Source organism: Bacteroides faecichinchillae JCM 17102, assembly GCF_000614145.1.
In the GTDB taxonomy this organism is placed as follows: domain Bacteria; phylum Bacteroidota; class Bacteroidia; order Bacteroidales; family Bacteroidaceae; genus Bacteroides; species Bacteroides faecichinchillae.
The window spans coordinates 1-104,992 of record NZ_BAKK01000015.1; the positions used below are offsets into that span (position 1 = coordinate 1).

59 protein-coding genes and 19 pseudogenes are annotated in these 104,992 nt (G+C 37.8%); 42 read left to right on the plus strand and 36 right to left on the minus strand.

The window, feature by feature from the left end; all coding sequences use genetic code 11:
• The first annotated feature begins 2 nt into the window (after nt 1-2).
• The 6 genes and pseudogenes from JCM17102_RS26995 (at nt 3) to JCM17102_RS27015 (ending at nt 13,409) form a co-directional block, all read left to right on the plus strand.
• Nucleotides 3-2,490, plus strand: a pseudogene (locus JCM17102_RS26995) (glycoside hydrolase family 38 N-terminal domain-containing protein).
• 32 nt (nt 2,491-2,522) lie between these two features.
• A pseudogene (locus tag JCM17102_RS27000) lies at nt 2,523-4,858 on the plus strand (GH92 family glycosyl hydrolase).
• Nucleotides 4,859-4,992: 134 nt separating this feature from the next.
• Nucleotides 4,993-7,991, plus strand: a pseudogene (locus tag JCM17102_RS27005) (discoidin domain-containing protein).
• A gap of 245 nt (nt 7,992-8,236) precedes the next feature.
• Nucleotides 8,237-9,100 (plus strand): alpha/beta hydrolase, encoded by an 864-nt coding sequence (locus JCM17102_RS09575; protein WP_025074947.1) that lies wholly within the window; start codon nt 8,237-8,239, stop codon nt 9,098-9,100.
• Between the two features lie 144 nt (nt 9,101-9,244).
• Nucleotides 9,245-10,656, plus strand: a pseudogene (locus JCM17102_RS27010) (SGNH/GDSL hydrolase family protein).
• Nucleotides 10,657-10,719: 63 nt separating this feature from the next.
• A pseudogene (locus tag JCM17102_RS27015) lies at nt 10,720-13,409 on the plus strand (family 78 glycoside hydrolase catalytic domain).
• A gap of 228 nt (nt 13,410-13,637) precedes the next feature.
• Here JCM17102_RS27015 and JCM17102_RS30645 read toward each other — a convergent pair.
• The 5 genes from JCM17102_RS30645 to JCM17102_RS29605 all read right to left on the minus strand — a co-directional run bounded on the left by JCM17102_RS30645 (nt 13,638) and on the right by JCM17102_RS29605 (nt 17,674).
• Nucleotides 13,638-13,787 (minus strand): hypothetical protein, encoded by a 150-nt coding sequence (locus tag JCM17102_RS30645; RefSeq protein WP_159106317.1) that lies wholly within the window; start codon nt 13,785-13,787, stop codon nt 13,638-13,640.
• Between the two features lie 121 nt (nt 13,788-13,908).
• Nucleotides 13,909-14,079 carry a TlpA family protein disulfide reductase gene (locus JCM17102_RS30650; RefSeq protein WP_159106318.1) on the minus strand — a complete coding sequence of 57 codons (171 nt, stop codon included), beginning with the start codon at nt 14,077-14,079 and terminating at the stop codon, nt 13,909-13,911.
• Between the two features lie 84 nt (nt 14,080-14,163).
• A complete protein-coding gene (locus tag JCM17102_RS23045) occupies nt 14,164-14,607 on the minus strand; it encodes a hypothetical protein (RefSeq protein WP_025074948.1) in 444 nt (147 codons plus the stop codon).
• A gap of 508 nt (nt 14,608-15,115) precedes the next feature.
• On the minus strand, nt 15,116-16,630 hold the full coding sequence (locus tag JCM17102_RS09600; RefSeq protein ID WP_025074949.1) for an SLC13 family permease: 1,515 nt from the start codon (nt 16,628-16,630) through the stop codon (nt 15,116-15,118).
• Nucleotides 16,631-17,068: 438 nt separating this feature from the next.
• The gene (locus JCM17102_RS29605) at nt 17,069-17,674 is read right to left on the minus strand and encodes a transposase (protein ID WP_247646020.1); all 606 of its coding nucleotides are present in this window, start codon (nt 17,672-17,674) and stop codon (nt 17,069-17,071) included.
• A 186-nt stretch (nt 17,675-17,860) separates the two neighbouring features.
• On the opposite strand from JCM17102_RS29605, the pseudogene istB reads away from it, so the two are divergent.
• From istB to JCM17102_RS27035, 13 genes and pseudogenes are all read left to right on the plus strand, one after another.
• Nucleotides 17,861-18,634, plus strand: a pseudogene (gene istB / locus JCM17102_RS27020) (IS21-like element helper ATPase IstB).
• Nucleotides 18,635-18,926: 292 nt separating this feature from the next.
• Nucleotides 18,927-20,714 (plus strand): RagB/SusD family nutrient uptake outer membrane protein, encoded by a 1,788-nt coding sequence (locus tag JCM17102_RS09620; RefSeq protein WP_033886692.1) that lies wholly within the window; start codon nt 18,927-18,929, stop codon nt 20,712-20,714.
• Between the two features lie 32 nt (nt 20,715-20,746).
• Nucleotides 20,747-21,205 carry a DUF5004 domain-containing protein gene (locus JCM17102_RS09625; protein ID WP_025074952.1) on the plus strand — a complete coding sequence of 153 codons (459 nt, stop codon included), beginning with the start codon at nt 20,747-20,749 and terminating at the stop codon, nt 21,203-21,205.
• Between the two features lie 15 nt (nt 21,206-21,220).
• Entirely contained in the window at nt 21,221-22,279 is a 1,059-nt protein-coding gene (locus tag JCM17102_RS09630; protein WP_025074953.1) for a DUF4961 domain-containing protein, read from the plus strand.
• 24 nt (nt 22,280-22,303) lie between these two features.
• Nucleotides 22,304-25,441 (plus strand): SusC/RagA family TonB-linked outer membrane protein, encoded by a 3,138-nt coding sequence (locus JCM17102_RS09635; RefSeq protein ID WP_025074954.1) that lies wholly within the window; start codon nt 22,304-22,306, stop codon nt 25,439-25,441.
• 12 nt (nt 25,442-25,453) lie between these two features.
• Nucleotides 25,454-27,214 carry a RagB/SusD family nutrient uptake outer membrane protein gene (locus tag JCM17102_RS09640; RefSeq protein WP_033886710.1) on the plus strand — a complete coding sequence of 587 codons (1,761 nt, stop codon included), beginning with the start codon at nt 25,454-25,456 and terminating at the stop codon, nt 27,212-27,214.
• 4 nt (nt 27,215-27,218) lie between these two features.
• A complete protein-coding gene (locus JCM17102_RS09645) occupies nt 27,219-30,299 on the plus strand; it encodes a SusC/RagA family TonB-linked outer membrane protein (RefSeq protein WP_025074956.1) in 3,081 nt (1,026 codons plus the stop codon).
• Between the two features lie 154 nt (nt 30,300-30,453).
• Complete coding sequence (locus tag JCM17102_RS09650) at nt 30,454-32,445, plus strand: sialate O-acetylesterase (RefSeq protein WP_025074957.1); 1,992 nt, start codon at nt 30,454-30,456, stop codon at nt 32,443-32,445.
• 31 nt (nt 32,446-32,476) lie between these two features.
• A pseudogene (locus JCM17102_RS27025) lies at nt 32,477-34,748 on the plus strand (GH92 family glycosyl hydrolase).
• A gap of 73 nt (nt 34,749-34,821) precedes the next feature.
• Nucleotides 34,822-36,935, plus strand: a pseudogene (locus JCM17102_RS27030) (GH92 family glycosyl hydrolase).
• Between the two features lie 28 nt (nt 36,936-36,963).
• Nucleotides 36,964-38,115, plus strand: coding sequence for a beta-1,2-mannosidase (locus tag JCM17102_RS09665; RefSeq protein ID WP_025074958.1), 1,152 nt, complete (start codon nt 36,964-36,966; stop codon nt 38,113-38,115).
• Nucleotides 38,112-39,650 (plus strand): family 43 glycosylhydrolase, encoded by a 1,539-nt coding sequence (locus JCM17102_RS09670; RefSeq protein WP_025074959.1) that lies wholly within the window; start codon nt 38,112-38,114, stop codon nt 39,648-39,650. Before JCM17102_RS09665 ends, JCM17102_RS09670 begins: the two co-directional genes overlap by 4 nt.
• Nucleotides 39,647-41,027 (plus strand): annotated as a pseudogene (locus tag JCM17102_RS27035) (SGNH/GDSL hydrolase family protein). The gene JCM17102_RS09670 and the pseudogene JCM17102_RS27035 overlap by 4 nt, the downstream one beginning before the upstream one ends.
• Before the next feature lie 122 nt (nt 41,028-41,149).
• Here JCM17102_RS27035 and JCM17102_RS09680 read toward each other — a convergent pair.
• The 3 genes and pseudogenes from JCM17102_RS09680 to dxs all read right to left on the minus strand — a co-directional run bounded on the left by JCM17102_RS09680 (nt 41,150) and on the right by dxs (nt 45,976).
• Complete coding sequence (locus JCM17102_RS09680) at nt 41,150-42,601, minus strand: TrkH family potassium uptake protein (protein WP_025074960.1); 1,452 nt, start codon at nt 42,599-42,601, stop codon at nt 41,150-41,152.
• 90 nt (nt 42,602-42,691) lie between these two features.
• The gene (gene trkA, locus JCM17102_RS09685) at nt 42,692-44,032 is read right to left on the minus strand and encodes a Trk system potassium transporter TrkA (protein WP_025074961.1); all 1,341 of its coding nucleotides are present in this window, start codon (nt 44,030-44,032) and stop codon (nt 42,692-42,694) included.
• A 2-nt stretch (nt 44,033-44,034) separates the two neighbouring features.
• A pseudogene (dxs, locus tag JCM17102_RS27040) lies at nt 44,035-45,976 on the minus strand (1-deoxy-D-xylulose-5-phosphate synthase).
• Nucleotides 45,977-46,446: 470 nt separating this feature from the next.
• On the opposite strand from dxs, the gene JCM17102_RS09700 reads away from it, so the two are divergent.
• From JCM17102_RS09700 to JCM17102_RS27050, 5 genes and pseudogenes are all read left to right on the plus strand, one after another.
• On the plus strand, nt 46,447-47,436 hold the full coding sequence (locus tag JCM17102_RS09700; protein WP_025074962.1) for a GSCFA domain-containing protein: 990 nt from the start codon (nt 46,447-46,449) through the stop codon (nt 47,434-47,436).
• Entirely contained in the window at nt 47,412-49,916 is a 2,505-nt protein-coding gene (locus JCM17102_RS09705) for a bifunctional UDP-N-acetylmuramoyl-tripeptide:D-alanyl-D-alanine ligase/alanine racemase (RefSeq protein ID WP_025074963.1), read from the plus strand. The genes JCM17102_RS09700 and JCM17102_RS09705 overlap by 25 nt, the downstream gene beginning before the upstream one ends.
• Before the next feature lie 155 nt (nt 49,917-50,071).
• The gene (locus tag JCM17102_RS09710) at nt 50,072-50,287 is read left to right on the plus strand and encodes a Sec-independent protein translocase subunit TatA/TatB (protein ID WP_025074964.1); all 216 of its coding nucleotides are present in this window, start codon (nt 50,072-50,074) and stop codon (nt 50,285-50,287) included.
• Nucleotides 50,288-50,298: 11 nt separating this feature from the next.
• Nucleotides 50,299-51,149, plus strand: a pseudogene (tatC, locus tag JCM17102_RS27045) (twin-arginine translocase subunit TatC).
• A gap of 115 nt (nt 51,150-51,264) precedes the next feature.
• Nucleotides 51,265-54,607: pseudogene (locus JCM17102_RS27050) on the plus strand (AAA domain-containing protein).
• 371 nt (nt 54,608-54,978) lie between these two features.
• Here JCM17102_RS27050 and JCM17102_RS32620 read toward each other — a convergent pair.
• From JCM17102_RS32620 to JCM17102_RS09735, 4 genes and pseudogenes are all read right to left on the minus strand, one after another.
• Nucleotides 54,979-55,116: pseudogene (locus tag JCM17102_RS32620) on the minus strand (MFS transporter); the annotation flags it as partial.
• A gap of 317 nt (nt 55,117-55,433) precedes the next feature.
• Nucleotides 55,434-56,732 (minus strand): annotated as a pseudogene (locus JCM17102_RS23100) (MFS transporter); the annotation flags it as partial.
• 261 nt (nt 56,733-56,993) lie between these two features.
• Complete coding sequence (gene kduI / locus JCM17102_RS09730; RefSeq protein ID WP_025074965.1) at nt 56,994-57,914, minus strand: 5-dehydro-4-deoxy-D-glucuronate isomerase; 921 nt, start codon at nt 57,912-57,914, stop codon at nt 56,994-56,996.
• Nucleotides 57,915-57,942: 28 nt separating this feature from the next.
• A complete protein-coding gene (locus JCM17102_RS09735) occupies nt 57,943-59,340 on the minus strand; it encodes a PTS galactitol transporter subunit IIC (RefSeq protein WP_025074966.1) in 1,398 nt (465 codons plus the stop codon).
• A gap of 543 nt (nt 59,341-59,883) precedes the next feature.
• Here JCM17102_RS09735 and JCM17102_RS09740 point away from each other — a divergent pair.
• From JCM17102_RS09740 to JCM17102_RS09750, 3 genes are all read left to right on the plus strand, one after another.
• Complete coding sequence (locus JCM17102_RS09740) at nt 59,884-60,762, plus strand: energy transducer TonB (RefSeq protein WP_033886695.1); 879 nt, start codon at nt 59,884-59,886, stop codon at nt 60,760-60,762.
• 127 nt (nt 60,763-60,889) lie between these two features.
• On the plus strand, nt 60,890-61,675 hold the full coding sequence (locus JCM17102_RS09745; protein ID WP_025074968.1) for a LiaF transmembrane domain-containing protein: 786 nt from the start codon (nt 60,890-60,892) through the stop codon (nt 61,673-61,675).
• A gap of 3 nt (nt 61,676-61,678) precedes the next feature.
• Nucleotides 61,679-62,491 (plus strand): LytTR family DNA-binding domain-containing protein, encoded by an 813-nt coding sequence (locus tag JCM17102_RS09750; protein ID WP_025074969.1) that lies wholly within the window; start codon nt 61,679-61,681, stop codon nt 62,489-62,491.
• A gap of 197 nt (nt 62,492-62,688) precedes the next feature.
• Here JCM17102_RS09750 and JCM17102_RS32430 read toward each other — a convergent pair whose 3' ends face one another.
• The 3 genes from JCM17102_RS32430 to JCM17102_RS09760 form a co-directional block, all read right to left on the minus strand.
• Nucleotides 62,689-63,102 carry a WG repeat-containing protein gene (locus tag JCM17102_RS32430; protein WP_373278877.1) on the minus strand — a complete coding sequence of 138 codons (414 nt, stop codon included), beginning with the start codon at nt 63,100-63,102 and terminating at the stop codon, nt 62,689-62,691.
• Nucleotides 62,988-63,824, minus strand: coding sequence for a WG repeat-containing protein (locus tag JCM17102_RS09755; protein ID WP_025074970.1), 837 nt, complete (start codon nt 63,822-63,824; stop codon nt 62,988-62,990). The genes JCM17102_RS32430 and JCM17102_RS09755 overlap by 115 nt, the downstream gene beginning before the upstream one ends.
• Before the next feature lie 280 nt (nt 63,825-64,104).
• Entirely contained in the window at nt 64,105-66,309 is a 2,205-nt protein-coding gene (locus JCM17102_RS09760) for a glycoside hydrolase family 3 C-terminal domain-containing protein (RefSeq protein ID WP_025074971.1), read from the minus strand.
• A 684-nt stretch (nt 66,310-66,993) separates the two neighbouring features.
• Between JCM17102_RS09760 and mnmL the strand changes: the two genes are divergently transcribed.
• From mnmL to nagB, 3 genes and pseudogenes are all read left to right on the plus strand, one after another.
• Nucleotides 66,994-67,968, plus strand: coding sequence for a tRNA modification radical SAM protein MnmL/YtqA (gene mnmL, locus JCM17102_RS09765; protein ID WP_025074972.1), 975 nt, complete (start codon nt 66,994-66,996; stop codon nt 67,966-67,968).
• A gap of 55 nt (nt 67,969-68,023) precedes the next feature.
• Nucleotides 68,024-69,218 (plus strand): annotated as a pseudogene (locus JCM17102_RS27055) (FprA family A-type flavoprotein).
• Nucleotides 69,219-69,263: 45 nt separating this feature from the next.
• Nucleotides 69,264-70,074 (plus strand): annotated as a pseudogene (gene nagB / locus JCM17102_RS27060) (glucosamine-6-phosphate deaminase).
• Between the two features lie 78 nt (nt 70,075-70,152).
• On the opposite strand, the gene JCM17102_RS09780 reads toward nagB, so the two are convergent.
• The 6 genes and pseudogenes from JCM17102_RS09780 to JCM17102_RS09805 all read right to left on the minus strand — a co-directional run bounded on the left by JCM17102_RS09780 (nt 70,153) and on the right by JCM17102_RS09805 (nt 79,050).
• Nucleotides 70,153-70,767, minus strand: coding sequence for an L-threonylcarbamoyladenylate synthase (locus tag JCM17102_RS09780; RefSeq protein ID WP_025074973.1), 615 nt, complete (start codon nt 70,765-70,767; stop codon nt 70,153-70,155).
• A gap of 15 nt (nt 70,768-70,782) precedes the next feature.
• Nucleotides 70,783-73,300: pseudogene (locus JCM17102_RS27065) on the minus strand (AsmA family protein).
• 39 nt (nt 73,301-73,339) lie between these two features.
• Nucleotides 73,340-74,323, minus strand: a complete 984-nt coding sequence (locus tag JCM17102_RS09790; RefSeq protein WP_025074974.1) for a PorV/PorQ family protein — start codon at nt 74,321-74,323, stop codon at nt 73,340-73,342.
• A gap of 20 nt (nt 74,324-74,343) precedes the next feature.
• Nucleotides 74,344-76,155: a S8 family serine peptidase gene (locus JCM17102_RS09795; RefSeq protein WP_025074975.1), complete on the minus strand. Its 1,812-nt coding sequence runs from the start codon at nt 76,153-76,155 to the stop codon at nt 74,344-74,346.
• 87 nt (nt 76,156-76,242) lie between these two features.
• The gene (locus JCM17102_RS09800; RefSeq protein WP_025074976.1) at nt 76,243-78,240 is read right to left on the minus strand and encodes a tetratricopeptide repeat protein; all 1,998 of its coding nucleotides are present in this window, start codon (nt 78,238-78,240) and stop codon (nt 76,243-76,245) included.
• A gap of 21 nt (nt 78,241-78,261) precedes the next feature.
• Complete coding sequence (locus JCM17102_RS09805) at nt 78,262-79,050, minus strand: Cof-type HAD-IIB family hydrolase (RefSeq protein WP_025074977.1); 789 nt, start codon at nt 79,048-79,050, stop codon at nt 78,262-78,264.
• A 326-nt stretch (nt 79,051-79,376) separates the two neighbouring features.
• On the opposite strand from JCM17102_RS09805, the gene JCM17102_RS09810 reads away from it, so the two are divergent.
• The 5 genes from JCM17102_RS09810 to JCM17102_RS09830 all read left to right on the plus strand — a co-directional run bounded on the left by JCM17102_RS09810 (nt 79,377) and on the right by JCM17102_RS09830 (nt 83,285).
• Nucleotides 79,377-80,768, plus strand: coding sequence for an FAD-dependent oxidoreductase (locus JCM17102_RS09810; protein ID WP_025074978.1), 1,392 nt, complete (start codon nt 79,377-79,379; stop codon nt 80,766-80,768).
• 278 nt (nt 80,769-81,046) lie between these two features.
• Complete coding sequence (locus JCM17102_RS28950; protein WP_025074979.1) at nt 81,047-81,427, plus strand: hypothetical protein; 381 nt, start codon at nt 81,047-81,049, stop codon at nt 81,425-81,427.
• 109 nt (nt 81,428-81,536) lie between these two features.
• Nucleotides 81,537-82,370, plus strand: a complete 834-nt coding sequence (locus JCM17102_RS28955) for a hypothetical protein (protein ID WP_025074980.1) — start codon at nt 81,537-81,539, stop codon at nt 82,368-82,370.
• Nucleotides 82,319-82,849 carry a hypothetical protein gene (locus JCM17102_RS09825; protein ID WP_025074981.1) on the plus strand — a complete coding sequence of 177 codons (531 nt, stop codon included), beginning with the start codon at nt 82,319-82,321 and terminating at the stop codon, nt 82,847-82,849. Before JCM17102_RS28955 ends, JCM17102_RS09825 begins: the two co-directional genes overlap by 52 nt.
• Before the next feature lie 64 nt (nt 82,850-82,913).
• Nucleotides 82,914-83,285 (plus strand): uroporphyrinogen decarboxylase family protein, encoded by a 372-nt coding sequence (locus JCM17102_RS09830; RefSeq protein WP_025074982.1) that lies wholly within the window; start codon nt 82,914-82,916, stop codon nt 83,283-83,285.
• Between the two features lie 293 nt (nt 83,286-83,578).
• On the opposite strand, the gene JCM17102_RS30655 is transcribed toward JCM17102_RS09830, so the two are convergent.
• A complete protein-coding gene (locus JCM17102_RS30655) occupies nt 83,579-83,737 on the minus strand; it encodes a hypothetical protein (RefSeq protein ID WP_159106319.1) in 159 nt (52 codons plus the stop codon).
• Nucleotides 83,738-84,022: 285 nt separating this feature from the next.
• Between JCM17102_RS30655 and JCM17102_RS31505 the strand changes: the two genes are divergently transcribed.
• The 6 genes from JCM17102_RS31505 (at nt 84,023) to JCM17102_RS09865 (ending at nt 88,885) form a co-directional block, all read left to right on the plus strand.
• On the plus strand, nt 84,023-84,283 hold the full coding sequence (locus tag JCM17102_RS31505) for a sulfatase-like hydrolase/transferase (RefSeq protein WP_275564363.1): 261 nt from the start codon (nt 84,023-84,025) through the stop codon (nt 84,281-84,283).
• Complete coding sequence (locus tag JCM17102_RS31510; protein WP_025074984.1) at nt 84,280-84,714, plus strand: hypothetical protein; 435 nt, start codon at nt 84,280-84,282, stop codon at nt 84,712-84,714. Before JCM17102_RS31505 ends, JCM17102_RS31510 begins: the two co-directional genes overlap by 4 nt.
• A 176-nt stretch (nt 84,715-84,890) precedes the next feature.
• Nucleotides 84,891-85,622: a hypothetical protein gene (locus JCM17102_RS09845; RefSeq protein ID WP_159106320.1), complete on the plus strand. Its 732-nt coding sequence runs from the start codon at nt 84,891-84,893 to the stop codon at nt 85,620-85,622.
• A 201-nt stretch (nt 85,623-85,823) separates the two neighbouring features.
• Nucleotides 85,824-86,111, plus strand: a complete 288-nt coding sequence (locus JCM17102_RS23130; protein WP_033886698.1) for a hypothetical protein — start codon at nt 85,824-85,826, stop codon at nt 86,109-86,111.
• 132 nt (nt 86,112-86,243) lie between these two features.
• Nucleotides 86,244-87,593, plus strand: a complete 1,350-nt coding sequence (locus JCM17102_RS09860; RefSeq protein ID WP_025074988.1) for a sulfatase family protein — start codon at nt 86,244-86,246, stop codon at nt 87,591-87,593.
• A 110-nt stretch (nt 87,594-87,703) separates the two neighbouring features.
• Nucleotides 87,704-88,885, plus strand: a complete 1,182-nt coding sequence (locus tag JCM17102_RS09865; protein WP_025074989.1) for a MalY/PatB family protein — start codon at nt 87,704-87,706, stop codon at nt 88,883-88,885.
• A 165-nt stretch (nt 88,886-89,050) separates the two neighbouring features.
• Here the strand turns inward: JCM17102_RS09865 and JCM17102_RS09870 are convergent, their stop codons facing one another.
• The 9 genes and pseudogenes from JCM17102_RS09870 to JCM17102_RS09915 form a co-directional block, all read right to left on the minus strand.
• Nucleotides 89,051-90,283 (minus strand): M16 family metallopeptidase, encoded by a 1,233-nt coding sequence (locus tag JCM17102_RS09870; protein ID WP_025074990.1) that lies wholly within the window; start codon nt 90,281-90,283, stop codon nt 89,051-89,053.
• 11 nt (nt 90,284-90,294) lie between these two features.
• Nucleotides 90,295-91,866, minus strand: coding sequence for a M16 family metallopeptidase (locus tag JCM17102_RS09875; protein ID WP_159106321.1), 1,572 nt, complete (start codon nt 91,864-91,866; stop codon nt 90,295-90,297).
• Between the two features lie 14 nt (nt 91,867-91,880).
• Nucleotides 91,881-93,538: pseudogene (locus JCM17102_RS32435) on the minus strand (DUF6850 family outer membrane beta-barrel protein).
• A complete protein-coding gene (locus JCM17102_RS09890) occupies nt 93,462-94,712 on the minus strand; it encodes a DUF4876 domain-containing protein (protein ID WP_033886701.1) in 1,251 nt (416 codons plus the stop codon). Before JCM17102_RS09890 ends, JCM17102_RS32435 begins: the two are co-directional and overlap by 77 nt.
• A 30-nt stretch (nt 94,713-94,742) precedes the next feature.
• The gene (locus JCM17102_RS09895; RefSeq protein ID WP_025074995.1) at nt 94,743-95,375 is read right to left on the minus strand and encodes a hypothetical protein; all 633 of its coding nucleotides are present in this window, start codon (nt 95,373-95,375) and stop codon (nt 94,743-94,745) included.
• Between the two features lie 14 nt (nt 95,376-95,389).
• The gene (locus tag JCM17102_RS09900) at nt 95,390-96,775 is read right to left on the minus strand and encodes a TonB-dependent receptor (RefSeq protein WP_025074996.1); all 1,386 of its coding nucleotides are present in this window, start codon (nt 96,773-96,775) and stop codon (nt 95,390-95,392) included.
• Nucleotides 96,772-97,533 (minus strand): carboxypeptidase-like regulatory domain-containing protein, encoded by a 762-nt coding sequence (locus JCM17102_RS09905; RefSeq protein WP_033886703.1) that lies wholly within the window; start codon nt 97,531-97,533, stop codon nt 96,772-96,774. The genes JCM17102_RS09900 and JCM17102_RS09905 overlap by 4 nt, the downstream gene beginning before the upstream one ends.
• Before the next feature lie 152 nt (nt 97,534-97,685).
• A complete protein-coding gene (locus tag JCM17102_RS28960; RefSeq protein WP_025074998.1) occupies nt 97,686-98,645 on the minus strand; it encodes an Ig-like domain-containing protein in 960 nt (319 codons plus the stop codon).
• 578 nt (nt 98,646-99,223) lie between these two features.
• Nucleotides 99,224-101,452 (minus strand): alpha-L-rhamnosidase-related protein, encoded by a 2,229-nt coding sequence (locus tag JCM17102_RS09915; protein WP_025074999.1) that lies wholly within the window; start codon nt 101,450-101,452, stop codon nt 99,224-99,226.
• Between the two features lie 170 nt (nt 101,453-101,622).
• On the opposite strand from JCM17102_RS09915, the gene JCM17102_RS09920 reads away from it, so the two are divergent.
• A complete protein-coding gene (locus JCM17102_RS09920) occupies nt 101,623-102,345 on the plus strand; it encodes an SGNH/GDSL hydrolase family protein (RefSeq protein ID WP_025075000.1) in 723 nt (240 codons plus the stop codon).
• 255 nt (nt 102,346-102,600) lie between these two features.
• Here the strand turns inward: JCM17102_RS09920 and JCM17102_RS09925 are convergent, their stop codons facing one another.
• The 5 genes and pseudogenes from JCM17102_RS09925 to JCM17102_RS30665 form a co-directional block, all read right to left on the minus strand.
• Entirely contained in the window at nt 102,601-102,897 is a 297-nt protein-coding gene (locus JCM17102_RS09925; RefSeq protein ID WP_136498630.1) for a hypothetical protein, read from the minus strand.
• 187 nt (nt 102,898-103,084) lie between these two features.
• Nucleotides 103,085-103,573 carry a hypothetical protein gene (locus tag JCM17102_RS09930; protein WP_025075002.1) on the minus strand — a complete coding sequence of 163 codons (489 nt, stop codon included), beginning with the start codon at nt 103,571-103,573 and terminating at the stop codon, nt 103,085-103,087.
• Between the two features lie 298 nt (nt 103,574-103,871).
• On the minus strand, nt 103,872-104,345 hold the full coding sequence (locus JCM17102_RS09940; protein ID WP_025075003.1) for a hypothetical protein: 474 nt from the start codon (nt 104,343-104,345) through the stop codon (nt 103,872-103,874).
• Nucleotides 104,329-104,505 carry a hypothetical protein gene (locus JCM17102_RS30660; protein ID WP_159106322.1) on the minus strand — a complete coding sequence of 59 codons (177 nt, stop codon included), beginning with the start codon at nt 104,503-104,505 and terminating at the stop codon, nt 104,329-104,331. Before JCM17102_RS30660 ends, JCM17102_RS09940 begins: the two co-directional genes overlap by 17 nt.
• Before the next feature lie 44 nt (nt 104,506-104,549).
• Nucleotides 104,550-104,992, minus strand: a pseudogene (locus JCM17102_RS30665) (hypothetical protein); the annotation flags it as partial.

Sequence of the window (104,992 nt, forward strand, 5' to 3'; positions counted from 1 at the left end):
TTGTGGATGGATATCACGGCGGCATTTATGGTCATTATCCGGTAGAATGGAAGACTCAGTTCATAGTAGATCAGTTATCTCGTCATCCGGAATGGAGAATTGGTCTAGAAATAGAACCTGAAACCTGGGATACTGTGCAGGTGAGGACTCCTGAAGCATATGCTCGTTTAAAAGGAATGATTACAGGTGAACAAATAGAGTTCACTAATCCCACTTATGCACAGCCTTATTGTTACAATATATCAGGGGAAAGTATTATACGACAGTTTCAATATGGTATTAATAAGATAAATAAACATTTTCCAGAAGTAGATTTTATCACTTATTCGGTTGAAGAGCCTTGTTTCACAAGCTGTTTGCCTCAGATACTTACGCAGTTTGGCTTTAAGTATGCGGTATTAAAGTGTCCGAATACTTGTTGGGGGGGGTATACCAGTGCCTATGGAGGAGAACTCGTGAATTGGGTGGGACAGGATGGAACTTCCATACTGACTGTTCCTCGTTATGCCTGTGAACAACTGGAAGAGAACTCTACTTGGCAGACAACTGCCTGGTGTAATGAGATATCATATTTAAAAGAATGTAGAGGTGCAGGGATTAAGCATCCGGTAGGTATGTGTTATCAAGATGCCGGTTGGAAAAATGGTCCATGGTTAGGGAGTGGAGACAACACAAAAAACAATTCTATATATGTAAGATGGAGAGATTATATGGAGAATATCTCCATTGGCAAAACTGATGATAATTGGTTTTTTACACAAGAAGATATGCATGTAAATTTGATGTGGGGAAGTCAGGTGTTACAAAGAATAGCTCAGGAAGTTCGCACGTCAGAGAACAAAATTATGATGGCTGAAAAAATGTCCGTAATGGCTCATTGGGAAAATAAATATAGCTATAAGCAAGCGGAGTTGGATGAGGCATGGCGTACTTTGATGCTGTCACAACATCATGATTCATGGATTGTACCCTATAACCGACTGGACAAAAGCGGAACATGCAGATGCAATTAAACGTTGGACTGACTGTACCAATAAGATTGCAGATGAAATAACAGATGCCGCTATGCAGAGTTATGAGGAGGAGTATGCTTATAACACCAATATGACTCTCAGTGAAAGATATATACGCGTTTATAACACTCTTGGCACGAAAAGAAGAGAAATGGTAAGTGTCATTTTACCTAAGGATTATACAGGTTCAGATTTGGAAATTTGTAATTGGAAAAAGAAATCGATCGGTTATTCTTTAGAAAGAGAAGACGGTAAAGTGAGATTGTTATTTATGGCAGAAGTTCCTCCCTTCGGTTATTCTACATACCTTGTCCGGAAGAATAAATCAAGTAAAAAGGCGTTTTCAGGAGATAAAGAACATAAAAAGGTAAGCGGACAGGAATATGTATTCGAAAATGATATGTATAAAATCGTTTTTGATTTATCGAAGGGAGGAATTATAAAAAGTCTGATTGCTAAAAAAGAAGGCAATAAAGAATTTGCTAAAAATAATAGCGAATATTCATTAGGAGAAATGAGAGGGTATTTTTATGAAGAAGGTAAATTCCATTCTTCTACGGAAGCTCCTGCCCAGATGACTATATTGAGTAATAATGAATACGAAACCAGGATACAGGTGGAGGGTGAAATAGCTACGCATCCCTTTACACAAGTCATAACTTTTGTTCGTGGACAAAAACGGATCGACTTTGATCTTACTGTTAACTGGAAAAATAATGTGGGTATTGGAGAGTACGAAGAAAAGAATTGGCGTGATAACCGCAGAGCTTATTGTGATGATCGGTTTAAACTGAGCGTTTTATTTCCGGTAGATCTTCATTCTCCCCGTATTTATAAGAATGCTCCGTTTGATGTTTGTGAGAGTAAGCTGGATAATACCTTCTTTAATACTTGGGATCGGATCAAACATAATGTCATCCTTAATTGGGTAGATTTGGCAGAGCGGAAAGGTGGCTATGCGCTGGCACTATTGTCAGATCATACTACTTCATATTCTCATGGAGAAGATTATCCGTTAGGATTAACAGCACAATATTCTGGTGGAGGGCTTTGGGGGCCTGACTATAAAATTACCGGTCCTATGAAGATGAAATATGCCATTATCCCTCATCGTGGAAAATGGGATGAAGCTTCTATTTCTACAAATAGCGATTGTTGGAATGAGCCGTTACTATCTTCTTTTCATTCTTCCGTAGATTTGGAATCAAAATCTTTCATTGACTTACAGAATACCGGTTATCAGTTAAGTGCTGCTAACTTACAGGATGGAAAGATTATGGTACGTTTATTTAATGCGGAAGGTGATAATACTTTTCGGAAGGTTACTTTCACTATGCCATTAACTGATGTAGAAGAAATAGATTTGAATGGGAAGTGTATTGAAAGAAAGAAGATAAGTACACGCAATGGGAAATCCGCAATCAATGTTTCAATGCCCCGTTTTGGTGTTAAGACTTTCTTTTTGAATAAAAATTAAGTATTTAAATATAGAAAATCGTAATTGTGTGTATGTGTAAAATTACTACAAAACTTCTAGTCGCTTGCACTTTTCTAGGGATGATGTCATGTTCGTCTGTTAATAAAGTGAATGCTGATTTTACTCCTACTGACTATGTAAATCCATTTATTGGTGCCAGTACTAGTGTTGGAGCTGCGGGTGTTTATCATGGATTAGGCAAGACTTTTCCGGGAGCTACCACTCCTTATGGGATGGTGCAGGTTAGTCCCAACACAATAACTGGTGGTGATAACGGATCTGGATATAGTGATGAACATAAAACGATTGAAGGATTTGCTTTTACCCAGATGAGTGGAGTCGGTTGGTTTGGTGATTTAGGTAATTTTCTTGTGATGCCAACAACCGGTGAATTACACAAAATAGCAGGTAAAGAAGATAATAGTATTCAAGGATATCGTTCTGCTTACGATAAAGCAACAGAGTTTGCCAAAGCAGGATACTATTCTGTTGAGCTGACTGACTATAATATAAAAGTGGAAAGTAGTGCTACTCCGCATTGCGGAATTCTGCGGTTTACTTTCCCATCCAATGAACAATCACGTATTCAGGTTGATTTGGCACGCAGAGTAGGAGGAACATCTACTTCTCAATATATTAAAGTAATAGATGATTATACCATTCAAGGCTGGATGAAGTGTACGCCTGACGGTGGTGGCTGGGGAAATGGGGAAGGAAAAGCAGATTATACAGTTTACTTTTATGCCCAATTCAATAAACCTTTAAACAATTATGGATTTTGGAGTGCTGATATTCCCGATGATTGGGTACGTAAACGCGATGAGGTAGTCAGTGTTCCTTATCTCACTCGTGTATCCGAATCTCCTGTGATTCGTGATAAAAAGGAATTGGAGGGTAAGCATCTTGGCTTTTTTACAGAATTTCCTACTAAAGAAGGGGATGATGTAGAATTAAAAGTAGGGATTTCCTTTGTTGATATGGAAGGTGCTGCCAATAACTTTAAGCAAGAAATTGCTTCTAAAAGTTTTGAGCAAGTGCGGCAGGAGGCAAATGCTTTGTGGAATAGGGAACTTAGCCGGATACGGATATCCGGAGGGACAGAAGATGAAAAAATAGTTTTTTATACATCTCTGTATCATACAATGATTGATCCTCGTATTTATACAGATGTAGATGGGCGATATGTAGGGGAGATAAGAAAGTGCATGAGAGTGACGGTAAATTTATTAAGCGTACTATATTTAGCGGTTGGGATGTATTCCGTAGTCAGTTCCCTCTACAGACCATTATCAATCCGCGTTTAGTGAGTGACGAATTGAATTCATTGATAACAATGGCTGATCAGAGTGGGCGTGAATACTATGAGCGTTGGGAATTTTTAAATTCCTATTCTGGGTGTATGTTGGGAAATCCTGCATTATCTGTATTAGCTGACGCTTATTTGAAAGGAATCCGAACTTATGATGTAGAAAAAGCTTATCAGTATGCAGTCAATACCTCACATAAATTTGGAAATGACATGTTAGGTTACTCTCCTGAACCATTAAGTATTTCACATACTTTGGAATATGCTTATACAGATTGGTGTGTTGCTCAACTGGCAAAAGCTTTGGGCAAAGAAGATGATGCTAAAAGCTTCTATGAAAAAGGACAAGCTTATCATAATGTATTTGATAAAGAAAAAGAATGGTTCCGTCCACGTAATGCAGACGGTACATGGGTAGCATGGTCAGAAGATGCACGTATTAAAGAATGGTACGGTTGTATCGAGGCGAATGCGTATCAGCAAGGTTGGTTTGTTCCGCATGATGTTCCGGGAATGGTAGGATTGATGGGAGGAAGAGATAAAGTAATTGCCGATCTGACCAATTTCTTCAATAAAACTCCTTCCAATATGCTATGGAACGAATATTTTAACCATGCGAATGAACCGGTACATTTTGTTCCTTTCCTTTTCAATCAGCTTGATGTACCTTGGTATACACAAAAGTGGACTCGTTATACTTGTGAGAAGGCTTATGCCAATAAGGTAGAAGGTATTGTAGGCAATGAAGATGTTGGTCAGATGTCTGCTTGGTATATTTTGGCGGCTTCCGGCATTCATCCTTCCTGTCCGGGTAATACGCGGATGGAAATTACGAGCCCGGTGTTCAGTAAGATAGAGTTTCGGCTTGATCCTAATTATTATTATGGAAAGACATTTACAGTCATTGCTCATAATAATAGTGCAAATAATATCTATATACAAAAAGCTCTGTTAAACGGTAAAGAATATAATAAATGTTATCTGGATTTCACAGATATTGTATCCGGAGGAACTCTGGAATTATATATGGGCGACCAACCTAATATGAATTGGGGAGTTTGATTGCCCAATAATTAGCATAACAAGTAGTAATTTAAATTTTTACCAACATGATAAATAAGTTTAGGCTTCTTTTTTTGTTGGGGGTAGTTGCTTTTACCCATTCGGGATGTGTGAAACAAACCTCAACGATGTCAATGTCATTAAATAGTTCAAATCCTCAAATCGTTTGGCAGGTGAAACCACAGGCAGATTTGGGAAATGCTACCGGAGAGCAGATATCTACACCTGGCTATGAAATGACCGAATCTGTTAAAGGTATAGTTCCGGGAGCTGTATTTACCGCTTACGTTGAAGCGGGAATTGTTCCTGATCCGGATTACTCCGATAATATCTATAGAGTAGATGAGACCTATTATAATCGTCCTTTCTGGTATCGGACCGAATTTGAACTCCCGGTTTCTTATTCAGAAGGCAGACGTGTCTGGCTTCATTTCGACAATACGAACCGTTATGCAGATTTCTATTTTAATGGGGAGAAAATATCCGGTACAAAGACTTCTACTAAGGATGTAAGTGGTCACATGATACGTTCAAAATTTGATGTGACCGATCTGATCAAGAAATCAGGTAAGAATGCGGTTGCCGTTTTGATTACTGATCCTGACCAGAAAAAGACAAGGAAAGCCACAGACCCGTATGGAGTGGCATGTAGCCCCAGTTATCTGGCGGGTGCCGGTTGGGATTGGATACCTATATTCCGGGACGTTTGGCAGGTATTACAGGTAATACGTATCTTACCATTACGGGAGATGTAATAATGGAGGATCCTTGGGTGCGTTCGGATTTACCAACCTGCAAAAAGCGGAAATCTCTATTTCAACAGATATCAGAAACACTTCTTCTTCTCCAAAGAGGGTAGTAGTTTCCGGAGTTATCCAGCCAGGAGATATATCTTTCTCTAAAGATTTTCAGATAGAGGGGGAAGTTACTTCTAAAGTTTCTATCAATAAGGACGAATTTACACAGTTGGTTATTGATAATCCGAAGCTATGGTGGCCGAATGGTTACGGTGAACCAAATCTGTATACTTGCAAACTGACTTGTTCCGTAGACGGTGAAGTATCGGATGAAAAAGAAGTCTCATTTGGTATCAAGAAATATGAGTATAAGATGGTCGATAATCTAGTCGGTTATCCTGTTCTGACATTTTTTGTCAATGGACAGAAAGTATTTGTAAAAGGAGGAAACTGGGGAATGAGTGAATACTTGCTTCGTTGTCAGGATAAAGAGTATGAGACGAAAATCAGGCTTCACAAAGAAATGAATTATAATATGATTCGTCTGTGGACAGGATGTGTGACGGACGATGCATTTTATGATTATTGTGATCAATATGGTATTATGGTATGGAATGATTTCTGGCTGTACGTTGCTACAATGATGTAGCCGAGCCGGAAGCTTTTAAGGCGAATGCTCTTGATAAAGTCAAACGCCTTAGAAACCATCCTTCCATTGCAATCTGGTGTGGGGCAAATGAAACGCATCCTAAACCGGAACTCGACAATTATCTTCGTGAAGTTGTTGCCAAAGAAGATAATAACGATCGTATGTATAAGTCTTGCTCTAATCAGGATGGTTTGTCTGGAAGCGGTTGGTGGGGAAATCAACCTCCAAGACATCATTTTGAAACTTCAGGCAGTAATCTGGCCTTTAATACACCGGCATATCCTTATGGTATTGACCATGGATATGGTATGCGTACGGAGATAGGTACAGCTACTTTTCCGACTTTCGAAAGTGTGAAGTTGTTTATTCCGCAAGAGTCATGGTGGCCTTTGCTACTGACGATCAATTGAAGAACGATGATGATAATGTCTGGAACAAGCATTTTTTCGGGAAAGAGGCTTCAAATGCTAATCCGATCAATTATAAGAATTCTGTGAATACTCAATACGGAGAGTCGTCCGGTCTGGAAGAGTTTTGCGAAAAGGCTCAGTTGTTGAATATTGAAGTAATGAAAGGTATGTATGAAGCATGGAACGATAAGATGTGGAATGATGCCGCAGGTATTTTGATCTGGATGAGTCATCCGGCCTATCCTTCGTTTGTATGGCAGACTTATGACTATTATTATGATCCTACAGGTGCTTATTGGGGAGCGAAGAAAGCCTGTGAACATTTGCATATTCAGTGGAACGCTTCCAACAATAGTATAAAAGCAGTAAATACTACTGGTAAAGATCTTAAAGGTGCAGTTGCTAAGGCTACAATTTATGATTTGAATGGAAAAGAAGTTCCGGCATATGGACAAACTAAACAGATTGACGTAGCTGCCAGTAATATTGCAGAAGTTTTTACTTTAAACTTTAATCCGTTTAATTTGGCTTTTGGGAAGAATGTAGTAGCTTCTTCAACAACTGCTACTTCCAAAAGTGCTTCAATGGTTACCGATGGAGGAGCCGGAAGTCGTTGGGAAAGTGAATATAGTGATCATCAGTGGATTTATATTGATCTTGGTAAAGAGGAAAAGATCGATAATGTTGTCTTGAAATGGGAAGCTGCTTTTGCCAAAGAGTATGATTTGCAAGTATCAAACGATACAAAAGAATGGAAAACGGTTTATACGAATAAAGAGGGAAAAGGAGGTACAGAGAAAATAGAATTGGAACCTGTTACTGCACGGTATGTGAAACTGACAGGCATTAAACGTGCTACACAGTTCGGATATTCATTGTTTGAATTTGAGATATATGATGAGAAGACAAAAAAGATGGATGGGCTGACCTCGCTTCATTTTATAAAATTAGAATTGACTGATGTAGAGGGTAATTTACTTTCAGAAAACTTTTATTGGAGAAATGGAGTGGATGATCTTGATTACACTTTATTGAATACATTGCCGGAAGCAAAACTGTCATGTAGGGTGGTAGATAAGTCTGTGTCTGATGGAAAGATGAAGATTGCATTGAAGAACAACTCCGGAACTGTGGCTTTTGCCAATCGTGTGAGACTGATCAATAAAGAAACTCAGGAGCGTGTGCTACCGGTTATTATGTCCGATAACTATATAACTTTGATGCCGGGCGAGGAAAAAATGATTAGTGTAGAAGCCAAACCTGAAATGCTGAAAGGAGGTGTAAGCGTACTGGTGAAGCAGTATGGAAAAGCGGAGCAGAATAAATTAGATATATGATGAGATACTAGCAACAAGAGAAAAAATATTTTTTCTTATATTTGAAAATCTGGAGATAGTAATCTGATAATTAGTCATTATGTCTCTGGATTTTTTATAATACTTACTCATGGAAATTTAAAATGAAGGTATTGAGTTATTTAGAAAATAAAATAATAATTTAATTTTGTGGTTTGATAGGATTGAGTTGTTTTTTTAATCAAGTGGTATTGTGATATTCTGTAAACTAAAAATATAATAAGATAATGAAAAAGATTTTACTATTTGCACTAGCGTTTATTAGTATTGCTACTACAGTATATGCTCAAGGTAGCAGAGTATATGAAACTCATACAGTAAAAAGTAAGATATTGGGGATGGAACGCCATTATTCTATTTATTTGCCGGCCGGTTATAATGAAAATGATTGTAGTTATCCGGTGCTATATCTTTTACATGGACATGGGGACAATCATACCGGTTGGGTACAATTTGGGCAAGTGCAACGCATTGCCGATAAAGCAATAGCCGAAGGAAAGGCAACACCAATGATCATTGTGATGCCTGATGCTGACTCGGTACATAAAGGATATTTTAACCTCCCGGATGGAAGTTATAATTATGAAGATTTCTTTTTTAAAGAATTGATTCCTCATATCGAGAAAACATACAGAGTACGTGCTGAAAAGCGTTATCGTGCTGTAGCTGGACTTTCAATGGGAGGAGGAGGAACATTGTTTTACGCGCTCCACTATCCGGAAATGTTTGCTGCGGCTGCTCCTCTTAGTGCCGTTTCCGGTAAATGGATTATTGAGCAGATGAGGAGTATGTCGGATATGTCAAAAGTCCCAGCGGAAAAGGCGGAATCCTATTTTAAACAGTTTAGCATAGAAGATATCCTGAAATCTTCAGAAGATAAGGTGAACGCTATTAAATGGGTGCGTTGGTACATCAGCTGTGGAGATGATGATTTTTTGACAATAGATAATAGTGTTTTACACATTCAATTGAGACAGAATCAGATCGGTCACGAATATCGGGTGAAAGACGGTGGACATTCTTGGAGTTATTGGAGGATGGAACTGCCGGAAGTAATGGAATTTGTATCGAGATCGTTTATACAATATTAAAAATTAATATCGGGGGAGAATGACATTTCGGAAAACAGGGACTTTTTGCGTATTAACAATTAATGATGATGCATTCTTATTTTAAGTAAAGTTTTTTAATTCATGGATTATGTTTCGGATGTGTCATATAAAGTTTATATAGCAATGAACTGTAAAATAAATATTAAGGTATTTCTTCTATTGTTATTAGTTTGTATTAGCTATGGAAGTTTACAAGCACAATCATCCCTTCCTCCATTTAAAAAAGGAGAACGGGTAGTATTTGTAGGAAACAGCATTACTCATGGCGGACATTACCATTCTTTCATCTGGCTGTATTATATGACACGTTTCCCGAGCAAACCAATTACTATTATAAATGCGGGGATCGGTGGAGAAAGTGCATGGGACATTAAAGACCGTTTAGATTATGATGTCTTTAACAGGAAGCCCACTTATGTGACCCTTACTTTCGGTATGAACGATACCGGTTATGATATATACTGGAAAGACAATGCGAAAGAATTATCCGAACAGCAGGTAGAAAAGTCATTGGAGAGTTATCGGGAAATAGAGAAGCGTTTGCTGGCGGAGAAGAAAGTTACTAAAGTGTTGATAGGTGGTTCGCCTTATGATGAAACAACTAAATTGAATTTTTTCAATCTGCCCAACAAGAATCTGGCTATCTTGAAGATAATCGACGTTCAACGCTCCTCTGCGAAAAAAAATAACTGGGGTTTTGTCGATTTCAACGAACCGATGAGAAAAATAAATTTGGAAGAACAGAGAAAAGATTCTACCTTTACTTTTTGTAGGTAGATAGGATTCATCCTGATAATGACGGCCAAATGGTAATGGCTTATTTATTTTTGAAAGCACAAGGATTGGCGGGAGATGAAGTTGCCGATGTTTCTATTGACGCGGAGTACTCGAAGGTGATATCTCAAAAGAATTGTAAGATTTCAAAATTGAAGAAAGAGGGAAATGATGTGAGCTTTAATTATTTGGCTTACGCACTTCCTTATCCGCTGGATTCTATTCCAAGGCAAGGTTGGGGAAATATAAAGTCACAGCGTGATGCGATGGCGTTAGTTCCGTTTATGAAAGAATTTAATCAGGAACGTTTTCAGGTAACCAATTTGGAGAAGGGACTGTATCGATTGACTATAGACGGACAATTCATTGATGATATTTCATCTGGGCAATTGGAGAATGGGATTAATTTAGCTGATTATCCGACTACTCCGCAATATCAGCAAGCGATGAAAATCATGTATCTGAATGAAGAACGCTTTGAAGTGGAAAAGCGGTTTAGGGAATATTTATGGACTGAATATTCTTTCCTGAAAAAAGAAGGCTTATTATTCTCTGATAATCAAGAAGCGATTGATAAACTCAGAGAGTATCTGCCGAAAGATGGTTTTCTCAGGGCAGGTTATGAATGGTTTGCTAAAGCTATGTATCCCGAAGTACGGGAAGTGTGGACGAAGTATATGGACACAATCGTTGATACAATTTATAAGATAAATAAACCGGCTACCCATAAAGTGCAACTGAAGAAATTGAATAAAATGTAAACGATTATAAATGCAAGATTGCCGTAAAGATTGACGTCTGAAACATTTGAAAAGATCTTTATTATGAAGGACACAAGAATTTTGTTAGGCATCGGATTTATATACTGCTTTTGTAATATCTCGGCAGTAATGTATGGAAAAGGTAAAGATACAAGTGTTTCTTTTACTTTGGACGAATTAAAGTGTGAGAACTTGATAAATCCTTTGGGAATTGACAATACTACCCCTCATTTTAGTTGGAAACTGAAAGGTGGCGGATGGAAAGGAGGGCAAGCCTATTATGAAATTCAGGTAGCGACGGATAGTCTTTTAATCATTCGGGATGAAGCGGATTTATGGAAATCGGGGAAATTGAAGTCTGACCTTTCAGTAATGCTACCTTACCGCGGCTCACCTTTGAGTTCTCGTTCATTATGCTATTGGAGAGTACGTGTCTGGGACCAGAAAAAGAAAGTTTCTGCATGGAGCTCCGTAGCGCGTTTTTCTGTCGGTCTTTTGGATAAAAGTCAATTTCATGGTGACTATATCGGATCGTCTCCAGAGGGAGGACAGGTCTGCGCTCCTTTACTTCGTAAGAAAGTGAGAATGGATCAAGCGGAAACGGCATTCCTGTACGTGAATTCATTGGGTTATCATGAAATTTATGTTAATGGGAGGAAAGTAAGTGAGAATGTGCTTGTTCCTGCTGTATCGCAATTGGGGAAACGTTCACTTATTCTTACCTATGATATTACTTCTTATCTGAAAGAAGGGGAAAATGATCTATTGATTTGGCTTGGCCAAGGATGGTATAAGAAAACTACTTATGGCGCAGCTTATGACGGACCGCTGGTAAAAGCGGAACTGGATGTCTTGAGAAATGGTAGATGGGAAGTGCTGACTCAAACGGATCGTTCGTGGAACGGGTGTGAGAGTGGCTATTCGGATACGGGTAACTGGTGTGCGCTTCAGTTTGGTGGTGAAAAAGTAGATGGGAGAATCTTGCCAGTGGACCTTTCATCCCAGTCTCTTGATCAAAGAAAATGGGCTCCTGTGGTAATCGTGGATGTTCCTGACCATCTTGTTTCTCCTCAGATGTGTGAGGCTAACAGGATACACCGGGTATTACAACCTGTCTCTATAAAGCAGTTGGGCGAGGGTACTTGGTTGGTGGATATGGAGAAAATCAGACCGGATGGTTTGAGATGAAGATGCCTGTGTTACCTTCAGGACATGAAGTCTGCATGGAATACAGTGATAATCTGAACAAAGAAGGAGAATCTGATAAACAAGGCGAGAGCGATATCTATATTTCCGGCGGTCGTCAAGAAGAATGCTTCAGAAATCGTTTCAATCATCACGCATTTCGGTATATACGTATTTCCAACCTTCCAGTGAAGCCTGAAATCGGGTGGATGAAGTCTTTGCAGATTTATGGGGATTATCCGCAAACTGCTACTTTTGAATGTTCTGACGCTGATTTGAATGCCATTCACGATATGATTCAGTATACGATGAAATGTTTAACATTCAGCGGATATATGGTGGACTGTCCACATTTGGAACGTGCAGGATATGGCGGAGATGGAAACTCTTCTACGATGAGCCTGCAAACAATGTATGATGTAGCGCCAACTTTTGTAAACTGGTTGCAGGGATGGGGAGATTCTATGCAAGAAGGGGGAAGTTTGCCTCATGTGGGGCCTAATCACGGTGCTGATGGTGGTGGTCCTTATTGGTGTGGATTTATAGTGCGGGCTCCATGGAGAACTTATATCAATTATAATGACCCGAGATTGATTGAGAAATATTATTCTCAAATGAAAGAATGGTTTAAGTATGTGGACAAATATACTGTAGATGGTTTGTTGAAACGTTGGCCGGATACACAATATCGAAACTGGTATCTTGGCGACTGGTTGGCTCCGGCAGGAGTGGATGCTGGTGCGCAATCTTCCGTAGATTTGGTGAGTAACTGTTTTATTAGCGAATGCCTGGACACAATGAATAAGATAGCTTTAACATTGGGAAAAGCGGAAGAAGCTCAAGAATTTGCCAATCGCAAGGAGAGACTTAATCAGCTTATACACCAAACCTTCTATCGTGCGGACGAAGGCATTTATTCTACCGGTTCACAATTGGATATGTGTTATCCGATGTTGGTAGGTGTTGTGCCCGATTCTTTATACACTCAGGTAAAAAAGAATATGATAGCTGCTACTGAACAGAAACATAATGGGCATATTGCTGTCGGTTTAGTTGGAGTCCCTATTTTGACGGAATGGGCTATCCAGAATAAAGAAGCTGACTTTTTTTATCAAATGATGAAAAAACGGGATTATCCCGGCTATCTCTATATGATAGATAAGGGGGCTACCACTACTTGGGAATACTGGAGTGGTGAACGTAGCCGGATACATAACTGTTACAATGGTATCGGTACTTGGTTTTATCAAGCTGTGGGAGGAATCCGCCCGGATGAGACTAAGCCTGGTTATCGTCACTTCTATATTGATCCTCAAATACCAACTGGGCTGACTTGGGCAAAGGTTATCAAAGAATCTCCTTATGGTACTATTGCTGTCGATTGGAAACTACAAGGTAACCAATTAAATCTTCGTCTTACCATTCCTCCTGGGACAACAGCTACGGTTTGTATGCCTGATAGTGCCGTTTCTTGTAGGATAGACGGGAGAAAAGTGAATGTGAAAAATAAAACATTTATGGTTGAAGGTGGGAAATTTAATATTGTATTTGATCTCTCATGCTCCTAATCACCTGATTCTTGTATTCTGCCAGATGGTAGTATTTGTGCAGGCTATTGCTTCTTTTTATGAAAAGTATTCTGTAATCAGCTGATATACATTAGGTATTGACGAATTATTAAACCTGCATTTGGCCCTTTCTACTCTAATGCATAGATCTTTGCACTAGAGTGATGTATTCCATCTACTTGAGTGGTACGAATATGACTTTTAGTAGTAAGTACGTAAATAAAGGCTTTATAATGTGAAAATGTAAAGTACATAATCTATAAACTTATCCAGACAGGATTTTACTTCCTCGGCTGTCAGCTGGATAAGCAAAATTTTCCCTTCTTTGTCAATCAGAAAAGTTCCTCCTCCGGCATTACCGACTCTATATTTTCCCATATCCTCCCGGCATCATTCAACTCTATAGGATTAGCCAAGGGCACTTGTCTTTAGCAATAGTCCATCCACAAGATGCTCATGGACAATACCGATAATAGTAAAACCTTTATCTTTATAAGTCTCATAAACAGATATCATGCTGGGAGATGACCGATGACGACAGGGAACCGCACCAAGAAGTCCATAAATCAATCAGAGCCACTTTTCCTCTTATTTCTTTGGATAATGTATGATGGAGTCCTTCTAAGTCAGGAGCTGTGAAATCTATATAATCCCCACCGGACTTTATCAAAGTTTTTTGGAGCTTTTATAAAAGCCGTATTGCTCTTTACGATTTTCATGGCTTGGTAACACGAATTTATGCTCAAATTAATTATCAATGTTCGTCCCTATCCTTAATATAGGCACATCCGTAAATTCTATTTTTACTATATTTCCATATGTAATATAATGCATGTACCTTTCCTTCGTTTTGGATGATAAAATCATATAGTTGCCTGCTTCCCTCATTTTCCACACAAGCTATAATTTTCCCATTGTCTTTTTTCTTTATTATAATGGCTTTGTCATATTGATTATATCTTTCTGCTATTGCATATCCGTGATGTATTCCATAATCAGCCTCTTTCAGGCATTTGTATTTCATTCCGGTGAGTTTGTAATATCCGTATTTTTCATATTTAAGTAAGCGAACACATTCTTCAATAAATGTTTTATTAGCTCTATGTAGTCTGTAGGTGTTTTTGAGTTTTTTGTTTTCTTTTCGTATAATCCATATGGTAGCTACAATGGTAATGCCGATAAGTAAAATGGTTTCCATGAGAGTATTATGATTTAAGATATCCTATAACAAAAATATTCAATAATTTAGTTATTTGTAAATGATTCATGCATAAATAGATTTATTCCATTCGATTTTTGAGGATGTAAAGTTTATGTTGTTTCTTAATTTCAGGAAGAAGTTTTATTTTTGATTGTCCTAAAAATGAACTATGTCAGGCAATGTTTTTCTTTCAGAACTCTTCGAATAGTGAACGGTTAGCATTAAAGAGGGCGCACTTTCGACGAGCATAAAATTACTACAATTAAATCTCTCTTTAAACTTTATCGCCAGTTATTGCGTAATAGCTTCCCAGTTGCTAATGACATGTCTATTTCTTACATATGATATTACGATAAACGAGGAAAACTAGCTTTTCAAGGGAAGTATCTGAACGGGAACACCCTTGTTGGTTGTTAATTGATTACAAAAGGTTGATACCTTTACTTTAACAGGCTCTGTAAGAATGTTTAATTCACACAGAGCCTGTTTTATGAAAGGAAGTTATTTATAGTAATTTATTGGAACCAAGTATAATTAACATGGTATATCCTAATATTAGTCCGATTATTCCCATGATTATACCTACTTTTTCCATATCTTTTTGTTGTATCATTCCTGTGGCATGTGCTAGTGCATTAGGTGGTGTACTAATTGGTAATATCATTGCTAGTGATGATCCGATTGCCACTCCAATTAATAAAGTCTCTACGCCTCCTAATGATGACAGGTTTTCACGCATACTGATTCCGGCAATAGCGAGAATAGGAACAAGTAAAGCTGCAGTAGCAGTATGGGAAATAAAGTTTGCCATAGCGTAGCAGATCAGTCCAGAACCGACAATCATTAGTACAGGAGGCCATGTACTGAATGGAATAGCTTCAATCATATGTTTAGCCAGTCCAGTCTCTTGCAAAGCTACGCCCAATGCAAAACCACCAGCTACCATCCAAAGTACACTCCAGCTGATCTCTTCCAAATCACGTTTGGTAATAACACCTGTTATACAAAATACAGCTACCGGAATCATCGCTACTACATTGGAGTTTACTCCTGTAAACTTGTCGAACATCCACAATAGAACCGTTATAGCAAAGGTGATATAAACAACAATGGAACGCCAGTCTTTCTTTGCTTCACCTTCAATTTGCAGTTCGATGCTCTTTTGTTTAAATGGGAACAGTCGTAAGAGTATAAACCAAGCGATAAATAATACTATTAGAGTATAAGGCAACATAAAACTCATCCATTCTCCAAAACCGATATTTAAGTTTAATCCTTCTGGATCATTCAAGTATTTTAAAGCAATGGCATTAGGTGGTGTGCCGATAGGAGTTCCCATACCGCCTACATTCGCAGCCACAGGAATGGCCATAGCCAATCCTATTTTTCCCTTTCCATCTGCCGGGAGTGCTTTTAATACGGGAGTCAAAAAAGTAAGCATCATGGCAGCTGTAGCAGTATTACTAAGAAACATCGAGAATACAGCTGTAACGAGGATGAATCCCAATAGTACATATCGTGATTGTGTTCCAAAGGGTCTTAACATAACTCGTGCCAACAATACGTCCAATCCACTTTTGGTTGCTGCGATAGCAAGAATGAATCCACCTATAAACAGCATGATGATAGGATCGGCAAAACAGTGCATAATAGATTTATATTTGACAGTTTGTCCCAATTCTTCTGCAGGAATGTTCTGAGTTAAGAACCATAAACTACTATCGGAAACGGTAAGCAATAGTAATACGACTATTAGTACGGAAGTTGTCCATGCTGGGACAGCCTCGAATACCCACATTAGAGTAGCAAAAATAAAAATTGAAATAAGTCTTTGTTCTATAACAGTTAAGCCTTCTATCCCCAATGTATTAATAGGGAGGAACCATAAAATTAGGGAAAGGGTAATAGCTATGGTTAACTTTATACATCGGGCCACTGTCTGATTTTTTGCTAATCGTTTAGCTTTCTTTAAGTCCTGATAAGCTTCTACTAGATGGAAACCATGAAAAATCTTGTACATAATATTAGAATAAAATTAAAAAAACGTTGCAAAAATAATTTTTAATTTAATATATAGCTAATCTAATGCTGAACTTTTTTCTTGTTTTTTTCTTCTTGTAGTTCTTTAGTGGAAATACAATTTCTCTAATATTGGTTTTAGAACACGATAAACCGAATTCTCATAAATATTAAGGTAAGAGTTATCATGACCTTGTTCTTTGAATCGGTTCTTTAATTGGGTTCTTAAAATCTGTTCTTTGAGGACTAAATCTGGAATATGTATACAGACCGCAAACAATAAAGGTGCTTTCCTGGGAATATCTGTACAAATGTGATTTTTTAGGGAGAATGTACCAATATTGTTTTGATTTGGGAACCTATTAGCTACTTTTCTTTATCGTAAGAAGAAAGAATGAGAGATTACATTTGAAAATAGATATCTCATAGGAATCTCTCATTAGTTTATATTGTTGAATAACTGATATTTATCTATGGGGAAATGAGAGTATGAGAGATCAAATGAGAAAAACGGTTTTTCTTTAAATATGGTGGTATTCTTCCTATTGTGAATCCAGAATCTTAGTAGTTTTATTCCCGTTCTGTTGAATATCTGTCTTTTGATCGTTTTAATTTTATTCACTGTCCCCTCCAGTAATCCGTTGCTGAAGGGGATATCAATGGCTACCTGTACAGCCTTCCAGTCTTTTTCAATACCATATGCAAAGTTTGTCAGTGCGATATTCCGTGTTGCCTTCGCTTTTTCAATCCACTTTCTAATATCCTTATCAAAAGTATTCCCATTGATCATACCTCTGAAGTTCTTACACACGCTTAAGAGTTCTTTAATCGGTGGTGAGAACTTATAAAGTTTCGCTAGTTTAGAATTATCCAATTCTCCCTTTAGAATGTATTGGAGTATCTGATTCTGTGAAACTCTCTGTATTTTACTTTCGTTTTCAATTCTCTCATTATGCTCCTTTACTTCCTTCCTTTTTTGTTGATACATTTTTCGCAAGCTAAATGTTATCCTTCCAATAAGTGAGCCACTGATTTTACTCCCCATTTGTTCTTGCATGCCAGATTGCAATGGAATCCAACATGTTCGGGTACAACGAACTTGAAAGTATTCTTGTAAACAGAGAAGATGAAAAGTATCTTGTCCAAATGGAAGGACAGGCTCCCGAACTTACCCCTAAACACAGGAATCTCAGAGGTAAGGATTATTTTAACTCTAAAAACATTGATAAAAATGATAAGTAATAATAAGACAAATAGAACTGCCGAAAAAAATATGGACAGAATAATGGAGTTACTCTTCAAGTTACGTTTTTACGGTATGCTTGAAACATACAGAAATGACTGTAGGACTACCTTTTCTGATGGCATGACAAACGATGAGTTTCTAAAATGGCTTCTTGAAAGCGAATATGATTACAGGTACAATGTAAGCATTGAGCGACTGATAAGGTCTGCAAACTTCAGATATAAGGCATATATGGAAAAAATAGACTATACAATAAAACGTAACCTTGATAGAAACCAGCTCGAGAGACTTGCTTCTCTTGATTTTATAAGAGATGGACAGAATATTTTCATTACAGGAAGCTCCAGAACAGGTAAAAGCTATATAGCTTCAGCCATAGGATATGAAGCGTGTAAAAATGGCATCAAGGCTTTGTATTCCAATGCGTCAAAGCTTATGTGACAGCTTAAAATATCCAAAACCAAGGGTACTATAGAATCTGAGATGAAAAAAATTGAAAAGTGCTCGCTGCTGATTCTTGACGATCTGTTTCTTATAGGACTGGATGCTAAGGAAAGGTCAATCCTTATGGAAATAATAGAAGACCGGCACGGATTAAAATCCATCATAATAACATCACAACTTCCTGTCGAAAGTTGGTATGATGCAATTGGAGATCCTACCGTAGCTGATGCAATCCTAGACAGAATGGTACATACAGCACACAAGATTGAACTTACAGGAGATTCTGTAAGAAAGATTAATGCTAACAAGAAGTAGTATCTACTATAGATAATTTTAATTGAAACTGACCCAGGTTAAAATGCATTTTTCTCTCCATAAATCCAATATTTTTTTGATGGGTCAATTAGGAGTATAATAGTGGGTCAAACGACTTTATATTTTCCAATATTCAAAAAAATAATTAAATATTTTTAGTGGTATAATATTTTATAATCGTTCTTAAGACAAATACGCAAACTATAGGCTCGTTATAAAAATAACTAATAATGATGAATTTTACCGATTTAAGAGTTTATAAACATTTTATTAACCGCTATTTCTATTGTATATGAAAGGCTTATTTTATTTTTTCTTGTCTATTGTGGGAATGTGGATATTCTCATCTTGTGCAGAAGATTTCTTGGACGAGACTGAAACCAAAAGTCTAGATCGAGAAGCTGTTTTTGCTGATAGTACTTATACAGCAGGTTTTCTGAGTCAGATTTATGTTGATATTGGTTATGATGTTCATCATAATCGATATGGAGGTCATGGAGGTTTGCAAACTAGCAGTGATGAAGCTGCATATAAAGCAAATACAGGCTTGTCGACCGATATTTTGTTTGCTACCGGAACTGTCAATCCGGTTGCAGTAGAGAAAAATGATGTTTGGAGGATTGCTTATCGAAACATTCGTCGTGTGAATTTATTCTTGAAGTATGCTGACAATAGCCGGATGGATGCTAAAGTCAAGAATGAATATAAAGCAGAAGCGCGTTTCTTACGTGCGTGGTATTATGCAATGTTGATCCGGCATTATGGAGGAGTTCCTTTGATTGGTGATGATTTGTATGAAACTGTTGATGAGGCTCGTAAAGCTCGTAATTCTTATGCTGATTGCGTGGAATATATTGTAAATGAGTGTAAGGAGGCTGCAAAAGAATTACCTTCTACAAGGGGCGGTCGTAATTTCGGTCGCATCAATAAAGGTATCTGTTATGCGACGATTTCACGTGTACGACTTTATGCGGCTAGTAAATTGTATAATGGAAGTGATTTTGCTCCTGCTGATTATCCAAAAGAATTGGTAGGTTATCCGGAATATTCTAAGGAACGTTGGAAGGAGGCCATAGATGCAGCGCTTGAAGTAATAAAAATGCAACAATATAATGTCTATGTCCGTAATACGGACGAGAATAATAATCCTTATCCTGGATGGGGATATTATGCGCAATTATTACCTTCCGATTATTATACTAAAGTAGGGATTGAGGTGTATAACAGTACTATTTTTGAGAGAAAAAGAGGTAGTGGTCAGGATACTAATTTTTGGTTTGCTCCGCCTAGTACGGGAGGAAATGGTATTGGGGGATATATTTATTATGATTTAGCCAAGTTGTTTCCGATGGCAGATGGTACACCAACAGCAGAGAGTGATGATTATGATCCGGCAAATCCTGCTGTTAATCGTGACCCACGTTTTAGATTTACAGTGACATATGATGGATGTATTATGAAAGACCATTATGATGACATTGAAATCAATACATCTGTAGGTACAAGTCAAGATGCTATATACCGTGGAACTCCTACCGGATTATATACGCGTAAATTCTTGACACTAATAAGCGCTGCCAATCAAATCGGTACGGGTGGTCCGCAATCTCGTCCGTTGATTCGGTACACTGAAATCTTGTTGAATTATGCAGAGGCTGTTAATGAGTATTACGGACCCAATCATAAGGATGAGATTGGTGGACAGGAAATCAGCCCATACATCGTTTTGCGGAAGATTCGTGAATGTGCTGGTATAGAACCTGGAAAAAACAATACTTATGGAATAAAAGATAATATGACGCCTCAAGAAATGGAGGAGGCTATTCGTTTAGAGCGTAGGTTGGATCTGGCTTTCGAAGGACATCGCTTTTTTGACGTACGGCGTTGGATGATTGCAGAAGAAACAGATAATAAAATGATGCATGGGATTGAAATTACAAGGAATCCTGATGGGACTAAATCATGGCGGGAAATTGATGCTCGTCAGCACGTGTTCCGTAAGGCTATGTATTTTTATCCGATACCATATGAGGAAACTGTGAAGTCTGTTGATTTATTGCAGAATCCGTATTATGAATAGTTAATGACAATTTTCACTAAAAAGAAAAAAGTATGAATCTTAAGATACAAATAACAATATACATTTTTATCTTGCTGGGATTAGTTACTGCTTGTGACACTTTTAAGGATGAGATAACGCCTGATTCAACGACTTATGCAGAAGTACCGAAGTCATTGGATGGAATATGGCAACTGAAAACTGTATCCCGTAATGGAACGGATATAACACATGCGATGGACTTCAGCAGATTTCTTTTGCATTTGAATAAAGACAATACTTATACTATGGAGAATTATTTACCGTTTTTAGTGAAGAAAAACGGTAAATGGAAGATAGACGATCCTATTTTTCCATTTTTCTTGGTTTTCAAACAAGAAGGAACTGATGAGGAAGCTAAAACGGAGATTAGTTATCCGATTGTGAAAGGAAAACGTCGGATTACTCTTTCTTTTAGTCCGGGATGTGTTGGTAACTCTTATGTTTATTCTTTCGAGAAAATAGAAAAATGATTAAACAGAACACTTATGAGATATAATGTAAAACGTAAAATAAAGGTAGGTGCATTTTTAATGTTACTTCCTTTTATCGTACTTGGATGCGAATTTATAATTGATCGTTATTTTATTTATAATGATGCCGGAGAAGAGGTGAATTATGTAAAGGCCGGAGAAGTAGCGACTTTTAAGTTTGAAGGACATATTTCAATTGATGGAGATGCTTCTGCTGAAGATTTTATTGTTGCGTTTCTTGTCCCAAGAAATTGGAATGCACGTGAAAATGCCAAGGTAACATATACAGAAGATAAATTTGAAGATTCTAGTATAGAACAACCGATGACAGCTATCCCTGTGAATGATCAGCCGCAAGGTAAGGGAATGTCTTGGGATGCGGTATTGAAAGAAAAATTTGGTGTGGGAGCTAATGTCTTGAATGATATGGAATGGGTAGCGTTTAGAAGTAAAAACTATCCTACTATCAGTGGTAGAATTAATTATACTGTTACTATTAAATGTCGTGCCAGTATGAATAACCAGAGATTCAGACCGGCTTTCTTTATCAATCACTCTTCAGACGGACTTGGTGGAGAATCTCAGCATTATGCTTGCTATGGTGATGATCCGGGTGAAACCGAGTGTTTTGAAGTGGTCGAAGGACAGGGAAGTATCATAGACTTCTGTTCTATGCATTATTATCAGGTAGAACCTCTGTCATCTTTACAAGATGATTTTGTGACATTTACATTTCAGGGAGATGTTTACGAAAACAAACTAGCCTCTGCCGATAAAGTCTTTCTGGAAGCGGTTGCACATACAGTGGAAGGAAATGTGTATACAGTGAACGAAAAAAGTGCGAAGACATTGATGGTGAAAGAGGAAAAAATGTCGAGATATAATCTGACAGTCTGGCCTGTAGAATTCTTTGGAATTTCGGAGGGTGAAACCATTTCTTACATTGAATATGTATTTTCGAATGAAGACGGAACGGTGAAAGTGACCCGATCGGATGATGATAGAGATAATGCAGGAGAAGAAGTAGAAGAAGGAGCGCAAGAACCTTTTGTGTTTGAACTTCGATGCGATTAGTGTTTAATAAAAAAAGATGATTATATGCGTGATATATTAAAAAAGAAAAGCAATCGTTGCTGTTTCACATGGATCGTGTTGCTGTTACTGTTGGGTATTGGATATCCACAAGTAGCAGCTCAGGAAGCAGGAAAAAATGCTAATATTACAGGTAAGGTAGTCGATCAGTTTGGTAATCCGGTCTCGGAGGTCATAGTTACAATGAAAAAGTCTGACTTTAAGGCTGTTACTGGTTCTGATGGTATTTTTGAATTTCAATACGAGAAAGGAGAGGTGCTTTGTTTGTCTCACCCAGGTTTTCTCAATAAGCAAATAAAGGTGAATAAGTTGAAAAATACCGAACGTGTTTTTAAAGTAACACTGGCTGAGGAATATGTGAAACTTCCACAAGTCATTAATGGACCTTATGATATAAAAGATAGAAACAGCTTTTTGGGATCAGCAGCGACGGTATATACTGATCAAGTGAGTTCAATGCTTTCTACCACGATTATTCCTTCATTGCAGGGTAGATTACCGGGGTTGAACATATCACAACTTCGCGGGGCACGTATGCATCAGACAGCCAATATCTCTTCCGAAGCCATTATGGGTAATGTTCCGGCAGATGGTGTAATGGGTAAAGGTGCATATGGTGACAATACTGAGTTTTCGATATCGTCGCGTCATAATTCGCCGATTGTGATGATTGATGGAGTGCAAAGGGATTTGTATTCAATTGACTCGGAGGCTATTGAGTCGGTTTCTATTCAAAAGGATGCTTTGTCGTCAATGTTTCTGGGTATGCAAAGTTCACGTGGGGCATTGGTTATTACTACTAAGGAACCGATAAAACAAGGTTTTCAGATTTCGTTTACTGGTCGTTTCGGTGTGCAAAGTTCATTGAAGACTCCCAAGCCTCTCTCGGCTTATCAATATGCTTATTTGTTGAATGAAGCATTGTTGAATGATGGTCGTGATCCCATGTATTCGTATAGTGATTTTGCTAAATTCCGTAATGCTTCCAGTCCTTATACACATCCTGATGTGAATTGGTATGATGAGACGATGAATAATAGTTCCACCATTCAATCTTATAATCTAAATGCTACGGGAGGGAATAAATTTGCACAGTATTTTGTAAGTGTGGGTTATGTAGGTGAGAATGGCTTGTTTAAAAATCCTGGTGGAGATGTACATAGTACGAATTTGACATTTGATCGCTACATGATTAATTCCAAAGTGAATATTAATATAACTGAGGATTTTATTGCCAAAATTTCATTGATGGGACGTGTGGAAGAAGGTACGCAACCCGGTGGTGATGGAGGTGGTTACACGAATATATTAAATTCTATTTATACGACTCCGAACAATGCATATCCGGTAGTAAATCCGGATGGTACATGGGGAGGTAGTCAAACTTTCTCTAATAACTTGTTGTCGCAAGTCATTAATTCAGGATATATTATTGATGGAGCCAGAGATGTATTGGGAAGTATCAATTTAAAATATGATTTCGACAAAGTGGTTAAAGGATTATCTGCGCGGTTGATAGGAAGTGTGACTTCACAATCTCGTTCTGCTACTTCCCGCACTAAGAGATCAGAAGTATTTGATTATGCACTGGATAAGGAAGGTAATGAAATATATGCGCGTTATGGAGAACCAAAGCCACAGTCTAATAATTTTGTTGCAGTCTCCAATTATCAACAAATGTATGGACAATTGGCTATTGATTACGAACGTCAGTTTGGTGCACATTCTTTAAAGGCGAGTCTTATGGGGGATACGAAGACGGTGATTACGAATTGGGACCTTCCGGAATATCCTTCTAATGTCATTGCGGATGTTGCATACAATTATGCAGGTAAATATTTTGCGCAAGCAGCGTTGAGCGAAAGTTTTTATAACCGTTATGCTCCGGGTAGAAGGTGGGGTACTTTTTATGCGTTTGGACTAGGATGGGATATCAGTAAAGAAAACTTTATGAAGGATGTTGATTGGATGAATCAGTTGAAATTGCGAGCTGTATTTGGCCGAACGGGAAATGGTATCAGTAACTCGGGGTATTATACTTATTATCAAACTTATTCTAATTCTGGAGATTCTTATAGTTATGGTACTAATTTCTCTAGTCCCGGAAGTTTTACAGAGAGAAGTCCGTTGGCAAATCCATATTTAACATGGGAGAAAGGAGATAAGCTAAATATTGGTATGGATTTAATGTTGTTTGACAATAGATTGAGAGTGGCTGCCGATTACTATAATGATAAATATTTTGATTTGTTGCAGGGACGCGGTAAGAGCATTGAACTAATAGGTCAGAACTATCCGAGTGAAAATATAGGAAAAGCGCGTTGGTTCGGTGGAGAATTAGCTATTACATATCAAGATCATGTTGGAAGTTTTAATTATCATGTATCCGCTAACTGGAGTTGCGAACAAAGTAAATTATTGTTTAAGGATGAACAAAAAGTACCATACGATTATCTTCGTGAAACAGGCAATCCTATAGGAGCTATTTGGGGGTTAGAAGCGGAAGGTTTCTTTACTTCCTTGGAAGAAATAAAGGAAAGTCCGGTTATTGCAGGGTTTGATAACATTCAGCCAGGTGATATTAAATATAAGGATCAGAATGGAGACAAGGTAATTAATGAATTTGATAAGGTGGTTATCGGTGGCAAGAAACCTATTTCTTATTTTGGCATTGATTTGGGATTTGAATGGCGTGGTTTGGAGTTTTCCATGTTTTGGCAAGGAGTATATAATAAAGATGTTATGATGACAGACTGGACTCTAATGGAAGGATTTCAGCAAAATGGTCAAGTTTACGGACAAACGTATGAAAATATGTTGAATCGTTGGACACCGGAAACTGCTGCAACAGCTACTTTCCCGAGATTATCAGCCGGAGGAAATAATTATAATAGAGGTAACGGCTGGAATTCTTCTTTTTGGTTGCGTTCCGGTAATTATTTCCGCTTGAAGAATATTAGTTTAGGCTATACTTTGCCTGAATCATTCTGTCGTAACTTTTTAGGAGGAACCCGCGTAAAGGTATTTGTAAACGGACAGAATTTGTTTACAAAAGCTGCATGTGAATTGGTTGATCCTGAAGTGCGTTTCTCTAATTATCCGTTACAACGTTGCATCAGTACGGGTATTAATGTTAAATTCTAATGTACTATGTTTATGATACGAAATAAATTTTTAGCACTGCTCGGAGCCGGTCTGTTGATGACGATAACTTCTTGTTCCGATGGCTATGAACCGAAGCCTGTGGAGTTTGTGTCGCTTGATTTTGTATTTTCTCGGACCGATTCTTTAGGTACGAATGCCGTAAAATTTTTGAGTAATATTTATGCGGGATTACAAAATGGGCACAATCGTGTTGGAGGAGATTATTTGGATGCCGCTTCTGATGACGCTGTTTCTATAAATATTTCTGACCCAGATGTATATAAATTACAAGTAGGACGATATACGGCAATTTCTCGTACTTCCAATATGGACTGGGGAGTGTACTACCAAGGGATCCGTAAAGTGAATATTTTACTTGATAATATCGATGTTGTTCCTTTTATGCAAACTTACGTGAATGCTAAAGGAGAATCTCATCCATTGAATGTCTCAATGAAGGCGGAAGCTCGTTTTTTGAGAGCGTGTTTCTATTTTGAACTTGTCAAACGTTATGGAGGTGTTCCTTTGATGGGAGATGACATACATGTATTGGGTGATGATATGGAGTTGCCTCGTAATACGTTTGAAGACTGTATCCGTTATATTGTTGATGAATTGGATGCAATTAAAGATGATTTACGCACAAACCCGATGCCGGACTTTGATCAATATTCACATGCTGCTACCCGTGAGGTTTGTATGGCTATGAAAGCTAGGGTACTTTTGTATGCAGCAAGCCCTCTGTTTAATGAACGTCCCATTGAACCTGGTAATGAGTTAATAGGATATGCTTCTTATGATAGAAATCGTTGGAAAGAAGCGGCTAAGGCTGCGAAGGAATTTATTGACGAATATGGACCGGAAGGCAAGGCAGTCTATGGCTTAAATAATGATTTTCGTGACGTATTCTTGAATTTCTATAATGTTACGGCCAATCCGGAAGTTATTTTTTATCGTCCGGGTAGTGAGAATACTTCTATAGAAAACAATAACGGACCTTTAGGATTCTCTGGTAACAGCTTGGGTAAAGGTCGGACTCTTCCGACACAGAATCTGGTAGATGCTTTTCCTATGAAAGACGGTATGTTTGCTGATCAAGGTAGTGAATATGACAAGAATAAGGAAGATCCATATCTTAATCGTGATCCGCGTTTGGATTATACAGTGTTACATCATGGATCGTTATGGTTGAGAAATAAACTTGATACCTCTAAAGGAGGAGCTAATAATCCTTCCGGGGTTGCTGAATATACTAAGACAAGTTATTATATGTGTAAATTCATGGGCAAATTTGAGACAGAGCAAGATTATAGTAATAAATTGCATTTATGGATAATGTATCGTTATGCGGAGATTTTACTAAATTATGCCGAGGCTGAAAATGAAAGCTTGGACACTCCTTCGTCAGATGTATATGATGCGATTATTGCTTTGAGAAAACGTGCGGGCATTGAAGCCGGTAAAAACAACTATGGTTTGAAAGAAGTAGGAGAAATGACGCAAGATCAAATGCGTGAGTTAATTCATAACGAACGTCGTATTGAATTAGCTTTTGAGGAACACCGTTATTGGGATATTCGTAGATGGAGAAGTGCTGAGAATATATTCCGAAATCCATTAAAGGGATTGGAAATTAAGACAACCGGAGGTAAAACGAGCTTCATTGGTATTGATGTTTTGCAGACAACATTTGATGTGAACCGTTATTTCTATCCGATTCCATATTCAGAGGTAGTAAAGAATGATAATATGATTCAAAATCCGAATTGGTAATATTATGAAAAAACTATTATTAATATTAGTGTGTATTTGCATGTTTACATCGGCTTTCGCTCAGTCGTTTGTTTTGAAGGGGATGGTTTCTTCTACTGACGGTGAATTTTTACCGGGGGTAAATGTAAAGGTGCAAAATTCAACAATGGGTACAATTACCGATATTGACGGTAATTTTCAATTGACAGTGAATAAAGGTGCTATATTGGAGTTTACTTATGTTGGTTTTAAGAAACAAAGCGTCAAGGTTAATAATCAACAGACGCTGAATATAGTATTGGCTCCTGATCAAACAGACTTAGATGAAGTCGTAGTGGTAGGTTACGGTAAGGCAAAACGTCTGACCTTAACAGGCGCTGTTAGTGGTATAAAAGCGAGTGAGATTCGTAATGTACCGACCAGTAGTGTACAAAATGCTTTGACTGGTAAGTTACCTGGTTTTTTCAGTCAGCAAAAGTCCGGACAGCCGGGTAAGGATGCTTCCGACTTTTTTATTCGAGGTGTCAGTTCTCTGAACGGTGATGGAAATAAACCTTTGATCATTGTGGATGATATGCAATATACTTATGAACAGTTGGCACAAATCAACGTAAATGAGATAGAAAGTATCTCTATTTTGAAGGATGCTTCCACTACGGCTGTTTATGGTATTAAAGGAGCAAATGGGGTATTAGTTGTGACAACTCGTAGAGGACAAGAAGGAAAGCCGAAGATTAATGTGCGCTTAGAAAGTGGTATGCAGACTCCGGTTCGTACTCCGAAATTTTTGAATTCCTATGAATCACTACAATTAGTGAAGGAAGCGCATACTAATGATGGAACATTGTCAGATTTTCCATACACAGATGAAGATATGATTGCTTTCAGAGATCATACTGACCCTTACGGACATCCAGATGTGAATTGGTATGATGAGATCTTTAAGAAGATGGCTTTTCAGGAAAATATCAATGTTGATGTATCTGGTGGTTCTAAAAGATTAAGATATTTCGTATCTGCCGGATATTTTACACAGAATGGTCTGGTCAAAGATTTTGGTGGAGATGTTGGAGATGGAGTTAATCCTAATTATTTCTATCGCCGTTTTAACTACCGTACGAATATTGATTTTGATGTGACTGATAATTTTAATATGCGTTTGGATGTTTCATCTCGTTTCATGAATGTCAATGAGCCGTATCAATTGAATGTAACAGGAAGTATTTATGATTTTAAAAGTATGCATCCTTACTCTGCTCCCGTATTAAATCCGGATGGTTCTTATGCATATTTATATGATACACAAGATAGAAAACCAACGTTAAATGCTCGGCTGGGAAATGAAGGCTATAGGCGTACTCGTCGTAATGACAATAACATTTTGTATGGAGCTACTTGGAAGATGGATTTTTTGACTAAAGGACTTTCTGCTAATTTCAGGTTGGCATATGGTAGTCGCGATGAAAACTTCCGTGGAGTAGTACGTAATCGTTATCCGACCTATCATTATGATTCGAAGACAGATACGTATACGATTCATCCGGATCGGGTATACGATTATGAACAGTATTTTGTGTTCAATAACACGAATATGGCAACTAAAGATTTGAATGTTCAGGCATCTTTAGATTATGCGCATGTTTTTAATAAGATACATGATGTAAATGCAATGTTTTTATACAACCGTCAGAGTACAACGAATGAAAGCGGTGCGTCCGTACCCAATAATTTTGAAGGCTATTCTCTGAAACTAGGTTATAAGTATAAGAATAAGTATTTAATAGATCTTAATATGGGGTATAATGGTACTGACCGTTTTGGAAAAGATAATCGTTTCGGATTTTTTCCGGCATTCGGTGTTGGGTATATTATTTCAGAAGAAAATTATTTTAAAAATGTAGATTGGTTAGTAGATAACGTACAAGTACTTAAACTAAGGGCTTCGTATGGTCTCGTTGGTTCTGATGTTGCTGGTGGTGACCGTTATCTTTATCGACAAAAATATACAGAAGGAGATGGTTATCCTTTTGGTGAAGGCAATAATCATACTTCCGGTGGGTACAAAGAAGGAGATTTGAGTAATCTGAACGTAACTTGGGAGAAGGCTAAAAAGTTTGATGTCGGTTTGGAAATGAATTTATTCGATAAGATCTCGTTTACAGTGGATTATTTTATTGACAAACGATACGATCAATTAGTTTCCAGAAATGATATTCCAGATGTTTTAGGTATCGGCATTTCACCTACTAATGTTGCAAAAACTACAAATCAAGGGTTTGATGGACAGCTTGGTTTTCAAGATCGTTATGGAGATTTTAATTTTAATACAAATCTTGTATTTTCTTATGCAAAGAATAAAGTCGATTTTAAAGCAGAAGCTCAGCAAAAATATGATTGGCTGAGAGAAACCGGCAGACCGATTAGTCAACCATTCGGTTATCATTGGGTTGGTTATTATACACCGGATGATATTGCAAAAATCAATGCAGGTGATGTGTCCGCACCGGCTACACCTGAGGTGCCGGTACAAGCCGGTGATTTGAAATATGCCGATCTGAATAATGATGGTGTGATTAATGATTTTGATAAGAAGGCGATTGGAAAGCCAAATCTTCCTACTACTACATTGGGATGGTCAATAGGTGGGTATTGGAAGGGATTTAGCTTCAATGTATTGTTTCAGGGATCGTTTGATTATAGTTTTGCTATTAACGGAACAGGTATCGAATCTGGTCAAAGCCAATTTCAACCAATACATCAAAAGCGTTGGACGCAAGAACGCTTTGAGAGTGGAGAACCTATTGAATTCCCTCGTATGACGTTACAAGGTAATACAATCAATAGCGCTACTAATTATATGTCTGATTTTTGGTTGATAAATGCATGGTATATCCGTTTAAAAACAATTGACTTGGGATATCAGCTTCCGAAGAAAGTATTGCCTAAGTTTATTGATAACATTCGTTTTTATATAAATGCTTATAACTTATTGACATTTACAGGATATGATAAATATCAGCAAGATCCTGAAATCAGTACAAATACTGCAGGTGACGCTTACATGAATCAACGTGTTGTAAACTTAGGAGTTCAATTGTCTTTCTAAAAAGATTATTAGTTGATGGTAAAAAGAGAATAATGTTTTTATTGAAAAGCATTATTCTCTTTCGCTTTTTGTGATATATATTTAGTGGTTATTGTATCTTTGTTCGTCATATAATAAAATGTAATATTGACTACTATAAATAAGAATCATAGGTATGAATAAAAATTTCGCAATTTCTTTGCTATTTTTGTTTGGGAGTGCTGCGTTATCAGCACAAGTAAAGCTATTACCCATATTCTCTGATAATATGGTGTTACAGCAGCAAACGCAAGCACTTGTTTGGGGAGAAACTAAACCGAATAAAACGGTGGAAGTAACTACTTCTTGGAATAAGAAGAAGTATACTGTACAGGCAGATGCTCAAGGTAAATGGAAAACTAAGGTAGAAACTCCGGTAGCTGGTGGACCTTATACGATGACTATCTCTGATGGAAAGCCTGTAAAACTCAATAATGTGATGATTGGTGAAGTGTGGGTTTGTTCGGGACAATCTAATATGGAGATGCAGGTAGAAGGTTGGGGTAAGGTAAATAACTATGAGCAGGAAAAACAAGAAGCCAATAATTATCCGAATATTCGTTTTTTGTTGGTGAAAAATGCCATAAGTCCTAAACCTATTGATAAAATTGAAGCTGCGGAAAATGGTTGGCAGGTTTGTTCTTCGAAAAGTGTAGCAAATTTTTCTGCTGCCGGATATTTTTTCGGACGTGATCTGAATAAATATCGTAATGTGCCGATTGGGCTGATTGACACTTCCTGGGGTGGTACAATTATAGAAACATGGACGAGTCATGAAGCATTGGCTACTATGCCAAGTATGCAGAAAAGATTGAAAGCATTGGAAGGGCAGCCAGCGACACAAGAAGGACGCAAGAAGAAATATGAGGCTGATGTTGAGGCTTGGAAAGTGAATATTGAAAAGATTGATAAAGGGTGCGTCAATGGCGAGGCTATATGGGCAGCTCCTAATTTTGATGATAACGCGTGGAAGACAATGAAGATTCCCGGTTGGATGCAGGAAAATGGATTACCGGGATTTAATGGTCTTGTTTGGTTTAGAAAGACTATAGATATTCCTGCTGGTTGGGCGGGAAAAGAATTGACCTTAAATGTGGGTACTATTGATGATAATGATTTTACTTATTTCAATGGTGTAGAAGTTGGACATACGGAAGGATGGATGGCAGGTAGGAGTTATAAAATTCCGAAATCCTTGGTGAAAGGGGGAAAGGCTGTGATTGCAGTACGAGTGCTCGATACTGGTGGTAATGGTGGTATCAACGGAAATCCGGAGAGTATATCGCTTCGTCTTTCTGACTCAGAATCAATACAGATGGCGGGTGACTGGAAATATAAGGTTTCTTTGGATTTGAGAGAGATTGAGCCAATGCCTGTTGATATGTCATGGAATCCGAATTATCCGACTCTATTGTTTAATGCGATGCTTAATCCGCTAATTCCTTATGCTATCAAAGGGGCGATTTGGTATCAAGGAGAATCAAATGCGGGAGAAGCTTATCAGTACCGTGAGTTGATGCCATTGATGATAACTGACTGGAGAAACCGTTGGGGGTATGATTTCCCTTTCTATATGGTACAGTTAGCTAGCTTTACAGCTCAACAAAAAGAACCGGTTGAATCTACTTGGGCAGAATTGAGAGAGGCTCAGACTCGGACGCTGCATTTGGCAAATACCGGTATGGCTGTAGCCATTGATATAGGTGAAGAGGCTGACATTCATCCAAAGAATAAACAAGAAGTAGGACGCCGACTGGCTTTAGCAGCCCGCGCACAGACTTATGGAGAAAAAATACCGTATTCAGGGCCCATGTACAGAAACTACAAGATTGAAGGCAATAAAATCCGAATTAACTTTAGTCATGTAAACGGTGGACTGAAAACGAAAAATGGTGAGAAACCGAAAGGATTTACCATTGCCGGATTGGATCATAAATTCCATTGGGCAGATGCCGTCATTGAAGGAAACTCAATAGTTGTATCTTCACCCGAAGTACCTTTTCCGGTTGCGGTGCGTTATGCTTGGGCTGATTATCCTGTATGTAATATGTATAACGGTGCAGATCTTCCAATGTCTCCATTCCGTACAGATGATTGGAAAGGAATTACTAATGTTGATAAGCAATAGACATTCATTTAATTAATACATTTAATAAACCATGAAGAAACTAGTTTATTTAATTATCTTCTTTTTGTATTCGACAGTGATAAATGCTCAACAAAAAGACTTGGTACAGTATGTGAATACACTGCAAGGTACTGATTCTAATTTTGGTTTGAGCTACGGAAATACGTATCCTACAACAGGGATGCCTTATGGTATGCATATGTGGTCTGCACAAACAGGTAAGAATGGGGATGGCTTTAAATATCTTTATGCTTCTGATAAGATACGTGCCTTTAGTCAGTCACATCAATGTAGTCCTTGGGTAAGTGACTATGCTGTTTATTCATTTATGCCAGTGGTAGGCGAATTGGTGGTTAATCAAGATAATCGTGCTTCAAAATTCAGTCATGATAATGAGATAGCTAAACCTCATTATTATAAGGTGACATTTGATAATGGTATTACAACTGAAATGGCTCCTACTACGCGTGGTGTACATTTACGCTTCTCATATCCTTCTACCGATGATGCATATCTGGTGATTGACGGATATACAGATATGAGCGATATTAAGATTGATCCGGAAAAGAGACAAATTTCAGGTTGGGTAAATAATCAGCGTTTTGTAAATGATTCAAAGTCGTTTCATAACTATTTTGTTGTTCAATTTGACAAACCTTTTGAGGACTATGGAATATGGGAAAATCAAAAGGATGAGATATTCCCGAAAAAGAATGAAGGATCAGGAAAAGGATATGGAGCTTATGTTAAGTTTAAAAAAGGCTCTAAAGTACAGGCCAAAGCGGCTTCTTCTTATATTAGCCCGGAACAAGCATTGGTAACTTTAAATCAGGAGCTAGGTAAAGATAAAAATCTGGAAGTAACAAAAGCACGTGGTCAAAAGACATGGAATGAGTTGCTGAACAGAATTGTTGTTGAAGGTGGTACAGAAGAACAAATTAGGACTTTTTATTCTTGTCTGTTCCGCGCAAATCTATTCTCTCGTAAGTTCTATGAACGTAAGGAGAATGGAGAACCTTACTATTATAGCCCCTATAATGGCAAAATATATGATGGATATATGTATACTGATAACGGATTCTGGGATACTTTCCGTTCACAATTCCCATTGACAAATATTCTTCATCCGACTATGCAGGGACGTTATATGAATGCGTTGCTTGCTGCACAAGAACAATGTGCTGGTTGCCTTCCTGGTCTTCTCCGGGTGAGACAGGGGGTATGTTGGGTAATCACTCAATCTCACTTTTGGCTGATGCATGGGCAAAAGGTGTTCGTTCTTTTGATCCTGAAAAAGCACTCAAAGCATATGCTAACGAAGCAATGAATAAAGGTCCTTGGGGAGGTGCTAACGGTCGTGGTTTTTGGAAAGAATATTTTGAATTAGGTTACGTTCCTTATCCGGAATCTATGGGATCAAGTGCGCAGACTATGGAATATGCTTATGATGATTTCTGCGGTTACCAATTGGCTAAAATGGTTGGAAATAAGCACTATCAAGATGTCTTTTCCAGACAAATGTATAATTATAAAAATGTGTTCGACAAGTCTATCGGGTTTATGCGCGGTAAAGGTGTAGATGGTAAATGGCAAGAACCATTCGATCCGTTAGAATGGGGCGGACCTTTCTGTGAAGGTAACGCATGGCATTATACATGGTCAGTATTTCACGATGTACAAGGATTGATCGATTTGTTTGGAAGTGACGAGAAGTTTACGACTAAAATAGATTCAGTGTTTACTCTTCCTAATGTTATCAAACCAGGAACTTATGGTGGTGTGATCCATGAAATGAAAGAAATGGAACTAGCTAATATGGACAATATGCTCATGGTAACCAACCGATTCAACATATGCCATATTTGTATTGCTATGCCGGACAACCTTGGAAAACTCAATATTGGGTACGTCAGATTGTTGAAAGATTGTACAATTCTACAGAAAAAGGATATCCGGGTGATGAAGACCAAGGTGGTATGTCTTCATGGTATATATTGAGTTCATTAGGTATTTATTCAGTTTGTCCGGGTACGGATGAATATGTAATTGGTAGTCCGTTATTTAAGAAAGCTACCATTACAATGGAGAATGGAAATAAATTTGTGATTGAAGCAGGTAATAATAGTAAAGAGAATCTGTATATACAGTCGGCCACTTTGAACGGAAGAGATCTGGATAAGAATTACATTCGTTATGACGATATTTTCGATGGTGGAGTGTTGAAATTTGAAATGGGAAGCCAACCAAACAAAGAAAGATGTACTTCCAAGTATGCTGCTCCTTTCTCTTTGTCTAAAGAATAAGAATTCGTTTAATGAATGAAAATCCATAATGAAATATAAGTTTTTTTGTGTGTTATTGTTTGCGTCTGTTTTGATGAGTGGAAAGGTGGCCAAGGCTCAGGTTGCGGCAACCGATTACGCCCATCAGGTAAATACGCTGATTGGTACGAAAGGAGTAGGGTTAGCTTCGGGATATCTTTATCCAGGAGCGACTTATCCTTTTGGTATGGTGCAATTCACACCGTCTTACTTTTCCAAACGGTCGGGATTTGTGATTAACCAATTAAGTGGTGCAGGATGCGAACATATGGGAAACTTTCCGACTTTTCCTGTCAAAGGAAAATTGAAGATGTCTCCTAACAATATATTGGACTATCGGATCAATGTAACAGAAGAAAAGGGACATGCAGGTTATTATGAGGCAACAGTGCAAGAGAGTATCAAAGCCCAGCTGACGGTAACGGAAAGAACAGGGATGGCGCATTATGAGTACCCGGAAGATCAACAGTTTGGTACTGTCATTATCGGAGGAGGAATTTCAGCTACTCCAATAAAACAGGCTGCTATAGTCATTACTGCTCCAAATAGATGTGAGGGATATGCCGAAGGAGGTAATTTCTGCGGACTTAATACTCCTTATAAAGTGTATTTTGCTGCTGAATTTGATACGGATGCTTTGGAATTCGGAATTTGGAAAAGAGATGAACTGAAGCCAAATACCACTTTTGCAGAAGGAGAATATTCCGGAGTTTATTTCACATTTGATGTAAATAAAAAGAAGAATATACAATATAAAATCGGTGTGTCGTATGTTTCTGTTGAGAATGCAAAGGAAAATCTAAAAGCTGAAAATTCAGGATGGAATTTTGCACAGATACAAAACCAGGCTGAAACGAAGTGGAATCATTATTTGGGAATGATTGAAGTAGAAGGTACAAATCCGGACCGTACTACACAATTCTATACACATCTGTATCGCTCTTTTGTTCATCCGAATGTATGCAGTGATGTGAATGGAGAATATATGGGTGCAGATTTCAGAGTTCATAAATCCCGTTCGAAACATTATACTTCATTTAGTAATTGGGATACTTACCGCACACAGATACAGCTGTTAGCAATGTTGGATCCTGAAGTAACCTCCGATATCGTGATTTCTCATCAGTTATTTGCCGAGCAATCCGGAGGTTCTTTCCCACGCTGGGTAATGGCAAATATAGAAACAGGTGTTATGCAAGGTGATCCTAGTTCTATTTTGGTATCCAATGCTTATGCCTTTGGTGCCCGCAATTATGACCCGAAGCCACTTTTCAAGATCATGCGAAAAGGAGCGGAAGAACCTGGAGCTAAGTCACAGAATGAGGAAACTCGTCCGGGACTGAAACAATATCTTGAGAAAGGTTACTACAATGCTTCTATTCAGTTAGAATATACGTCAGCAGATTTTGCAATCGGACAATTTGCTTTACATGCCGTTGGTGATGAATTTGCCAGTTGGCGTTATTTCCATTTTGCCCGTTCCTGGAAGAACCTCTATAACCCAGAGACAGGTTGGTTACAGTCACGTCATCCGGACGGTTCCTGGAAATCGTTAGGAGAGGACTTTCGTGAATCTACCTATAAGAACTATTTCTGGATGGTTCCTTATAATATTGCTGGTTTGGTAGACATTATTGGTGGTAAGGCGGAAGCGAAAAACGTCTAGATGAATTTTTTAATCGATTGGACGCAGGATATAATGATGCCTGGTTTGCTTCTGGTAATGAACCGAGTTTCCATATTCCTTGGGTATACAATTGGATTGGTCGTCCGTATAAAGCTCAGGAAGTTATCAACCGAGTATTGAATGAACAATATTCCAGTAAGATAGACGGTTTGCCGGGCAATGACGATTTAGGTACTATGGGAGCTTGGTATGTATTTGCCTGTATCGGATTATATCCTGAAATTCCGGGTGTAGGAGGTTTCACTGTAAATACACCCATATTTTCGTCAGTGAAAGTACATTTGAAGAAAGGAGATATAGTAATTAAAGGTGGTTCGGAAAAGAATATCTATATACATTCCATGAGACTGAATGGTAAACCATATGATAGTACTTGGATCGATTGGGATGAGCTTTCCAATGGAGCTACGATTGATTATGGTACTTCAAGTAAACCGGATACAAAATGGGGAACAAAAATTCTTCCTCCTTCTTTTCCTTAATTAAGGTTTAATTCTAAATGGTATAAATATGAAAAGAAACTTTTTGAATATTGCCTGTATATTGATGGCAGCAGCTTTTATTTCATCGTGTGGTGAGAAAAAACAAATATCTCAGGAATTTCCGGATTGGGCATGGGCCGATTTTCAACGTCCGGCAGGAGTGAATCCGGTTATTTCTCCGGACACTACTACCTTCTTCTATTGTCCGATGCGACAAGACTCAGTTGCGTGGGAGGCAAGCGACACCTTTAATCCGGCAGCTACGATTTATGATGGTAAAGTGGTTGTTCTTTACCGGGCAGAAGATAATTCGGCTGTAGGTATTGGTAGCCGTACTTCCCGCTTGGGATATGCTTACTCGGAAGATGGATTGAACTTCAAACGTATGTCCGCTCCTGTTTTTTATCCGGGTGATGATAGCCAAAAAGAGTTAGAATGCCCCGGAGGTTGCGAAGATCCTCGGATTGCAATGACTGAAGATGGATTGTATGTAATGCTTTACACTCAATGGAATCGTAAGAAGGCACGTTTGGCAGTGGCTACATCTCGTGATTTGCAAACATGGGAGAAATATGGTCCTGCTTTTGCAAAAGCTTATGACGGACGTTTCTTCGATGAATTCTCGAAATCAGCTTCTATCATAACAAAACTGGTAGACGGTAAACAAGTCATAGCAAAGATTGGTGGAAAATATTGGATGTATTGGGGAGAGAAGTTCGTAAATGTGGCAACTTCTACAGACTTGGTAAATTGGGAGCCAATGTTGGACGAAAATGGAAACTTTCTGAAAGTGATGACTACTCGTGAAGGTAAATTTGATAGTGATTTAACCGAATGCGGACCTCCGGCAATCATGACAGATAAGGGAATTCTTCTAATGTATAATGGAAAAAATAAAGCTGGTGCAGAAGGTGATACACTTTATACAGCCAACTCTTATTGTGCCGGACAGGCTTTGTTTGATACAAATGATCCGACTAAACTGGTTGATCGTCTGGATAAACCGTTCTATGTCCCTGAGTCAGATTTTGAAAAGAGTGGCCAATATCCGGCAGGTACAGTATTTATTGAGGGATTGGTATATTATAAAGACAAGTGGTATTTGTATTATGGTTGTGCAGATTCACGTGTGGCAGTAGCCGTATATGATCCTACTAAAGCCAATGGAGGTAATAAATGAATAAATTAGCTTTTTTCCTTCTCGGAATGATTTGTTCTCTGAATGCAGTAGGTCAAGAGGTCTATTTCCACAACCCAGTAATTCGGGGAGATATGCCTGATCCATCAGTTATTAAGATTAAAGATACTTATTATGCAGCCGGAACCTCTTCGGAGTGGGCTCCTTTTTATCCGATGTTTACTTCTAAGGATTTAATCAATTGGAAACAAGTAGGGCACGTTTTTAAAAAACAGCCGGATTGGACGGTTAATTCTTTCTGGGCACCAGAGTTGTTTTATCATAATAATAAGGTTTATTGTTATTACACTGCTCGTCAAAAAAGTACCGGAATCTCATATATCGGGGTTGCCACTTCGGATTCTCCTTTACATGAGTTTACTGATCATGGTCCTATCATTGAATATGGTACGGAAGCTATTGATGCTTTTGTATATGACGACAATGGACAGTTGTACATTAGTTGGAAAGCATACGGATTGGATAAACGCCCAATCGAAATATTAGGCAGTAAATTATCTGCTGATGGATTGAAGTTGGAAGGTGAACCATTTACTCTGTTAGTCGATGATGAATACATTGGAATGGAAGGACAATATCATTTCAAGCAAGGTGAGTATTACTATATAGTATATGCTGCCCATGGATGTTGCGGACCGTCTAGTGATTACGATGTATATGTAGCCCGTTCCAAAAATTATACAGGACCTTATGAGAAATATGAAGGAAATCCTATTCTGCATGGTGGAAACGGTGATTATAAATCCTGTGGTCATGGTACTGCTGTGACAACTCCTGATGGACGAATGTTTTATTTATGCCATGCTTATTTAAAGGGAGACGGATTTTACACCGGAAGACAACCGATTCTCCAGGAAATGTTTGTAGGTGGTGACCAATGGGTACATTTCAAAACTGGAAATGTGGCACAGGCTAAACAACCTGTACCATTTCCCGGTACGTTCCAGAAAGAGTCGGAAGACTTTGAAGATTCCTTTGGTGGAAAGAGCCTGAAAGTAGAATGGAACTGGAATTATCCTTATTCTGATGTCGTAACTACTTTCAAAAAGGGAAAGCTGTTGTTAGCAGGGCACCCTAAGAAAGGAAATCTTCATGGCACAGCTTTATGTTTGCGTGCAGAAACACCGGATTACTCTTATGAAACAAAGTTGGTGAATACAAATAAAAGTGTGAAAGGGCTGACAATGTACGGAGATGACAAAAATTTGGTTATATGGGGAGTTTCCGGCAATAAACTCTTCCTGAAAAGAATTAAAGATAATGAAGAATCTACTCTGTACGAATCTGTTTGTAACAACAGAGAAGTTTATTTGAAAATCACAGTTGAAAAAGGAAGTCTTCTCAACTTCTACCAAAGTAAAGATGGAAAAGAGTGGACTTCGGTGCAGGATACGTATTTTCAAGGACAAGATTTAGTTCGTTGGGACAGAGTATCACGTCCGGGATTGATACATATAGGTGATGTAAATGAACCGGCTGAATTTGAATATTTTAAAACACAAGTAAAAAATAAATGAGAAAGATTTTATTGATGGCAGTAGCGTCCATTTGTTTGGCGACTTCTGCATTTGCTCAGACTGTAAAACCCTTCAAAGAAGGAGATAGAGCTGTTTTCTTAGGAAATAGTATAACGGATGGAGGACATTATCATTCGTTTATTTGGTTGTATTACATGACACGTTTTCCGGATATGCATATCCGAGTGTTCAATGGTGGTATTGGAGGTGATACGGCTTATGACATGAACAAACGTTTGGATGGGGATATCTTTAGTATGAACTACTGTGTTGATGGTCACCTTTGGAATGAATGATTCCGGTTATTTTGAATACAACGGTGATAATGCCAAAGAATTTGGTGAACAGAAGTATCAGGAGAGTATTAAAAATTTCCAGCAAATGGAGAAACGTTTCAAAGAACTGCCGAGTACGCGTATGGTAATGCTAGGAACTTCTCCTTATGATGAAACAGCAAAAATAAAAGATAATACCGTATTCAAGAAAAAGAATGAGACGATTAAAAGAATCGTTGAATATCAGAAAGAATCGGCTGCGAAGAATGGTTGGGAATTTACCGATTTGAATGCACCGATGGTTGCACTAAATCAGCAGTTTCAGCAAAAAGACTCTACTTTTACTCTTTGTGGAAACGATAGAATTCATCCGGATAACGATGGACACATGGTAATGGCTTATTTATTTTTGAAAGCACAAGGATTTAGTGGTAAGAATGTAGCGGATGTAGAAATTAACGCTAATAAAAAAGAGGCGATTAAATCAGAGAACTGTACCATTTCGAATATAAAGAAGATTGGTAAAGATATTAGCTTTGATTATCTGGCAGAGTCTTTGCCTTATCCTCTGGATACGATTGCTCGTGGATGGGGATCAAAGAAAAGCCAGGCAGATGTTGTCAAGGTTGTTCCTTTTATGGAAGAAATGAATAGTGAGATCCTGAAGGTAACCGGGCTGAAAGGACAGTATAGATTGTTGATTGATGACGAAGAAATAGGTACTTGGAATGCTGCTGATCTGGAGAAAGGTATCAACTTGGCGGCTGAATCGAAGACCCCTCAATATCAACAAGCATTGGCTATTATGCACCTCAATGAGTATCGTTGGGAACTTGAAAGAACTTTCCGCGAATATGCATGGTGTCAGTTTGGATTCTTCCAACAGCAAGGATTGCTTTTTGCTAATAATAGAAAAGCGATCGAAGTCATGGACGAAAATGTAGATAAGAATATGTGGTTGAAAGGACGTCGTGATATGTATTCGAAGATGATTTACGAATCTGTACGGGATGCACGCCAACAAGAGATGGACGTGTTGGTATCTAAAATTTATGAGATTAATAAACCGATTATAAGAAAGGTTGTTTTAAGGAAGATTTGATCTTTTCTTTTGAAAAGGATTGTAAAGCAGGAAATGGTGCAGACAGTGGTCGGCACCATTTTTTTATTGTATAACGTAGAAACTATTAAATCATAGAAAAGCGTAAAAATTCAATTAGAGATTTAGTTTCTTTTCCAGAAATCAGAACTAAAGAGCAACAACACAGTGAATAACTCCAACCGTCCAAGTAACATAAGAAAAGAAAGTAACCATTTGGATATATCAGGAAGTGCATTCCACGAATAAGCAGGACCGAAAAGTCCAAGACCCGGCCCCATGTTACCCATACTGGAAATAACAGTACCCAATGATTCGAGGAATCCTACTCCTAATCCCATCATGATTAGCGTACTGATAATGACAATCACTACATAGAGGAAAGTGAATGCCAATACTGTAGATTGTATGGATGGAGAAATCACCTGTTTATTTACCCGAACAGGAAGCACAGCATTCGGATGTATGATATGCTTGAATTCATTCTTGGAAATTTTGCTTAGAATCACCATTCGGATACATTTGATACCTCCTGTAGTACTTCCTGCACAGGCTCCTACCACCATGACAATAATAAGACATCCCCATAAGATAGAAGGCCATAACATATAATCTGTCGTAGCAAACCCTGTAGACGTGTGAAGTGAAATCACTTGGAATAATGATTTCCGAAATGCCTCTTCGATACTGATTGGGCTTGTCTCATAAAGCCAGACTGCTATAAAGGCAGTAAAGAATACCACCGACATGAAATACCATTTTAGTTCTGCATCATGAATGAATTTCTTAATTTTGCCATTTACAAGTAATAAAAGCAAAGTGAAATTGACTCCTGAAAGGAACATAAAGATGGAAATTACATATTCTATATAAGGTGATTGGTAATGTTCAATACTTGCCTGTTTGGTAGAGAATCCTCCTGTACCGGTAGTTGCAAAAGCATGGCAGATACTATCAAATATACCCATACCACCAAATACTAACAAAAGAATTAAAGTACCCGTCATACCGGCATAAATACCCCAGATCCATTTAGCGGTGACCCCAATACGCGGATGAACTTTATCATGGGTCGGTCCACTAGCTTCTGCTGCAAACACCTGAATACCTCCCATACCGAAAATCGGAAGAACGGCAATGGTGAAGAATACAATACCTAAACCACCAATCCATTGTGTCATAGCTCTCCAGAAAAGAATTCCATGAGGCATGGATTCTATATTATCCATAATAGTAGCTCCTGTACTACTGAAACCGGACATCGTTTCAAAGAAAGCATCTGTTATTTTAGGAATGTATCCACCTATATAATAAGGTAACATCCCGAAAATTGAAAAGGCGACCCAGGATATGCTTACAATGACGTATCCATCGCGCCGGTTTAACGATCTTACTGCATTCTTTCCGATAGCAAGTAATAGCATTCCAACACAACAAGTGATGGCTGACGAAAGAAGAAAGCTATTCAGGTCATTCTCTTTATAGAATAAGGAAACTCCTCCACAACACATTAACATGGCTGTTTCTATCAAGAGCAGGAAGCCCAGAATCCGCAATATCATTTTGGAATTGATCATATAAGTAATCCTCCAATATATTGACTAATATACTAATTGTCGTACATATAAAACGCAATTAATTGAGTATATTAGCACATTGGCCTATTATTAATTAAAGAACTTTTCAATCTTTTTTATCATCATACTCAGACAGAATACTACGACGTGGTCACCGGGACGAATCAGTGTATCACCGGTAACCAGCACACCTTCACCGTTACGTATCATACCACCGATAGTAGTACCTTTCGGCAGTCCAAGATCCTTAATCAAGTGCTTTGTTATTTTAGCTCCTTCCGGCACAGTAAACTCTGCCACATCCGCATTCGCAAAAGTCAGGCATTTCACATTGGAAACATCTGCATCCAACATCATCTGGTAGATATGACTAGCCGCAATCATCTTTTTATTGATAACTGTTCCGATATCAAGACTTTCGGCCATACTGATATAGTCGATATTTTCCACTTCGGCGACTGTCTTTTCAACTCCCATTCGTTTTGCTGCAAGACAAGCAAGAATATTCGTTTCCGAATTTCCGGTAAGGGCAACAAAAGCTTCGGTATTTTTCAATCCTTCTTCAATGAGTAAGTCCATATCACGCCCGTCTCCATTAATGATCATTGTTTTGTCATCTAATATCTCCGTCAGGCGGTTACAACGGGTTATATTATTATCTACTATTTTAACCTGCATATAGTCTGGTACATATTGTGCAGTGCGGACAGCGATGCGGCTTCCCCCCATTATCATAACATTGCGCACATCGGCAAAATCTTCTTTACCGGCTATTTTCCGAATGTAAGGGAGGTATTTACGGGTAGTAGTAAAGTATACGATGTCATGCAGTTTGATCACATCGTCTCCACGCGGGATGATTGTCTCCGTTCCACGCTTGATAGCTACAACGTGATAAGGGATATTCGGTCCTCCTAATTGATGCAGTGGGATATTCAGGATTTCTGCTTTTTCCCGCATCTTGGTACCGATAAGCAATAAAGCCCCCCCGCAAAACTCCCACCATTGACGAACCCAGCTCATGCGCATGGACGATACAATTTCTTTAGCAGCCAACATCTCCGGATAGATCAACGAATGAACACCCAGTTTTTTGAAGAACTCTTTATTCTTTGGTAGAAGATATTCGTAGTTATCAATGCGGGCAACCGTCTTTTTAGCTCCCAGGTTGGTGGCTAGCATACACGCAGTCATGTTCCGGCTTTCGTCGGGAGTAACAGCAATAAATAGATCTGCTTCTTTCACACCTACCTCTTTTAGACCGGAGATAGAGGAAGGGGAAGCTGTGACCGTTAGCAAGTCGAAATTGGAACTAATAGTACTTAGTTTCTCTTCGTCATCGTCCATCAGGATAATATCCTGCTTCTCACGCGACAACAATTTGGCCAGATGAGTGCCTACGTTGCCGGCACCTGCGATAATGATCTTCATTTCTAGTTCGTTAGTTCTTTTATTTTGCTTGTAACAGGTAAAAGAGCACATTGATTTAATAGCTCTTTGGTTATGCTATTTTCATCCATTCCACAAAGTTGGTAGAGTTCCGTTACCGTACCATGTTGTACAAATCTGTCTGGGAGTCCGATACGTTTGATTGCCGGAGTATATCCATGATCCGACATAAATTCAAGTACGGCACTTCCCATACCTCCCTGAATCACTCCATCTTCTACAGTGATGACGCGGCTAAAATTGCGACCTACTTCGTGAAGTAGCTCTTCATCCAGCGGTTTAAGGAATCGCAGGTCGTAATGAGCGATATCTCTTCCGGATTCAGCTTCAGCATGACTGATGGCCGAAGCTACCTTATTACCAATAGGTCCGATACTGATAACGGCAAGATCATTACCGTCTTTCAATTTCCTTCCTTTGCCAACCGGAATCTCTTCAAGCGGACATATCCAATCGACCAATACACCCCTTCCACGCGGATAGCGCAACACAAACGGTCCCTTATCCGGAAGTTGTGCGGTATACATTAATCTTCTCAGTTCATGTTCATCCATGGGGGAAGCGATCGTCAGATTAGGTATTGGACGTAGATATGCCATATCAAATGCTCCATGATGTGTAGGACCATCTTCGCCAACCAATCCGGCACGATCCAGACAGAATACAACAGAAAGATTTTGGATCGCTACGTCATGAATAATATTATCGTATGCTCGTTGCATGAACGATGAATAAATGTTGCAGAATGGCAGCAAACCATCTTTTGCCATACCTCCGGAGAAAGTTACAGCATGTCCTTCGGCAATTCCCACATCGAAAGCCGTCCGGGCATTTTAGACATAAGAATGTTCATCGAACATCCCGAAGCATAGCCGGAGTTACACCGAAAATTTTGGAATTGGCTTCTGCCAGTTCAACCAATGTGTTACCAAATACATCCTGATAGAGGGGAGGAATTCCTACTGTATTGACAATAAAACGTTCTCCCGTTACAGGATCGAACTTACCCGGAGCATGCCACTCGGTAGCATGTTTTTCTGCCGGTGCGAATCCTTTTCCTTTCACAGTATGCAGATGCAGTATTTTGGGACCTTGCAGGTCTTTTATATCACGCAATACTCTTGTCAGATTTTTCACATCGTGTCCGTCAATAGGACCGAAGTAACGGATATTCATTCCCTCAAAAATATTCTGCTGTTGGGCTGCCATTGATTTCAGGCTATTTCCGAAACGGATAAGAGCTTTACGACGTTCATCATTCAGAATACCGAGCTTGAACAATAAACGGGAAGCTTTGAAACGTAATTGATTATAACGGTTCGAGGTTGTCAGGTTGAACAAATATTGCTTCATCCCGCCCACGCTGCGGTCGATAGCCATATCATTATCATTCAGGATAATGAGCAGGTTGTTTGAAGTAGTAGAAGTATTGTTCAACCCTTCAAAGGCTAATCCGCCGCTCATGGAGCCATCACCAAGGATTGCTACAACACGACGGTCTTTTTCCCCTTTTTTAGATGCAGCTACAGCCATACCCAATGCGGCAGATATCGAATTGGATGCATGTCCGCAAGTGAAAGTATCATATTCGCTTTCTTCCGGTGAAGGGAAAGGGCGGATACCTCCTAATTTACGGTTGGTAAAGAAAGCTTCCCGTCTTCCTGTCAGAATCTTATGTCCATATGCCTGATGACCGACATCCCACACAATACGGTCATAGGGTGTATTATAAATGTAGTGTAAGGCAACTGTAAGCTCAACAGTTCCTAGGCTGGCGGCAAAGTGTCCCGGATTACACGAGAGTTCTTTTATAATGTCTTGCCTCAGTTCATCACATACTTCCGGCAGTTGCTCTACGTTCAGCTGTCGTAGGTCATCAGGGGTGTTGATAGAGTTTAGCAAGTTATATGTAGGTTCATTCTTCATGATTCGAGAAAATTTAGTGCAAAATTACAAAAAGAAAACGGATAGTGCCTACTTTTCAACAAATTCTTCTATTGTCTGGTTCTGCTTCAGGCTTGATGTGTGTGTTGGCTATTAGTAAATGTGCTGCTGTCTTTTAATAGAAAACTTGCTGTCTCTTAATAGAAAACTTATTCTTCTTTAATAGAAAACTATGTTTTTATTAATACCAAGCTGTAACCGTAAGCTTCGGCTTTATAACCGCAAGCTTCGGTTACATAATCGAAGGTTCCGGTTTTAAAACCGGAACTTGCGGTTAAAGCTTTGCAACCTATAAGATACACTTTTTCTCGGAAATAAACAAGTAATCTTCTATTTGGCATCAATAATACGCCTATAAGTTTTTCTTATTTTAGTTGTATCCAACGTAGGTAAAATCGCATCTTTATTATACTTTTGTCCTATGATAACAGAAATTAAAAGAGAAAAATAAGATGGATTTTCAAACGAAGGTTGAACTTCCCACAGGTATGCCTCCTGTCACTCATGCTGGACAAATACTCTTAATGGGATCTTGTTTCGCTGAGAATATGGGTTTGCAACTGATGGAAAACAAATTTAAGATAGATGTAAATCCTTTCGGCATCCTTTATAATCCTCTTTCCGTTTTTGCTGCTTTGATTGAAGTATTGAAAGGGAAGGAATATCAGCAGGATGATCTTTTTGTATATAAGAACTATTGGCATAGCCCGATGCATCATGGTTCTTTTTCTGCCTCTACACAGGAAGAGACTCTTCGGAATATAAATGCCCGTTTGCAACAAGCTCATCAGTCTATTCACGAACTCGATTGGTTGATATTGACTTTCGGTACTGCTTACGTTTATGAACAGAAGGGTACAGGGAAAGTCGTATCTAACTGCCATAAGCAACCGGAAAGCTATTTTACTCGCAGACTACTTTCGGTAGATGAAATAGTGGGTGAATATGTTTCACTTATTGCCAGTATGACAGCACGTAATTCGAATTTGAAGTTACTGTTTACAGTTAGTCCTATCCGGCATATACGTGATGGGTTGCATGCGAACCAGTTGAGCAAAGCTACCTTATTGTTAGCTATCGCACGTTTGCAGCAACAATTCCCGGAGCATGTTTTCTACTTCCCTTCTTACGAGATCGTGTTGGACGAACTGCGTGACTACCGTTTTTACGCTGATGATATGCTGCATCCGTCTTCATTGACAGTCCGTTATTTGTGGGAGCGCTTCTCGGAAGTTTTCTTCTCTATGGAAACAAAACAAATAATAATGGCTGTAAAAGACATCTGCCAGGATTTGGCACATAAGCCTTTCCATCCGCGTTCGGAAGCGTATCAACGCTTTTTAGGACAAATAGTGTTAAAAATAGAACGACTTAACAGAAAATACCCGTACTTAGATTTTCAAAAAGAAAAAGAACTATGCCGTATACGATTGAATCCATAGCCGAATATATCGGTGCCCGTCGTGTGGGAAAACATGAAACTACTATTGATTGGCTGCTAACAGATAGTCGCTCTTTGAGTTTCCCCGAAGAAACTCTCTTCTTTGCTTTAACAACGAAACGAAGTAATGGTGCTCGTTATATCCCTGAATTGTATGATCGGGGAGTACGCAATTTTGTAGTTTCCGAAGAGGACTATGAGACGATAGTTCAGGAAGAATGGATACCGGACGATGTGCAATCATTCTCTGTCAATTATTTAATTGTGGCCAATCCTCTGAAAGCTCTGCAAAAGTTAGCTGAGATACATCGGGAAAATTTTAAAATACCTGTGATTGGTATCACAGGCAGTAATGGAAAAACGATTGTAAAGGAGTGGCTTCATCAACTGCTGAGTCCGGATCGTTGCATTGTACGTTCTCCGCGTAGTTATAATTCTCAAATTGGTGTTCCTCTGTCTGTCTGGCAATTGAGTGATGAGGCCGAACTAGGTATCTTTGAAGCTGGAATATCTGAGATGGGAGAGATGGGAGCTTTGAAAAAGATTATACAGCCTACCATTGGCATTCTAACCAATATTGGGGGTGCTCATCAAGAAAACTTTTTCTCTTTGCAGGAAAAGTGTATGGAAAAGTTGACGCTCTTCAAAGATTGCGATGTAGTGATTTACGATGGAGATAATGAACTTATCAGCAATTGTGTAGCAAAATCTATGCTGACAGCACGTGAGATTGCCTGGAGCCGTAAAGATATCGAACGTCCTTTATATATAAACCGAATTATCAAGAAAGAAGATCATACAGTTGTTTCATACCGTTATCTGGATATGGATAATACGTTCTGTATTCCCTTCATTGATGATGCTTCTATCGAAAATGCATTGAATTGTTTGGCTGCTTGCCTTTATTTGATGACACCGGCCGACCAAATTACGGAACGTATGGCACGTTTGGAACCGGTAGCTATGCGATTGGAAGTAAAAGAAGGAAAGAATGAATGTGTATTAATCAATGATAGTTACAATTCAGATTTAGCCTCGTTAGATATTGCACTTGATTTTCTGGTGCGTCGTTCGGAAAAGAAAGGATTGAATCGAACACTTATCTTATCGGATATCCTGGAAACAGGGCAAAGCACTGCAACACTTTATCGTCGTGTAGCACAATTGGTGCAAAGCCGTAAGATTAATAAATTGATTGGAGTAGGGCCTGAGATATCTTCTTGTGCTGCCCGCTTGGATGGTACGCCGGAATGTTATTTCTTTCCGAATACAGAGGCATTGCTGGGATCGGATATTTTAAAATCTCTTCATTCGGAAGTAATTTTGGTGAAAGGTTCCCGTATCTTTAATTTTGATTTGGTATCGGATGAATTGGAGTTGAAAGTTCATGAAACGATTCTGGAAGTAAATCTTGGGGCGATGATAGCTAATTTAAATTATTATCGTTCCATGCTTCGCCATCCGGAAACTAAAGTGGTTTGTATGGTGAAAGCTTCCGCTTATGGAGCAGGATCTTATGAAATAGCAAAGACATTGCAAGAACATCATGTCGATTATTTGGCGGTAGCTGTGGCGGATGAAGGATCTGAGCTTCGGAAGGCTGGAATTACTTCTTCCATTATTATAATGGATCCTGAACTTACTGCATTTAAAACGATGTTCGATCATAAATTAGAGCCGGAAGTATATAACTTTCATCTGTTGGATGCACTGATTAAAGCAGCGGAAAAGGAAGGAATTACTAATTTCCCGATTCATGTGAAACTTGATACGGGTATGCACCGTCTAGGATTTGAGATCGACGAAATTCCGTTATTGATACGTCGGTTGAAGAATCAGAATGCGGTTATTCCCCGTTCTGTCTTTTCTCATTTTGTAGGGAGTGATTCGCCTCAATTTGATACTTTCACTCGTCAGCAGATTGAACTGTTTGAGAAAGGTTCGCAAGAGTTGCAAGCTGCTTTTTCACATAAGATTCTACGTCATATTTGCAATACGGCAGGTATCGAGCGTTTCCCGGGCGCACAATTTGATATGGTACGCTTAGGTATCGGACTTTATGGAGTGAGTCCGATAGACAATTCTATTATATATAATGTAAGTACACTTAAAACAACAATTTTGCAGATACGGAACGTGCCCGAAGAAGATACAGTGGGCTATAGTCGTATGGGACATTTGAATCGTCCATCGCGTATAGCGGCCATTCCTATTGGTTACGCCGACGGACTGAATCGGCATTTAGGGCGTGGCAATGCTTACTGTTTAGTGAATGGAAAGAAAGCCCCTTATGTAGGAAATATCTGTATGGATGTCTGTATGATTGATGTAACTGATATCGATTGTCGGGAAGGTGATCAAGCTATTATCTTTGGAGACGATCTGCCAATCACTGTATTATCAGATAAGTTGGATACCATACCTTATGAAGTGCTGACCAGTATTTCAACCCGGGTAAAACGAGTATATTATCAAGATTAGATTGAATAGAAAATGGAAAGTGGACGATAGATAATGCGTTTATGCGGTTATTCATAACACAAATTATCAATTATCCATCGTCTATTATCCATTTAAATACTTATCTTTGCGCGGACAAAAAGAAATAAAACTTCTTAATTAATTAAATAACACCTATGACAAACTTATTATTATTAGGCTTTTTGCCTAGCGGTTCCGAATGGATTATTATTGCTTTAGTTATTCTTCTTCTTTTTGGTGGAAAGAAAATCCCCGAATTGATGCGTGGTTTAGGTAAAGGCGTTAAGAGCTTCAAAGATGGTGTAAACGACGCAAAAGACGAACTGAATAAAGCAAAAGACGAACTAGACAAGACAGACTCAGCTAAGTAAAGAAGAGTACAATGGCGGAAATGACCTTTTGGGATCATTTGGAGGAATTGCGCTGGGTACTTTTTCGGGTTATAGGGCTTTGGCTTGTTTTAGCGGTAGGTTATTTTATCGCTATGCCTTATATATTCGATAATGTAATACTTGGGCCTACCCATAATGATTTCGTATTCTATAATTTATTACGGCACATTGGAGAGAGCTTAAATCTGGATGATGAGTTCTTTACTCAACATTTTGAAGTAAAGATGATTAATATTAATCTGGCAGCTCCCTTTTTCATTCATATGTCTACTGCCTTTTGGATGTCGGTAGTGACTGCGATGCCTTATCTCTTTTTTGAGATCTGGCGTTTTATTAGTCCCGCCCTTTATCCCAAAGAACGGAGAGGAGTGTTAAAAGCTTGATTTTAGGAACGGTGATGTTTTTTATTGGCGTTCTGTTGGGGTATTTCATGGTTTATCCATTGGCACTTCGTTTCCTTTCTACTTATAATCTGAGTTCGCAAATTGAGAATGTACTGTCTCTTAATTCATATATCGACAACTTTATGATGTTGGTGTTATGTATGGGGTTGGCTTTTGAACTTCCGTTGGTGACATGGTTGCTATCATTGCTTGGATTGGTTAATAAATCGTTCCTGCGAAGATATCGTCGTCATGCAGTTGTTATCATTGTGATAGCGTCTGCCATTATTACTCCAACAGGCGATCCATTTACATTGAGTGTGGTAGCTATTCCACTTTATCTGTTGTATGAGATGAGTATTCTGATGATAAAAGATAAAAAGAAAGAAGAGGAAGATGAGTTTGGAGATGAATCAGAAGAAGAGATAAAAGAAGAGACTGAACAAGTAAACTCATAACAAGAAATACAAGGAGAGGCTGTGAAAACCTTTTTCTTGTTATATGCGCCAAAAGAGAATATCAGATTTTGCTGTCTCTTTTGGCGCATTCTTGTTTTACCACTACCTTTGCAATATGGATAAGAAGGAAGGAAGAGAATCATACGAATTGCTTTTGGCAGTGTGTAAGACAGAAGATGAACTGCTTGCTGTCGGATACAAACAGATGCGTGACTTACTGGAACGAATTTGTCGTATGCAAATGCATAATGTAAGTCTACAAATGACGGATCTATCGGCACGTATCAGTTTCGTAGCTGCTAAACTCGGTCTGTCTGTAGCAGAGCAGAATCGTTTGCATACCTTTCGGCTAACTTCTAATCAAATATTGAACCGGCGTATTGAACCTGTCCGCAATCATTTATTGAGAGACGCTAAGACATTATCTTTTCTGGTTCGAAAACTTTCCGGTGAAGATATACCCCAGGAACTCTATCAGTTGTTACCACGTGCAGATACTACTTATCTGGTAGCACCTCCGGCTTGTAAACGGATACAACGGATGCGGGTTTGTTTTCAGTATGCCGATGAACAGTATTTGTATGTAACACCATTGGAGGAAATCTCCGAAAAACCGTATCTAGTTCGCTACAATATTCCTCAGATAAACGAAGAATTTACGGAAACTTGCCGACTTCTTTGGAGACATGCACAAATTAACTTATTAGATGTGGCTATTGATGAAGCGGGGATACTTACCCCTTCATTTATTGTTCTCGAACCGGATTATTTGATTGATATTAGTGCATTGGCAGAATGTTTCCGCGAATACGGTCATCATCCGGCAAACTATTTTCTATCCCGCCTGCAGCCGATTGAAAATGCTCGTCCTTTATTATTAGGAAATATAGCCAATCTTTTTTGGATGAATGGATTCATGCTCAGGAAGAGGAGATAGACTATCGCATTTGTATGCAAAAGGCTTTTCGTCGTTATCCTATTGAGTTGGCTGCTTGCTCGGATTTACGTGATCGTGAGAAAGAACGGCGATTTTTTGATGACTGTAAACTTCATTTTGAACATATACGCGAAACGGTAAAGGATACATTTCGTGCACCGGGTTATGAACTGGAAAAGAAAGATGCAGTGTTGGAACCTTCTTATATCTGTGAAGCGCTTGGTTTGCAAGGACGTCTTGACTATATGCAACGGGATATGTCTTCGTTCATAGAAATGAAATCGGGTAAAGCTGATGAATATGCAATTCGCGGTAAGGTAGAACCGAAAGAGAATAATAAGGTACAAATGTTGCTATATCAAGCTGTTTTACAATATTCTATGGGGATGGATCACCGGAAAGTAAGAGCCTATTTGCTATATACTCGTTATCCGCTTCTTTATCCTTCCCGTCCATCCTGGGCAATGGTTCGCAGAGTGATTGATTTGCGTAACCGGATTGTTGCCGATGAGTATGGTGTTCAATTGCGGAATAGCTTGGAATACACTGCACAAAAGCTGGCAGAGATAAATTCTTCTAACCTGAATGAACGCAAACTGTCCGGACATTTTTGGGAAACATATTTGCGTCCTTCCATTGATAATTTTCAGTCGAAACTGAAAACTCTCTCTCTATTGGAAAAAAACTATTTTTATGCGTTGTATAATTTCATAACGAAGGAACTCTATACGTCCAAATCAGGTGATGTGGATTACGAGGGACGTACAGGGGCAGCTTCTCTATGGCTTTCTACATTGGTGGAGAAATGTGAGTCGGGTGAAATAATTTATGATCTCCGTATTAAAGAAAATCATGCAGCAGATGAACATAAGGCTCATCTCATCCTGTCTCAGTCGGCCATGGTGGAAGAAGACTTCTTACCGAATTTTCGTCAGGGTGACGCTATTATTCTTTACGAACGGAATAATGAGGCGGATAATGTAACTAACAAGATGGTATTCAAGGGAAATATTGAATATCTGACAGAATACGAGATTTGTATTCGTCTTCGGGCTACCCAACAAAATACTTCTGTACTTCCGGAGGATAGCCTTTATGCCATTGAACATGATACAATGGATACTACTTTCCGTTTTATGTATCAAGGACTTTATACCTATTTATCCGCAACACAAAGTCGTCGTGATTTGCTGTTATCACAACGATTACCGGAATTTGACGAATCTTTGGATTATTTGATTTCTCAATCAACCAATGATTTTACTCGCATTGCATTGAAGGCAAAAGCAGCCCGGGACTATTTTCTTTTAGTAGGGCCTCCCGGAACAGGAAAAACCTCTTGTGCACTGAAAAAGATGGTTGAAACTTTCCATGCAGAAAAGGATACTCAAATTCTGTTACTCTCCTATACAAATCGAGCTGTGGATGAAATCTGTAAAGCAATCAGTAGCATTCATCCGGAAGTTGATTTCATTCGTGTAGGAAGTGAACTATCTTGTGACGAGGCTTATCGTACGCATTTAATTGAGAACGAACTGTCTGCTTGTATTCGCCGTTCGGAAGTGTATGAACGTATCAGGGATTGCCGTATTTTTGTAGGAACAGTCGCGTCTATATCCGGTAAGCCGGAACTTTTCCGTTTGAAACATTTTGAAGTAGCGATCATTGATGAATCCACACAAATACTAGAACCTCAGCTACTGGGTATTCTCTGTGCACGAGGGAGGATGGGAGGAATGCTATTGATAAATTTATCCTAATCGGAGATCATAAACAGTTGCCTGCTGTTGTGTTACAGAGTACCGATCAGTCGGCTATTTATGATGAAACGTTGAAAGCAATAGGTTTGACCAACTTGAAAGATTCCCTGTTTGAACGTCTTTATCATAATGCACGTAATTCGTCAGTACATCGTTCATATGATATGCTTTGCCGTCAAGGGCGTATGCATCCTGATGTGGCTTTGTTTGCCAACCATGCTTTTTATGGAGGCCGTTTACTTCCTGTAGGGCTTCCCCACCAAATAGAAAGTTCTGAAAAAGTTTGCCGGCTTGCTTTTTATCCTTCTTTACCGGAGAAAGCCGGCACATCTGCAAAGATTAACCATTCGGAAGCCCGTATTGTTACCGATTTGGTTGCACAGATATATAAGGAGCATACGGATGATTTTGATGAAGCTCGTACGTTAGGAATTATAACTCCTTATCGGAGTCAGATTGCATTGATCAAAAAATATATTGAGGCATTAAATGTTCCGGTACTGAATCGTATTTTGATTGATACGGTAGAACGTTTTCAAGGAAGTGAAAGAGATGTGATTATTTATTCGTTTTGTATCAACTATCCATATCAGTTGAAGTTCTTATCAAACCTGACAGAAGAAGATGGTATTTTGATTGATCGCAAACTCAATGTGGCTTTGACGCGGGCGCGAAAACAAATGATGATAACGGGGGTACCAACTCTTTTGGAACGTAACCCTCTTTATGAAAGTTTACTAAATTTAATAAAACGTTCTTGAACCATTGGAATATTTTTGCAGATGTTAGTCTTTATTCTCTCTTTATGCAATTCATTAACACCTAAATATTGAACAAACGCCTATATTTGCAACACGTTTTTTTCATAGAGATTTAGATTTAAGGTTAGAAGAAATGTGGAAGTCGTGAGACTTCCCTTTTTTTCTTCTTAACGTTTGCTATTCTTCATTTTCTGAATGTATCGTTTTTTGTTGAGTACAGAATGGACATGCAGAATAAGTAAACCAAAAAAGCCATCTTCGGGAGAAGAGGCTTTTTTATTTTAAGTACTTTTGAATAATTGGTAGAAAGAAAAAAGAGGAGAAAAGTTCATTTTCGAACTATTCTCCTCTTTCTAATATTTATCAGATTATTATTCTAATACGATTGGTTTATATTTTGGAACTAATAACTTCATCATGATCCAACCGAGAAGGTATGCAACCGAACAGATACAGAAAATAATAAAGTATCCGGCTGGTTTACCCACAAAACCAAAGAAGGTCATTGGCTCTTGAAGAATAGTAATATCTTTTTGAGTGATGATTTTATTATTCAGCATTATCTCAGCTTCTTTTTCGGCTATAGGTAATTCAAGTGTTTCTACGATCATCGGAATTTGGCTGAGACCAGCTTCTCTACTGCTTTTTGTAAAGGCATAGCTTCACCTTTATATAAGGCCCAGCCGACCGGGATATCTTCTGCTCCCTCATGTCCTTTAGCTACTATTTTTCCATTTAGAACAGCTTGATCTGTTTTGGCAATAGTAATTTGATAATCTTTATCAAGTAAAGCTTTGTTGATGACAGGTATTTCTCCTTGTCCTGCTGCGAATACAAACAAGATTCCGGCACAATACTGGAGGATCATAGAACTTACTCCGCCTGCCATACCACCAATTCCTGTGATACTTGCGATAGCAGATTTGGGAAACATATCACCCACTGTAGAGAATATGTTAGCTGACCATGATTGATGAGCAGCACCACCAATACCAATCAAGATAACCGGGAACCATGGAGAGAAGGTTCCTAATGGCTGTGCCAGTAGAACTAGCAATGGGAAGAATGCGAAGATAAGCATTGCCTTCATACGTGCAGCATAGGGATTCATACCTGTACGATTGATGAAAATTGTTGGTAATTTACCTCCATAAATGGATAACATCGTGATGGCATATAAAGTAAAGATCAACGCGATTCCCAGTCCTTCGGAAGTTTTAATTCCGAATTGGGTGTTCAGATAAGAAGGAGTCCAGAATAGGAAGAACCACCATACTCCGTCGGTCATGAATTTGCCGACAACAAAAGCCCAGGTTTGTCTGTATGTGAAGCATTGCCAGAATCCCATTTTCTTCTCTTCTTTCTCATCTGTAGCAACTATAATACCATCTTTTTCATTGTCTTGCTCAATATATTCAAGCTCTGCCTTGTTTACGTGTTTGCTTTTAGAGGGAGCTGTATACATGAATACCCAGAATCCCATCCAAATAAATCCAAGACCACCGATAACGATAAATGCCATTTCCCATCCCCAGGCTTTTGCCAATAAAGGAATACTAAGTGGAGCTACCAATGCACCGATAGAAGCACCGGCATTGAATATAGAAGTTGCATAAGCACGATCTTTTTTGGGGAAATACTCAGCAGTTACTTTAATAGCTGCCGGGAAGTTACCGGCTTCACCTATTGCCAGTACGCAACGGGCTGCCAGAAAACAATACATACTGATAGTTGCGATTGTTACTATGACATCTCCTGTGGCTCCCATCAGTTCGGCTGCACTGTGCAAACCCACGAAATGCTCAGTTATAACACCGCAAGATGCGTGTAAACAGGCACCTGCAGACCATACTCCAATTGCCCATAGATATCCTTTTTTAGTACCCAGCCAATCTACAAATCGACCGGCGAAAAGCATACAGATAGCATATACAATAGAGAATACGGAAGTAATAGCGCCATAGTGTGATTCATCCCAATGGAATTCGGGTTTGATAAACTCGTCCCAAGTAAGTGATAGAACTTGGCGATCGAGATAATTGACTGTGGTGGCGAAGAACAACATGGCACATATTGTCCATCTGTAGTTTGTCATCTTTTCACTTGGTTTTTCAAATGCGTTCATGATAATGGATTTAAATGGTTTTTAACACGTTTATAAAGGTCGGTATTTCATCTGTTTTTTATAATAAAATGTCTGGTCAAAAATATGAATATCTCGTTGTATTTACTAGACATTTCGTGATATTATGTACCAAATCTATATAAATTGTGCTTCTTGGGGGAGAAAATTAATAAACTCGAAAGACTTCACTCCTTTTTCCGGTCAGAAAAGGAAGTGAAATTCTGGAGTTAATAAATATGTGATAATATGATTTGTACGATATTATCGCATTTCATTATATTTGATCTTATCCATGTCTCCATAGTCAAGATTTTCACCGGCCATTCCCCAAATAAACATATAGTTGCTGGTTCCGGCTGCTGCGTGAATAGACCATTCCGGTGACATAATAGCTTGTTCATTCTGCATCCAGACAATTCGTTCTTCCTGTGGTTCACCCATAAAATGACAGATAGCGTTGCTTTCCGGTACATTGAAATAGAAATAAGCCTCAATACGGCGGCTATGTGTGTGTGCCGGCATCGTATTCCATACACTACCTGGTTTCAATTCTGTCAGTCCCATCTGTAATTGGCAAGGACCTTCTTTCAATACATTATTAACGATTAACTGATTGATAACGCGGTCATTACTTTCTTCCATTTTTCCTGCTGGAAATGAATTAGCTTTTAATGAGCCTTTACGACCGTCGATGGTAATTAATTGAGTTTTGTAATCTTTATGAGCAGGAGCTGAGTTAATATAGAATTTAGCAGGTTTATTTGAATCTTTGCTCTTGAATGTAACTTTTTGCCTACCTCTACCTACGTATAAGGCGTCTTTGAAATTCAGGACATATTCTTTACCATCCACAGTTACGATACCTTCCCCACCTACATTAATAACGCCTAATTCGCGGCGTTCAAGGAAATATTTAGCTTTTAAAGGATCGATTGTTTCCAGTATCAGCTCTTTAGTTGTAGGAACTGCACCACCAAAGATAAAACGGTCGTACATGGAATAAGTAACGTTGATTTCATTTGGAACCATTACTTTCTCCATCAGGAAGCTACTACGCAAGCGGTTGGTATCATACGTTTTCACATCTTGCGGGTTGCAAGCTACTTGCATCTTGTAATTTACCTGGGCGGAAGCTGAGATAGCTGCGATACCCAACATCATTGCAATTGCTAATTTTTTCATATTTCGAAATTTAAATGAATTATATAATTTAGTTGTTCTTATTCATTAAAGCGTCTTTCTTAGTCATACGGATGCGGTTATAAATTGCCATTCCAAGTGCAATAACAACAAGGATTGCCGGACCGATAATCTTAATACTGTAAGTCAGATGGAAAATGCCCCAGCAAAAGAGGCTGGAAGCAAAGTCGAGAGCACCTCCCTGGAAACCTTCCGGAATGTTCACAGTCGGATCTCCAGTAGCTGCGTATACGTCTTTGGCGGCCAAAGTGAAGTATCCTGCCAGCTCTGTTACAAAATATAGTCCGACAATTAGTGAGACCAATCCGATAATGAATGATTTTACTACATTACCTTTTGTGATAGGAAGAATCATCGGAAACAAATAGAACATACCTGCCAGAGATGCTAAAGGTAAGAACCGATTGCCAGGCAGAATCACTGCAAGGAAGATAGTAACGGGAATCAGCAAGAGAGATACGACTAAAGTTGTCGGATGGCCAATTACCAATGCGGGACTCATACCGATACTAAGTCCAGTACTATTTTTATATTTTTTAGCGATTAACTCACGTGTAGCGTCGGAAATAGGTTTTAAACCTTCAATAAACAGACTGGTGATGCGTGGGATCAGCTCCATTACTGCACCCATTTTGATTCCTAATCCTAATATGCTTGGAATATTGTCTACCATTTCTTCCCAGCTACTGCATCCTAATGCACCGATACCGCACCCAATTACTATACCCAGAAATAATGGTTCGCCCATCAAACCGAATTTTTTCTTCATTCCTTCCGAGTCAATATTCAGTTTGTCAAATCCCGGAATCATATCTAATAACTTATTGATGACGATGGCAAACGGAACAAAGCTTTGACAAAAAGGTTGTGGAATGGAGATACCGTCCATCTTGTCATAGAACTTCTGGAATGCAGGTGCAGTCATATCTGCCATGACAAGTGTGATGATATAACAGATGATAGCTGCGAAAAATCCCCAAAGAATGCTGTCGGAAGCAAAATAAACGATTGCACCGATAAATGCAAAATGCCAATAATTCCAAAGGTCAATATTTATAGTACGAGTTGTTTTAGTAAGTAACATTAATAGATTAACTCCCAAACAGACTGGAATGATTAGTGCACCAACTGAAGTATTGTAGGCAACTGCGGCAGCAGAAGGCCATCCCATATCGAAGATACCTAATTCTAACCCGTATATTTCAACCATTTTAGTTAATGCAGGACCAAGACTACTTGTCAATAAAGCTGTTACTACAGACAAACCAACGAAACCGACTCCTACCAATAGGCCGCTTTTAAGTGCTTTAGCAAATTTAATACGGATACATACTCCTAAGATTGTGAAAATGACCGGCATCATCACTGCCGCTCCCAAACCGATAATGTATTTAAAAACTTCTTCCATTCTGTTTTATTTTTTCTCTATTTTTAATGATAAATTGCTGTGTTTCCCTATAGGGTGTTACTTGTAGACCGCGCCAAAAATACGACCTTTTCTGATTCCTTCCAAGACGAAACTCTTAATTTATACGTTGTTGCATCAAAAAAAGTATATTTTGACGTTTGCGTGCACAAAAATGATTGTTTTCGTGCACGAAAAAATGAAAATACAGTTATTAAACTGAAAAACTTCTTTGATTTTGAGGGAATGTATTATTTATATTATAGGAGGATCTGTATGAATAAACCTTAAAATAATGAATTGTATGATCATACATTATTTCAGTTATTTTTGAAATATTGAAGCGGATGGTAAACATTAATTTTATGGTGGATGTGCCGAGTAGAAAACCGACTTTTGGGAGGAACGAGAATAATTGAACAGATGATGATTCGTTGTTCGCAATCTTGGTAGCTCAATTATATATCGAAATTGAAATTTTTTAGGGGTATAAACCGTTTTCTTTAAATTTTTTCGTATTATTGTGTAATTTAAAAAAGGAAGACTATGAATAAACAGACTACCAATAGTTCAAAGTGGTTATTTTTGCTACTTTTCATGTTTACTATACCTTGTACATTTGCTCAAAAAATGGATGATCAGCTTCTTGATTCTGCGGAAGTTATGCCTTTATTTCCTGGGGGAAATTCCAAAATGGTACAATATTTAAGAATTCCTGTTTCAGAAGTAACATCTATGGCAGGTGAAGTGCAGCAATATCCTATTATCCAGTTTATTGTGGAGAAAGAAGGAAAGATAACCAATGCTAAAATTGTACGTTCAGTGGCCTCCTCGATAGATGAAGCCGCATTGAAATTAGTGGAGGATATGCCTACATGGATTCCTGGTGAACAAAAAGGAAAGAAGGTTAGAGTGCGCATGTCGGTCCCTGTTTTTACCATTTTTAAAAGTAGTTTGAAACAGGAAGAGCAGGAGAGAAATAAAAAATATGAGAGAGCAGGAGACGGATTAGGTGCAAGAGCATTACTGATTATTGATAATGTGGATGTTGGTTCTGATTTCAGAATAGATTATATAAATATTGAAAGCATTAAAGATTTTAAAGTCCTGAAAGGAAAAGAGGCCTTGGAGCTTTATGGTGAGAAAGGTAAAAATGGAGTTATCTTGATTAAGCTTAAATCCCTAAAAGAGATGAAAGGAATGACTGTGGGCAAGAAGGTTGCCGAAATGTTAAAGGATAAAGGGATCAGTAAGAAAACACAGATAGTGTATTGTTTAGACGGAAATCAATTACCTCCTGAAGTTTCTGAAATTATATCAAAAAACGAATATAATGAGAAGACAGATTTTATAGCAATAAAAGAAATAAAGAAAGGAATTGCATATGTAACGTTTAAAAATAACAGTTCCTTTTATATTAGATAGTTGCATTCTTTATTTGCCGATCTTTATCCGGCATTCATCGGTTTAATGACCGTAAATCGACAGAAAAGCCTGTAGAAGCATAGATAAATGATGTATCTTTGAACCATCAATCAATAAACATAAAAAGATGGAACCAATGCAAAGAAAATCTTCTGCTACAGGCTTTTCCGGTAAAATTCTGATAGCTTCCCTTTTTATTATTTCGGGAATATTGTTGTTTGCTCGTAATGTAGGATGGATCACTACTGATTTATTCGATATTATTGTATCCTGGTACTCCTTATTAATTATACTGGGTGTTTATTCGATGTTTCGCCACCATATTATTAGCGGATTAATCTTATTGCTGATAGGAGTTTACTTTTTGCTTGGAGGACTTTCGTGTCTACCGGAAAATGCTCAAGCAATGATATGGCCTGTGGCATTGATCATAGTAGGTATTCTTTTTCTTTTCAAATCTCGTCGCATGGGGCCTTGGGGACATGGACCTATGGCACATCATCATAGAGAATGGATGAGACATAAGAGAAGACCGGGGATGAATTTTATGGAGAACCAACAGCAAAGTGAATCGGTTGATGGTTTCCTCCGTTCTGAAAATGTTTGGGGGACAGCACGACATGCTGTACTTGATGAACTTTTCAAAGGAGCGACAGTACACACTTCTTTTGGGGGGACTACGATTGATTTACGGCATACGCATCTTGCACCAGGAGAAACCTACATTGATTTGGACTGTAGCTGGGGAGGAGTTGAAATTTATGTTCCTTCTGATTGGAAAGTTCTGTTCAAATGCAACACTTTCTTTGGAGGATGTGATGATAAACGTTGGCAGGACGGGAAAATAAATAAAGAATGTATATTGGTGATTCGGGGAACACTTTCTTTCGGAGGCATCGAGGTTAAAGACTAAAATATGAAAGTACATCCGATTATAGATTATCCTTACCGTTGGATTCCTATATTGGCACTGGGACTGATTCTTGTAATTATTCAAGTGGTTATGATGTCCGGATATGCCGGAGTCGATTATGTACCTGCTGTGATAGATGGTATTGCAACAATTGGTTGGTTGATGGCATTAGGTTATCTGGCATGGTTTGTCGTGGGATTTGTTTCTGTGCTGCAGGCTGAGGTGATTGTGCTAGTTACAGGTATTCTGATTTGGTTGGCTGGCAGTTTCATGGTTTGTGATGTGATGGAACGTATTATAGGTATTACTTATACATCTTTTGCACCGACAATCCCTTTTCGCTTATTATTTGGTATTCCTATTTGGATGGTAATTCTTCTTTGGTATCGTTTGATAGTGGCAAATGAAGAAGTTCAAAATCAGGAAATGACAAAGGAGACTATTGTTTCACGATTGGAAGAAGGACTTGAGCCACCTAAAGTTGAGTTGATAGATCGTATTACAGTCAAAGATGGTTCTCGTATTCACCTGATCACGACTGATGAATTAATTTATATCCAAGCTTGTGGAGACTACGTAATGTTGGTCACTCCTTCAGGCGAATATGTGAAGGAGCAAACGATGAAATATTTTGAGACTCATTTGCCACAAGAAATATTTGTTCGTATTCATCGTTCAACGATTGTCAATGTGACACAGATTTCACGTGTAGAACTTTTTGGAAAAGAAACTTATCAATTGCTGTTGAAAAATGGAGTAAAACTTCGAGTAAGTCTTTCGGGTTATAGATTGTTGAAAGAACGATTGGGATTATAGTTTTAAGTATTGAGAGACTTCTCATACTATTTTGAAACCTTATTTTTTCGAGTACATTAGTAAAAGTATAGAGATATTGTCTTCTTAAGTCATATGTGTAAAAGCTTAATTTTTTCTTTCTTCAACTCTGATAAGAATATTACAATGGGAGATACAGAAAATGCACTCCCATTGATCATTATTCTTTGAGTGAATTATTAAACTTCATTACCCATCTCATCAATAAATATCATTTTATTATTTCTTTGTGCTTTAGCACGACCATTATGAAATTTTCCGATATAGTTATATTCAACTGGAACAATAATCTTTCCTGTAGAATTGATGATTCCTTGTTTCTTGCCTTTATGTACGTGGGCACGATTGTTTTCAAAATTTCCAATATGAGTATATTCAATCGGAACAATAACTTTTCCTTCTGAATCGATTATCCCTATTTTTCCGTCTTTATATACACGAGCACGATTGTTCTCAAAATTTCCGATATTAGTGTATTCTATTGGAATGATAACTTTTCCTTCAGAATTAATAATTCCAATTTTTCCGTCTTTATATGCACGAGTACGATTGTTTTCAAAATTTCCGATATTAGTGTATTCAGTTGGAATAATAACCTTTCCTTCAGAATCAATAATTCCAATTTTCCCGTCTTTATAAGCCCGGCGCGGTTATTCTCGAAATTTCCGATATTAGTATATTCAGTTGGAATAATAACCTTTCCTTCAGAATCAATAATTCCAATCTTTCCGTTTTTATATGCTCGAGCACGGTTGTTTTCAAAGTTTCCAATATTAGTATATTCAATTGGAATAATAACTTTTCCTTCAGAATCAATAATTCCAATCTTTCCGTCTTTATAAGCCCGAGCACGATTGTTCTTAAAGTTCCCAATATTAGTATATTCAATCGGAATAATAACCTTTCCTTCAGAATTGATAATTCCTAATTTCTTGTCTTTATAAGCTCGGGCACGATTGTTCTCAAAATTTCCGATATGAGAATATTCTAGAGGGATAACAATTTTACCATTAATATCTATTGCTCCATATTTCCCACTCTCATATTGTTCTTTTTTATGTTCCAAATTAATCAAAGGAAAAATCAGAGAGTTATTGTCATTTTCTGTTTTTCTCCATGTACCGTGTTGAGCTACTTTTGCTATATTATTTTTAAACTTATAAATCACGTCATAAATGGGTTCGGTTACCTTTTTTTGATTGACAATAAGACCATATTTTCCTTTTTCCGAATAAACATCAATTTTTTGAGCTTTCAAGAATGAAGAAATGGTGAATAGCATAATCATGCTGATAAAGAATAATTTTTTTTCCATATAATCTAAGTATTAGTTTCCTATTGGCAGAATTAAGTTAATGTATATTCAACTCGGTCAATAAGCTTTGTTTTATCTTATTTATCTCTTGTAGGATTGTAGACATACGGTTTCACTGTTTGATAGATAAATAAAATTACGATTTACTTCTCTATTTTGAACTCTGTTTTTTATTTCAAACTATAAATATAGATTCTGCTAATTCTATTTTGATTCGAAAACAGGTAAACTAACCTGAATTTAATTTGGTCAATTATTTTTTTGAATTTAAGCTACCTATTTATTGAATCTGAATATTTATGGATCGTAAATCTTCCGCCTTCGAACTGCTCCCATAATATATTTTATATGTTCCATCAATGGGATGCATAGTATTGGTCGTTGAATCAAACCATTCGAATGAATCATAAGGAAGCTCAATATTTACATTTTGTTTTTCACCTTTAGCTATGTTCACTCTTTGGAAAGCCCGAAGAGTTTTTTGTGGTCCTTCTTTATCGTCCGGGCGACTAATATACACTTGTACAACTTCTGCTCCATCCTGTTGTCCGACATTCTTTACCGGAATAGTGAGAATAACCTTTTCTCCTTTCTGCAGTTTTGATTGATTCAATTTAGCCTTTCCGTATGAAAAGCGTGTATAACTCAATCCATAGCCGAAAGGAAATAGCGGTTCTTCAGTCATGTAGCGATAAGTACGTCCTTTCATCGAATAATTTTCATAATCCGGTAATTGTTCCAAACCTTTATAGAATGTAATAGGTAGACGTCCGGATGGATTGTAATCTCCAAAAAGTACGTCTGCAATAGCTGATCCACCTGCTTGACCGGGATACCAAGCTTGCAGAATAGCGTTACAGTTCTCACTCTCGGGAACAATTGCCATTGCCGAACCTGAGAAATTAATGAATACAACTTTCTTTCCATTATTCTTTAGAAGAGAAAGAACTTCACGTTGAATAGCTGGTAACTCGATGTCTGTGCGGTCACCACCTTTGAATCCGGTAACTGATACATCCATTTCTTCTCCTTCCAATTGTGGCGAGATACCTCCGGCAAAAATGATAACGTCCGCATCTTTCACTTTGTCCATAAGTACTTGTTCGTTCAGAACAGATTTTTGTGCAGTAATATCTTTTGAATGGATAGCATCTGTCAGCCCACATATAGGTTCATAAATAATTTGTGTCTGAGGTAGTTTAGCTCTGATTCCTTCCAATAAAGTGACAGTATGTGACGGGAAACCATTGTAATTACCCCATTGCATAACAGAATCATTAGCATTTGGACCGATCACAGCGACTTTCATCTGACGGTTTAAAGGGAGTAGATTATCTTTGTTTTGTAACAGCACTAGACTTTCATGTGCTATTTTTAGTGCCAATTCTTTATGTTTAGGACAATCAACAACTGAATAAGGTATTTCCGCCCAAGGATGGGTTGGATTCATCTCTCCCAGTTCAAAACGTGCTTTTAATAATCTTCTGACGGAAGTATTGATTTTTTCTTCTGAAATTAATCCTTGTTTTGCGGCTTCTGTAATACTCTTGTAATTATCTCCACACTCAAGATCAGTACCACTCAGAACAGCATCTACAGAAGCATGTGCTGCATCTGGATGAGTATTGTGATGGTGAGGTTGGAAGAAATCTCCAATTGCTCCACAGTCAGAAACAACAATTCCTTTGTATCCCCATTCGTTACGGAGAATCTGCGTGAGTAAACGTTTGCTACCACAACATGGGTCACCTTCAAAACGGTTGTAAGCACACATCACTTCTTTTACTCCAGCTTTTTGTACCAAGTCTTTAAATGCCGGAAGATAAGTTTCCCATAAATCTCTAGGATCTATATTTTCAGCATTGAAATTATGGCGATTCCATTCCGGACCGGAATGTACGGCATAGTGTTTGGCGCAGGCATGAAGTTTATTATATTTAGCATCTTCCGGTCCTTGTAACCCCCTGACTACAGCTATACCCATTCGACCTGTCAGGTAAGGATCTTCTCCATAAGTTTCTTGTCCGCGTCCCCAACGCGGGTCACGAAAGATATTGATGTTAGGAGTCCATACTGTAAGACCTTTATAACGATCATATTGTCCTTTTTCATTGAAATTGCGATTTTTGGCACGTGCCTCATCTGATACGGCATTAAAAACCTCATAAAGCAAAACATCATCGAAAGAGGCGGCCATACCGATAGATTGTGGAAAAACAGTAGCCCGTCCGGCACGTGCTATGCCATGTAGAGCTTCGCTCCACCACTCATATGGCTTAATACCTAGACGTGGAATGGCTGGCGACGCATTTTGCATTAAAGATACTTTTTCTTCCAACGTTAGTCGTTGAAGTAAGTCATCTGTCCGTTGTTCAGCTGATAGTTTGATATCCTGATAAGGATACTGTTCTGGTGCATTGTTCTGCGCCTGTGTTTGGAATATACAGGTTACTGCAAAACATGCTATGGTCCACTGTCTTATCATTACTTTATGGTTTTAGATATTGTTTAACTGGGGCAATTTTCTTTAAATATTGGGAAAAGAGTACTTATTTAACATTTTACTATTAGTGATTCCTTTAGAGTGGTGTTACTAATAAAAAATAATTTTCCTAATAGAATTTCCGGTTAGCAACGAGCTGTTCAGAAATTTTAGGAAAGGACAAAATAATTAGTTGTTTCATAGTAATTGTTTTAATGTTTAAGCAAAAATAAGGAAAACAATATGGAATTAAAAGCATAAATTGAAAATTGAATAAAAAAAAGTTTTTTATCTATATTTTTATATCTAATAAAGTGTATGCTCTTTATTGACAGTTGATTATTTATATATTATAAATGAGTCTTAATAAAAAGCCTTAAAAAATCCTCTTTACGTCCTAATCTAGGATATAAAGAGGAAATTTTCTTGACGAGAGTTGCATGGGGTATGGTGAGATGAAATCATAATTGGGGAATAAATTGCACAATACTTTCACAAGTGTCCTCTCATCATTGCCTAAAATCTAGGCAAAATTAATTAATAATTTTTATAATCGGCTATATATATTAAAATATCTTATAAACTTTATGAATATTTTGATATATTGAATATATTTTGGGATGACTTTTAGGACTCATTGATTTTTACTATCTTTGTCAATTCAACTAAGAAGTAATCCAGAAATATATGAATGAGAATTTTTTATATAATGACTTCCCCACTTTTCTAAAGAAGTATTTTTCTTACAAGGTACAAAAAATATCATTGAATGCAGGTTTCACATGTCCCAATCGTGATGGTACAAAAGGATGGGGAGGATGTACTTACTGCAATAATCAGACGTTCAATCCGGACTATTGTCGGACGGAAAAGTCAATTGCTGTTCAGTTGGAAGAAGGAAAACGCTTTTTTGCGCATAAATACCCGGAAATGAAATATCTGGCATATTTTCAAGCCTATACGAATACATATGCGGAATTAGAAGGATTGAAACGAAAATATGAAGAGGCTTTGGAAGTTGAAGGGGTAGTTGGTCTGGTTATTGGTACGCGACCAGATTGTATGCCGGGAGATTTACTTCGGTATTTGGAAGAACTGAATCGACATACTTTTCTAATGGTAGAATATGGAATGGAAAGTACTTTTGATGAAACTTTACAGCGCATTAACAGGGGACATACTTATAAGGATACGATTGAAGCAGTTTGTCGTACTGCTGATTGTGGCATTTTAACCGGGGGGCATATAATTCTGGGACTTCCTGTCGAAACTCATGATACAATGGTAATGCAAGCAGAAGTTCTTTCTGAGTTGCCAATTTCAACTTTAAAAATTCATCAATTACAGTTGATACGTGGAACTCGTATGGCGAAGGAATATATGGATAATCCATCTGATTTTCATTTATTTATGGATGTTGATGAATATATTGATCTGGTAATTGATTATGTGGAACATTTACGTCCTGATTTGGTAATAGAGCGTTTTATTTCTCAATCTCCTAAGGATTTGTTGATTGCTCCGGATTGGGGATTAAAAAATTATGAATTTGTAACTCGTTTGCAAAAAAGAATGAAAGAAAGGGGAGCTTATCAGGGGAAGAGGTATAAGGATTCAGAAAAAAAAGTTATTTTTGCAGATGATAAGTTCACCATTGAATAGATATCAGACTTTAACAGATATCAAGTGGTGAGGCGAAATTAATTAAAGTTGAAGAATGGAACAGAAAACAAGAATTAAAGGAAATATCCACTATGTGGGAGTGAATGACCGTAGCAAACATCGTTTTGAATCGATGTGGCCTTTACCCTACGGAGTTTCGTATAACTCTTATCTGATTGATGATGAAATGATTGCTTTGATTGATACTGTTGATATCTGTTATTTTGAGGTATATCTGCGGAAAATCAAACAAGTGATCGGCGAACGTCCTATCGATTATTTGATTATAAACCACATGGAACCGGATCATTCAGGATCTATTCGATTGATTAAGCAACATTATCCGAATATTATTATTGTAGGTAATAAACAAACATTCGGTATGATTGAAGGTTTTTATGGAGTAACTGGTGAACAATATTTGGTAAAAGACGGAGATTTCCTTGCTTTAGGTCGTCATAAACTTCGTTTTTATATGACTCCTATGGTGCATTGGCCGGAAACGATGATGACATTTGATGAGACAGACGGTGTTCTCTTTTCTGGTGATGGATTCGGTTGTTTCGGTACGCTGGATGGCGGTTTTTTGGATATCCGTATGAATCTGGATAAATATTGGGGAGAGATGGTTCGTTATTATTCTAATATTGTAGGGAAATATGGTAGTCCCGTTCAAAAAGCTTTGCAGAAATTGGGAGGGCTTCCTATATCTACTATTTGTTCTACACACGGACCTGTTTGGACGAAGAATATAGCGAAAGTGATTGGCATTTATGACGTTTGAGTCGTTATGATGCTGACGAAGGTGTAGTGATAGCTTATGGCAGCATGTATGGAAATACGGAACAAATGGCTGAAGCAATTGCTGCAGAACTTTCTGCACAAGGTATCAAAAATATTGTTATGCACAATGTGACGAAGAGTCACCCATCTTATATTATAGCGGATATTTTCCGGTATAAGGGATTAATTATTGGTTCTCCTACTTATAGTAATCAGATTTTCCCGGAAGTGGAGTCTCTATTATCTAAGATTTTAGTGCGTGAGCTTAAAGGACGTTATTTGGGAATGTTCGGATCTTATACATGGGCAGGCGCTGCTGTGAAGCGTATGGCTGAATTTGCTGAAAAAAGTAAATTTGAGTTGGTAGGCAATCCGGTGGAAATGAAACAGGCAATGCAGGATATTACCTATACTCAATGTGAGAATCTGGCTTGTGCATGGCGAACCGTTTGAAGAAAGACCGTTAATAGTGATAGATAAATTTATTGACTAACCTATAAAATAATCGACTTATGAGACTTATTATTCAGCCGGACTATCAGTCCGTATCTCTGTGGGCTGCACATTATGTTGCTGCAAAAATAAAGCTGCCAATCCAACCCCCGATCAACCATTTGTATTGGGCTGCCCTACCGGATCTTCTCCTTTGGGTATGTATAAAGCTTTGATCGACCTGAATAAAAAAGGAATCATTTCTTTCCAGAATGTTGTAACATTCAACATGGATGAATATGTAGGATTACCAAAAGAACATCCGGAGAGTTACTATTCATTTATGTGGAACAATTTCTTTAGTCACATTGATATCAAACCGGAGAATACTAACATTCTGAACGGTAATGCTCCTGATTTGGATGCAGAATGTGCACGTTATGAAGAAAAAATAAAGTCTTATGGTGGTATCGACCTTTTCATGGGTGGTATTGGCCCTGACGGACATATTGCTTTCAATGAACCGGGTTCTTCTTTAACTTCACGTACCCGTCAGAAAACGCTGACTACAGATACGATTATTGCCAATTCCCGTTTCTTTGATAATGATATTAATAAGGTTCCTAAAACAGCTTTGACAGTAGGTGTAGGTACTGTACTTTCTGCTAAGGAAGTGATGATTATCGTAAATGGCCATAATAAAGCTCGTGCATTGTATCAAGCAGTAGAGGTCCAATCACTCAAATGTGGACAATTAGTGCTTTGCAGATGCATGAAAAAGGAATCATTGTTTGTGATGATGCTGCTACTGAAGAACTGCGAGTAGGTACTTACCGTTATTTCAAAGATATTGAAGCTGGGCATTTGGATCCGGAATCATTAATTAAGTAATCGGTAATTCTTAATTGAGATAAGAAATGGGCTGCATCGCGTTTGAAGTGATGGCAGCCCATTTTATGTTCAAGTCTCTTAGATTTCTTCCAACCAGCCTTTACCTTGTCGGACTATTTCCGGTTCAACATCTGTACATTTTACAATTGTTGATGGTTCTATTCCTCCGATGCCTCCATCAATTACCAGATCTACGATATCTCCGAATTTCTCATCTACTAATTCCGGATCAGTCATATATTCCAGTTCCTCATGCTCCTCGTAAGGAAGAGTAGTAGTCATAATGGGAGCATCCAATAGGCGAGCTATTTCACGTATAATATTGTTGTTCGGCATACGAATACCTACCTCTTTCCGGTTACGGAAGATTTTTGGCAAACGGTTTGTCCCATTCAGAATAAAAGTGAACGGACCGGGAAGATTATGTTTCATCAGTTTGAATACGCTGTTGTTCACTTTGGCGTATTCACTGATACTGCTTAAATCATAACAGATGATAGATAAATTGTTTTTGCGTGGATCGATATCTTTGATTCGGCAGATACGTTCGATAGCACGTTCTTTCAGTCCGTGGCAACCAATGGCATACGTCGTATCAGTAGGATAAATGATAAGTCCGCCATCATTTAAGATGTCAATAACCCGTTGCAAATCTTGCTGGTTATTATTTTTATCATATAGTTTTAAAAGCATAAGTTTACTTTTTATCTATTTCAACTTCTTCAAGAGATCTAAAGCTTTCTCTGTCGCTTTTTGTTTGACAGAATCTTTATTTGCATTAGAACCACCGTCCAGACCTAGCTTTTTACCTAATTGACCGATTGCTTCTTCGGCTGCAGATTCAAAGGCTTGATTCGCCATACTCTTCATATCGACACTGACTTTGGGAGAACTAAATGAACCGTTGATTTTCAGATCTACCGTCGATATTTTAGCAAAGCTGGCAGAAGCGGGAAGTTTGATCTTACCTGTATAATCAATCGTTTGATCCAGACCAGTACTACCGGAAAGATTCAATGTATAATCTCCCATTTTAATATCGAAAGGTTGAGTATTCACTCTACCATCCTTAATCGTGAAATCTATTTTCATATCTTTCACCTTCATATCTTTAAGACTTGGTTGTTTGATGGCATCAGCAATCTGATCAATGGATTTTACTCCACTGAGGCTAAGATCACGTACAGATAAGCTGCCATCTCCTTGTAGGGTATTTAATACCGGACTCATAGTTGCATCCAAATCAGTCAGTATGTTGATACCACCAGAGAAATTACCTTTCAGATTCTCAAAAATTGGAGCGAGTTTCTGTATCATATCCAGTTCTTTGTATGCTTGCGAAAAACTGATATCTGTGAGTTTGAAACCAGCTTTTACTTCCGGTTTCTTCGCGTTGGCAGTAGAGTAGTAGCCATTCATAACTGCATTGCCTCCCATTGTGTTCATGGAGAGATTCTTCATATCTACTTTTCCATCCTTAATGATAAGTTTGCCGTTCATATTGTTGAATGCCATTTTGTCAAGCAAGACTTGTTTTAAGTTGGCATCCATTTGAAGATCAAGATTATGGGGAACTTCGAAAATGCCTGTTGTTGGAATAGAATCAGTTACAGCGGCTTCACCCGAAGTTGAGTCAGTGGCTGTACTATCAGTCGAAGCAGTCATAAAATCGTTCAGATTAAAATAATTTGAATGAATATTAAGATTGCCTTTTAAAGTCGTACCTTTCAATGCGTACCCTATATAGTTTTCGAAACGACTGTCAGCTGTAATGTCATTCTTACCCATATTGACGGTAGTTTCGCTTAGTTGGAGATATTGAGGGGTAAAAGTAAAGAGTGATTTCTTTATTTCCACATCCGGCATATCTTTTATTTTGAGTTTCATGTCCGTCAGATTAATCGTACCGGATGCTTTGAAATTATCATATTGTTCCTTTTCTATATAAGAAAGTCGTCCGGACATTTGCATATCGGCATTAATTGTTCCGTTCAGATCCATGTCATCCATTGGATAAACTTGTTTGATCATTCCTAGGTTGAGTATACCTTTGGCTTCTGCTTTGAAGTCCGGATCACTGATCGGAGTCTTTACGTCAGCTATCAGCTTAAACGGATTACCTGCTAGATTGAAACTGAAAGGGTTGATGTTGATAGTGGTTAGGTCAATGTTACCTCCTGGATTCTGTACATTGGCATTAATATTGATTTGGTCTACACCTGTCGGTAAAGCAGGATAACGGAACATGGCGTTTTTGACTTGCATATCGATATTGAATGAAGGAACAGTGTCTCCCTGTAAAATACCTTTAGCTGATGCGGTAAGTGTGGCAGTTCCATCCGTCTTTAAGCTGGAAAATTCGGTTGCATAGATGGCAGGAATGAGTGACAGAATCTCTTTAAACCCTATATCATTGGTATTAAGTTTCAAATCCATGTCGATTGCCGGGTCTTTTAAAGCAACCCATCCATCGATTCCTGCTTTAATTGCATTAAGTTGGAAGGTATTTTCCTTTAATGTATATTTATTGTTGGCCAAATCGGCATCTACGTCCATTTTTGTAGAAATCTTTGCATTAGCCAAAAAAGGAATACCATTCATTTGATAAGTTAGTGCTTCAGTGGCACCTTCCAACTTCAGAGTAGTGTGGTCACTACTTAAATCTCCGGTACATAGAGCATTAAACTTGCGGATATTTGCATACATTTTGCCTTGTTGGTCATCATAAATCAAGTCCATATCCTTGATTACAAAACGTTGTAATTTAACTTTAAAAGGAGAGGAATCTTCTGTATTTTCCTCAGGTGTATTTAAGTTTTCCGTTGAATCGGGTTTCATAATATTCCAATTGGCACGTCCGTCGGGAAGAACAATAGCATGTAGACGAGTATCTTCAATAGAAATTTTTTGAAATATCGTATCCGCTATTTCCAAAGAGAGAAAACAGATTGATAGCAGCAGTTACTTTTCCTGCCTGTACAAGAGTATCATTAGCAAATTCACCTGTACCTTTCAGCCAGAAATCTTCCAGAATGACAGAAGCCTGTGGAAAATCTCGGAATAAGCTAATACTTAGGTCTTTAAAATCAAATTGTGCATTAAGCATTTTATTGCCTTCTGTTTTTACAATCCCTGCTATTTTACCCTGGAAGGCAAAAGGGATGAGGAGCATTAGTATAATAATAACTCCTACTGTGATAGCTGCGATCTTCAAACCTTTTTTCATATAACGACTTTTTTATTGTTGAATAAATAATAAATTCTGTTAGAAAGCGTAACCGAAAGATAACCAGTAGGAGTTTCTCATAGGAATTTTCTTTTCCGCAAACAACCATGAAAAGTCTATTTGTCCCCCAAGATAATGTACTCCTAAGCCTGCTGTAGCATAACTTGCATCTCCTTTATTTTTGTTTCCATAATGATATCCTCCGCGGAATTTGAAATGTTCCACTAAAGTATATTCAGCTCCTGCACTGACTCCGAGCGACTGTACATCAGAAGGAATCATTCTGTAACCTACATCAGCAGCTACTATTAATTGGTGGATCTGATTAAAAGATAAATCGACCGAACCTCCGGCTTTAACAAAAGCAGGCAGACTTTCTTTTGTATTCAGATACTTGACTTTTGAACCAAGATTACTAAATTGAACTCCGGCCGTCCAACTTGCATCATCCAGAAGTTTGAAACTTCTTCGATAAATAGCACCCAAATCGAGAGCAAAGGTATTTGCACTTTTTGCGCCTCCAAAACTACCCATATCAGAATGGATCAGTTTGGCTGTTGCTGATACAGCTAAGTTAGGAATTATTTCGTGTGCGTATCCCAAATCAATCACCCATTCTTTAGGACTTATGCTTTCGTATTTTCCATTATTACTATTTAATACATCCAAGGAGGGATAATTGTAATAACGGAATCCACCCAAGATGACATTGCGTTGATTGATTTTATAAAAACCGCCAAGGCTGTTTAAAGAATGACCGGAATCATAATCGCGCATGATAGGTGCAAAGGTATAAGTGATACCTCCATTTTCTGAGCTGATAACAGATGCCGCTCCGTTATAAAAAACAGCATTATTGTTGCCAGGTAGTGCAACACTTGCACCTCCCATTCCAGCGCTACGTGCATCAGGGGTAATAGTAAGGAAGTTGACTGCTCCGGTATTAATAGGAGCTAAATCATCCTGTGCTTTTACATTCCATGCGAAAGTAAGGATAAGGATACTGAGCACTATTTTTTTCATATGTATATATTCGGTTTAAATTAATATTTAATGAACCTTTCTTTAATGTTTTTACCATTACATTCGTACTCCATCGTATAATATCCTCCCGCTAATTTACTTATATCCAGCGAAGTAGTCATATATTGTTTAGCAGTAATACTTTTACGGAATACTTTGTTGCCCAGATTATTATAAATTGTAACAGTTGCATTTCCTCCCAATTCATAATTTACACGAAATAATAATATTCCATTAGTAACTGGGTTTGACTTTAAAAGAAAGTTTTTGCTGTTAGTTTCAATATTGGGAAGTTCTGCTTGTAGGGCTGCCTTTGCATTTACACATCCATTACCTAATTGACCAATATAATTGGGGTTGTAAGAATCTACATCATAAGCAGTGCTTAACAGAATTTCTTTTAGCTGTTCTGCTGTAAAGCCCTTTTTCCCAACTCCGTACTTTTCAATAACAAGAGCAGCTACACCGGAAACATGGGGACATGCCATAGAAGCTCCATATAGATAGCTGTATGCACCATATGAGAATGTACTATATATTTCTTTATCAGGTACAACATTGTTAGGATTTAATTTTTTGTTTTCTCCGCCCGGAGCACAGATATCTATATAGTCACCGTAATTCGAGTAAGAACCTTTTTTATAATCAGCACCTATCGCTGCCACTCCTATCACTTTCTCATAGTCTGCTGGAGTTGCATTTTTAGGATTGGAACTATTGTTGTTATTCGTAGCAAAAAGAACAATACCTCCTTTCATAGGGCTGTCAGGTAATTGGTTGCCATCATTGTCACAACCAGCATATTTAATAAAATAATCAATAGCTTCTTTATCGACAGGATCTAATGAACTGTTATTGTCATATCCCCAACTATTTTGGCAAATGATTGCTCCGTTGTCTGCTGCGTATTTGATGGCAGTAGCACCTTTTGGATCACGAAAACCATCAAGCATTTGGCAACACATGATTTTTACTCCACTGTTTGGAGTACCGTTTCCGCCTGCAATTCCACATACTCCTTTTCCGTTATTGTTAACGGCTCCTATAATTCCTGCTACATGTGTAGCATGGCTGTAAGGGCTTAAATGAGGACTATTAGCAGCGAAATTGTAACCATGTACATCATCTATATATCCATTCCCATCATCATCTATACCATTTCCAGGGATTTCATTCGGATTTATCCATAAATTATCATATAAATCCGGATGAGTAACATCCACACCTTCGTCTATTATTGCCACGATGATGTTTGGATTTCCGTTGTATTGTTCCCATACATCTACCAACCGAATATCCGCGCCGGCTACTTGCCAATCCTCAGTTCCCGGATTATAAAAGTTCCATTGCTTATCAATATACGGATCATCCCAGGGAAGTACGGCAGCTCTGGTTGAAACTTTATAAACAGGACAAGCAATCTCTACTCCATCCAATATTTTGATATCATTTACAGCACGAGTCGTTGCTACTTCTTCTGAGTACCAAACGTCATACCAAAGATGTAATCCTTCCCTGCGTGTACGTTCTTCGTATTTCTCAGAGTAAGGGAAAGTACGTTCCATTCGGGTAACCTTTAAGATAGAAGCAGAACCGTCCAAAGCCTGTATTCCGGTGGAAACTTTGCCGTTGATACTTCTGACAGTAACCTGTTCTTTTGGTTCTTCTTTTAGTTTGATTCTCATTAGACCTTTCACAACATCACCTTCTGAAAAGTCAGGTGTCGTATTATCTATTACAATTTCCTCTTCAGAGGAGATATTGAAATCTGTATCGTCACTACAGGCGGTCAGCCAGCAGATGGAGAGAAACAATAAAATAAATTTCTTCATATAATAAGTATTAAATCTATCTAATCAGCTATTAAATAATGAAGAGTTGTACAAAGTTACGTTTTCAGCTGTAAAAACCAAATGATTTTATGGTTTCTTCTTTCTGATTTCTTCAGCAATGCGCCATTGTAAGGCAGCTTCCTCTTCTTTTCCAACTTTCAGCAGGGCATCACCAAAGAGTTCATGAGCACCTGCATGTTCCGGTTTCAATGAAGTTGCTTTGTCCAGATCGGCAATAGCACCTTCTGTGTTGTCAAGTTTCAGTCGGAGTTTTCCCCGATTATAAACAGCTTTAAATTCAGTAGGTCTCAGACTGACAGCCGTATTAAAACAATTTTCAGCATCGAAATATTGTTTTTGGTTGAAAAGGGTAATCCCTTTTCTAATCCATGCATCCAGATAATTGGGATCAAGACTAAGAGCCTTGTCGTAGTTGGCAAGAGCAGCTCGTGCATCATGTGCCTGGGTGATACATTCATTTCCCATCAAAACATATTCATGAGCATATTCGCGCAATTGTTCCTGTTGTTTTCTCATTTGTTCTTTGAGATTCTTGTTTTGCTCTTTTAAAGTATTGATAATACCAAGTTTACGGCGGATCAAACGACGGACAACGGGTTTTTCAATATCATACCGTGAATGAATAGCAAGAAAGAATTGTTCCAGACACTCTTCCATGTCTCCCTTATCGAAAGCATGTCCGGCAGCAGCATATTGCATATCAGCTTGTGCCTGTTTCAAAGCTTTATCAATTGCTTGTCGGTCATTGAAGCGTCCGGCAAAATTTACTATTTCCGGTCGGACAAAGATATCTGCCCGATTAATGGGCTTTTTCAATTGAATACCATCTAGTGAGGTGCATCGACTGAGAGCTACATAAGTTTGGCCTCCTGCAAACACGCCCCCTGTAAAATCTATAACTACCCGGCTAAAAGTTAATCCCTGGCTTTTATGGACAGTAATAGCCCATGCCAGACGAATAGGGTATTGTGTGAAACTACCTAATACTTCTTCTTCTATCTCTTTAGTTTTCTCATTGTAACGATAACGAATATTTCGCCACGACTCCCTTTTCACGTCACATTCTTTGCCATCATCGGTTATGACGTAAATCGTTTCTTCTTCTTCGTCAATACCGGAAATGACTCCAATAGTGCCATTTACCCATCGTCGATCGAAATCATTCTTGATAAAAATGACCTGCGCTCCGGGTTTTAATACGAGTTCTTGTGAGGTCGGAAGACTACTTTCAGGAAAATCCCCTTCAATACTTCCTTCAAAAGTGATTGGCTCTCCCGGAAGTTCGGCTAACTTCTTGTCGTTAATAGAATCGACTGTATCTCTTCGGGTAGCCAGAGTAATATACATATCAGCTTCCACTTCTTCAATCTGGGTTCTGTAACGAGTATTTAGAAGTTGTAAGTCGGCGGCTCCGGCAGTATTGGTACGAATATGATTGAGAACATTGACAAACACTTGGTCGGTCTGACGATACACCTTTTGAAGTTCGATGGATACAAGATCGATCTGGTTGAATACGCGTGCAGAGAAAAAATAAGGAGTAGGGTAGGAACGATTCAGTATCTCCCGTTCGTCATTCTTTACGACAGGTTCCAATTGGAATACGTCTCCTACCAACAAGATTTGTTTTCCCCCGAAAGGTTCGCGTAAATTGTGAGAATATACACGTAGAATACGATCAATCGCATCAATGATATCTGCCCGCACCATTGAAATCTCGTCGATAATCACAAGCTCAATTTGTTCCAACAGTTTGCGGTGTGGCTTGGTATATTTAAAAAATTCGTGGATACGTCCGCGTTGTAAACTTAAATTTGGATCATCCGGTAATAAAGGGTAAAATGGCAGTTTAAAAAAACTGTGCATAGTACTCCCTCCGACATTGATCGCGGCAATACCGGTTGGTGCGAGAACCACATGTTTCTTTTTGGTCTGTTCGCAGATATGACGCAGGAATGTTGATTTTCCGGTACCCGCTTTTCCGGTAAGAAAAACTGATTGGCGGGTATATTGGATCAGGTTGAGAGCATCCTGAAAAGCTGCATTGCTGGTATCTATGCTCATTTTTTGATACTACTACTCCGATTAATCAATAATTCCAAAATGTTTCATTGCTTTACTGATTCCATCTTCATCAACAGGAGTCGTGATATAATCTGCTGCGGATTTTACATCTTCCTTTGCTTGTCCCATGGCTACTCCGATAGCTGCATGGCGTAACATACTGATATCGTTACCTCCGTCTCCGAAAGCCATCGTATCTTCCAATTTTATCCCCAAAAAGCGGATTATTTCGTCAATGCCCTTTTGTTTGGTAACACTTTTGGCTGTAATATCGGCAAAGGCATGATACCAACGCCCTACTTCGCAAGTTGGAATATAGGGGCGCACTTCTTTCTCTTCTTCTTCAGTGATAAAAGGAGTCATTTGGATGATTTCTTTGCTGGTTGCTTCTTCAAAAGAAACAGTCGGGATCGTATTTACATGTAGAAAATCATAGAAAATTTGCTTTACCAATTCATTTGGTTGGCAAACTGAAATATGATGTTCTTCTACAAAAATGCAGGGAACACCTTTCTTTTCGCAGAATGTTGCCATTGCTTCTACTTCATCATGCGGAATGGTGCTTTTATAAATAACTTCATTGCCGACAAAGCAATAAGCACCGTTCATCGTTATATATCCATCAATCAGGTTACGATCCTGTAATTCGGAAAGATTATTGATGATAGTTTTGGGACGTCCAGTAGCAATAAAAATCTTATTACCTCTAGCATGGGCTCCTTCCAATGCCTTAATGGTAGATGTCGGGATACGATGAGTCTCAAAACTGACTAATGTTCCGTCTATATCAAAAAATAAAGCTTTTGTCATAAAATTCTTTTTGAAATGAGTATACATTCCTTATAAACATGTAGCAAAGATAATTGTTTTACGACTATAAACCTAGTGAATAAAGTGATTTTAGAGCTTCATTGTAGACTATTTATTAGCATTAACCTGTTATAACAAATATTTTGACAAGAGTTATACTATCCTGAATTGCAAAAGTATCGAAAAATATGATTGATATTAAAAATAAAAAAGTTACATTAGCAGTTTAATAGATATAATGAGAACCTACGGTCTTTAATTTTAAGAACATCCCATATAAATAAGTTATATATAGATACCATAAATATAATGAAAAACAGATTATTATGACTTCAAGAAGAGATTTTTTAAAAAGAGCCGGACTTATTACGGCAGCTTTTGCTGCTCCAGCTTTTAATGCACAAGGAGAAGAAACACCACGACGCAAAATGAATTTGAAGAACGCTAAAGTTGCAGTAGATGACCGATGGGACGTTATTGTAGTTGGTGGAGGACCGGGAGGTTGTACTGCAGCGATTTCAGCTGCAAGAGAAGGGGCGAAAACCTTACTTATTGAAGCTATGGGACAACTTGGCGGAATGGGAACAGCTGGGATGGTGCCCGCATGGTGTCCATTTTCTGATGGTGAAAAGATCATTTATAGAGGTTTGGCAGAGAAGATATTTAATGCTTCAAAAGCTGGGGTACCGCATGAGAAAAAACAGAATTTGAACTGGGTTAATATAAATCCAGAACATTTGATGATGGTTTATGACCAGATGGTTACAGAATCAGGAGCACAAGTACTTTTCTTCTCACGTGTAGCGGCTGTAGAAATGGATGCCAATGATAAAGTGGATGCTATTATTGTGGCAAATAAGTCCGGACTTGTTGCTTTTAAGGCAAAGGTGTTTATCGATGCAACGGGTGATGGAGATTTAGCAGCTTGGGCCGGTGCTTCATTCAAAAGAGGAGATGATGAAGGGAATGTACAAAGTTCTACGTTATGTTTTTCATTAGCAAATGTAGATAGTTATCGTTATATGACAGGTCCCTCACTGCATACAAGTAATAAAAACAGTCCGGTCTATGCAGCTATTGCATCCGGTAAATATCCTTTGATAGATAGCCATTTGTGTAGTAATCTGATAAGCCCGGATGTCGTGCAATTTAATGCGGGACATCTTGTGAATGTGGACTCGACAGATCCTTGGGCTACTACCCAAGCTATGATTAAGGGTAGACAGATAGCTGAACAATATTTGGGAGCAATGAAGGAATTCCAACCGCAAACTTTTGGTAGTTCTTTTGTCGTGAAAACAGCTTCCTTGTTGGGAGTTAGAGATAGTCGCCGAATTGAGGGTGATTACATCTTTACTGTCCAAGACTGGATGGATCGTAAGACATTTGAAGACGAGATAGGACGTAATAGTTATTATATCGATGTTCATAAACCCGGTCATAAAGCTACACGTTACAATAAAGGAGAATCCCATGGAATACCTTATCGTTGTCTGACTCCTAAGGGTTTGAAAAATGTCTTGACGGCGGGACGTTGCATATCTACCGACGAAGAAGCTTTTGGTAGCTTACGGGTAATGCCACCATGTCTGGTAACTGGAGAAGCTGCGGGGATGGCTGCTGTGCACGCTATCAAACAAACAAAAAATGATGTCCACAAGATTGATGTTAAATTCTTACGTAAGCGGCTGAAGGAAGAAGGACAATATTTCCTATAAATATACTTATATTTTAATAAACTTCCATTAGAAGAATTGCTTTGCTACCGGTATTTAAATCCCGGTGGAAAAGCAATTTTTTTCATTTACCTTTTAAAAAGAGAATCTTTTCATAAGGTTTTTCAACTTCAGAGAACAATCTTAGAATTTTTTTGTGGATTGTATCATATTGTCATGTATAAAAAGCAAATCCTCATGCTTCAAAGAAAAAAAAATATGGACCTTTGTCTCTGATCTGTTACATTAGCGTTTTCATTACTAACTTAATTTATTTATTCATGAATACAAGACTACTATTTACCTTTTCTCTATTGGCGATATTTGTGTTTACTCTAAAATCTTATGCCTGGAATAATGATATGTCGAATAATCTGGCATTAAAGAAAATAACTATTTCTGATCCTGAACAAAAGCTTGTTTTGCAACTCGACTATTCAAATGGTTATAAAATAACGCAATTGAATGTAAAAGGTAAAAACGTTTTGTCTGAATCAGGCATATTTACCGGCTTTAGTACAAAAGGTGGGCTGTTTAATTCAACTGTCAGTGCAGAAGAAGTAAAAGTTGAGAAGTCAGATAATAAGATTTTTATAAGAAATATCATTTATGGAGATCAGTCGATAAACGTGAATGAGTTATGGAGCTTTGAATTAGGGTAATAAAATAGTATGGAAAATTAGTCGTAAATATAGTAATCTGGCAAAATTAGAGGAAACAGCTTTTCCTCAATGGAATTTTGCTGACCTTTCCATTTGGAAAGGAGGAATCTTGGATAATGGTGGAATGGTCTGGTGCAAATATTTGAGAGGGGTGAATGATACATATGGTATACATACCGGAGGGGTTACCTTTTGGAATTCTGATACAGGAAATGCATTGCGAATCAAAGGCATTTCAGAAGGTAAACATATTGCAGCGAAATATTCACAGAGTGATAAGAATGAATTTGTTTGTACCCATTTTGTGACAAATGAGGAACTGGAACCCAGATATAATTTAAATCGCTTTGTCAATCAGAGATCAGATGTGTTTGTTCCATTCGATGTTCAAAAAGAAACGGTAAACTTGACACTTGAAATGGAGTATGTAGATTATGCTGTAGAATATTCAAGAGGAATCCTTCCCGGTATAGATGCAGAAGCCGTTCGTGAGTTAATGAATACTACTGGTAGATATGGAGTGGTAGATAATGGTATTGTTGGAGCCAACGGATGGACTACCAACTGGAAATGCCTACATGAACCTTTCTTTTCCCAGATTGGAATGGCCTTGAATGATGATAATTACATACGAAATATGTCATTGACATTAGACCGGGAAAGAGATTATGCAATGAAAGAAGATGGACGTGTGTTATCCAGATGGTATAATGCAGGCGAAGATCAGATACCTGGAACATTTAATTATAAAACCGGATATAATGAAGCAAGGTGGGGGTATACAATAGATTCACAAACAGGTTATGTGATCAATGCAGCAGAACAATTTGATTTGTGTGGTGATAAAGAATGGCTTCAATCTCATAAAGTAAGTTGTGAAAAAGCTCTCGATTGGTTAATAAAGAGAGATTCGAATGGGAATGGTATTTTTATCATCAGTTAGGAATAGATAAAATAGTTTGGATATTTCCTGGTTACGGAGGACGTTTCTTCGATCCGAATGATAGTGGGGAAATAACCATGTGGGGGGGGGGACCGACCCGAATGGTAAAAGCTGGTTTAGCTACCTACCAAGAATATATTAATCCGCCAATTGCAGATTACATGGATCCGTCGCAATTGTTTCATTATCCTTCTTGGCCTGATCCTGATAAATTTGATTATGCAGGAGCAAAAGCATTGGCAAAAGAGGCCCGTTCCTGGAATTTTGCAACAATAGGTCCTTGGATCTCTCATTTTGAAATATATTGCCAGATGCGTGGCCTGGAATACGCTTTGATGGATACTTTGGCGAATCCGGAATTCTTGGATGCGACAGTAGAGCGTATCGATGCAATTCAAACAGTAATGTTGGAACGGATGCTTACCGAATTGAATGACGATTTAGATATTGTTTTTATAAGTGACGATATGGGAATGTAGGATAGCATGCTGATCTCGTTGGATTCATGGGAGGTACATTTTAAGCATAGACTCAAGAAGTGGTGTGACCTTATCCACAGTTACGGAAAAAAAAGTATTATATCATACAGATGGGGCTGTTTTTCCTTTGATTCCGGGATTGATAGAATGTGGAATAGATATCTTGAATCCGATACAGCATGTTTGTTCGGGTATGGACAGGGTAAACTTGAAACTACAATATGGTAATGATCTGATTTTTCATGGAGGAGTAGAGAATCAGCGGACTTTGCCGATGGGAACTGTCAGCGAAGTGATTGAAGAGACTAAAAAATGTCTTGATACTTTAGGTAAAGATGGAGGTTATATTTGTTGTTCGTGTCACAACGTGCAGGCCGGAACTCCGGTAGAAAATATATTGGCAATGGTCGATACAGTGAAGTCTTATACAAAATAATGAAATAGTACAATGGAACGCATGACTGATTTAAAATGATTATTTATCGTCATTTTGTAAATCGGCTGCGTCTTTATATCCAGCCATATAGCCTATCTCTTTTACACTCATAGATGAATTAAGCAATAGATTTTGGCCTTCTGGAGTCTAATTTCTGATATAAATCGTGTTGGTGATACGTTGGTATATTCTTTGAAAAGTTTTCTAAACCTAGAATATCCCATATTGATTTGTTGGGTAACTTCTTCTGGTGATATTCCTGTTATGGCATTTTCTCTCATGATTCTACGAACTTAATTGATGTGTTCTATGACAGTATTATCTGTATAGTGTTGATTACAGCCATAATAGATAGCTATTTCCAGAATAAGATTACCGATTCTTGCTAATACTTGCTGGTCAGTTGTTTGTTCTGATGAGGTCCTCGTGTACCTATCTAGTATTCCTGCCATCCGGTTTTCTTATCAGGGAAGTAATGTGCTATGTGTAGGGTGGTATAATCAGCATATCATCTGTTCTTATTCTGTAATAGATATTTATAGCAGTTTTGCTCTCACTCACTTATAACAATTGCTACCACTCCACAGATGTTGATAAACCGGGAGATGCAAACGAAAAGTGAAAGCGTGAGAACAAACGTCGAATCAATTTGATTTTCCCGATTAGAATAGTTTCAATCTTCATATGTGCTTAATTGTTAATAAGCTTGAAAAAGAAATCATGGATAATATTTTTTTATCTTTTTCAGTGATAACGGTCCTGCTAAACAAGTACCTGGTGCTTCTTCGGGAGAATTGCGTGGTGGTAAATTTAAAGAATGGGATGGGGGAGGCCGTGTACCGGCTGTTGTCTATTGGGAAAGGTCAGAAAGTAATTATAAGAATTTAAGTTCGCAAGTGACGGGGTTTGTGGATATTGTTCCAACTGTGAAAGAAATTATTGGAGACAGCAACATCCTTAAACGTGCGTATGACGGAATAAGTATATTCCTGTCTTGAAAGGGGATACTAAATGTATTGACCGTGATTTCTATCTGGGCTGTGGAGCTGTTGTGAACAAGGATTATAAGTTTATTAAGAAAGATGGTAACCCGAAACTTAATCTGACAGAAGATTTTCTAGTTGATTACCAAACAGACCCTTATGAAAGAAAAAATGCAAGTATGAATAATGAGCAGATACTGAAGCGTTTGTATCAGGTTATTGAAAAGTATGATACAATAATGCCTTTGGTTCCGGAAATTCCATACGGTAAAGGACAAAAGGGGGGGGAAGGCTCCGAAAGAATGGAAAGTAACGCGTTGATTATCCTAAATATTTCATTTGTTTATAGTATGATTGCATCTGTCATTCAGAACGAAGTGAAGAATTTCTTTTCTCTGAACATGCAAAGAGAGGGGATACTTCTCTATGCTTTGTATGACGGATAATATACAAGTATCGTGACTCTGCCGAACATAGTAATAGTTTATTGTATCCAGCAGAAGGAATGATAAAATTGGTATCCGGAAGAATAGTATTGACTAAAATTTGTACAGACTATGAAAAATCAGATTTAATTTTTTTATCTTTGTTGTTATTAAATGAACTGAAATATGAAATGCAGATGAAAAAGCTGGTGATATTATTGATTTTCCTTATGTTTTTCATTTTCCATGCTTTTACGCAAACGCAGGCATTATTTTTTCAACGTATTCTTCCAAATAAAATCGACTTGATTGACGAAAATTTTTGGAGGGCACCTTATGATTCAGTTAGTACACCCCACACTTCGAATTCATATTTAATAGGCAACAGTATAACGTTTAATTTGTTAGGGGACTCTCACCTCCATTTAAAACAACTGCTTGAGAAAGTTCTTAGTTTAAGTGAAACAACAAGTATACCTGTACATATACATCTTGACGGACAAAATTGGATCGCTGCTCGTCCCGATTTATGGAATTGGTTTGATCCTTCCATCCCGGGTTATAATCCGGAGAATAGAAAAAATGTCGAATGGACATCATGGACGCCTGATTCAGCTGTAAAAGTTTGCTGGCGTGATTGGGGACAGCAGATTCGTGTACTTCCGGCTCCTAATATAGCTTCTCCGGCAATCTTGAATGCTCATTATGAAGCTTATGATTTGTTGTTACCAATCATCATCAAATGGATAAAGCATCTTCCTGCTGCAAAAAAGTATTTATTCGGAGGAATTCGTATTGGGTGGGAGGCTGGTATAAACTACAATGCATATTATTATAAGAATGGAAACGAAATATTTGACAAACATCCCAGTACTACAGAATATGACCCGAAGACGAACCACTACAGAGAATTTTTCATTAGACAGTAATACATTACGCTTGGGATATGCGGCAGCGTCTACCAGTAATATTCAGACAGAAGGTGAATTAACAAATGCTGTTTATGAGAAAATTGTCCATCGATATGTGGAAACTCTTTGTAGATATGTGACAAATTTCGGTTTCACGCCAAAGGAACTTTTTACACATATCGGTGGAAATTATGCCCCGTTTGATAAACATTTAAAGTTTTGGCCCGCAATAAACCGGTATGCCACGCTGGATGGAGTTTTTATTCTATGGATCCATCTTCTGCCGGGTCATTATCTGACGAGTTGAAAACAGCAGGTTTATCTCAGTGGGCGGCTTCCGAATGGTTATGGCCTGGACAAACTTCGGATGAGTGGTGCGAACATTTACGGAAGACTTATTCCTTTAAGGATTGTCGTTTATTAGTAATTTACAACTGGGAGTTTATGATAGACAGAGACGTTATTGCACAAAAAGGAATCAGGAAATTTCTCTCTGGAAGTAGCTAATGGTCTTCTAAGACTCCCAATAATGAATATGGTTTCCTGATAATCCTTCTGAAGGATAAAGGTGCCACCTCTTTAGGAATGGTTTGAGTAATAAGCAAAAAATGATTGGATATATATTAAAACACAAATATTATGGTTTTTAATAAAATGTATTTAGGTCTTTTAGGAGCAGTCTCTACATCCCTACAAGCTGCCGAACGTCCGAATATTGTCATTATTTATACGGATGATATGGGGATAGGCGATTTGTCTTGTTACAATAGTGGCTGGGTAATGACTCCTAATATTGATCGATTGGCTGCAAATGGTCTTAAATTTAATCATTACTACACAGCATCTCCGGTAAGTTCCCCTTCCCGGGTGTCTTTAACCACAGGAATGTTTCCCACTGAGTGGGGGGTAAATACTTTCTTACATGATAGAAAGGGAAATGCGAATTGTGAACAGTTAGATTATTTGGATACTTCTGCCCCTTCTGTGGCAAGAACTTTAAAGGAGGTAGGTTATTCGACTGCTCATATCGGTAAGTGGCATATGGGAGGAGGACGTGATGTGGATGATGCACCGCAGATACCTCGCTATGGCTTTGATGAATATGTCTCGACTTATGAAAGTCCTGATGCGGATAAACTGATCACCGCATCTAATTGGATATGGAGTAAGCAAGATAGTATCAAGAGATGGGAACGTACCGGATATTTTGTTGATAAAGCATTGGATTTCTTGTCACGACATAAAGGTACTCCCTGTTTTGTAAATCTTTGGCCTGATGATATGCATGATCCTTGGATTCCGCAAACGAAGTTTTTCGATAATAAAAAGAGTTGGACCAGCAAACCTAATTTTGTAGCTGTGCTGCAAGAATATGATAGGCAGATTGGACGCTTTATTGCAGGTTTGGAAAAGCTGGGTATGTTAGAGAATACATTGATTATTTTTACAAGTGATAATGGTGCTTTACCTACATTTGAACAAGTACGTACCAATGGTTTACGCGGCTCGAAAGTAAGTCTGTATGAGGGAGGGGTGAGAATGCCCTTTATTATTAGTTGGCCGAAAAAGATTAAAGGAGGAGAAATAGAAAATGAGAGCGTGCTTTCTTCAGTAGATCTATATCCGTCACTTTGTGCGATTACCGGTGCTAAAATGCCAAAGGGATTCAATTATAGTGGTGAGGATATGAGTAAAGCATTGTTAGGAGTTAAAGAACTTCGTCGTCATAAAGACCTGATGTGGGATTTTGGTCGTAATCGATTCTTTGGTCGCCCGCCTCAATTGCATCATCAAAGTCCTCACTTGGCTATCCGAAGAGGAGATTATAAATTATTGATAAATTCTGACCGAAGCCGACTGGAATTATACGATGTTAAAAAGGATCCTAATGAAACAACTAATATTGCGGATAAATATCCGGAATTGTGTAAACAGTTAAGTGATAAAGTGATTAACTGGTATTTTACAAAAAGAAAAGTTCGCCAATAATATTAGGAGTTAAGGTAATCTTATACTTTTGTCAATCATAAGTATAAGATGCCGTAAACTTAGAAATTTATGTTACTTTTGTTGTATCTAACATAAAAGTATAATGTCGTATGAACTATAATTTTGATGAAATAATAGACCGTAAGGGGACAAATTCCGTAAAATGGGATGCTGTGGAAGATCGTTGGGGACGCAACGATCTGATCCCAATGTGGGTAGCCGACATGGATTTTCGCACAGCACCTTTTGTTGTCGAGGCTTTGAGGGAACGCTTGGAACATGAGGTTCTGGGTTATACATTTGCTTGCAAAGAATGGGCAGACTCTATTATTAGTTGGTTAAAAGAACGTCATGGATGGACAATACGAGAAGAAATGCTAACCTTTACCCCTGGTATTGTTCGTGGATTGGCATTTGCTATCCAATGTTTCACAGAAAAAGGAGATAAAGTGATGGTAATGCCTCCCGTTTATCACCCTTTCTTTCTAGTGTCGCAGAAGAACGAGCGTGAGGTTGTATATAGTCCGTTGATTTTAAAAGACGGGCAGTATCATATCGATTTTGATAGATTCAGGAAAGATGTACAAGGCTGTAAGTTACTTGTTTTGAGTAATCCTCACAATCCCGGAGGACGTGTATGGACAAAAGAAGAATTGTCACAGATTGCTGATATTTGCTATGATAGCGGTACTTTGGTCATTTCTGACGAAATTCATGCAGACTTGACTTTACCACCATTTAAGCATTCTACTTTTGCTTTAATTTCAGAGAAGGCACGGATGAATTCACTTGTTTTCATGTCGCCAAGTAAAGCCTTTAATATGCCCGGTTTGGCAAGTTCGTATGTGATTATTGAAAATAAAGAAATCCTTCACCGTTTCCGAACCTTTATGGAGGCTAGTGAATTTAATGAAGGACATTTGTTTGCTTATCTTAGTGTGGCAGCAGCTTATAGTCATGGAACTGAATGGTTGAATCAAGTGATTGCTTATATAAAAGGGAATGTTGATTTCACTGAAAGTTATTTGAAAGAAAATATTCCTGCTATTAAAGTGATTCGTCCGCAGGCCTCTTATCTGATTTTCCTGGATTGTCGTGAATTGGGACTGGCACAAAATGATTTGAACCAACTATTTGTAGAAGATGCGCATTTGGCATTGAATACAGGAACTACATTCGGTAAAGAAGGAGAGGGGTTTATGCGATTGAATGTTGCTTGTCCACGTACTATACTTGTACAGGCATTGGAGCAATTAAAGGAAGGCAAGTCGAACTTTTTCAAAAGATTATAATACTCTAAGATTAGTCTATTTTTCGCTTTTAGGTGAATGGAACATTTTTAGTTGTTTTATCTTATATAGGTTCAATGAAACATTTAATATGTGAACATAAATAAAAAGGTCGGGACATTTTGTGTTGTCTCGATCCTTTTATTTATGTAGAGTGATTGCTTTGTGTTATTGTTTTTCGGGTAAAAGCACGAACTTCATTACAGTAGAAGTATCAATACATTTTGCTCCGGCCTGTTGAATATTATCTGGAGTCAAAGCCTCTATCTGTTCTCTTTGGCTAGATTCAGAATCTACTTTCTCTTGGTTTCGATATGCATAGAATATATTCAATAACCATATACCGTTTAACTTCAGATCAGACTCAAGTGCTACTCTTTTTTTCTGTTTCACACGTTCCACTTCTTCCTGAGTAGGTCCCTCCGATATTAGCTTATTTATTTCAAGTATTGCTCTTTCGCATAATTTCTCATAAGCTTCTGTATTTGTACCAAATGCAAGATTCAGTTTGGCATAATCTTCGTGTAATTTTTTCAGTGATCCAGAAACACGGACACCATAAACACCACTCATCTCAATACGCATACTCTCGTATAAACGGCTGTTGAGTATATCTATAAAGGCATTGTAGCAAAACTCTGTATCTTTATTCCAAGGTACTTTCTTTGAGAATCGGAGATTGACATTTACTTTATTATCTTTCCCTTTATGGAATAAATATTCTTTCGGACCAGTAGGGGTAATAAAATTCTGTTCTACAAACGAACGTTTGGTTGAAGCATTCGTAGGAAGTCCACCCAAGTAGGTTAGCACAAAAGGTTTCAATGTTTCTAAATCAATATTTCCTACAAATACATAAGTGAAGCCTGCTGCATTGCCAAATCGATTTTTATATATTTCCACAGCTTTTTCGAAATTTGCTTCATCTAATCTGTCGGGAGTAGGCCAAAGAAGACGTCGGCTATTTCCATTACTCATGATTTTGTCTATCTCATATCCGAAGAATTGATCGGGACTATCCAGTAAATGAGCATATTCTGCACGTTCTTTTTGCATCACACGTTCAAAGGCCGCTTTATCAAAATATGGAGCTGTATGGTATAAGTATACTAATTGAAAGAACTCTTTCATGTCTTGAGAACCAAATTTGCCGGACATTGACTCATTATAAAGAACTAGTGATTGAGTGATTGAAATATCTTTGCCGACCATTAACCTTCTTAGTTGAATGTTATTGATACTATTCACTCCACTTTCATCTTGTATACGTGTGGCATATAGGGCGGACATGTCATCGTCTGCGTCAAACATACTATATCCTCCATCAGAAGTAGCGCGGAAAAGAATTTGATTATTCTTAAAATCAGTTGGTTTAATCACTACCTTTACACCATTCGACAAAGTCCATTCCGTTATATTGGTATCGGAAAATATTTTTCTGATGCGATTGTTCCTGCTTCAGGAGTGAAGTTCATTAATTCATTCACTATTTCTCCTTCATCATAAGGCTTGATGTCTCTATGCGGGGCTTCCTCCAGAATAGCTCGTAGCTCATCATCGGTAGGATAGTAGCTTCTGTCCTGTGGACCGGTAATGATTATCGTTCTATTTTTTTTAGTCATATACTTTGTAGCTAATTCATTTATCATGTCTACGCTCACTATAGGAAGTGTGTTTAATAAGAAATGATATTCAAAACTAATTCCCGGCATCGGATTCCCTGTCAGGTAATTTACTTGACATTCATCCGCATATAGGTCAGAGGCTGTTTTATTACGTTCCTCATACCATCTGTAATATTTTGCTAACAGCTTCTTTTTAGCTCTATCTAATTCTGTAACACTAAATCCATATCGTCTGATTCGTTCGTTCTCATCTGCTAGAGCTGTAAGTGTTGCAGTTACTTTATCTGGTGCGCAACGGGCGTAACATGAGTAAGTATCAACATCTCTAAAGTAATTGGAGTATCCTATTTCTGCTTCTGAGAAAGGAACCGTACCTTGTTCTGTGGCTTCGGATAGACGAGCATCCACCATTGAAGAGTATAAGTTGTGACAAATATTTTTTAGATAATCCTTCTGTGTTACTATCTGCTCCGGCTTATGTTTGTAGGAAATTTCTACAGAACATCCACTTGTCTCTTTATCAGTGGCAACTGCTACACGCAAATCTTTGTGGTCAGGCACATAATGATGTGTACGTTTTTCTACCTTTGAGGGCATAGCATAGGCTGTAAATTTCTCTTTGATAGATTCTTCTATTGATTCGGGATCAATGTCACCAACTACAATAATAGCAGTCAGATCCGGTCTGTGCCATTTTTTATAAAAGTTTCGAAGCACATCGTAGGGGAAATTTGCAATGACCTCTTCTTTACCTATCGGCAAACGTTTGGGGTAATCCGAGCCTTTAAACAGAATGGGCAGATATTGTTCTCTTATACGGGTAGGCGCTCCTTTTCCTAAACGTAGCTCTTCAATGATGACTCCGCGTTCGCGATCAATCGCTTTCTCTGTTAAAGCCAGATTCATAGCCCATTCTTGCAAGATATGAAGTCCTAAGTCAAGATGTTCTACTGGAATTGGCAAGTAATATATTGTTTCTTCAAAAAAAGTAGCTGCATTGAGTTCACGTCCCAAATGCACACCGATTCCTTCCAGTTTATTTACCAGTTCAGTGCCCGGAAAAGAACTCGTTCCGGTAAATGACATGTGTTCCAGAAAGTGACTAAGTCCTTGTTCTTCGTCCGTTTCAAGGATAGAACCGGCATTAAATACTAATCTCAATTCTGCTTTTTGGGCCGGCACTGCATTATGACGAATATAATAAGTCATTCCATTATCTAGCTTGCCTACTTTTACTTTTTCGTCTATAGGCAATTTTTGTGACGGGCGATAAAAAAAGGTTTTACTTTCTTGTCCAATGACAAGTGCTGGATAAATCAACATTAATCCTAATAAAAGCATTGGTATTTTTATGTTCATAATTCTTGTTGTATTTAGAAAATATAGCCAAAACGTGCCCATACAGTATTCCTTTGTAAATTGTGTTGAGCTTGTAATGATTGATATCCTACTCTTAGGTAAAGTGTACCGGACTTGGCTAGTTGATGATTGAATGTCACATCTCCACCTACTGTATAATAACTACTCCACAAGATATCGCGATCCGGATATATAAGTCCTTGGGCAATGGTCGGATCAGCGGTTTCCCGTTCTGTGTAGCTGAAAGACTTTTTCGAAGGTGAATGATAACCGCCATTCACATGTATAAGAAGTGAATTATTTCCTTTTAAGGCAATATTGTGTGTTACCCCGCCTTCTACATGACAAGCGGCATATTCCAAATAAGAATCCATCACTTTATAGGTATCTGAATAAGTTTCATATGTTGCTTCTAAATCAAACTTCCATAGATAATCATCTTTCTCTTTTTGACGATTATTTCCAAATAAGAACAATGAATAAGAGCCTTTGGCAGCTGTTTGCTTATTTACTGAACGACGCGGGGCTTCAGAGTCTGTCTGCCAGGCATTTATTGTAGGAGAAGAATTAAATATTTGGATGATTTCACGTCCCGATCTTTCTTGCCAAAAATAGGAAGCTGCAATTAAATGTTTGGCTCTTTGACTGTAGATATTTATATGTGTTCCACCTGTATAGTGTGTTTCATAAAAACAGCCTCGTTTACGCGGCTTATTGCTTTCTATATCCATAGCATCTTCTGTATAGTTGGCATAATCTGCATAAACATCCATAGAGATATGTTCATTGTTCACTCCGAAAGTCAAACCATAACCCAGTCCGTCACCTTGATACTGACGCTCGCGTTCATTATTGCTAAATATGTCGTATACATATTGTCCCATTCCTTTCAACATATAAATTTTTTGAGGCTCGTTGGTATTGTATAGTATTAGGTTTGAATTTTCACGGAATCTGCGATAACGTATATAAGCCCCTAGAGAGAAATCATTCTGTTTCAATGTGACAGAAGGAGCCACCGAAATACTATTTACATTGGATTGAGGTCTTGGTCGATCTTTTTTGACCCGCGATCTACGTTCAATTGTAAATCTAGTCCTACAGAAACAAGATTATGAAAGAATGGCGAAGCTCCTTTCGCCCATAGTGCATAAGATTGTTTTTGCCAGTTTCCACCTGTACTGTCAGCTAATATATAAGGAGTACCTCTATAAGGATCGATAATGGAATTGAACCGGACATTCTTGTTGTAACTTTGTTCAAGAGAGAACCCACCGGCTATTCTGTATTCCCCCATTTTAAGTGCTCCTTCAGCAGAGAACAGGTAATCGGTAGCCGAGGAGGATTGCTGCGGACGATGAAAAGTCCCGTCTTTGTAATTGATACCCACATAGATGTTGGAATAACTTTTCCATTGTCCCAATGCTAAAGCTGAAGCATCTGAACGGTCGAAAGTAAACGCTTCTTGTCGATATAAGTCCAATTGAGCTACACTTTCCTCATTATTGTCTTCCGTTTGTGCAGAAAGGCCAATAGAACTTTCTAGCAACAGTAGACCTATTAATAGATTATATTTTATTTTCTTCATGGCACACTTATTTGGATAAAGGAACTTCATTGATTTCGAAGTCATCTGTTGAATTATTAGTATCCTGATAGATGGTGACTCCATTCTCTGTACTCTTTACTTTTCTGATTACACTGCGTCCCATATAAATACCATCTGTAGTAGCAAATCCGCTGTCTAATGCCGGTGGAAAGCGTTTGGTATTCGTTGATGTAGCATTTTGAATCAAGTCTACCGCATCAATTACATACTTCAATGGAACTTTTTTGCATAACCAGTATTCTTCATCCTCAAAAGGATCTTGGAAAGTTTCCGGTAAGGTTACCGTCTCAAAACTTTCTACTTCTTCAGTAGAAGCAGAAATGAGTACCATACCTTGACCAAATACGCTGATACGCCATAGATAACTATAGTCCGGCCAGAAGATTAGGCGCATATTGGGTGCATCATAGTCGGTATAGTTATTGGCTGGATCATTGCTGTAAGCTTCATAATCAGCTTTAGATAAATCTACTGGAGAATTCAGATTGAATTGCCCGTCTTTATTGTGAGGTGCAGCCATCACTGCAATGACAATACTTTCACCACCATTTAGCATTACAGCTTCATTACCTGCTACGACTTTCCAAAGTGTACGGATATATACATTTTTATAATTTCCTTGTTCTTCATTAGGCCATAATGGTCCCGGAGAGTTCATGGCTCCATAGTGCTCCACATTACCGATATAAAGATTGTTCAGAAGTACAGGCTGGGTAGAATTATTATAGATAGAGTAAAAACCATCATTTCGGTAAGTTCCTGACGATGGAGTACGTGAACCACTATAATACAATTCTTTAAATATCAATGTACTTGATAGAGAAGAGACTAATTTCAGATCATTGAGTTTAGGCTCTTCATTTATTCTGAGATTCACGTTCGATAAGAAAGCTACCAGATTAGCCGCTTTCGCATCTTCCTCACCGGTTATTTGTGCTACCTCATCTGCAGATAAAGCACCAGTTGCGTTGATTGTATATTCTCCGGGTAATAGCTTTTCTAATGTCAGTTTCCCCCATTTATCGGTTTGTTTGGTGTAACTGATCTGTTCACTATTATTGGTTAATGTTATAACAAGAGGTTGTGAATAAGGAGTCTCTGTACCGAAAATGCCATAAGGTAAATGAATCTCAAAAGTTTTCACATAAGGAGATTCGCTTGTTGTATCTTCCTTGCAAGCAGTATATACTATTACAGTCAGACAGAGAAGGAGAATCCTGTTTATATATTCTTTCATATTTGACATTTATTAATTAGCATTATATGATTAAAATTTCAACCAAACTTCCGCACCGAAGAATTGTTCCGGATTACGGGTTTTATAGGTACCCGGAGATCGTTTACTTTCTTCCAAAGGAGTATACATAAATAGATTATTGACGAAAAATGCAAATCCTCCAAAACGTTTCAACTCTTTAGTCAGGCGTAAATTGAAAAGCCATAGGGGTGAATATCTATCAACTATTTCACGATTTTCCAAAATCTGTTTCTGCCAATCCGGATTGATTGCATCACCCGGTTGAAGCATATGCATCGAAAGATCTTTTGCTGATATATATCCGATAGGTGTCTTGTTCTCTATTCCTAAATAGCTTTGCGAATCGTGCCAGATGGTTTGTATGGACAAGGATATCAGAAAACTGATCTTAGGTATGTTGTGAATGATGCGCAGATTGGTAGAAAAGCGTTTGTATTCAGTACCATCACCAGCTTCGTAAATACCTATATCCTTATAATTTCCGTCCGAATCCGGATTCTTTTGATAGAAAGAATAGGCGGTGGAATAGCTACGGCTACGCATCCAGGCTCCGTTAAACACAAACTGGGTACGAATAGGAGCTATCTGTCCGGAACTGAAATCAAACTCAATTCCCTGATTCTTATTTACCTTGTCATTCATCGGAGTGTTATATCCTAGAATGACATTAGAGTCTTATCGACAGCTAGTTCAGGATAGGTTCCCGGACGGTTGTTCAGTGTTTTATATTTTACTAATTCAAATTGATGGAAGGTATCAAAGTTCCGTCCAAAGGTATATCCGTTTTTCAGTATCTCGTTATAACCAGTAACTGAAAGGCTAGTCTGTCCGAACCGGAAATCTGCTCCGATTTCACTTTTTGTATTCTTTGCTATCTTTAGTTTCTGACTGACTGTATCATACACTTTAGTCGTTATGATGCTAAGTTTCTGGTCATCCATAACTCCGGTTGCACCTAAATTATCGTAATTCACGTAATCGAAGTAGGCCTTGTCTGGATATAGAAACATCAAAGGAGGAGCTTTGGCTGTAATACCCCAACCACCTTTCAAAGTCATAATTTTTGGAATTACTTCATATGAAACGTTGAATCGGGGAGAGATAACAGTACGGTTTTCTTTACGCCCTGGTTGGATCGCATCTGCTCTTACACCTAGTTGTAACATGAATTCACGGTTCGCAATTTCTGTAGTTATGTTATCTTCCGCATAAGCTGATAGTTGGTTTAATGCTGGGATATCACTGTAAGGTCTCATCCTTAACCCACTTGACGGAGGCATCAGAGGGTCGAATACTTTACCTTTACCAAAATTGACATCCGTTTTCCAGTCGATACCCGCAACAATACGGTTCTTAACACCACTTATTTCTTTAAAGAAGTTGGCGGATAATTTTGTGAAAACATTTAGCGGATTACCATAAGTGCTCATTTGGGTTAAGAACTCATAGGGTAATATATTAGTTAGTGCTGTAGGGTCCAGCTTGCTGGCATTGGTGATTTGCTGCCCCGTTGAGTCAAAAATATCTTCTTTTCGGTTGGAAGTTATAGTACCGTCTTGCATAGCTGACGTTACCATATAACCGAAATTCCCTTTAATTTCTTGATTGTAACCTTTCTGTCGGGCATAGTTGACAGATACATTCAATTTGATGAATTTAAAGAAGTCGCTGGTCTGATTCCAGACGATATTAGTATTAAACTTGAAGCCCAGGTTCTCGGCACGACGTTCACGTTGATATTGAGCATCCGAAGGGTCTAGTTTGGTTGCATCCAAATCAGAATAGAAGCCAAACCCAGTAGTGGTAAAAAGATTTTCACCAATGGTTTTGCTATATAATATGTTGGAAGTGAATCGCTGAAAACCTTGATAAGGTCGGCGTTCGTCACTTAATGATTTGGCATAGTCGAAATCTACACTTAGATTACCACCTTTTTGGCCTATTTGGAAACCTTTACCAATGGAAGCTTGTGTCAGTGTAGGATTAATTTTCATCTTAACCTGAAAAGGATACACACCGGCTTTCGGATTGATGATGATCACTCCTGAGTCATATCGCCATATTCCACAGAAGGAATTCCTCGGATCACGTCCACAGATTCTATGTTATCCACTGATATCTCACGTAAATCCAGTCCGGAACCTGCAGAAGAGGCGAAGCCGGTATTCAGTGAACCTTCTTTGGCAGTATTTCCTATCTGGAGATTAGCATTGTTTGAGATAGGAGCTCCATTAAATACGATGGAAGTCCCCATACTATTCAACGCATCACTTTGGATTTGTCTGAGTGTAGCACGCGATGGTGAGTTCAGTGTAGGATTGGAAGACAGATGACCGGGTAATAGCTCCAATATATCCCCCAAGCTAGTAGCTTGCAGGTGATCGATAGCTGAACGTGAAATGGAGGAAGAAGTAGAGGCTCCTGTTTTGTTATTGGTAGCTACTACGGTAACTTCTTTCAATGAGAAGTTTTCTTCGTACATTTCATACTTTTTTACTTTGTTGTGCTGGTCTTCCACAACAAGCTCTTCCGTAATAGGCAACATACCCACATAACGAATATTTATAGTTGTCTTTCCTACGGGTACATCACGAAGGAGGAAGAAACCATCGAGATCGGTAGTGGCGAATATGCTATATTGAGGCAAGCTGACAACTGCTCCAGGTAATGCCTCTTTTGTTCTAATATCCAATATTTGTCCCTTATAATTGACTTTTTTCGTTTTTTGTGCGTAGCTATAGGGAGTGGATAAAAGAAAAATAATGATTAATAAGGGAATAATCCGTAGATGATGAATCATAAAATATTTTTTATTCAATGCTGAACATATTCTTTGGAAAGATAAAAAAGAAACAACAACCGAACAAGGGAGGAAACGCCCTCATTCGGCTGGTTATATAAAACATATCTAAAAGATGTAGTAGAGTAGTGCTTTTAGATAGAAGCGGCAACTTATTTAGATTTCACACAACGTATAGGCAAAGCATTAACTACTGGTTGTTTTTTATCGAATGTTGCGAAGAGATTATCTGCATATGCGTAAGCCACTTTTGCTTCATCTGTGATGGTAGTATTGATTTCGCTACTCCAAAAATAAGCTGCTTTAGGCAAATATTTTTCAACTGTACCATTATTTAGTTTCCATAATCCGCCACGTGCAATTAATATTTTCTCTTGTAGTGCTTTTGCTGCCATAAGTTCTTCTTCTGTCATCATGTCCATATCTACGAAATCCCAATCCCAAAAGGTAGCATCAACTATTCTTTTAGTTTCTTCTTGAGTTGGTATTCTCCATCCTGCAGGACATGGGGTATTTGTAGAAACAGTCCAATCTTTGTAATCTGTTCCACTAGCATTCCAAGTCTTGTTGAAACTTGAATTTACGTTTGTATCATCATTTTTGGCAACCGATGTATTTTTACCGAACTGATAGTAGTTACCGACAGCTGCCGCATTAGGCTCAGAGGCATTATTATTGTATGGCTCTGTAGCACCAATATTGCGGTCAAGAATCAATAATCCGATTTCATCAGTCGCATCAATTACTTTGTATCCACCTTCAAGGCAAGCTTTAAGTTGAACAGTACAAGTACCGGTTTTGCCATTAGCTGCTTTAGCAGTAATAGTAACTGTAGCATCTGCATCTATGTCTTTCACCAAAGTCAGTACACCTTTATTGTTTACTGTCAGATAGGCTGTATTATTGGAAGACCAAGTGATCGTTGGATCATCTGCATTTTCCGGAGTAATGGCAGCGCTTAAAGTTGGTAGTGTAGTTTGCTCCTGATAGATTGTTGCCGTAGATGGGGTAACGGAGATACTTGTTACTTCAACTGAACTTGGATCGTCATCGTCACTACAAGAGAATGCAACAAATGCACTCATTGCTAAAAATAAGAATTCCTTTTTCATTTTTTTTATGTATTAGATTGAAATATAAAATAGCCTAATCAAGTTTCATTTTGTAACTATTCTCTATACTTACAATAATAATAGAGAAGTCAACTTACTTGAAATTATCACAAACATAGTATATATTTGAATTAATTCCAAACATTTTGCGCGTTAATCTTTTATATTACCTAAAAAAATATCAATATTAGTCTTTATGAGTACTTGAAACTACTACTATAGGATTCCCTCCATGATAGACACTTTTCATAATTTTATAATGTATATTTTCGATTGTATGTGAGTGTAGTTTTGTTAATGCTCATTTTGTAATATATAAAAATACTTAAACTGTAAATTAAACTATCAAATGGTCTTTTGAAAGTATCACCTGCTTCTTATAATGAGTACACTATGATGGTATTGAAATATTATGTTAAAAAATATGGCTTTTATTTACGAGGTAACTATCTTTTGGCCAGCATATTCTACATTTATTGTTTTTAAAATACAGAAAAGTAGGATGATAATTTAAGTAAATGGTCTCATAACACTTTGTCAATAGTTATATTTGTTTATCGTTGGTTTGATTAAATTGTTTATGGCAAACATAATACATTTGTTTCGGTATCAATGCCGTAAAAAACTTCTTTATTCCAACGTTTTTTCTTCTTTCCGTTTAATAATACTTTGTATGGAAGAGATGAGTTAATTCTAACTATAACTTTTTTCACTTTATTTGTAACGTCACCATCTATCTGAATTAACAGACGTTTATCTATAGTTTTTTTCCAACTTACTGAAAAAGAATCATTTCCAATTTCAATTCCGTCAATAGTAAGATAATCCAAGTCATCAGGAATTTGCAGATACATTTCAATCGGAGAACCTGGAATACCGGGTTGAATACCAGCCAGTCCTTTGACAAGACTTTCAATAAATGTAGCATACGACCATAATTGAGAAATATTGGAGCAACCATGAGGTTGGCATTCTGGAAATAATCCTAATGGAGATTCTTGGAGTGACAACGGAGCTTGAGCTGAAAGCTGAATCAATTTCCATCCTAAATCAGTTTGTCCATACTCAAAAGCAGCCGTAGCGCAAATATTATTATGTACTAATCCAACCCCATCATGTGAAATATCTGCTCCTTCATTATATTTGCCTACCATTCCCCAAAGATCATTAACCCAATGTTTTTGAATACTTTTAAAAGCTATTTGACCGTTTTTATCCTGAGCTAGTTTAGTTTTCTGTGGAAATACCACATTCCAGAAATGACTATATATTTTTTCTCCACTCCCAGATAAAGCACTAGGCCATATATTATGAGAATCATCCCACCAATCAACATTAAATCGCTTTTTATATGCTGAAGCAAGAGATGAATATAATCTGGACTCTGTTACTTCTCCTATGATAGTCGCCATTTGGGACATACAATTAAGAGCTGGGAATGTATATGCCGCTGTGGTTAATTCCACCCAATTGTTTTTAAACTCAGCTTCTTCCATAAGCCCATGTCCCTGGATGTATAAGCCATTTTTTGCATCTATATCTTTAATGATATCTTGTATCATTCGTTTACATAAAGGATACGCTTCTGCTAAAAATGTAGAGTCATGTGTCCACGAAAAATATTCCCAAACTGCATTTACTAATTGAGGAGAAACTTGAATGTGATCCCATCCTAAAAGAATTCCATCGCTCGATATTTCATGAGGAGCCCGCAAATTTTTCTCCGTATAGTATAGTAAATTATTCAATGTCCGTTTGGAAATATCCTTAAATCCACCGGACAGACATCCGGCTATTGAGAAACAAAAATCTGTACCAAATAAACGAGGATAGACTGGGACTCCTGCTCCAAGGAACAAATCCGGATATAAAGGTCTTTCATCTTTTATATTCATTAGTATATTGGCCTTAGCACAATAAAATGCATCCACTATCTCTTTTCGGGAACAATCCAAACGGACACCTTCGTTTATAGAATGCGTATATTTCTTCTGTTTTTTCTCTTTTTCGGGATTATAGCAGTTTATTAGTCTATTGTAACGTTCTTGAAGAGTTGTAACCGATTTCGATATGGTACCACATTCACCTGTTACTAAAAAAGGAATTTCTATGCTGCCTTCGGCTGGTAAACAAAGATCGTAAATCAATGCAGCTGTATCTTGCTGGATAAAATAGGCTGACGGATTTATCGGGCTTCCCATTGTTAAGAGCCCTGAAGAGTCGAATGCATATATCTGCCCATTCTTATAATAAATAGAATCCTTATCGTTTCGAAGAGTCTCAGCCCTCCATGAAGGTCGGATATTTACTATACCGGAAAAATTCAGTTTTAGGGTTCTGTCAGTAGGTGAATCGTTGTTTATTTTCAGTTTGACAAATAGTGCTTTATCATTCTCGGCTACAAAATCTTCCCTTGTAACAGAAAGATGGTGTTGCGAAAATGAGAATCTTGCGCTATAAAAGTCAGACTCAAAGTCTGTCGCATCTGTAAGTGCCCAAGTGTATTGATTATTTTCAGATAAAACAAAGCTAAATCCATTTAATAATTTGATAGGATGAGACCAAACACCCCGTTCTGCTGTCTCGTTGCTTTGTGCAGGAAAAGAGCCATTCATAAATCCTATTTCATATAAGCTTTTGCCTGCTAGAAAGAATGGAACTTGCCTCAGGTCCGAAACTTTCACACTTCTGTCAATACCGGAAAATTTCAGGCTTTGTTTACCTCCATTTTGGGCATATAAACTTGCTATTGCATTTACTGTGAAGATTGTATACAGAAATCCCCAGATAACCGGATGTTTTTTCATACGTTGGCAATTTTATATTGAGCAGATAATTTTGTTTGCAAAGATACGGAATTTATGAGTAGTTTTCTCTTTATGGTAATTCTATTGCAAATTAGAAGCGTAATTATTATATTTGCAGTTGTTATTTACAAATAAAATCGATAGTAGCAAAATCTAAAATAGGATTTGATATGAGAAAGTTTTATTATTTATTTATACTGATTGTAATATCTTGTAACGTCGGTTTAGCTCAGAGTCGTAAATCGGTATCTATTTTGGGTGATTCATATTCAACATTTGAAGGATTTATGCAACCGAAAACAAATAGTTCATGGTATTCTACAACTACAAAGCCTGAAACGGATGTAACTTCTGTAAAACAAACTTGGTGGAATAAATTTATCGAAGAAAACGGGTATCAGCTTTGTATAAACAACTCGTTTTCCGGGTCGACTATTTGTAATACAGGATATGATAAAGCGGATTTTAGCGACCGTTCTTTTATAACCCGTATGCCTGGGCTCGGTTTCCCGGATATTATATTAATATTTGGTGGTACTAATGATAGTTGGGCTGATTCTCCTCTTGGAGATTTTAAGTATGGTGGATGGACTAAGGATGATTTATTTAAATTCCGTCCGGCAATGGCTTATATGCTCGATCATGTGATTCATAATTATCAGAATGTTGAGATCTACTTTATCTTGAATACCGATTTGAAGAAAGAAATCAATGATTCTGTTAAAAATATCTGTCAACATTACGGTGTTGCTTGTGTTGAACTGCAAAACATTGATAAGAAGAACGGACATCCTACAATAAAAGGGATGTCACAGATTAGCGAACAACTAAAAATGTTTATAGCGGAGAATTCTAACGCTTTGGATTCGAATACCATAGACTCATGTTGGTAGATCAGCCACATTGGTGGATGTGAAAAAGTAGCTGATAGAATATGATTCACGCGAATTTATGCAATGATTAAATCGAATCTGCGTAAATCGCGTGAATCTTTATTTAAAAGTATACTACAATATAATACGACCCTTTTGTTCTCGTTGGTAATCTTTGATTCTTATTCTTCTCCAATCCCATGGTGAACCATTGGTGGAGGAAATGTAGCCTGCATCAGGATAGACATCATATCAGGGTAAAACAAAAGCCACTAACTATTTTATATATAAACGTAAAAGGATACGTTTATTTTTACATGCATCACAAATAATAGAATATATAGCTAATTTGTTTTCCGTATTGTTTTCATTTTCGGTTAGAGTCAAACTATCTAAATTTCTTGCAATATATAAACTATAATGGCTTTTTCTATTTAGTGATAGAAAACAACTATCTATTACACTTTCCTTTTCTTCAATATTATATATCATGGGATATACAAGTTTTAAGTCTAAATAATATTTCCCTTTTATAACAATGTCTTCACTCTTAGATCTAATATTATTTTTCATACTTATGATCTGAAATATAGAATCATTTCTTTGAGCATTAATTATATAAAGAAAATCATTACAATCAATCGACTGTATATAAAACAAGGACATATCTTTGGGCTCTTACATATCTGAACTCAATAATCTTGTCTGAGAGCATGATACTAAAATAAAACCAATAACACATATTATATATTTCATATATTCAGGGTAATGTTTGAATTATTTTATTTATCCCTCTTTTAGAAACAAACCATTCTACTTTCACTGCATTATTTATATCCTGTGTCTCCTCTCCCTTCTTATCATACATCTTTTGGTATACTGTAGATTGGGAAGTTGCTTTATTATGTGCTTTCCCAAAAACACTACCTGCAATGTTGGCTGGTGGACTTGGGATTCCTGTTTTTTGAGAAATTCGTGCCCCCTCATATGTTTCTGTTACTTCATGCATAATCATTTTACCTGATGTTTCTGTATGCTCATCTGCACTTCGTAACACATTTGGATTAATTTCTTGATGCGCAGTGACCTTTATGTTTCCAAAACTATCTGTTTCAACAGTATTACCCATAAAAGCACCGCCAACCATATGATTCCCTGTTGATGTCGTATTACCATCTGTAGTCACTAAATTAATCATAACTGTATTATCACTTATCATTTTTGCCATTTTTCTTGCAGCACGATTCATTTTTTATCTACATTTACTACATAACTAACATATCCAATACTGCTAATATTCTTGTTTAAATCTTTAATCAGATTACCATTTATATCATAAGATACTCAGTTTTCTGATTAATACTACTTTTAAACCATAGCCCATTACCGAATAGTTAGCAATAAGGCTATCATCTTTGAAGTAATATTCTTCAGTAAAACAAGCTATCATACGTGAAATAATACCCTGATACAAATTATCTATCATTAGACAACATTTATCAGGGTAATACATCAATAAAATCAAAACTGAAACTTGTGGAAAACTATTATTTTATTTTAAATTTAGATTTCAGTCGCTTTATTTTCTCCTGTCGTATGAGCCGATGACGTTCTTCTTCTATATAATATTGAGACATACTTTTACCTTTAAAGCTTTCAACTACAAGCATTATCCCTAATATCAATAGCGGAGAAGCTAGTGCATAGAACAAATAAAATCGGTTAGGATGAAAACTTTCTTGAATAACACGTATTTCTTCTGGTATATATCTCACTGCAATAGAATCTCCTATTGGAGTATGTCCATCATAACTACCTGCATAAATAATCTTATTGTTTATTAATACAGAACACCCTGAATTTGGTCGAGATATTCTGCCAGAAATTTCGACAATAGGAGCATAAAACAATCGCCCGTTTATTCTAATATTTTGAAACGTATATGTAATATAAATTGCAAAAATGAATGCAAGTAAAGCTAATCCTCCTATAATAAAAAGTATTTTATTTATTTTTATCATTATCTTTTAGTGATTTTGTTACTATATTTTTTATTGTACCCAACGCAAAATTCGTAGTTAACTCTAGCCCAATATTTGTTGCCTTTTCTAATTTTGCTGATTTCATCATATTATTTTGTTGATCAGTCAAAACTTTGCCCTTATCCAGTTTTTTTTCCATTCTTTTAATTGTAGTATTAGCATTATTGTTATTGGGACTTACGTTTAAGTTTCCAGTAATGCCCCAACTACCACCTCAGTTCCCACATTTTTTAATATATCCTGTCCTTTAATAGCATTATCAATCATTTGACCAGCTACTGATTTCCCTGCTTCTTTCAATGTGGTCTTTACAACTGTTTTTACAGTTGTTTTGGCTATATTCTTAGTCGTTGCTCCAATTGGATTTATAGCTCCTTCTGCAGCAGATACTATAATAGAACCTAAACTAATATCATCTGTAAAGGCATCCAATCCCGTTTTTCCAGTAGCAAAATTCACTGCAACTTGACTCCCATAGTCTATTCCTGCGTTTACAATAGCACCAATAGCATTCACAATCCAACGTCCATCAGGATCTTTGTACAAAATAGGATTATTATTACAATAGAGATAAGATGAGTAAGAATAGTATTTCTCACTTATCGGATCTACAGTTGTCCATCTTT

What these genes read in the sequence shown, in the direction of transcription:
- JCM17102_RS09600 (WP_025074949.1), bottom strand. Translation starts at nt 16,630, where the DNA reads ATGTACAAGATTTTTCATGGTTTCCATCTAGTAGAAGCTTATCAGGAC.
- JCM17102_RS09665 (WP_025074958.1), top strand. Translation starts at nt 36,964, where the DNA reads ATGAAAAGAAACTTTTTGAATATTGCCTGTATATTGATGGCAGCAGCT.
- JCM17102_RS09760 (WP_025074971.1), bottom strand. Translation starts at nt 66,309, where the DNA reads ATGATAAGACAGTGGACCATAGCATGTTTTGCAGTAACCTGTATATTC.
- JCM17102_RS09890 (WP_033886701.1), bottom strand. Translation starts at nt 94,712, where the DNA reads ATGAAAGAATATATAAACAGGATTCTCCTTCTCTGTCTGACTGTAATA.
- JCM17102_RS09845 (WP_159106320.1), top strand. Translation starts at nt 84,891, where the DNA reads ATGAAAAAGCTGGTGATATTATTGATTTTCCTTATGTTTTTCATTTTC.
- JCM17102_RS28960 (WP_025074998.1), bottom strand. Translation starts at nt 98,645, where the DNA reads ATGAAAAAGGAATTCTTATTTTTAGCAATGAGTGCATTTGTTGCATTC.
- JCM17102_RS09700 (WP_025074962.1), top strand. Translation starts at nt 46,447, where the DNA reads ATGGATTTTCAAACGAAGGTTGAACTTCCCACAGGTATGCCTCCTGTC.
- JCM17102_RS09805 (WP_025074977.1), bottom strand. Translation starts at nt 79,050, where the DNA reads ATGACAAAAGCTTTATTTTTTGATATAGACGGAACATTAGTCAGTTTT.
- kduI (WP_025074965.1), bottom strand. Translation starts at nt 57,914, where the DNA reads ATGAAAAAATTAGCAATTGCAATGATGTTGGGTATCGCAGCTATCTCA.
- JCM17102_RS09645 (WP_025074956.1), top strand. Translation starts at nt 27,219, where the DNA reads ATGAAAAAACTATTATTAATATTAGTGTGTATTTGCATGTTTACATCG.
- JCM17102_RS09920 (WP_025075000.1), top strand. Translation starts at nt 101,623, where the DNA reads ATGAGAAAGTTTTATTATTTATTTATACTGATTGTAATATCTTGTAAC.
- JCM17102_RS09795 (WP_025074975.1), bottom strand. Translation starts at nt 76,155, where the DNA reads ATGAAGAAATTTATTTTATTGTTTCTCTCCATCTGCTGGCTGACCGCC.
- JCM17102_RS09925 (WP_136498630.1), bottom strand. Translation starts at nt 102,897, where the DNA reads ATGAAAAATAATATTAGATCTAAGAGTGAAGACATTGTTATAAAAGGG.
- JCM17102_RS09650 (WP_025074957.1), top strand. Translation starts at nt 30,454, where the DNA reads ATGAATAAAAATTTCGCAATTTCTTTGCTATTTTTGTTTGGGAGTGCT.
- JCM17102_RS09620 (WP_033886692.1), top strand. Translation starts at nt 18,927, where the DNA reads ATGAAAGGCTTATTTTATTTTTTCTTGTCTATTGTGGGAATGTGGATA.
- trkA (WP_025074961.1), bottom strand. Translation starts at nt 44,032, where the DNA reads ATGAAGATCATTATCGCAGGTGCCGGCAACGTAGGCACTCATCTGGCC.
- JCM17102_RS28950 (WP_025074979.1), top strand. Translation starts at nt 81,047, where the DNA reads ATGAATACAAGACTACTATTTACCTTTTCTCTATTGGCGATATTTGTG.
- JCM17102_RS30655 (WP_159106319.1), bottom strand. Translation starts at nt 83,737, where the DNA reads ATGGCAGGAATACTAGATAGGTACACGAGGACCTCATCAGAACAAACA.
- JCM17102_RS09705 (WP_025074963.1), top strand. Translation starts at nt 47,412, where the DNA reads ATGCCGTATACGATTGAATCCATAGCCGAATATATCGGTGCCCGTCGT.
- JCM17102_RS29605 (WP_247646020.1), bottom strand. Translation starts at nt 17,674, where the DNA reads ATGGGGAGTAAAATCAGTGGCTCACTTATTGGAAGGATAACATTTAGC.
- JCM17102_RS09575 (WP_025074947.1), top strand. Translation starts at nt 8,237, where the DNA reads ATGAAAAAGATTTTACTATTTGCACTAGCGTTTATTAGTATTGCTACT.
- JCM17102_RS09800 (WP_025074976.1), bottom strand. Translation starts at nt 78,240, where the DNA reads ATGAGCATAGATACCAGCAATGCAGCTTTTCAGGATGCTCTCAACCTG.
- JCM17102_RS09915 (WP_025074999.1), bottom strand. Translation starts at nt 101,452, where the DNA reads ATGAAAAAACATCCGGTTATCTGGGGATTTCTGTATACAATCTTCACA.
- JCM17102_RS09810 (WP_025074978.1), top strand. Translation starts at nt 79,377, where the DNA reads ATGACTTCAAGAAGAGATTTTTTAAAAAGAGCCGGACTTATTACGGCA.
- JCM17102_RS09790 (WP_025074974.1), bottom strand. Translation starts at nt 74,323, where the DNA reads ATGAAAAAAATAGTGCTCAGTATCCTTATCCTTACTTTCGCATGGAAT.
- JCM17102_RS09670 (WP_025074959.1), top strand. Translation starts at nt 38,112, where the DNA reads ATGAATAAATTAGCTTTTTTCCTTCTCGGAATGATTTGTTCTCTGAAT.
- JCM17102_RS09780 (WP_025074973.1), bottom strand. Translation starts at nt 70,767, where the DNA reads ATGCTTTTAAAACTATATGATAAAAATAATAACCAGCAAGATTTGCAA.
- JCM17102_RS09865 (WP_025074989.1), top strand. Translation starts at nt 87,704, where the DNA reads ATGAACTATAATTTTGATGAAATAATAGACCGTAAGGGGACAAATTCC.
- JCM17102_RS09710 (WP_025074964.1), top strand. Translation starts at nt 50,072, where the DNA reads ATGACAAACTTATTATTATTAGGCTTTTTGCCTAGCGGTTCCGAATGG.
- JCM17102_RS09750 (WP_025074969.1), top strand. Translation starts at nt 61,679, where the DNA reads ATGAAAGTACATCCGATTATAGATTATCCTTACCGTTGGATTCCTATA.
- JCM17102_RS09895 (WP_025074995.1), bottom strand. Translation starts at nt 95,375, where the DNA reads ATGAATGACAAGGTAAATAAGAATCAGGGAATTGAGTTTGATTTCAGT.
- JCM17102_RS09735 (WP_025074966.1), bottom strand. Translation starts at nt 59,340, where the DNA reads ATGGAAGAAGTTTTTAAATACATTATCGGTTTGGGAGCGGCAGTGATG.
- JCM17102_RS09625 (WP_025074952.1), top strand. Translation starts at nt 20,747, where the DNA reads ATGAATCTTAAGATACAAATAACAATATACATTTTTATCTTGCTGGGA.
- JCM17102_RS09680 (WP_025074960.1), bottom strand. Translation starts at nt 42,601, where the DNA reads ATGATCAATTCCAAAATGATATTGCGGATTCTGGGCTTCCTGCTCTTG.
- JCM17102_RS09860 (WP_025074988.1), top strand. Translation starts at nt 86,244, where the DNA reads ATGGTTTTTAATAAAATGTATTTAGGTCTTTTAGGAGCAGTCTCTACA.
- JCM17102_RS09630 (WP_025074953.1), top strand. Translation starts at nt 21,221, where the DNA reads ATGAGATATAATGTAAAACGTAAAATAAAGGTAGGTGCATTTTTAATG.
- JCM17102_RS09930 (WP_025075002.1), bottom strand. Translation starts at nt 103,573, where the DNA reads ATGAATCGTGCTGCAAGAAAAATGGCAAAAATGATAAGTGATAATACA.
- JCM17102_RS30660 (WP_159106322.1), bottom strand. Translation starts at nt 104,505, where the DNA reads ATGGAAAAAAAACTGGATAAGGGCAAAGTTTTGACTGATCAACAAAAT.
- JCM17102_RS23045 (WP_025074948.1), bottom strand. Translation starts at nt 14,607, where the DNA reads ATGGAAACCATTTTACTTATCGGCATTACCATTGTAGCTACCATATGG.
- JCM17102_RS09740 (WP_033886695.1), top strand. Translation starts at nt 59,884, where the DNA reads ATGAATAAACAGACTACCAATAGTTCAAAGTGGTTATTTTTGCTACTT.
- JCM17102_RS30645 (WP_159106317.1), bottom strand. Translation starts at nt 13,787, where the DNA reads ATGGGAAAATATAGAGTCGGTAATGCCGGAGGAGGAACTTTTCTGATT.
- JCM17102_RS09755 (WP_025074970.1), bottom strand. Translation starts at nt 63,824, where the DNA reads ATGGAAAAAAAATTATTCTTTATCAGCATGATTATGCTATTCACCATT.
- JCM17102_RS09940 (WP_025075003.1), bottom strand. Translation starts at nt 104,345, where the DNA reads ATGATAAAAATAAATAAAATACTTTTTATTATAGGAGGATTAGCTTTA.
- JCM17102_RS09745 (WP_025074968.1), top strand. Translation starts at nt 60,890, where the DNA reads ATGGAACCAATGCAAAGAAAATCTTCTGCTACAGGCTTTTCCGGTAAA.
- mnmL (WP_025074972.1), top strand. Translation starts at nt 66,994, where the DNA reads ATGAATGAGAATTTTTTATATAATGACTTCCCCACTTTTCTAAAGAAG.
- JCM17102_RS09905 (WP_033886703.1), bottom strand. Translation starts at nt 97,533, where the DNA reads ATGATTCATCATCTACGGATTATTCCCTTATTAATCATTATTTTTCTT.
- JCM17102_RS09640 (WP_033886710.1), top strand. Translation starts at nt 25,454, where the DNA reads ATGATACGAAATAAATTTTTAGCACTGCTCGGAGCCGGTCTGTTGATG.
- JCM17102_RS09635 (WP_025074954.1), top strand. Translation starts at nt 22,304, where the DNA reads ATGCGTGATATATTAAAAAAGAAAAGCAATCGTTGCTGTTTCACATGG.
- JCM17102_RS09875 (WP_159106321.1), bottom strand. Translation starts at nt 91,866, where the DNA reads ATGAACATAAAAATACCAATGCTTTTATTAGGATTAATGTTGATTTAT.